Annotated in this window: 87 protein-coding genes and 2 pseudogenes; 69 read left to right on the forward strand and 20 right to left on the reverse strand. The window is 52.2% G+C overall.

Annotated elements, in window-relative coordinates; all coding sequences use genetic code 11:
- Nucleotides 1-173: 173 nt before the first annotated feature.
- Nucleotides 174-1040, reverse strand: a complete 867-nt coding sequence (locus tag EH198_RS21210) for a YitT family protein (protein ID WP_124697523.1) — start codon at nucleotides 1038-1040, stop codon at nucleotides 174-176.
- A gap of 256 nt (nucleotides 1041-1296) precedes the next feature.
- Here EH198_RS21210 and EH198_RS21215 point away from each other — a divergent pair, with 256 nt between their 5' ends.
- From EH198_RS21215 to EH198_RS21375, 34 genes and pseudogenes are all read left to right on the forward strand, one after another.
- The gene (locus EH198_RS21215) at nucleotides 1297-1560 is read left to right on the forward strand and encodes a YqhV family protein (protein ID WP_379309037.1); all 264 of its coding nucleotides are present in this window, start codon (nucleotides 1297-1299) and stop codon (nucleotides 1558-1560) included.
- An 82-nt stretch (nucleotides 1561-1642) separates the two neighbouring features.
- Nucleotides 1643-2638, forward strand: a complete 996-nt coding sequence (spoIIIAA, locus tag EH198_RS21220; RefSeq protein WP_124697524.1) for a stage III sporulation protein AA — start codon at nucleotides 1643-1645, stop codon at nucleotides 2636-2638.
- Nucleotides 2631-3149, forward strand: coding sequence for a stage III sporulation protein SpoIIIAB (gene spoIIIAB, locus EH198_RS21225; RefSeq protein WP_124697525.1), 519 nt, complete (start codon nucleotides 2631-2633; stop codon nucleotides 3147-3149). Before spoIIIAA ends, spoIIIAB begins: the two co-directional genes overlap by 8 nt.
- 13 nt (nucleotides 3150-3162) lie before the next feature.
- Nucleotides 3163-3366 (forward strand): stage III sporulation protein AC, encoded by a 204-nt coding sequence (spoIIIAC, locus tag EH198_RS21230; RefSeq protein WP_025335735.1) that lies wholly within the window; start codon nucleotides 3163-3165, stop codon nucleotides 3364-3366.
- 8 nt (nucleotides 3367-3374) lie between these two features.
- The gene (gene spoIIIAD, locus EH198_RS21235) at nucleotides 3375-3764 is read left to right on the forward strand and encodes a stage III sporulation protein AD (RefSeq protein ID WP_124697526.1); all 390 of its coding nucleotides are present in this window, start codon (nucleotides 3375-3377) and stop codon (nucleotides 3762-3764) included.
- A 46-nt stretch (nucleotides 3765-3810) separates the two neighbouring features.
- Nucleotides 3811-5163, forward strand: coding sequence for a stage III sporulation protein AE (spoIIIAE, locus tag EH198_RS21240; protein ID WP_246014496.1), 1353 nt, complete (start codon nucleotides 3811-3813; stop codon nucleotides 5161-5163).
- Between the two features lie 21 nt (nucleotides 5164-5184).
- A complete protein-coding gene (gene spoIIIAF, locus EH198_RS21245; RefSeq protein ID WP_124697527.1) occupies nucleotides 5185-5940 on the forward strand; it encodes a stage III sporulation protein AF in 756 nt (251 codons plus the stop codon).
- A gap of 41 nt (nucleotides 5941-5981) precedes the next feature.
- Nucleotides 5982-6623 (forward strand): stage III sporulation protein AG, encoded by a 642-nt coding sequence (gene spoIIIAG / locus EH198_RS21250; protein ID WP_124697528.1) that lies wholly within the window; start codon nucleotides 5982-5984, stop codon nucleotides 6621-6623.
- 63 nt (nucleotides 6624-6686) lie between these two features.
- Nucleotides 6687-7544: a SpoIIIAH-like family protein gene (locus tag EH198_RS21255; protein ID WP_124697529.1), complete on the forward strand. Its 858-nt coding sequence runs from the start codon at nucleotides 6687-6689 to the stop codon at nucleotides 7542-7544.
- Nucleotides 7545-7791: 247 nt separating this feature from the next.
- Nucleotides 7792-8310: an acetyl-CoA carboxylase biotin carboxyl carrier protein gene (gene accB, locus EH198_RS21260; protein ID WP_124697530.1), complete on the forward strand. Its 519-nt coding sequence runs from the start codon at nucleotides 7792-7794 to the stop codon at nucleotides 8308-8310.
- Between the two features lie 16 nt (nucleotides 8311-8326).
- Nucleotides 8327-9670 carry an acetyl-CoA carboxylase biotin carboxylase subunit gene (gene accC, locus EH198_RS21265; RefSeq protein WP_124697531.1) on the forward strand — a complete coding sequence of 448 codons (1344 nt, stop codon included), beginning with the start codon at nucleotides 8327-8329 and terminating at the stop codon, nucleotides 9668-9670.
- 111 nt (nucleotides 9671-9781) lie between these two features.
- Entirely contained in the window at nucleotides 9782-10198 is a 417-nt protein-coding gene (locus EH198_RS21270) for an Asp23/Gls24 family envelope stress response protein (RefSeq protein ID WP_124697532.1), read from the forward strand.
- A 74-nt stretch (nucleotides 10199-10272) separates the two neighbouring features.
- The gene (gene amaP / locus EH198_RS21275) at nucleotides 10273-10812 is read left to right on the forward strand and encodes an alkaline shock response membrane anchor protein AmaP (RefSeq protein ID WP_124697533.1); all 540 of its coding nucleotides are present in this window, start codon (nucleotides 10273-10275) and stop codon (nucleotides 10810-10812) included.
- A gap of 15 nt (nucleotides 10813-10827) precedes the next feature.
- On the forward strand, nucleotides 10828-11058 hold the full coding sequence (locus EH198_RS21280) for a DUF2273 domain-containing protein (RefSeq protein ID WP_124697534.1): 231 nt from the start codon (nucleotides 10828-10830) through the stop codon (nucleotides 11056-11058).
- Between the two features lie 418 nt (nucleotides 11059-11476).
- On the forward strand, nucleotides 11477-11929 hold the full coding sequence (gene nusB, locus EH198_RS21285; RefSeq protein WP_124697535.1) for a transcription antitermination factor NusB: 453 nt from the start codon (nucleotides 11477-11479) through the stop codon (nucleotides 11927-11929).
- 123 nt (nucleotides 11930-12052) lie between these two features.
- On the forward strand, nucleotides 12053-12910 hold the full coding sequence (folD, locus tag EH198_RS21290; protein WP_124697536.1) for a bifunctional methylenetetrahydrofolate dehydrogenase/methenyltetrahydrofolate cyclohydrolase FolD: 858 nt from the start codon (nucleotides 12053-12055) through the stop codon (nucleotides 12908-12910).
- Nucleotides 12911-12920: 10 nt separating this feature from the next.
- Nucleotides 12921-14306, forward strand: a complete 1386-nt coding sequence (xseA, locus tag EH198_RS21295) for an exodeoxyribonuclease VII large subunit (RefSeq protein ID WP_124697537.1) — start codon at nucleotides 12921-12923, stop codon at nucleotides 14304-14306.
- Complete coding sequence (gene xseB / locus EH198_RS21300) at nucleotides 14275-14535, forward strand: exodeoxyribonuclease VII small subunit (RefSeq protein ID WP_124697538.1); 261 nt, start codon at nucleotides 14275-14277, stop codon at nucleotides 14533-14535. The genes xseA and xseB overlap by 32 nt, the downstream gene beginning before the upstream one ends.
- The gene (locus EH198_RS21305) at nucleotides 14522-15487 is read left to right on the forward strand and encodes a polyprenyl synthetase family protein (protein ID WP_124697539.1); all 966 of its coding nucleotides are present in this window, start codon (nucleotides 14522-14524) and stop codon (nucleotides 15485-15487) included. The genes xseB and EH198_RS21305 overlap by 14 nt, the downstream gene beginning before the upstream one ends.
- A 91-nt stretch (nucleotides 15488-15578) precedes the next feature.
- A complete protein-coding gene (gene dxs, locus EH198_RS21310) occupies nucleotides 15579-17486 on the forward strand; it encodes a 1-deoxy-D-xylulose-5-phosphate synthase (protein WP_124697540.1) in 1908 nt (635 codons plus the stop codon).
- 37 nt (nucleotides 17487-17523) lie between these two features.
- Nucleotides 17524-18462, forward strand: coding sequence for a TlyA family RNA methyltransferase (locus EH198_RS21315; RefSeq protein ID WP_124697541.1), 939 nt, complete (start codon nucleotides 17524-17526; stop codon nucleotides 18460-18462).
- Between the two features lie 67 nt (nucleotides 18463-18529).
- Nucleotides 18530-19003, forward strand: coding sequence for a hypothetical protein (locus EH198_RS21320; RefSeq protein ID WP_124697542.1), 474 nt, complete (start codon nucleotides 18530-18532; stop codon nucleotides 19001-19003).
- Nucleotides 19004-19032: 29 nt separating this feature from the next.
- Entirely contained in the window at nucleotides 19033-19479 is a 447-nt protein-coding gene (ahrC, locus tag EH198_RS21325) for a transcriptional regulator AhrC/ArgR (RefSeq protein ID WP_124697543.1), read from the forward strand.
- A gap of 436 nt (nucleotides 19480-19915) precedes the next feature.
- Nucleotides 19916-21652 (forward strand): DNA repair protein RecN, encoded by a 1737-nt coding sequence (recN, locus tag EH198_RS21330; RefSeq protein ID WP_124697544.1) that lies wholly within the window; start codon nucleotides 19916-19918, stop codon nucleotides 21650-21652.
- A 162-nt stretch (nucleotides 21653-21814) separates the two neighbouring features.
- Nucleotides 21815-22888 (forward strand): SpoIVB peptidase, encoded by a 1074-nt coding sequence (spoIVB, locus tag EH198_RS21335; protein WP_342772048.1) that lies wholly within the window; start codon nucleotides 21815-21817, stop codon nucleotides 22886-22888.
- Nucleotides 22889-23085: 197 nt separating this feature from the next.
- Nucleotides 23086-23910 (forward strand): sporulation transcription factor Spo0A, encoded by an 825-nt coding sequence (spo0A, locus tag EH198_RS21340; RefSeq protein ID WP_124697545.1) that lies wholly within the window; start codon nucleotides 23086-23088, stop codon nucleotides 23908-23910.
- Nucleotides 23911-24093: 183 nt separating this feature from the next.
- Nucleotides 24094-25068 (forward strand): tyrosine-type recombinase/integrase, encoded by a 975-nt coding sequence (locus EH198_RS21345; RefSeq protein WP_124697546.1) that lies wholly within the window; start codon nucleotides 24094-24096, stop codon nucleotides 25066-25068.
- Nucleotides 25069-25071: 3 nt separating this feature from the next.
- Nucleotides 25072-25269, forward strand: coding sequence for a hypothetical protein (locus EH198_RS24405; RefSeq protein ID WP_148091526.1), 198 nt, complete (start codon nucleotides 25072-25074; stop codon nucleotides 25267-25269).
- Nucleotides 25270-25757: 488 nt separating this feature from the next.
- Nucleotides 25758-26111: a hypothetical protein gene (locus EH198_RS24820; protein WP_221621558.1), complete on the forward strand. Its 354-nt coding sequence runs from the start codon at nucleotides 25758-25760 to the stop codon at nucleotides 26109-26111.
- 488 nt (nucleotides 26112-26599) lie between these two features.
- Nucleotides 26600-27514, forward strand: coding sequence for a helix-turn-helix domain-containing protein (locus tag EH198_RS21355; RefSeq protein WP_124697548.1), 915 nt, complete (start codon nucleotides 26600-26602; stop codon nucleotides 27512-27514).
- Nucleotides 27515-28150: 636 nt separating this feature from the next.
- Nucleotides 28151-28870: a hypothetical protein gene (locus tag EH198_RS21360; RefSeq protein WP_124697549.1), complete on the forward strand. Its 720-nt coding sequence runs from the start codon at nucleotides 28151-28153 to the stop codon at nucleotides 28868-28870.
- A 354-nt stretch (nucleotides 28871-29224) separates the two neighbouring features.
- On the forward strand, nucleotides 29225-29938 hold the full coding sequence (locus EH198_RS21365; RefSeq protein WP_036601222.1) for a RusA family crossover junction endodeoxyribonuclease: 714 nt from the start codon (nucleotides 29225-29227) through the stop codon (nucleotides 29936-29938).
- 83 nt (nucleotides 29939-30021) lie between these two features.
- Nucleotides 30022-30753, forward strand: a complete 732-nt coding sequence (locus tag EH198_RS21370; protein ID WP_036601219.1) for a hypothetical protein — start codon at nucleotides 30022-30024, stop codon at nucleotides 30751-30753.
- Between the two features lie 433 nt (nucleotides 30754-31186).
- Nucleotides 31187-31315: pseudogene (locus tag EH198_RS21375) on the forward strand (sporulation initiation factor Spo0A C-terminal domain-containing protein); the annotation flags it as partial.
- 317 nt (nucleotides 31316-31632) lie between these two features.
- Here the strand turns inward: EH198_RS21375 and EH198_RS21380 are convergent.
- The 5 genes from EH198_RS21380 to EH198_RS21400 form a co-directional block, all read right to left on the reverse strand.
- On the reverse strand, nucleotides 31633-31806 hold the full coding sequence (locus EH198_RS21380) for a sporulation histidine kinase inhibitor Sda (protein ID WP_185703008.1): 174 nt from the start codon (nucleotides 31804-31806) through the stop codon (nucleotides 31633-31635).
- 227 nt (nucleotides 31807-32033) lie between these two features.
- Entirely contained in the window at nucleotides 32034-32363 is a 330-nt protein-coding gene (locus tag EH198_RS21385; protein WP_124697551.1) for a LytTR family DNA-binding domain-containing protein, read from the reverse strand.
- Nucleotides 32364-32384: 21 nt separating this feature from the next.
- Nucleotides 32385-32504, reverse strand: coding sequence for a cyclic lactone autoinducer peptide (locus EH198_RS21390; protein ID WP_124697552.1), 120 nt, complete (start codon nucleotides 32502-32504; stop codon nucleotides 32385-32387).
- Nucleotides 32501-33025, reverse strand: coding sequence for an accessory gene regulator ArgB-like protein (locus EH198_RS21395; protein WP_185703009.1), 525 nt, complete (start codon nucleotides 33023-33025; stop codon nucleotides 32501-32503). Before EH198_RS21395 ends, EH198_RS21390 begins: the two co-directional genes overlap by 4 nt.
- Nucleotides 33006-33671: a hypothetical protein gene (locus EH198_RS21400; RefSeq protein ID WP_124697554.1), complete on the reverse strand. Its 666-nt coding sequence runs from the start codon at nucleotides 33669-33671 to the stop codon at nucleotides 33006-33008. Before EH198_RS21400 ends, EH198_RS21395 begins: the two co-directional genes overlap by 20 nt.
- Nucleotides 33672-33809: 138 nt before the next feature.
- Between EH198_RS21400 and EH198_RS21405 the strand changes: the two genes are divergently transcribed.
- From EH198_RS21405 to EH198_RS21430, 6 genes are all read left to right on the forward strand, one after another.
- Nucleotides 33810-34328 (forward strand): DinB family protein, encoded by a 519-nt coding sequence (locus EH198_RS21405; RefSeq protein ID WP_124697555.1) that lies wholly within the window; start codon nucleotides 33810-33812, stop codon nucleotides 34326-34328.
- Between the two features lie 525 nt (nucleotides 34329-34853).
- Nucleotides 34854-35864: a LacI family DNA-binding transcriptional regulator gene (locus EH198_RS21410; protein WP_185703010.1), complete on the forward strand. Its 1011-nt coding sequence runs from the start codon at nucleotides 34854-34856 to the stop codon at nucleotides 35862-35864.
- A gap of 97 nt (nucleotides 35865-35961) precedes the next feature.
- Nucleotides 35962-37266 (forward strand): sugar ABC transporter substrate-binding protein, encoded by a 1305-nt coding sequence (locus EH198_RS21415; protein ID WP_185703011.1) that lies wholly within the window; start codon nucleotides 35962-35964, stop codon nucleotides 37264-37266.
- A 90-nt stretch (nucleotides 37267-37356) separates the two neighbouring features.
- Nucleotides 37357-38703: a carbohydrate ABC transporter permease gene (locus tag EH198_RS21420; protein ID WP_124697558.1), complete on the forward strand. Its 1347-nt coding sequence runs from the start codon at nucleotides 37357-37359 to the stop codon at nucleotides 38701-38703.
- Entirely contained in the window at nucleotides 38700-39533 is an 834-nt protein-coding gene (locus EH198_RS21425; RefSeq protein ID WP_124697559.1) for a sugar ABC transporter permease, read from the forward strand. The genes EH198_RS21420 and EH198_RS21425 overlap by 4 nt, the downstream gene beginning before the upstream one ends.
- Before the next feature lie 60 nt (nucleotides 39534-39593).
- Complete coding sequence (locus tag EH198_RS21430) at nucleotides 39594-40547, forward strand: nucleoside hydrolase (protein ID WP_124697560.1); 954 nt, start codon at nucleotides 39594-39596, stop codon at nucleotides 40545-40547.
- Nucleotides 40548-40654: 107 nt separating this feature from the next.
- Here EH198_RS21430 and EH198_RS21435 read toward each other — a convergent pair whose 3' ends face one another.
- A complete protein-coding gene (locus EH198_RS21435; RefSeq protein WP_124697561.1) occupies nucleotides 40655-41224 on the reverse strand; it encodes a thymidine kinase in 570 nt (189 codons plus the stop codon).
- Nucleotides 41225-41551: 327 nt separating this feature from the next.
- Here EH198_RS21435 and EH198_RS21440 point away from each other — a divergent pair, with 327 nt between their 5' ends.
- The 3 genes and pseudogenes from EH198_RS21440 to EH198_RS21450 all read left to right on the forward strand — a co-directional run bounded on the left by EH198_RS21440 (nucleotide 41552) and on the right by EH198_RS21450 (nucleotide 45365).
- On the forward strand, nucleotides 41552-41761 hold the full coding sequence (locus tag EH198_RS21440) for a hypothetical protein (RefSeq protein ID WP_124697562.1): 210 nt from the start codon (nucleotides 41552-41554) through the stop codon (nucleotides 41759-41761).
- A 27-nt stretch (nucleotides 41762-41788) separates the two neighbouring features.
- Nucleotides 41789-43531: pseudogene (locus EH198_RS21445) on the forward strand (ABC transporter ATP-binding protein).
- Complete coding sequence (locus EH198_RS21450; protein ID WP_124697563.1) at nucleotides 43512-45365, forward strand: ABC transporter ATP-binding protein; 1854 nt, start codon at nucleotides 43512-43514, stop codon at nucleotides 45363-45365. The pseudogene EH198_RS21445 and the gene EH198_RS21450 overlap by 20 nt, the downstream one beginning before the upstream one ends.
- Nucleotides 45366-45424: 59 nt before the next feature.
- Here the strand turns inward: EH198_RS21450 and EH198_RS21455 are convergent, their stop codons facing one another.
- From EH198_RS21455 to EH198_RS21465, 3 genes are all read right to left on the reverse strand, one after another.
- Complete coding sequence (locus EH198_RS21455; protein ID WP_124697564.1) at nucleotides 45425-45847, reverse strand: DUF1801 domain-containing protein; 423 nt, start codon at nucleotides 45845-45847, stop codon at nucleotides 45425-45427.
- 47 nt (nucleotides 45848-45894) lie between these two features.
- A complete protein-coding gene (locus EH198_RS21460; RefSeq protein ID WP_185703012.1) occupies nucleotides 45895-47058 on the reverse strand; it encodes an acyltransferase family protein in 1164 nt (387 codons plus the stop codon).
- A 261-nt stretch (nucleotides 47059-47319) separates the two neighbouring features.
- Nucleotides 47320-47622, reverse strand: a complete 303-nt coding sequence (locus EH198_RS21465; RefSeq protein WP_124697566.1) for a DUF2627 domain-containing protein — start codon at nucleotides 47620-47622, stop codon at nucleotides 47320-47322.
- A gap of 231 nt (nucleotides 47623-47853) precedes the next feature.
- Here EH198_RS21465 and lpdA point away from each other — a divergent pair, with 231 nt between their 5' ends.
- From lpdA to lipB, 6 genes are all read left to right on the forward strand, one after another.
- On the forward strand, nucleotides 47854-49275 hold the full coding sequence (gene lpdA / locus EH198_RS21470; RefSeq protein WP_124697567.1) for a dihydrolipoyl dehydrogenase: 1422 nt from the start codon (nucleotides 47854-47856) through the stop codon (nucleotides 49273-49275).
- Nucleotides 49276-49286: 11 nt separating this feature from the next.
- Nucleotides 49287-49427, forward strand: coding sequence for a hypothetical protein (locus tag EH198_RS24825; protein WP_185703013.1), 141 nt, complete (start codon nucleotides 49287-49289; stop codon nucleotides 49425-49427).
- A gap of 229 nt (nucleotides 49428-49656) precedes the next feature.
- Nucleotides 49657-50682 carry a thiamine pyrophosphate-dependent dehydrogenase E1 component subunit alpha gene (locus EH198_RS21475; protein ID WP_124697568.1) on the forward strand — a complete coding sequence of 342 codons (1026 nt, stop codon included), beginning with the start codon at nucleotides 49657-49659 and terminating at the stop codon, nucleotides 50680-50682.
- A 3-nt stretch (nucleotides 50683-50685) separates the two neighbouring features.
- The gene (locus EH198_RS21480) at nucleotides 50686-51672 is read left to right on the forward strand and encodes an alpha-ketoacid dehydrogenase subunit beta (protein ID WP_124697569.1); all 987 of its coding nucleotides are present in this window, start codon (nucleotides 50686-50688) and stop codon (nucleotides 51670-51672) included.
- 461 nt (nucleotides 51673-52133) lie between these two features.
- Nucleotides 52134-53585 (forward strand): dihydrolipoamide acetyltransferase family protein, encoded by a 1452-nt coding sequence (locus EH198_RS21485; RefSeq protein ID WP_124697570.1) that lies wholly within the window; start codon nucleotides 52134-52136, stop codon nucleotides 53583-53585.
- 113 nt (nucleotides 53586-53698) lie between these two features.
- On the forward strand, nucleotides 53699-54418 hold the full coding sequence (gene lipB / locus EH198_RS21490; RefSeq protein ID WP_124697571.1) for a lipoyl(octanoyl) transferase LipB: 720 nt from the start codon (nucleotides 53699-53701) through the stop codon (nucleotides 54416-54418).
- Between the two features lie 71 nt (nucleotides 54419-54489).
- Here lipB and prli42 read toward each other — a convergent pair whose 3' ends face one another.
- Nucleotides 54490-54591, reverse strand: coding sequence for a stressosome-associated protein Prli42 (prli42, locus tag EH198_RS21495; protein ID WP_124697572.1), 102 nt, complete (start codon nucleotides 54589-54591; stop codon nucleotides 54490-54492).
- 64 nt (nucleotides 54592-54655) lie between these two features.
- Between prli42 and EH198_RS21500 the strand changes: the two genes are divergently transcribed.
- A complete protein-coding gene (locus EH198_RS21500) occupies nucleotides 54656-55786 on the forward strand; it encodes a M20/M25/M40 family metallo-hydrolase (protein ID WP_124697573.1) in 1131 nt (376 codons plus the stop codon).
- A 201-nt stretch (nucleotides 55787-55987) separates the two neighbouring features.
- On the opposite strand, the gene EH198_RS21505 is transcribed toward EH198_RS21500, so the two are convergent.
- Nucleotides 55988-56194 (reverse strand): hypothetical protein, encoded by a 207-nt coding sequence (locus EH198_RS21505; protein ID WP_124697574.1) that lies wholly within the window; start codon nucleotides 56192-56194, stop codon nucleotides 55988-55990.
- Nucleotides 56195-56269: 75 nt separating this feature from the next.
- On the opposite strand from EH198_RS21505, the gene EH198_RS21510 reads away from it, so the two are divergent.
- The 11 genes from EH198_RS21510 to EH198_RS21560 all read left to right on the forward strand — a co-directional run bounded on the left by EH198_RS21510 (nucleotide 56270) and on the right by EH198_RS21560 (nucleotide 65875).
- Nucleotides 56270-56860, forward strand: a complete 591-nt coding sequence (locus tag EH198_RS21510; RefSeq protein ID WP_124697575.1) for an NUDIX domain-containing protein — start codon at nucleotides 56270-56272, stop codon at nucleotides 56858-56860.
- A complete protein-coding gene (locus EH198_RS21515; RefSeq protein WP_221621559.1) occupies nucleotides 56851-58143 on the forward strand; it encodes an endonuclease Q family protein in 1293 nt (430 codons plus the stop codon). The genes EH198_RS21510 and EH198_RS21515 overlap by 10 nt, the downstream gene beginning before the upstream one ends.
- 55 nt (nucleotides 58144-58198) lie before the next feature.
- On the forward strand, nucleotides 58199-58849 hold the full coding sequence (gene spoIIM / locus EH198_RS21520; protein WP_124697576.1) for a stage II sporulation protein M: 651 nt from the start codon (nucleotides 58199-58201) through the stop codon (nucleotides 58847-58849).
- Nucleotides 58850-58944: 95 nt separating this feature from the next.
- Nucleotides 58945-59412 carry a ferric iron uptake transcriptional regulator gene (fur, locus tag EH198_RS21525; protein WP_124697577.1) on the forward strand — a complete coding sequence of 156 codons (468 nt, stop codon included), beginning with the start codon at nucleotides 58945-58947 and terminating at the stop codon, nucleotides 59410-59412.
- A 265-nt stretch (nucleotides 59413-59677) separates the two neighbouring features.
- Nucleotides 59678-59911, forward strand: coding sequence for a YqzK family protein (locus EH198_RS21530; protein ID WP_124697578.1), 234 nt, complete (start codon nucleotides 59678-59680; stop codon nucleotides 59909-59911).
- 64 nt (nucleotides 59912-59975) lie between these two features.
- Nucleotides 59976-60869 carry a site-specific tyrosine recombinase XerD gene (gene xerD, locus EH198_RS21535; protein ID WP_124697579.1) on the forward strand — a complete coding sequence of 298 codons (894 nt, stop codon included), beginning with the start codon at nucleotides 59976-59978 and terminating at the stop codon, nucleotides 60867-60869.
- Between the two features lie 89 nt (nucleotides 60870-60958).
- On the forward strand, nucleotides 60959-62137 hold the full coding sequence (deoB, locus tag EH198_RS21540; RefSeq protein ID WP_124697580.1) for a phosphopentomutase: 1179 nt from the start codon (nucleotides 60959-60961) through the stop codon (nucleotides 62135-62137).
- A gap of 92 nt (nucleotides 62138-62229) precedes the next feature.
- A complete protein-coding gene (locus EH198_RS21545) occupies nucleotides 62230-63057 on the forward strand; it encodes a purine-nucleoside phosphorylase (RefSeq protein ID WP_124697581.1) in 828 nt (275 codons plus the stop codon).
- Nucleotides 63058-63103: 46 nt separating this feature from the next.
- A complete protein-coding gene (locus tag EH198_RS21550) occupies nucleotides 63104-63979 on the forward strand; it encodes a purine-nucleoside phosphorylase (protein WP_124697582.1) in 876 nt (291 codons plus the stop codon).
- 1 nt (nucleotide 63980) lies between these two features.
- The gene (locus EH198_RS21555; RefSeq protein WP_124697583.1) at nucleotides 63981-65312 is read left to right on the forward strand and encodes a pyrimidine-nucleoside phosphorylase; all 1332 of its coding nucleotides are present in this window, start codon (nucleotides 63981-63983) and stop codon (nucleotides 65310-65312) included.
- Nucleotides 65313-65362: 50 nt separating this feature from the next.
- Entirely contained in the window at nucleotides 65363-65875 is a 513-nt protein-coding gene (locus tag EH198_RS21560) for a flavin reductase family protein (protein ID WP_124697584.1), read from the forward strand.
- Nucleotides 65876-65994: 119 nt separating this feature from the next.
- Here the strand turns inward: EH198_RS21560 and EH198_RS21565 are convergent, their stop codons facing one another.
- Nucleotides 65995-67035: a serine hydrolase domain-containing protein gene (locus EH198_RS21565; protein WP_124697585.1), complete on the reverse strand. Its 1041-nt coding sequence runs from the start codon at nucleotides 67033-67035 to the stop codon at nucleotides 65995-65997.
- A 190-nt stretch (nucleotides 67036-67225) separates the two neighbouring features.
- Here EH198_RS21565 and EH198_RS21570 point away from each other — a divergent pair, with 190 nt between their 5' ends.
- The 4 genes from EH198_RS21570 (at nucleotide 67226) to sigF (ending at nucleotide 70203) form a co-directional block, all read left to right on the forward strand.
- A complete protein-coding gene (locus tag EH198_RS21570; protein WP_124697586.1) occupies nucleotides 67226-68419 on the forward strand; it encodes a D-alanyl-D-alanine carboxypeptidase family protein in 1194 nt (397 codons plus the stop codon).
- A 211-nt stretch (nucleotides 68420-68630) separates the two neighbouring features.
- On the forward strand, nucleotides 68631-68984 hold the full coding sequence (gene spoIIAA, locus EH198_RS21575; protein ID WP_124697587.1) for an anti-sigma F factor antagonist: 354 nt from the start codon (nucleotides 68631-68633) through the stop codon (nucleotides 68982-68984).
- Entirely contained in the window at nucleotides 68981-69436 is a 456-nt protein-coding gene (gene spoIIAB / locus EH198_RS21580) for an anti-sigma F factor (RefSeq protein WP_124697588.1), read from the forward strand. The genes spoIIAA and spoIIAB overlap by 4 nt, the downstream gene beginning before the upstream one ends.
- A gap of 11 nt (nucleotides 69437-69447) precedes the next feature.
- Nucleotides 69448-70203 carry an RNA polymerase sporulation sigma factor SigF gene (sigF, locus tag EH198_RS21585; protein ID WP_124697589.1) on the forward strand — a complete coding sequence of 252 codons (756 nt, stop codon included), beginning with the start codon at nucleotides 69448-69450 and terminating at the stop codon, nucleotides 70201-70203.
- A 137-nt stretch (nucleotides 70204-70340) separates the two neighbouring features.
- Here sigF and EH198_RS21590 read toward each other — a convergent pair whose 3' ends face one another.
- Nucleotides 70341-70934 carry a YdeI/OmpD-associated family protein gene (locus tag EH198_RS21590; RefSeq protein ID WP_124697590.1) on the reverse strand — a complete coding sequence of 198 codons (594 nt, stop codon included), beginning with the start codon at nucleotides 70932-70934 and terminating at the stop codon, nucleotides 70341-70343.
- Between the two features lie 225 nt (nucleotides 70935-71159).
- Between EH198_RS21590 and EH198_RS21595 the strand changes: the two genes are divergently transcribed.
- From EH198_RS21595 to EH198_RS21605, 3 genes are all read left to right on the forward strand, one after another.
- On the forward strand, nucleotides 71160-71663 hold the full coding sequence (locus EH198_RS21595) for a ferritin (protein WP_124697591.1): 504 nt from the start codon (nucleotides 71160-71162) through the stop codon (nucleotides 71661-71663).
- Between the two features lie 174 nt (nucleotides 71664-71837).
- Complete coding sequence (locus tag EH198_RS21600; RefSeq protein WP_124697592.1) at nucleotides 71838-72872, forward strand: NAD(P)/FAD-dependent oxidoreductase; 1035 nt, start codon at nucleotides 71838-71840, stop codon at nucleotides 72870-72872.
- A 351-nt stretch (nucleotides 72873-73223) separates the two neighbouring features.
- A complete protein-coding gene (locus EH198_RS21605) occupies nucleotides 73224-79817 on the forward strand; it encodes an S-layer homology domain-containing protein (RefSeq protein WP_124697593.1) in 6594 nt (2197 codons plus the stop codon).
- Nucleotides 79818-79958: 141 nt separating this feature from the next.
- On the opposite strand, the gene EH198_RS21610 is transcribed toward EH198_RS21605, so the two are convergent.
- A complete protein-coding gene (locus tag EH198_RS21610; RefSeq protein WP_124697594.1) occupies nucleotides 79959-80963 on the reverse strand; it encodes an acyltransferase family protein in 1005 nt (334 codons plus the stop codon).
- Between the two features lie 261 nt (nucleotides 80964-81224).
- Here EH198_RS21610 and EH198_RS21615 point away from each other — a divergent pair, with 261 nt between their 5' ends.
- Complete coding sequence (locus EH198_RS21615) at nucleotides 81225-82226, forward strand: phosphotransferase enzyme family protein (protein ID WP_124697595.1); 1002 nt, start codon at nucleotides 81225-81227, stop codon at nucleotides 82224-82226.
- Here the strand turns inward: EH198_RS21615 and EH198_RS25520 are convergent.
- From EH198_RS25520 to EH198_RS21640, 5 genes are all read right to left on the reverse strand, one after another.
- A complete protein-coding gene (locus EH198_RS25520; RefSeq protein WP_124697596.1) occupies nucleotides 82107-82655 on the reverse strand; it encodes a DUF3888 domain-containing protein in 549 nt (182 codons plus the stop codon). The two genes, EH198_RS21615 and EH198_RS25520, sit on opposite strands and share 120 nt — an antisense overlap.
- 1004 nt (nucleotides 82656-83659) lie before the next feature.
- On the reverse strand, nucleotides 83660-84505 hold the full coding sequence (locus EH198_RS21625; protein WP_124697597.1) for an ABC transporter permease subunit: 846 nt from the start codon (nucleotides 84503-84505) through the stop codon (nucleotides 83660-83662).
- The gene (locus tag EH198_RS21630; protein ID WP_124697598.1) at nucleotides 84502-85491 is read right to left on the reverse strand and encodes an ABC transporter ATP-binding protein; all 990 of its coding nucleotides are present in this window, start codon (nucleotides 85489-85491) and stop codon (nucleotides 84502-84504) included. Before EH198_RS21630 ends, EH198_RS21625 begins: the two co-directional genes overlap by 4 nt.
- Nucleotides 85488-86651 (reverse strand): hypothetical protein, encoded by a 1164-nt coding sequence (locus tag EH198_RS21635; RefSeq protein ID WP_124697599.1) that lies wholly within the window; start codon nucleotides 86649-86651, stop codon nucleotides 85488-85490. Before EH198_RS21635 ends, EH198_RS21630 begins: the two co-directional genes overlap by 4 nt.
- Nucleotides 86641-87177 carry a sigma-70 family RNA polymerase sigma factor gene (locus EH198_RS21640; RefSeq protein ID WP_124697600.1) on the reverse strand — a complete coding sequence of 179 codons (537 nt, stop codon included), beginning with the start codon at nucleotides 87175-87177 and terminating at the stop codon, nucleotides 86641-86643. The genes EH198_RS21635 and EH198_RS21640 overlap by 11 nt, the downstream gene beginning before the upstream one ends.
- Nucleotides 87178-88239: the final 1062 nt, after the last annotated feature.

The raw sequence follows: 88239 nt of genomic DNA on the forward strand, positions 1-88239 counted from the left end.
ACTTCCCTACTCAGTACGAGCGTCTACGTCAATTGCACTTAAACGGTTGAACCGCCGTATACCGAACGGTACGTACGGTGGTGTGAGAGGTCGGCTACTCAACTAATGGGTAGCCTCCTACTCGATTCTATCGATTGGTTCTCCTCATCCGGATCTGGACAAGAAGCGGCTTATTATGCCAACCGTCTGAACCTTCCCAAAATTTCCACCGTTTCCAGCACGTTCACGAACGCGCTTGGATCGACGGAGATAACGGCCTTGCGGAGCTCCGAAAGCTCGTACCTCGTAGTGACCGTCATCAGCATCGTGTTGCCTTCATGACTGTATCCCCCCTCTGCGTTGACGACAGTCACGCCGTGCGGAAGCCGGTTCAGCCGCTCAACCATCTCTTCCTTTCGTTTCGTCACGATGAAGCAGGTCAATTTGACATGCCGGATATGGATCATATCGACCACCCGGCTCTTCACAAACGTACACAACATGGCGTAGAGCGCGGAATCCCAGCTTTTCATAAAGCCGAGGGTTAAAATAACCAGTCCGTCCATAATGAACAGAACCGTTCCCATCGGCACATCTCTTTTACGCGTAATGATAGAGCCCAGAATATCGAATCCTCCCGACGACCCGCCCGCGCGCAAGGAAAAGCCTATCCCCCCCGCAATGATGACCCCGCCGAAAATACTGGCCAGAATCGGATCTTTGGTTACTTTCACCTGAGGAATAATCGTCAGAAACCAGGTGGTGCAGGCGACGCAGAGCATACTGAGGAAAATGTATTTTTTCCCTACGGCGACGAGGCCCCAGAGAAGAATCGGCAGATTGATGCCGAAATAAATCAGCGAAATATACTTGGGATCGGTCAAGTAACCGATGACGGACGCAGCTCCGGCCACTCCTCCGCTGAGGAGCTGGTGCGGGATCAGGAACAGCTTCAGACCGGTCGCGACCAGAAGGGCGGATATGACGACTACGGCGACCTCTCTGGCTGTTTTGGTGAGATTTTCGAATGTAATGGGAATTTCAGGATGACGGGTGTGCATGAAAGCATTCCTTTCTGTTCTGTTGACTGTTTTATTATTTTGTTAAAAATATTATATCATACTGATAATATTTTTCTATCAGTTTTTTTCATTATGTTTTCTTCTACATCTATATAGTGGATTGCCGCGTATGCTTTTATCCCGAATTCTTGTTGTCTAAAGCGGGACAATCCCGCATATCTATGAACAACAGCCGGGAACCGGGAGTTTTCGGAGGCGGTGCTGGGAATATCCGGGCGGAAGGAGTTGTGCAAAGGTGGACAAGTATGTAAGCTGGATGGCCGTGCTGCGCATGCTGTCGGGCAGTGCTGAAATTACCGCTGCGCTGATCATGCTAAGGCTGAATCAGGTGGACAAGGCGCTGGCGGTCAATTCGGCGCTGGCGCTCGTCGGTCCGACCGTGCTCGTTCTGACGACAGCCATCGGGCTTACGGGCATGGCGCAAAATCTCTCTCCCAGCAAGCTGTGCTGGGTGGGTGTCGGAGTGGCGTGTCTCTTAATCGGTATTTTGAAAAAATGATAGATTGGTAGTCATATTGCGAACGTACAAGCATAGATATGGAATAAAGCAATCCATAGAGGACGACTTGGGGGTACGGCATATGGCCATCGATTGGCTTCAATTATTTCCCGAAAAAGTGAAAGCCGCGCTTTCCCGGCTCCCGCTCCCGCTACTCGAGACAGTTGAAGAAATCCGCATCAGGGAAGGGCGGCCGCTGGAAATCAATTATGCGGGCAAGTACCACTTTGTGGACGCAGCCGGCAGGCTGACGCTGCAGCCGGAAGAGGCGTACAGACCGGACCGCGAAGACAGCCACCGGATGCTTGATCTGATCAGCAACCATTCACTGTATACGATGGAAGAAGAACTTCGCAAGGGATTCATCACCATCCCGGGCGGACACCGCATCGGACTCGCAGGGCGGACGGTTCTGTCCGGCGGCAGCGTCGGCCATCTGCGGGACATCGGAGGATTCAACGTCCGGATCGCAAGAGAGATTCCCGGGGTCGCCGACCGGCTTCTGCCGCATCTATTGGACGGGAGCCGCCAGCGGGTTATGCACACGTTGATTCTGTCCCCGCCCCAACATGGCAAGACGACGCTGCTCCGCGATCTCGCCCGGCAAATTTCCGCGGGGAGCGCGGGAGGAAGAGACGGGCGCCCCGGTCTCAAGGTAGGCATCGTGGACGAGCGTTCCGAAATCGCCGGAAGCCACAGGGGGATACCTTCTTTCGATATCGGTCCGCGGACAGATGTGCTGGACGGCTGTCCCAAAGCCGAGGGCATGATGATGATGATCCGCTCCCTCTCGCCGGATGTGCTGATCGCCGACGAAATCGGCCGGCCGGAGGATGCCGAGGCGCTGACTGAGGCGCTGCATGCCGGAATTACGGTTCTGGCCGCCGCGCACGGCCGGGAAGTGTCCGAGCTGGCTTTGCGACCCGGACTCGGCCGGATTATCGAGCTGGGCGTGTTCGAAAGGTACGTCATCCTCCACCGATCGGCGGGCGAGCTGTCCTTTCGCGTGCTGGATGGCCGCAAACGCCCGCTTCCGGTATATCCGGGAGAACGCAAAGGAGGCGAAAGCCATGCTTAAGCTCCTGGGCGCCGCAATGATCCTGCTCGCGGCGACCCTGGCCGGCTTCCGCCGGGCCAGGCAGTATGCGGACCGGCCCTGGCATATCCGCGGTCTGATCGCCGCGCTTCAGCGGCTGGAGACCGAGATCATGTACGGCTATACTCCGCTGCCGGAGGCGATGAAACGGATTGCCGTCCAGTCGAGGGAGCCGCTCCGGGGATTCTTCACCGCAGCCGCCGATGGGATGAGCCCGCCCCATAACCGGACTGCGCAGGAAGCGGTGGACAGGGCGATGGAAACGCACTGGAAGGCGACCGCGATGAAAACGCCGGAGCAGGAAGTTCTCCGTCAGCTCAGCTGCACGCTCGGCACCAGCGACCGAAGCAATCAGACGAACCATATCGCGCTGGCGCTGCAGCAGTTGAAACAGGAGGAAATTTCGGCCCGCGAAGACCAGGCCAAGTACGAAAAGGTGAGCAAAAGTCTGGGACTCCTGCTGGGGGCGTTGATCGTCATTTTGATCTTTTAGCGAGGTGCCAGGAATGAATATTGAAGTCAACGCGATCTTTCAAATTGCCGGCATCGGCATCATTATCGCCATGATTCATACCGTGCTCAAGCAGATGGGTAAAGAGGATATCGCCCATTGGGTGACCGTTATCGGCTTTGTCGTCGTGCTGTTCATGGTCATCCGGATGCTGGACGGACTGCTGCAGGAAATCAAGACGATCTTTCTTTTTCAATAGGCCGCGCCATGGAAATCATTCAAATCATAGGAATCGGACTAATGTCGACCGTTCTCATTCTTGTGCTGAAAGAACAAAAGCCGATGTTCGCCTTCTTGCTGGCGGCGGCAACGGGCATACTGATCTTCCTGTTTCTGATCGGCAAAATCGGCGGTGTAATCTCCACGCTTCAGCGGCTTGCGGAGTCTTCGGGTATGGAGACCGTGTATTTGAAGACCGTATTCAAAATCATCGGCATCGCCTATATCGCGGAATTCGGAGCCCAGATCGTACGCGACGCGGGCCAGGAATCCATCGCCTCCAAAATCGAGCTGGCCGGCAAAGTGCTGATTATGACGCTGGCTGTGCCGATCATCGGAATCATTATTGAAACGGTTATGAAGCTTCTGCCGGCATAGGGCGTCTCGGGTCCGGCTCATCCGTCAAACGAAAGGAGAAACGGCAATGGAAAAGCGCGGCATATTCCGCCCGCCCAAACTCAAAGTCGCGCTGCTGATTGTCTGTCTTGTGTTCATTGGATGGAGCCGGGCGGCTGCTTCGCCGGCAGATGAGGCCGGAACGCCTGTGGGCCAAACCGGCACTTATGTCGGCCAAGCCGGCCGTTCCGCGGATTCCCCCGAAACGGCCGCCGAACGCCGGGACGCAGCCTCCGCATCCTCATCCGCATCATCAAACGGAGCGCAAACCGGTCAGAGCGAAACGCCAGTAGATCAATGGGTGAAGAGCCAGGTCGACGATTTGCCCAAGGATGGAGTCGAGAAATACTGGAATCAGCTGATGAAGGATTACGGCGGTTTTTTTCCGGACGGGGCCACTCCCTCGCTCATGGATATGCTGCTGCCGGGGGGCGAAGGGCTAAGCCTGAAAAATGTACTGTCGGGCCTCCTTTCCTACATGTGGCATGAAGTGCTCTACAACGGCAAGCTGCTTGTCACGATTGTAATGATCAGCGTGCTGAGCATGATTCTGGAGACGCTCCAGACGGCGTTCGAGCGCAAGGCGGTCAGCAAGGTGGCCTACACCCTATGCTTTATGGTGGTGCTGGTCATCGCGGTCAACAGCTTCAATGTAGCCATCGGCTATGCCAAGGACGCCATCGACCGGATGATCGACTTCATGATGGCGATGATCCCGCTTCTGTTCGCACTGCTCGCTTCCATGGGCAATGTCGTTACCGTTTCGGTGACCCATCCCCTGATCGTGTTCATGATCCATACGGTCGGCACGCTGATTCACACGTTGGTCTTTCCGCTGTTGTTCTTTTCGGCGGTTCTGCATCTGGTCAGTTCCATCTCGGACAAATACAAGCTGACCCAACTTGCGAATCTGCTGAGGAACATCGGCACGGGGGTACTTGGCGTCCTGCTGACCGTCTTTCTGGGCGTTATCTCCGTTAGAGGCATCACCAGCTCGGTTACGGACGGAGTGACGCTCAGGGCAGCGAAGTATGTTACCGGCAATTTCGTACCCGTTATCGGCAAAATGTTCGCAGACGCCACCGATACCGTCATATCCGCCTCGCTGCTGGTGAAGAACGCAATCGGATTGTCCGGCGTCATTATCATCCTGTTCCTGTGTGCGTTTCCGGCAATCAAAATACTCGTGCTGGCCCTCATTTATAATGTGGCCGGAGCCGTGATGCAGCCGCTCGGGGACACGCCTATCGTATCCTGCCTGCAGACAATCGGAAAGAGCATGATTTATGTATTCGCCGCCTTGGCCGCTGTATCGCTCATGTTCTTCCTGGCTGTCACCATTCTGCTGACCGCCGGCAACGTTACGGTCATGATGAGATAACGCTTCACAAGGAGGTGGATCATGAGCTGGCTTGGAGGATGGCTGCGGGAAATTATTATGATCGTGCTGCTGGCGTCATTCGTTGAACTGCTGCTTCCGAGCAAGTCGATGGAGCGCTATGCGAGGCTTGTGCTCAGCCTGCTGGTCCTGCTGACGATGCTGAGCCCGATCGTCTCGTTGATGAAGGGCGATGCTGCGTCCGAGCTCAGCCTGGCTTTCCGCCGGTCAGACGGCGGGGGGCCCGGGCTGAGCAATGCGGAAGACGCGGAGCTCAGACAAATATTGGCCGACGGGAAGAAGCTGGCTGCGGGCGGGCGGGACCAAAGCCTAAAGCTCGCCGCGCAGCAAATCGCCGGACAGATGAGGGAGCAGATCGCAGGCGAGACGGGGCAGCGCGGAGCGAATGTGACCGTAACGCTCGCCCTGGCGAATGAAGCCGGAGACAACACCATGCCGGTTATAACGGCGGTGGTCGTCACGCTCCCGGCGGGAAGCGCTGAGCAAAGCGATGCACCCCAGGGCTCGGGAAGCGTAGGCAGTGTTCCGATCTCGGTTTTGCCCGTGGACGATATCAAAGTCGATCTCGGCGAAGGAGAGAACGGGCTGAAGGAGACGGGAGAGAGCTCCGGCCCGGCTGAGCCGGCGGCGGCCGTGGCTGGCGAAGATGGGGGCTCAGGCGGCGCCGACGCCAAAGCGGTAACGGCGCTCCTTGAGAAGAACTGGAGCCTTGACCCCGCCAAGATCAAAGTTCTGAACGGCGGCAGCGAAAAATTGTAGCCGCCGCTTAAACGTACCAAGCGTAAGGGAGGAGTGGAAAGATGGGCAACTGGCTGAAGAAGCTGGAGCAGTTGATCGGAGGCGGGGCCGAGAACCCGAAGCGAAACCATACGTTCCGATGGTTGATCATTCTGGGCCTGTTGGGCGTGGCGATCATGCTGTTCAATTCCTTTGTTAATGTGAAGAAGCTCGACAGCGAGAATACGGGGAGAGAGCCGCCCCAAACCCAGAGCTCGCAGGCGGCTATGCAGGAGGCGACAGATGGAGCCGCCAGCTCGTTTGACGGCATCGAGCGGGAGATGGAGAACCGCATGAAGGGGATTTTGGAGCAAATCGTCGGAGTCGGCACGGTGGACATTATGGTTACCGTGGATTCCACCGAGGAGGTTGTCGTCCAGCGCAACATGAACGATTCCCAGCAGCTAAGCGATGAGACCGATGCGAACGGCGGCAAGCGCCACACAACCACGTACACCAGAGACGGCGAAATCGTCACTTACAGTCAATCCGGAGACGAGACGCCGATTATTACCAAAAGAATCAAGCCCCAGGTTCGCGGCGTTGTTATTGTCGCGAAGGGAGCCGAGAACAAGGTGGTGAAAGGACTGATCGAGCAGGCGGTGCAAAAAGCGCTGAACGTGCCGAGCTACCGCATTTCCGTCGTGCCGCGCAAACAGGAATAGCGGCCCCGAGTATCAGTGGCGTAACAGCCGAATCCCAAGGAACAGCAAAAAGGAGGAAAAGCAATGAACGGCAAAAGACAAACAATCTGGTTGGTATCCATGCTCAGCTTGATGGTGGTGCTCTCTGCGTACTATTTGTTCACGGAGGACTCTGGCGTTTCATCGCCCAAGGAGACAGCAGGGACAATTCAGGTGGATTCCGTCAAGGACTCGCCCAGCGACGCCCTATCATCGACGGCTGACAGCGGAGCGGCAGTGAGCGAAGTGACTTCGCAGGATGACGCTGCGGCCGCCGACCCTAATGCTGCGGCGGACCCTAACGCTGCAGCAAGCTCCGCAGCAGGCGATACGAATTCCGCGCTGACGGGAACGGATGACGGCCAATCCGCAGCGGACCCTTCGGCGGATAAAGCCAACGATCAGGCATCCGATCCCGCTCCGGCCGCATCCGCCAAACCGGACAGCGCCGCGGCGGATAATGGAAAGGATACTGCATCGGCAGACGACAGCGTGACAAAAGGCGACGCAGCTGTACTGGACGAAGTCGCATCGCAAAGCGCTTCGGCTTCCAGCTTGTTCACCAACTATTTATATGAACGCGAACAGAAGAACCTTAAAGACCAACAAGATTTGATGGCTATGATCAACGATATGGACAAATCGCCTTCGGACAGCGCGGCCGCGCAGGAGCAGCTGCACCAGTTGGAAGAGAAGGAGTCCAAGATCACCGGAATTGAAGAAAAGCTTCAACAGCAGTATGGAGAAGCGATTGTCAAGGAAGAAGGGAACGACTCCTACAAAGTTGTCGTTCTGAGCGACAAGCTGGATGTGAAGCAGGCTGTCGGAATCATCGATCTGGTCATGAAAGAGCTGAGCGTGTCGCAGGATAAAGTGAGCGTTCAGCATGTATCTGAGGAGTAAATCGACACGAAAAAAAGCGGGAAATGACGAAAGAGCTCGGGTTATCCCGGGCTCTTTCCATTTCTTGCGTTTGTGATATAATACATAAAGTTATCTTGAAGTATATGAGGATAAGCATCGCGCGGATCCGGCATCCTATATTATTGGGTGAAACGGATGACGTCCCTTGGAAGGACAGCGATGTCGTTTCTTCTTTTCCGCCAAGTTAGCGGCTTTGAGAGAAAGCTGAAGGAGTGAACTGATCGAAATGTTCAAATTAAGCGAAATTAAGGAATTGATCAAACTGCTGGACCAGACCTCTTCCGTGCATGAGCTGGAGATTGAAAGCGAAGGAATGAAGCTGGCCATCCGCAAACCGGACCGTTCCGAGGCTGTGGAAGCCCATGTGGTTCCGGCTACTCCTTATCCGTACCCCTTTACGCACGCTCCGCAGCCGCCTGCTCTGCAGCAGACATCCGGGCAAGCCGCTCCCGTTCCCGCTGCTCCGCAGCAGGAGACGCTGGCTGCTCCCGCAGAAGGAACCTTACATAAAATCGTTTCTCCTATGGTGGGAACGTTCTACACCTCGGCTTCGCCCGATTTGCCTTCGTTCGTAAGCGCGGGCGACCGGGTGACCGAGAAGTCGACGGTATGCATAATCGAAGCGATGAAGCTGATGAACGAGCTGGAAGCGGAAGTCCGCGGGGAGATCGTATCCGTTCTCGCTGAGAACGGACAGCTTGTGGAGTACGGCCAGCCGCTGTTCCTGGTGAAGCCGGAATCTTAGAATCGGGAGGAAAGAAATGAATATACAAAAAGTGCTGATCGCAAACCGGGGGGAAATCGCCGTTCGGATTATTCGCGCCTGCCGCGAATTGGGAATTTCCACCGTGGCGGTCTATTCGGAGCCCGACCGCGATTCGCTGCATGTCCGGCTGGCCGATGAAGCGTACTGTATCGGACCGACGGCTTCCAAGGACAGCTATTTGAATTTCACGAATATAATGAGCGTGGCCACTTTGACCGAATGCGACGCCATCCATCCCGGTTACGGCTTTCTTGCCGAGAACGCCGATTTCGCCGAAATTTGCGGTTCCTGCAATATCATATTTATCGGCCCTTCTCCGGAAGCCATCACGCGGATGGGGGACAAGGCCGTGGCCAAAGAAACGATGAAGGATGCAGGCGTTCCGGTTATTCCCGGTTCCGACGGTCTTGTAGACGACGTTGAGGAGGCGGTCCTGCTCAGCAGGGAGATCGGCTATCCCATTATTATCAAGGCTACCGCCGGAGGCGGAGGGAAAGGCATCCGCATTGCCGAAGACGAGGAATCGCTGGTCAAGCAGATTACGGCCGCCCAGCAAGAAGCGCAAAAAGCATTCGGCAACGCCGGAGTCTATCTGGAGAAGTACCTGACGGGCATGAAGCATGTCGAGATCCAGATTATAGCCGATAATCACGGCAACGTGGTCCATCTTGGCGAACGGGATTGTTCCGTACAGCGGCGCCGTCAGAAGCTGGTGGAGGAGGCCCCTTGCTCCGTTCTGACGCCGGAAATCCGTCAGGCCATGGGCGATGCGGCTGTCCGCGCCGCGCTTGCCGTGAATTATTCCGGTGCGGGAACACTGGAGTTTTTGCTAGGCGCAGACGGGCAGTTCTACTTTATGGAAATGAATACTCGCATTCAGGTTGAGCATCCGGTTACCGAAATGGTAACGGGCGTGGATCTGATCAAGGAAATGATCTCGGTGGCCGAAGGAAATCCCCTTTCGTTCACCCAGGAGGATATCGTCATCAACGGATGGTCGATTGAGTGCCGCATCAACGCGGAAGATCCGGCCAAGAATTTCATGCCTTCTCCGGGCAAGATCGGTTTTTACCTGCCTCCGGGCGGTCTTGGCGTCCGTGTAGACAGTGCCGCGTATCCAGGCGGGACGATATCGCCTTTTTATGACTCCATGATTGCGAAGCTCATCGTCTGGGCGCCTACACGCCAGGAGGCGATTCTCAAAATGAAGCGGGCTCTCGGCGAGTTTGCCATTGAAGGAATACATACCACAATTCCATTTCATCAAAAATTGCTGGAGCATCCCGTATTTCTGGACGGTCATTTCGATATCAAATTCCTTGAAGAAAATGAAATTTAGGACGGGGCCGCTTTGTTTGTCATAAAGTTCGCCAAATGATATAGTATGTTTAATGGAGAGACGTGCTTCAAGCTTGCCATCAGAACAAATATGAAAGGTGTGGGGGACAAAATGAGTACATTGCCGACAGAATTCGAACGTACGGAAATCGGTGAAATCCAGATCGCTCCCGAAGTGATTGAGGTCATTGCGGGACTCGCAACCGTTGAAGTTAAAGGCGTAGCGGGCATGAGCGGAGGATTTGCCGGAGGCATTGTCGAGCTGCTGGGCCGCAAGAACCTTTCAAAAGGCGTTAAGGTGGAAGTCGGACAGCGCGAAGCTGCTGTGGATGTCTCCGTAATTATCGAATACGGCACCCGTCTTCCGGAAGTGGCGGCGGAAATTCAGCGAAACGTCAAACGGTCGATCGAGACCATGACAGGGCTGACGGTCGTGGAAGTGAATGTGCATATTCACGACGTTCAGTTCAAGAGTGCGGAAAAGAACAGCGTGAGTGACGATACCGATTTTGCCCTTCGTGTGAAATAAGGACTTCCGGTTCTCATTAAACCCCCGACGGTCAAGTCGAGGGTTTAGTCTACTTTAAGGAGGTTATGAGGCTCGTGGCGAAAATTTTGGACAGACTTTTGCTGTTTTTATACAGCTTGAGCATCGGAGCATTATCTGTTATTGCCATCCTCCTGTTAAGCGGCGTCCTTCCAAGGAATCTGAGGATCCAGGATTGGAATTCCGCTTATATCGCTGCGATTGTTGTGGCGGTGATTTTATTCCTGCTTAGTATCCGGTTCTTCTACATCTCCCTTCGCCGGGACCGGACATCCACTCGATCGGTGGATCAGCGCACGGAATACGGGGATATTCAGATCTCTATGGAAACGATCGAGAATCTCAGCCTGAAAGCGGCCGGACGGGTTAAAGGCATCCGCGACCTGAAATCGCGCATCCGCGTTTCCCAGGCGGGACTGGAAATTATGATCCGAGGCGTCGTGGACGGCGAGCATTCGCTGCCGCTTTTGACCTCGGAAATACAGCGGCAGGTGCATGAATATGTGCAGGAAACGACAGGCGTTCCGGTTGCCGATGTGTCCGTCTATATCGCGAATCTTGCACAGTCCCCCAGCTTCAAAAGTCGAGTGGAATAGAGGTGAGTTTCCCTTATGCCCTGGAGAGAAATTTGGGAAAGTCACGGAGGTAGAATCGCCGGAGTAGTCTTTGGCTTGATTCTAGGCATTATTTATTTAATCAGCGGTTTCTGGGATATGCTGTTCTTTGCACTGGTTGTGTTCATCGGATATACGCTTGGCGGAAGAAAAGACGCGCAGGCTCCATTGTTCCCTTGGCGGGAGCTGTTGGAGCGGCTGTCGACCCGCTGGCGTCCCTTCAAGTGAACCGCGCTAAAGCCTTTCTTTCGGAGCGAACTGGTCATCTGCGTTTTTTTGCTCGAATGAAGGGCAGTGCGGTTTTTTTGCGCTGGATGGCAATCGTCTCCTGTGAAAATCATGACGCTAAAGCAAGGACGATGAACAGAACGAAAAGTGTACATCCTATATACAAGCCAAACCGGAAGTCAGCGACAGGCAGCGAACTGTTTTCGAGAGAGCCCCAAGCTCCATGATGCGGGATTTCCCAGCTAAAGCTCTTGAAGAGGGTAACGGTCAGATTAACCGGTAAGTCTCCATCTATTCGCATGGGAGCGGGGAATTCGGCGATTACCTGCATTCATCCATTCGGGGCGGCCCGGCTAACTTAGGATTTGTTGGGGTTCAGCGTTCAAGTGGAACCTGGATCAATTTAAAGGAGGAACAAATGAAAAGACGTGTAGCAAGAGAAATAATAGTGCAAAGCCTGTATCAGATGGAGATGAACGAGGTCGAGAGTGGCGAGGCGGTGGAAATGCTGCTGGAAGAAGCGTCCGAGGAAAATGAGACGGAACGGGTCATTTCCGACGAGGTGCTGCTGAAAGATTATGTGCTTAGCCATGTGAACGGCATTTGGGAAGCCAAGCCTGCGATCGACGATATGCTGGAGCATTACTTGAAGGGGTGGCAAATGAGCCGGCTGTCCCGCGTTGATCGTCAAATTTTGCGGCTTGCTGCCTATGAAATGATCTATCAGGATGATGTTCCTGCCAAGGTTGCCGTCAATGAGGCGATTGAGCTTGCCAAGCATTTCGGCACCGAAGATTCCGGCAAATTTGTCAACGGCGTGCTGGGGAAAATGATTCAGGATTTGGAAGAACTGAAGACCAACCGTTCGTAGAACGAAGCTGATTTAAAGAACGAAAGCTGATTTAAAAAAGGCAAAACGATGCGCCTGGTGCGCCCTTTTTCGCGAAAAAACACCTTACAACTATCAAAGTTCACTAAAGGGGAGATAAGTGTCATGACAGCAGCAATCATCAGCGGTAAACTGGTTTCCGAAGAAATACGTGTGGATATTGCCCGTGAGGTCGAGACGCTTGCAAAGCGCGGAGTCAAGCCTGGTCTGGCTGTGGTGCTTGTAGGGGAGGACCCGGGTTCGCAGGTATATGTGAACAGCAAGGAAAAAACCTGTATCAGCCTCGGCTTCCATTCGGTAGTGCACCGGCTGCCCGCTTCGACTTCCCAGGAGGAACTCCTCTCGCTCGTTGACGAACTGAATAAGGCGGACGAGATTGACGGCATTCTGGTGCAGCTTCCGCTGCCGAAGCATATTAACGAAAAAGCGGTGATCGACGCCATCTCCGTAGAGAAAGATGTCGACGGGTTTCATCCGGTCAACGTCGGCAACCTTGTAATCGGCGATGACAGTCTTCTTCCTTGTACTCCCGCCGGCGTAATCGAACTGATCAAGCGCACCGGCATCGACCTTTCCGGCAAGCATGCCGTAGTAATCGGCCGCAGCAATATTGTCGGCAAGCCGGTATCCCTGCTGCTGCAGCGGGAGAACGCGACGGTTACCATGTGTCATTCCCGCACGGCGAACATGGCCGAGCTGTGCCGGATGGCCGATGTACTGGTCGTGGCGATCGGCCGCGCCAACTTTATCGATGCTTCCTTTGTGAAGCCGGGAGCGGTTGTCATCGACGTGGGCATGAACCGCTTGGACAACGGCAAGCTGGCAGGAGATGTTGACTACGACAGCGCCAAGGAAGTTGCCGGTTACATTACGCCGGTTCCCGGCGGCGTAGGGCCAATGACCATCACGATGCTGATGGTGAACACGCTGACCGCGGCGAAGCGCCGCCGCGGACTGGAATAGGACAAGCATCATGGCGGAGCGGAAGGTATATTCCATTAAAGATCTCAACCGTTATATCCGCATGAAGCTGGACTCGGATCATGTGCTTTCCGATGTGTGGATTCGGGGAGAGATTTCCAATTTTACGCATCATGGCAGCGGGCATATGTATTTTACGCTGAAGGATGAGAGCAGCCGTATCAAGGCTATTATGTTCGCTTCCCATAACCAGCGGCTGCCCTTTGTGCCGAAGGAGGGCTCCCGGGTCATCGCCAGAGGTAATGTGACGGTATATGAGAGGGACGGGCATTACCAATTCTATGCCACGCATATGCAGCCCGACGGCATCGGCAGCCTGTACCTGGCCTATGAGCAGCTGAAGAAGAAGCTGGAGCAGGAAGGGCTGTTCGCTGCCGAGCTGAAGCGGCCGCTGCCCCGCTATCCGCGCTGCATCGGCGTCGTCACGTCGCCGACGGGCGCGGCGGTCCGGGATATTCTGATCACACTGCGCAGACGGTTTCCGCAGGTGGCTATCGTGCTCTATCCCGTGCTCGTGCAGGGCAAGGGAGCGGCGCCGTCCATCGTGAAGGCGATACACGACCTGAACGCGATGGGCGAAGCCGACGTGCTCATCGTGGGCCGCGGCGGCGGCTCGCTGGAGGAGCTTTGGGCATTCAACGAAGAAGCCGTGGCGAGAGCCATTGCGGCGTCGGACATTCCGGTCATTTCGGCCGTCGGCCATGAGACCGATTTTACGATCGCCGATTTCGCGGCCGACCTTCGGGCCGCGACGCCCACGGCCGCGGCGGAGCTGGCCGTGCCGCATGCCGCGGAGCTGGCCACGCAGCTCCACCAGCAGCAGCGCCTGCTGCGCCAGGGGCTGCAGCGGCGCGCACAGCGAGGGCGCGAGCGGCTCTCGGCGCTGCAGCGCTCGCCGGTGCTGGTCAGCCCGCGCCGGTACCTGCTCCAGCACGCGCAGCGGCTGGACATGCTGCGCCAGCGGCTGAGCCGCGCCGCCGAAGCGCGGCAGGCGCGGGCCCGCGAGCGGCAGGCGGTGCTGCATCACCGCCTGGAGCGTTACAGCCCGCGCGAAGGCGTAATCGCCGCGCGGCGCCGGAGCGACGGAGCCAGGCGCGAGCTCGTCGCCGCCATGAAAGCGCGTCTGCAGGACAAGCGCTCCCGCTTTGCTGCGGAGCTCAAGGCTCTAGACGCGCTCAGCCCGCTGAAGGTCATGGCGCGGGGCTACAGCTTGGTTTACGATGAGAAGGAGCGGCATTTGGTCAAATCGCTGAGTGAGGTTCAACTCGGCGATCTGGTTGTTGTGAAGCTGGCTGACGGCCAGCTGGACTGCCAGGTATGGGGAATGAAGGAGGATGCGAAAGATCATGGCGAAGGAAGAAGCGGAACTGGGATTTGAGGAAGCAATGGACCGGCTGGAGCTGATCGTGCGTGAACTGGAGCACGGCGACGTTCCGCTGGAGAAGGCGATTGATTTGTTTCAGCAGGGCATGAAGCTCTCCCAGCTGTGCGGCACCAAGCTGGAGCAGGTGGAGCGCAAGATCGAAATGATCGTGGAAGAAGACGGAGAAATTCGCAAGAAGCCGTTTGGCTCCGCGCTGGAAGGGGACGGCGATGATTCCTTATAATAACGGACTCTCCGGACAGGAACCCGGAGAGAGTCAAAGCCATGAGTCCTCAAACCGCCAGCCTTTAAAAGAATATATCGCCGGAGTGGGCGACTTTGTTGCGGGCGAGCTGACGATGCTCTTCCCGAAGCATTGGGAGGTTCCCTCCAAGCTGGCGGAAGCGATGAGCTATTCCCTGCTCGCCGGAGGCAAGCGCCTTCGCCCCCTGCTTGTTATCGCAGCGTGCGAAGCGCTTGGCGGGCGCCGGGAAGCGGCGCTGCCTGTGGCTGCGGCAATTGAAATGGTGCATACATATTCGCTGATTCATGACGATCTGCCCGCCATGGACGACGACGATTACCGGCGGGGGCGGCTGACGAACCATAAAGTGTACGGCGAAGCGGCGGCCATCCTGGCGGGAGACGCACTGCTGACGCATGCCTTTTACAGCGTTGTGCAGTCGGCCCGCCGGCACGGGGTGTCAGCCGAGAATGTCCTGTCCATCGTGGAGGACTTGGCGGAAATGGCCGGACCGCGCGGCATGGTCGGCGGACAGGCGGCCGATATGGAAGGCGAGCAGGGTCTGACCGATCTGGAGAGCCTGCGTTATATTCACCTGCATAAGACAGGGGATCTGATCGTATTCTCACTGCTAGCCGGAGGGCGTATAGGCGGAGCGTCGGAGAAGCAGCTTGAGGCCCTGCGCCGGTTCGGTGTCAGCATCGGGCTTGCTTTCCAGGTGCAGGACGATATTCTCGACCTCGTCGGAGACGAAAGCAAGCTCGGCAAGAAGACGGGCAGCGATGTCCGGCAGCAGAAGGTGACGTATCCTTATTTTATCGGGCTGGAGGCCTCCCGCCGGGAAGTGGAACGGTTGACGGAAGAAGCCAAGTCCGCTGTGCGGGAAGGCGGATTTGAAGGCGGGGCGCGGCTCATCGAAATCGCCGATTATTTAATGTCCAGAGATCACTGAAATTTGCGGAAACGGCTGCATTTCGACAGCCGTTTCATTTATGTTATAATGTGGGTTATACTTTACAACATCAGGAAAGCGGGGAAATCACGTGCTGCTTCCACAACTAAATGATCCTAAGCAACTGAAGTCGCTATCGATCGAACAATTAAATACCCTGGCGGACGAGATACGACGGTTTTTGATTGAGAAGCTGTCTGCGACCGGCGGACATCTCGCCTCCAATCTGGGAGTAGTGGAGCTCACGCTGGCCCTGCATTACTGCTACGACAGTCCCCGGGATAAATTTATTTTCGATGTCGGACATCAGGCTTATGTCCACAAAATATTGACCGGCCGCAAGGACCGGTTTGATTCCCTGCGCAAGCAAAATGGGCTCTGCGGCTTTGTCAAACGCTCCGAGAGCGAGCATGACGTGTGGGAAGCCGGGCACAGCAGCACTTCCCTCTCCGCCGCGATGGGCATGGCGATGGCCCGTGATTTCAAGGGAGAGGACAACAAGGTTGTCGCGGTGATTGGCGACGGGGCTCTTACCGGCGGCATGGCGTTCGAGGCGCTGAACCATATCGGACATGAGCGCCGCAAGCTGATGGTCATCCTTAACGACAATGAAATGTCCATCGCTCCCAATGTTGGCGCCATGCATAATTACTTAAGCCAAATTCGCTCGGACCGCCATTATTTGCGTGCCAAGGATGAAGTGGAAGGGCTCCTGAGGAAGATTCCGGCGATCGGCGGCCGTCTGGCTAAGACCGCGGAACGGATGAAAGACAGCCTGAAATATATGATGGTTCCCGGCGTTCTGTTCGAGGAACTTGGCTTTACGTATCTCGGACCCGTGGACGGACATGATCTTGCAACCATGGTCGATACGTTCCATCAGGCAGATAATGTGGCGGGGCCCGTGCTTGTTCACGTGCTCACCACAAAAGGTAAAGGCTATAAACCGGCGGAAGCCGATTCCTATAAATGGCACGGCATTACACCGTACAAGATCGAATCCGGCCAGGTGCTGAAAGCGGTAGGCAATCCGATGTATACGGAAGTGTTCGGCGAGACACTGATCGAGCTTGGACGACAGGATGAACGGCTTGTCGCCGTCACTCCTGCCATGCCTGGAGGCTCGGGCCTGTTCCCGTTCTCGAAGGAATTTCCGGGACGGATGATCGATGTAGGCATTGCGGAGCAGCACGCGGCGACACTCTGCGCCGCGCTGGCAATGGAAGGAATGAAGCCGGTGTTTGCCGTTTATTCCACCTTTATGCAGCGCGCCTATGATCAGATTGTTCACGACATCTGCCGGCATAACGCCAACGTGATGTTCGCCATCGACCGGGCTGGATTCGTCGGTGCCGACGGGGAGACGCATCAAGGCGTGTACGATATCGCTTTTATGCGGCATATTCCGAACATCGTGCTGATGATGCCGAAGGATGAGAACGAACTGCGCCATATGATGAAGACGGCGCTGGAATACAATGACGGTCCGATCGCATACCGCTATCCCCGCATTAACGGCACCGGAACGGCGCTTGATACGGAGCTTCGCTGCCTGCCGATCGGGTCTTGGGAACGGCTGCGGCCCGGCGACGACTTCGCCATTATCGCTTGCGGCCCAATGGTGCAGCTGGCGGAAGAGGCGGCGGATCTGCTCAAGCGCGAAGGCATTCAGGCGGGCGTAGTCAACGCCCGCTTCCTGAAGCCGATGGACGGCTCCATGCTGCAGGGTCTTGCTCTGGCCGGCACGAAGATGGTTGTGCTGGAAGAGGCGAGCCAGGCGGGCAGCCTGGGCAGCGCTGTGCTGGAGCATTACGCTGAGCAAGGCCTGCATCATGTCACCGTTGAGCTGATGGGCGTGCCAGATATATTTGTCGAACACGGATCGATCAAGGAGCAGCGCCAACTGACGGGACTTACCGTCGAAGCGCTATGCGGCCGAATCAGAACGATGAAGGCGGCAAGCTCTTATCCTTTCGGCAAGACGACAACGTCTTCGTAAGTTTAAGGGGACTCGAGAATAGAAGTTGGAGATGACTATGGAACACGGTAAAGAAAAAGAACGGAGCCCGAAGGAAAGAATCGACGTGCTGCTCGTCGAGCAGGGCTTTTATGAAAGCCGCGAAAAGGCCAAGGCGGCCATTATGGCCGGCCTCGTGCTTGCGGATGAAGAACGCATCGAGAAAGCCGGGATGAAAGTGCCGCGCAGTGCAGTTCTTAAGGTGAAAGGCGCTGTGCATCCGTATGTCAGCCGGGGCGGACTCAAGCTTGAAAAGGCGCTGCGCCGGTTTGGCATCGACGTCGGCGGCCGGACGATGCTGGACATCGGCGCTTCCACCGGAGGCTTCACCGATTGCGCACTTCAGAACGGGGCAGCCTATGTATATGCCATTGATGTAGGCTATAACCAGTTGGACTGGTCGCTGCGGGAAGATAAGCGGGTATGCGTCATGGAACGGACGAACTTCCGGTATATGACACCCCCCGATCTCAAAGGCTCCGTTCCCGATTTCGCCAGCATCGACGTTTCTTTCATCTCATTGAAAATTATCCTTCCTCCGCTTAAGGCGCTGCTGGGAAAACCGGCCGACGTTGTCGCGCTGATCAAGCCCCAGTTCGAGGCCGGACGGGAGAAGGTCGGCAAATCGGGCGTTGTGCGCGATCCGGCGGTTCATCGGGAAGTGCTGGTCAATGTGCTGACAATGGCCCGGGAATTCGGTTTCATTCTGAAAGGCTTGACCTTCTCCCCCATCACGGGCGGAGAGGGCAACATCGAATTTCTGGCCCATTGGCGTCTGGAATCGGAAGAGACACAACCAAGCGGCGAAGCCAGGGACGAGGGGGAAGGCTCCGGGCCGGAGCCTTTGCACGAGCTTTACGGCAATTTTGCCGCGCTCGCGGAGACCGTTGTGGCGGAGGCCTCGGGCACTTTCGGCGGTCAGGCATCAAATCATGGAAACTCATCGTCGCGTCGATGAGTTTCTTTTTGGCTATTTAAGAGGAATTTTGCTCGGTCTAAGCGAATAAATCACCGAGGTGATTCGGATGACGGGTAGCCCGGACAAGGCGGTTATGGCGCTGATCGGTGTTGGACTGGCAGTGTGGGTCATTTACCGCATTTATGTATGGCTGCAGAGCTCGCCGCGTTCCTTTTTGCAGGATCACATTCCGCTAAACAAAGAGATCATTTCCCATCCTGCGCTGAAGCTGCTGGAGGATGCAGGCTACGAAGTCGTCGGCGGTAAGCTGAAAATTCCGCTGTCCTTCAACGTTGACGGCGCTCCGCTCTACAGCCGGCTGTTTGTCGATTACATTGCGGCGGCCGGGGACGGCACACAGTATCTCGTGATGCTGGCCCGTCCGCGCCGTCCGCTGGAATGGACCGGAAGCGGGATGCGGGACATGCTGCTGCCTTATCTCCTTATTTATCCGGAGGTGGGCGGGCTGCTTTACGTAAATGCTGCGGCCGCCACGGTTAACTTGATCACATTCGGCAGGGATGATGGAGAGAACGACTAGTACCTTTTTAAACATACGGGAGGCCATTAATGAAAGGTCAAAGACATATTAAAATTCGTGAAATTATTACCCACCGGGATATTGAGACGCAGGACGAGCTGGTCGAAGCGCTTCGGAATGCGGGTTTCCAGGTTACCCAGGCGACCGTTTCCAGAGATATCAAGGAACTGCTGCTGATCAAGGTTCCGATGGATGACGGGAGATATAAATATTCACTGCCGACCGATCAGCGTTACAATCCGACGCAGAAGCTGAGGCGGGTGCTTGTGGACAATTTCGTGCATATCGATTATTCGGGCAATCTTGTTGTCATGAAATGTCTGCCGGGAACGGCCAATTCCGTCGCCGCGCTGATCGACAGCATCGAATGGCCCGAGATTATGGGGACGATATCCGGTGACGACACCATTTTGATTATCTGCCGTGAGGCGGATGACAGCAATAAGGTGGTTTCGCAAATCATGGGTTACATTTAACCGTATTGCGAGAATAAATTATGTATGGCAAGGAAAGCTCGAACGTGGACAAGGGGAGGGCATTAGCCCTCTGAACTGTCCGATATTTTGAAACACCCTATGCACAACCTATCCAAGAACTCTTACCAGAGCCCCCTATACGACTGCCTTCATGTCAACGCTTTAATTTCCTTTCTCCTGTATTAACTTTTTTATTTGAAACCCCTTGACTACGAACCTGTGTTCGGTCATACTTTGAGGTAACAGCGGGAATTGGCCATTCTGATCGACAAGCATTTAATTTCCGCATTTACTCAAATTTTGAACAAGCCATACTCAATAATAAGACGACTTGATGAATTTAAATCAAGAATTGGCGTGTCATACCCGGCGTGCGGAGCGTAGGGATGATAGAGTTTAGAAGGCATGGTATTCATGCGTCGGAGGTGCAATATTTGTGCTGGAAACATTATCTATTCGCAACCTGGCGGTTGTCGAATCGGTAGATGTATATTTTTATCCGGGCTTTCATGTGTTGACGGGAGAGACGGGAGCGGGCAAGTCGATCATTATCGATGCGCTCGGACTGATCGCCGGCGGCCGGGGCTCGGCCGATTCCATTCGCTACGGCTGCGAGAAGGCGGAAATGGAGGCCCTGTTCAGCTTGCCAAACGGACATTCGGTTTGGGACACGCTCGAGAAGCTCGGAATCAAGGCGCAGAAAGAGGAGCATCTGATTATCCGCAGAGAGCTTAACACCCAGGGGAAAAGTACGTCCCGCGTTAACGGCCAAATGGTGAATCTGACGATGCTGCGTGAAATCGGCGAGCAGCTTGTCAATATTCACGGCCAGCATGAGCATCAGAATCTGCTGAAGCCGGACCGTCATTTGGGACTATTGGATACGTACGGTGAATCCGTGATCGGACCGCTGAAGGGGGACTACCAGGAGAAATATTCAAAGTTTGCCCAGGTGGAGAAAGAGCTGCGCGAGCTGCAGGATTCAAGTCAAAGAAGCTATCAAATGCTTGATTTGTACCGGTTCCAGCTGGAGGAGATATCTTCCGCTGCGTTAAAATGTGGAGAAGATGAATTACTTTCCGAAGAAAGGGTCAAACTATCCCACAGCGAGAAAATGATGGATTCTGTTTCCGGAGCTTATGAGGTGCTGAATGGTCGCCAGGGGCTTGAAGCAATCAGCAATGTCATCTCTACGCTTGAGGACGTCGTTCGTTATGATGAGAAAAATCTGCGGCCCGTACTGGAGCAGCTTCAGTCGTCTTTTTATCAGCTTGAGGATGCCTCATTTCAGCTGCGCGATTACCGTGAGGATATTGAGTTCAATCCGGCGAGGCTGGAGGAAGTGGAGAACCGTCTCGATCTCATCTCCGGTCTGCGGCGCAAATACGGCGACAGCGTGGAGCAAATTCTGGAGTATTACGAACAAATTTCCCGGGAAACCGATCTGCTTGAGAACAAGGACGAGCATTTGGAAAAGCTGGCTGTTAAACGGAATGCCCTGCTTGAAGAACTGATGACCTCAGCGAAGAAGCTTAGCGAAGCGCGGCGCAAGTGCGCGGCGGATTTGGCGTCACAGGTGGAAGGCGAGCTGAAGGACCTGCAAATGGAACGGACCTCCCTTGAGGTCAAGCTGGATACGCTTGACGATCCGAAAGGGGTTGAGGTCGACGGCCGGCGCATCCGCTTGACCCGCCAGGGTATCGACAGCGCAGAATTTATGATTTCTCCTAACCCCGGAGAGCCGCTGCGTCCCTTGAGCAAAATCGCTTCGGGAGGCGAGCTTTCGCGCATCATGCTGGCGATGAAGAGCATTTTTGCAAGGCATGAAGACATTCCCGTGCTTATCTTCGACGAAGTGGATACGGGGGTGAGCGGACGGGCAGCCCAATCCATCGCAGATAAGCTGTACCGGTTGTCTTCGATGTGCCAGGTTTTCTCCATTACTCACCTGCCGCAGGTGGCCTGCATGGCGGACCATCAGTACCTCATCCGCAAAAAAGTACAGGACGGACGAACGATGACAGAGGTGGAGCCGCTGTCCGAAGACGGCAGGGTGAAGGAACTGGCAAGAATGCTGGGCGGTGTGGAAATTACAGAAAAGACGCTGCATCACGCGCAGGAAATGCTCAATTTGGCGGACGCTAGCAAGGCTGCGGGAACGCCAAGCGGTTAAGTATTGACAGTAATAAAAGCCTGGGGGCAAGGTTATCTTATAGGTACGCAATTGGCGACCACTTTTTTCGTCAAGCGAAAGAAGCAAAAGGGAGCGTGACAGCCATTGAAGCCTAACCTCAGGAAGTTAATGCCAGGTCTTTTATTTGCTTTCTTTCTTAGTGTGTCAGGGTTTAGCGTACCGGTTTCAGGCTATGTATCGTCTGCTGAACGGAGCCAAGCAGGGGCTGAGACGGGAACGGTGCGGGCAATCAAAGTGTATCCGGGTGGGCAGACGATTGGCGTCAAGGTCAAGTCGGCAGGAGTATTGGTTGTGGGACATCATTTTGTTGAGGTGTCTCAGCAGACTAAATTGTCGCCGGGCGAAATCAGCGGACTGCTGCCCGGGGATCTTATGGTATCGATTGACGGGGTCAAGCTGGACGAGGTAACCAAGGTGGCGGATCTTGTGAAGCGGGCAGGGGATTCCGGCGGTGAACTCACCATCCGGTATATACGCGAGGGCAAGGAACGAATGGCCAAGCTTAAACCGGCTTACGACCGGAACGACAAAGTATGGCGGCTAGGGCTTTACATCAGGGATTCTGCCGCAGGGGTAGGAACATTGACCTTCTACGCACCGAATCAGGGCGTTTATGGAGCGCTCGGACATGTCATTACCGATATGAATACCGGAACTCCGATTGTTGTCGGCAGCGGACATATTGTGGAATCAAGCGTAACTTCCATATCCAAAAGTCAAGACGGTGATCCGGGCGAGAAGCGGGCTCACTTTCTGAAAGAGAGCCAAGTGCTCGGAAATGTTGAAAGCAACACAGACTTCGGCATTTTCGGCAAAATGGGGCGAAATCCTGATCACAGCCTGTATCGCGAGCCGATTCCGGTAGCCATGAGCAGTGAGGTAAAGGAAGGCCCAGCTCAAATTCTTACCGTACTTGAAGGTCAGAGAGTTGAACGGTTCAATGTCGAGATCATCCATGTGGCCCGCCAGCAGGAGCCGGCTACAAAAGGAATGGTGTTGCGGATTACCGATCCGAGGCTGATTGATAAGACCGGGGGCATTGTTCAGGGAATGAGCGGCAGTCCCATTGTTCAGAACGGCAAGCTGGTCGGAGCGGTAACGCATGTTTTCGTCAATGATCCCAGATCCGGTTACGGCTGTTTCATCGAATGGATGCTTAAAGATTCCGGTGTTATTCAACAGTATAGGTTTCACTCTAATCTTAAGGCGGTTTAGCCTTAAGATTTTTTTGTCGAAGGTTCAAGAACAAAATCGAATACTGTAATAAAATATTTAATTATAAATCATGCCCGAAAAAAAATAAAGAAAAATAATTTTCGACAGAAGGAAATTCGTTCCACATGTCGAAAACTTTAAAGAGAGAAGATAAACGCTGTTTTACAAAGCAGATATTTTTAAGGAGGAAACAGCCAGTGCAGAATATTGAAGTGTTGTTGGCCGATGATAATCGGGAATTTACCAATTTGCTCGCTGAATATATTTCGGAGCAGGAAGATATGACAGTGACTGGAATCGCATATAATGGTGAAGAAGTGGTTCAAATGCTGAGTCAGGCGCGCAAAATTCCCGATGTTCTTATCCTTGATATTATCATGCCGCATCTTGACGGATTGGGCGTGCTTGAACGTCTGAGGGAAATGGATTTGAATCCCCAACCTAAAATCATTATGCTTACAGCCTTCGGCCAGGAGAATATCACTCAAAGGGCAGTGCAGCTCGGAGCGTCGTATTATATCTTGAAGCCTTTCGATATGGAAGTGCTAACAAACCGGGTGAGACAGCTAGTGGGAACCCAGAACGGCAGCGTCATGACCTCTTCATCATCTTCCGGTTCTCCGATCTTCTCGTCGGTCAAATCCAATGTCGTACCGCTGTCTAAAGGTAAAAACTTGGATGCAAATATCACTTCGATCATACATGAAATCGGCGTACCTGCGCATATTAAGGGATATCAGTACTTGCGCGAGGCAATCACGATGGTGTACAACAACATTGAAATTCTAGGCGCCATTACGAAAACGCTCTATCCGGCCATTGCCGAAAAATTCAAGACAACGCCTTCACGCGTAGAACGGGCTATCCGCCACGCCATCGAGGTCGCCTGGACGCGCGGCAACATCGACTCCATCAGCCATCTGTTCGGCTACACGATCAACATCTCCAAATCCAAGCCAACAAATAGCGAATTTATCGCGATGGTGGCAGACAAGCTGCGGATTGAGCATAAGGTGTCGTGAAAGGGTAAGGATCAGTGAGGGATAAGGGATTTCGGGCTTTGGCATCTGTCAATGTCAAATGATGGGATGGCTATAAATATCCGAAACAGCCGCCCGCATACCGATAAAGTTCTGAGCATTAACTCAACTAATACCGCTTATCTATTGGGGGCCACTACACCCAATAGAAAGGCGGTATTTTTTATGACTGATTTTGATTTCCAATTAGACAATTTTATGCTGTATTGTTCGTCCAAGAATCTTTCACGAAAAACATTAGCAAGTTATGAACAGACCTTAAAGCTACTTGGCATGTATTTGCGGGAGACGTATCAGATTGAGGAAGTGAAGAAGGTACAATCAGGGCATATCCGGCAGTACATCAAGTATTTGCGGGAACGGGGTAAGTATACGGTTGTCAACAAGCCGGAATCAAAAGAGAAGAACTACCCTGAACAACGAACCGACTATAAGAAAGAAATCTCGATGACCACGATTGCCAATTATGTACGGAATATCAAGGTGTTTTTTAACTATTTGCACCAAGTGGAACGTGAGATACTGAAAAATCCTGTGGACAGCATTGAGAATCCGAAGGTCGAGAGGAAGGTAAAGAAGACGCTGACACAGGAGGAAATAAAGAAGGTATTGGGGCAGTTTGATATCGCCGCCTTCCACGGATACCGTAACTATGTGATTACGCGGCTTTTACTGGACACAGGTATGAGAATAGGGGAATGCCTAAACCTTCAGCCGGAGAACTTTGACTTCAAGCATAAGAGCATTCTTATCAAGAACCCGAAGAATGGGCAGGAGAGATATGTTTATTTCTCCTTCAAGTCGGCCAATGAGATAAAAAGCTGGATGCGGTATAAAGACCGCTACTCCGAAAGTCCGTTTCTGTTCCCTACCACCAGAGGAACACAACTTGAAATCAGGAATTTTGAACACGCATTAAGAGAGGCAGGGAGGAAGGTTGGTATTGCAATTCACCCACACCAGCTTCGGAACAATTTCGCCAAGTACTATATTCTTAACAATGGTGACTGGTTCAGTTTATGCCGGATATTGGGGCATTCCTCTGTAGATGTAACTCAAAAAGCATATCTCGACTTCACCGATGAAGAGATTGGGCGGAAATATCAGAAACACAGTCCGCTTGCTCATTTAGATGTATAAGTCATGGAGATTAAGCCTTATCATTCTGTCGGTATTATCCGCCGTCTAACTTACTATGCCGCAAAACTTAACGATTACAGCCAGCAACGTTATGACTACCTATTACGCCGTATCGACAAGCAGCCGCCCGCCAGCCGGATTATGCGACTGCAAACGTACAAATCGCTGATGCACGAACAAATTACAAGAGGGGGTAACTAAGATGGTTGTTCAGATTTACGGATTTAAAAATGAAATATTCAATGTGATTGAAAACATGCTGCTTGACAATGAGCTTACAATAGCCCAATATAGCGCAATCTGCGACAACTACTATCATTGGGAGGACAACGTCAGGTTTACCCTGATAATTCTTATGCCTAGTCCTAATCCCCGCCTAATAATATATTAATACATTTAAAGAGCCTCTATGAGGCGTATAGAGTCGCTATAGCCAATTAAACCGTCTTGTTCACCGGGACGGTTTTTTTCTTTGCCTTGGCCGCACAGAAGCTGTGTAAAGCTAGGCTCTATTGGCGGCTTATGGTTTAGCTACATATCTACGCTTATATACATATAGCATTTTTTTTGCGGGATGGCGAAGTCTCTATTATAGCCTCATCCTTCATTGAGGTCCTTCCTCTTCATGCCCGGGGCGGACGGAGAACCGCCCTAGGCTTTTTAAAATTTCAATAAAAAAGGTGACCAAATTGAACGAATATCATATTAAGGACACAGTTAGAACATCTGACGGTATTACCGTACATCTAGCCCGGGAGCGGCGGCAGATAACAGGCAGATTTGATTATTATATTGACTTTGCTTGCCTTCCCACTGTTATGGACGTAAGCGAGAAACTAATTAATCAAGCAATTAAGTGGCATATGCCGCTAAGGGCTGCTTACGGGGTGTCTATGCTGCCGGACAATACGCGCATTAGGCTGTTTAAGCTCAGCGCGATAAAGGAGCTAATTATCTCTCTGGGCGCAGAGATAAAGCAGCCGCAAGAAGCGCTAGCAATATGTAACACAGCGGAAAACTATGTTAAGGAGCGGGGTAAATGAACACTAAACAGCAACTTAGTACAACTATCAGCGATTACGATTACCAGTATCTGCGGTTCCTGTCCTACTACAACGGTCTACCTGTTAACGCGATCATAACATCGCTGCTAGAGGATGATCGCGTGGAAAATATACAGCTAGCACGAATATTCGACGGCCTATATAGACAGCAGCAAGGACAATAAAGCTATAATCCTTGACTTCCATGATATACTAGTAGTATATACCATCTCCCATACCCCCCGTATAGGGGGGCTTTTATTAGGTATAATATTGCATATTATTGTTAAAGGAGGTTTGATATGGATAATTTAGTTCCAGCAAGCAAGGTATGTCAGAAGTATAACATTAGCCGCCGCACGCTCAATTATTGGCTTAATGATGGACTGCCCTGCTATCGGTTAGGGTATCGCTTGCTTAGATTCGACATGGAAGCGGTTAACGGATGGATTAGACAGAACAACAAATAAGTTAAGGAGTAAATAGTATTGGATGGTATCGTGTATCGCCCGGACGAAACAACGGGCGAGCTAATGGCGGATAATGTTAACCTAAACAAGAAGATTATAGTTGACAAGGAAACTAGGCAGAGGCAAATAGATGGCAAGAATCAGCATGAAGAGAACCAAAAAATTAAAAAGCTCAGGGGTCCCAATTATACTAACTGCTTTGTAGAGCGGTGGCCCGAGCTTAATAGCAATGCAGGGCCAGAGTTAGGGGCCTTATTCCCTTTGTTGCTTTATATGCAGCTTGATAAGGATGAGCTACTAATCAAAGGAGGTAACCCTGCCCGTATCGCTGATATAGCTGACATGATTGGCAGAGGCGAGCGGCAGACAAAAGAGGCCATCAAGCGGCTAAGAGAGATAGATGTAATCATCAAAGAGGGCTCTGGGCCCCGCAATACGCAGTACAGAATTAACAGCAAGTATGCAATCATGGGAACATTCCCGCAAGAAAGGAAAGATCAAATGTACATTAGACTGTACCACAAAGAGGCCAGAGACAAACTAAAACAAATAACGCTAGAGGACGCTAATATCCTCACCCGGATTATCCCTCTATTCCATTATAGCGAATACGTGCTTTGTGGAAACCCGACAGAGCCTAATCGAGAGCTAGTTTCCCCCCTCACAATGGCCGAGCTTGCCGAGATCATTAGTATTAAACGGCCAACGCTAATTAGCCATATTGGTAACTTAGTTAAGGCAGGATACATTCTTAGGCTTACCGGGATAGGCAACGCCTCTATATTTAAGGTTAACCCGGACATATTTAGCCGCGAGAATACCCTAAATTCCGAGACTGCACAAGCGCTTAGGGCAGACTTTAACAGGGTGGCAAGCATCCACGAGCGCGAAAGTAAAGCGGCAGAGCTAGGGATAGACACTTTAGCAGACTAAAGAGATGTCAGGATTCCGCCCTAATACTGTCAGGATTCCGCACTAAAGAAAAGTGCCTCAAACCCTTGTGGCTCTAAGGCTCAAGGCACTTTTAGGTCATTTTAAATTAATATTTAATAGTCCAATTAAAAAGATATTCTATGCAAATTCTTTATTTGCGCAGTCAGGTAATATTACAGGGCAAATATATGAAGCTGAATCACCTGTAAGGGGATTTTTTAATAGCTTAAGGTTAATCTTAATATGTCTATCCCTCCTCCGCTGCACATAACAACGTGATTACGAGGAGGGACGACCCTAAGGGGAGTCTAAATATTTAAACGGGGTCAGGTGTAATTACCTTAATAGGAGAGGAGCAACAAGCGACGAGCAATTAAAGATTTATTATCTTGCCTTCGGGCAAGAGCCGATGGAATCGGCTATATAAATAACTTGCTCAAATATTATTTTGTTAATATTTAGACTGCTACCGCAGATGGGCATATGTTAAACTTTCAGCTTTCAACTTGATGTTGAATATATTGGGGAGCAACGCAAACCAGTTAATACAATTAATATTGCTTACGCAATACGCTGTTTACAGCGTATAATCATTTCTTTAATTCAATAAGCACTTGTACACGAAAGAGGTCAAAAATGAACCCTAATCAAATAAGTCCGTTAATGGGCTACAAAAAGATAAGTATTACCCTTGCTAACATTGATAAGAATATTACCAATACAGATACACATCAGTTTGACCCGGACCTAATGTATACTCGTTTTATTCTGTGTCATGAAGGAGACAACGCAAACGGCGACTTCTTTACAAAAGATGTCTTGTATGCGGCGCAGAAAACGCCTAAGACGAAGCCTATTAACTGGGAGCATGGTCAGCCGATTATTGGTACTATCCTTGATAGCGTATATAAGGAGGATACCAGCGGGAAAGGATATATTGAGGCTGAAGGCGCAATATGGAAATATGTATACCCGGAGCAAGCAAAAAAGATAAAGGATAAGTTTTCAACTGGAAGCTTAAAGGTGTCAATGGAGTGTTATTATAAAGATGCAAGTTACAAGGTAGGTAATACTTTATACACTCAACATCAAGCTGAAAGCTTAGGGTTGATACCTTATGTAGGGCGCGAATATATGGGCCAAAAGGTATATCGTGTGTTCAATGAGGTCATTTTCGGCGGTGTAGGAGTTGTTGCGAATCCGGCAGATAAGGCAGCTGTGTTTCTGTCTGTGGCTAAGGATAATAATGATAGACCTTTTGCACACCTTCAATTGTCGGCGGCACAGCAAGGCCCTGAGAAGCTCAGTAAAGCTAAGGCAAAAGAAGCATTTGCACACTTGAAGCTTAAAGCTTAAGTTTATTATCACTGAACGCGTTAAGCCGCCAAACGGCGGCAATACATAAGGATTATCATTCGGATAATCAATGCTTTATGAATTGATAAAATAAAGTAACACACAAAATTTTCTTTCGGATAATTGTATATTTATAAAAATGTGATTGTATATTTTAAGATGCTTCAAGCCTAAAAAATTTGTAATTAGCAGAATGATATTTTTGATATAAAAAATAAATGTTCATAATTATAATTCAGACGAGAACATTAAAGGGGATAGTCGAGAAAGACCAAGATCAAATAAGTATATAGCTTCTATTGGATTCTATAGACATCCTTATTAGTTATTACAGATAAATCAGAGGTGGTTTTTGTGTACGAAGAAGGGCAGATTTTTGAGATTGAAAATTCAGGATATAAGGCTGGAAATAACCCTCTATTTGGTAAATATCATAAAACCTTTAATTTTGCACCTGTTCCATACGGCAGTCCAGCTAGACAGGCTTTTAAGGCTAGAATTGCTTCCGAATTGGATGTGAATTATTTGTTATTTGGTGAAGTAAAGGTTGAAGTAATACTCTATTTAAGTGAACAAAAACGATTTGAAACACCAGAACTAGCTGATTTAGATAACTATGCGAAATTAATATGTGATTCTATTAAAGGATCTGAAGGATTACTAATTGACGACTCTCAAATTCAATCCCTAAATATTTCATGGATTGATACTACTGAAGATCCCTATTTTGAAATTAATATACTTGGTGCTCCTGACGAATTTGTTATGAAGCCATTAAAACTCTATGAGATGCCAAACAATCTTTTTTACCCGATATCTTCAAAAACTTGGACTACTGAAGGTATAAATGATACTAAACAGAGCTTAAAACCTATACTTGAAGCGATTGAGAAAATGACAAAGAATAGTCATAAGTTCAGACATGAATTAAGACAAAAAGGATTTGAGTTGAGTAGAGCATTTTTCCTAAGCCAAGGCATTAGTCCAATCTTGCCGGGATTTCATAAGAATCGAGTAATCGACGGGGGATTTGAACTTGTACTAAAAGAGCAATGGAAAAGATTATGAACAATTTTTCTAATGCCATTCATCCTTTGGATTGTGTATCATTTGATCGGGTATAAGTACTGTATTTGAGAGTAGGGAGTAAAATGATATTTAAAAAACATATAACAAAATATTTTAGTAGCAACGGAAGAATTGACGATTTAAAAAGAATTGAAGAGGCAATTAAGGAACATAAAAAACACTTTATTATAAAAACACAATCCAAGTTAGAAAAACCCGAGAGGTTATTAGGGGAGAATGGATTACTTTATATACAAAGAACTTTATACCGATCTCAGGTAATAATTGAAGGAGTAGTATTATCTCTGAATAATAGAAATGTGTTAATGGCGATTTTAGGAGTTCGTTCTCATATTGAAATTACTGGAACACTCACTTATTTGCACAAACGCCTTAAAAGTTTTTACGCTGGTAACATTTCTTATGAAGATCTTGATAGGTCGTTATACAGGTTATCACTTGGTGGGAAAGTTAAAGATCATTCTGATATGCCTGATCCTATTGGTGTAATGGATTTAATTGATTCAATTGATGACTACTACAAAAAGATAAGTGGAAGCAAAGAAAAGATGTTTAGAGTAGCTTATGATAACTTGTCAGAATTTTGTCATCCAAACTGTTTTGGATTATTTATGGGCAGCGATGTTTTTCCGGAAACACGGGAGGTAATTTACCATAAACCCGGTGAAATAAATGAGGAAAATTACTGGTTTGTAAGCTTATTTTTAATGTCTATAGCCACCACAATTCCTATATATAACAATATATTCGAGATGCTGGAGAAAAATGAAGTATTACCAAATATTTTTCGTTAGAGTAGTTTGAAATGATCAAATCATCACGAACTCTTAACTTAGATACTTTATTTCGGTAATCTAAGAGCGTCAGAAGGAATAAATCAACTACAAATTATAAGAAATTTCTCTTTTTGCTGTTTTTAAGGAAAATCGATATATTATATATGTGAACCTGCGTAAGTGCAAAATGGCTTGGTCTGTTGTGCTGGCGTTGAATATCCCCCTACCCCTTTACTCCCCGCTGTTTCTCGGGGCGGGGAAAAAAGAGAAAAAAATCAGACTAATACGGTTGACAATTATTCCTAGAAAGGATATCTTTCTCTTAGGCATTTATGCCTGTAAATATTTAAAGTGAAACCCGATAAATAATCGGTGTCTCGTTAAGTTTTGCTTAGATAACAATCCCTACTTATACTTATCTCACCTTGCGCAAACCCTTGATAGACAAGGGCGCGGGAACATCGATTCTATCAGCCACCTGTTCGGCTACACGATCAACATCAGTAAGTCCAAACCGACCAATAGCGAGTTTATCGCCATGGTAGCCGATAAGCTACGGATTGAGCACAAGGTGTCGTGAAAGGGTAAGGATCAAGATAAGTAATTGTTCGACCAACTTGTTTTATGGCTAATCAACAAATATCACTCCTTTATTTGGTTGTCAAAACCAGATGAAGGAGTGTTTTTTTACCAATTTCAATAAGCATTGGATGTTATGATAGGTAATGAAATCTGGAAGTATTTGATATCTTGCACAAGATTTATTTCGCTTATTTAAATGAGATAAATAAGGCAGACCGCAAGGGTCTGCCTCAAATGAGAACATTCAAAAGATATGTAGATTAAGATAGCAGACTTGTAAGGCGCTGCCCAGTTATTAAAAAAGATAGAATTGGGTTAAAAACGCTCGGAATGCTCCAGACTTCTCTTGGACAGAACGTCTTCGATAATTTCAATGAATTCGGGAGATGCCTTCGCCTGTACCGCCAATTCATAGATGTTCAACAGCTGTTCATTCGTCAACATTTCAAGTGAGGAGGGGCGCGGAGAAGGAGTAAAATGATAGTTCATTAGATTCCTCCATAAGTTAAATAGTTTCGAAAATACATCCTTTCCAAATGGTACCATTTATATGTCTGCTTGTCTCCTCTCATTCTCCCCCTCAATTTTTCTTTACATATCATGGATAATATGGCATAATAATTGCTTTTGTTTTGTGAAGCCGAAAAATAAAAATAGCACCACAAATTGACAGGCAATTTGTAGCGCTATTTTTAATGGATGAATCGATATTGAGATTACAGCTTTTTGTCGGCTGCAGCAAGGAATTTTCGGACACGCACTTCGTTCGCTTCCGAAACCGTGGCGAACTGATCTCCAGGATAGAAGAGCACAACCTTTCGGAGGGCATCATAACCGTTCAGATTGTTCATATTGACGACATTGCTGCGATCCAGACGCTCGAATCCACGACTCCCATATGCGGCATAGAGATCAGACAAAGTTGTGGGGAGAACAAACTCGCCTTCTTTTGTGTGGACGAATATTGTATTTTTGTAGTTGGAGAAATACAATATTTCTTCCTCGCGAATTTCCCGGGAGGAACCGTCTTTTAGTAGAACACGCATGTTTTCCCCTTCCTTGATCGATTACTTGCGCAATTCTTGCGGGATTTCGGGACTGTTCGCGAAAGGTTTCAATACAGTTGCAAACACACGAGCTGAAGCAGTCAGAGTAGCAGAAGCATACTGAGCCATTGCTTTTTTCATAATAGCACCCTCCTTTTCCAATATATTACTGTTAAGGACTGGACAAAGAAAGCCAATCCAATGACAGACGACCCAATGAAGAAATTGGATAAAACAAGAAGCATAGCAATGACTTTCATAAAAGGAAACCACTTTATCGGAAGTTGGGCATTTTTATCTGGCTTAGGAGCGGAGATAGCCATTATTACGAGACTAACCCCATTAATCAATAAAATATAATTATCTAGAAAAGAACTTAAGTGTGGGATAATGGTGCAGGTCAAAATTGAAGCAATGTTACATGCTTTTGCGGATTTTAAATGAACTCCTCCTGAAACAAAACGTAAAAGAGCGATGCTAAACAATGTCAATATCGTACCCTTCCACTGACCGGTCAACCAACCGATTACCAAGGATGAGATTATAATACAAGCTGTATTAAACAGGATGCTCAAAGAATACTGCATCACTTCTATAGAAGAAGTACCTTCAGGATTGGCTTGTTTGATAGCAAATGCAACTTTATAACTTAAAGTATTCATAGTTATTACGATCCCTTCTATAAGAGAAATACAAATATCCATATAGAATGAAACCATAAGCCAAAGGAATTAAAGAGAAGAATTTCCATGAAACAAAAATTGCGATTGAAATCATAATTCCAATAGTAGGAAGATTTAATGCGAAAAGTATTTTATCCCTTAGAGATAAGTTGATTGTTCCATTTGGCTTGTCTGGTACAAAATCAAAACCTTTACGCTTATGTCCTATATAAATCCCGATAAGAACAGCGGTAACAGCAGATAATGCCTGCATGATATAAGCATTTAAGTTACTTCCATAAAGATCAATCGAAGTAAAACTAACGAAAAATTTTATTAGATAAATATAAACAGTTTGAATAAAAGAGTAGGCTTGATAAGCCATGCCGGCCATAATAACCGCATAAAAAATATGTATACGGAACATTAACCATAGGAAACACAACAGCAGGATGTACTGGATAATAATATCAAGCTGTACTAATTTATAATCAATACGTACTATATAAGAGAAGAACGCTAATATTAATGAAACAAAGAAAATTTCCTTTAAGTATAAATCAATTTTAAATATTTTGAATCCTAAGAAAATAAGAGCTGACGTTTCTAATACTGAGAACACTAAGTAAAGAATAAATTCTAGCAAATTATACACTCCCAATATCCAGGGTAACTTTACCTCTCATCTTGGAAATATTATACTTTAATTGAAAAGGTTCAACAACAGAAAATTACACTTTTCCCCAAAAATTTCTTTTATTTTGAATTTGAGAGGAGATTTACTATGAGTCAACGCCCGAAAAAGGGAGAATATGCCGAATTTAACCAGAATTATATGGAATTGGTGCCGGAAGAAGGAGGCTTTGCCGAAGTGCTGCTGGAACAATCGGATGCTGCCTTCGCTTTATTCGAAGGATTGACGGAGGAGCAGGGGGGATACCGGTATGCCCCGGAAAAATGGAGCGTTAAGCAGCTGCTCGGCCATTTGACCGACAGTGACCGTATTATGGCCTATCGCGTGCTCCGGTTATCCCGAGGAGATGAGACGCCGCTTCCCGGGTATGATGAGAATGATTTCGTGAATGCAGCGGGGTTTGATTCCTATTCGCTGGAGGAGCTGATCCGGCAATATAAAGCCACGCGCCAATCGACGCTGGCTTTGTTTGCGGCTATTTCTGAGGAAGCCTGGACCCGCAAAGGCAACACGAACGGACATCCCATTACAGCAAGGGCTCAGGCATGTCTGTTGATCGGTCATGAGCTTCATCATTTGAATATCATCAAGGAACGTTATTTGAACTAACGATTATGATTCATTACTCCTTCGCTCTATTGAGGCGGGCGGCTGTTCTGCCGTCTTTTAGGTCCTCTTATGTTGAGAAAAGAGTGGAACTCCCACTCCTAAATAAAGCCTTTATTAACAGCTGCTGAAAAGCGGCTTTTTTTTGTTTTTATAAACATAACACGAAAGTGACATGACAAAATTCGTGTCAATTATGCATTTTGCATAAAGAAATAGAAGATAATCTGTCGAATTAAACAATATGATGTAAACTTAGTTGCTCTTGCGGTTGAAATCATGTACATTTCTCTTAATTAATTCGCGTTATCGTAACAAAGATTGTTATTTAAAGTGACAAATGGCATATCGGAAATCGATTTCCTGTTGATCGTTAACAGATTTAGAAAGGGTATGCAGCCTAATATCATTCATAGGGAACTTGAACAGGAACTCAGGAAATCGATTTCCCAGGTTTTCCAGGTGACCTGCTTTACCGTATCCCGGATTTGGTTGTTGTCTTCGATGCGAGGGGTGGGGAAGGAAGTCATGAGTATTACGATCAAAGATGTTGCCTTAAGAGCCAATGTATCGCCGGCAACCGTTTCACGGGTTCTCAATCAAAGCAAGCCTGTCAGCAAAGCAATACGGGAGAAAGTCATGAAAGTAGTGGAAGAACTTGATTTCAATCCCAATTCGGTTGCCCGCAGTCTCGTGATGAAGGAAAGCCGGCTCATCGGCGTCATTATTTCAAGCATTGATAATGTCTTTATTTCAAAATTTGTGAACATTATCGAAGAGGAATTCTTTAAGCACAATTACACCACGCTCCTCTGCAATACCAGATGCGACGATGAGATCGAGAAGGATTATTTAAGGCTCTTGAAAGACAAGTACGTGGATGGTGTAGTGCTGATGACTTCTCATCCGAAGCCGCATCAGATTGAGTTCTTTGAGCAAGTTGAGGTACCTGCCGTGTTCGCCGGGCATACGGACCCGACCAAGCAGTTCTCGTCCGTAAACATCGATAATTATCAGGCCATGTATGACGCCACCCGGTATTTGCTTGAGATTGGGCATCGCAGAATCGCATTCTTTGGCGGACCTCATATTTACCGTCAAGCGATGGAGCGGTTATCCGGTTACAAGCAAGCGCTGGCCGAATATGGCATCCGGTGCGAAGAATCGCTGATTTTTGCCAATGACTACGACATCGATCACGGCTATGAGAACGGTATGGCGTTATTTCAAAGAACGGACAGGCCGACAGCCGTATGCTGTGTAAGCGATATGGTCGCGATCGGTGCGATAAAGGCGGCGGAAGACAAAGGGCTCAGCGTTCCCGAGGATATTTCCATCATGGGGTTCGATGATATTCTTTTGGCCAAAGCCTACCGTCCCGGGATTACGACCGTCCGGCAGCCGATTCAGGAGCTAAGCGTTCAGGCGGCGGAAATGCTGCTTCAGCAAATTAGGAAAAAAGAGGATTATGTGAAGGAAACAAGGATTCTTCCTCATGAAATTATTGTTAGGGGGAGTTGCATGGCAGTGACTGGCTAAGGCTGGATTTGAATAGTGATGTCTGGAATGGTGTGCTCACTTCAATCGGATAAAAGGTTTGTAAACAACTGATTACATGCAGAGGGGTAGATATTTCATGAAAAAGAAGCTGGGTCTGGTAATGCTGTCAACATTAATGATGTTCACACTGGCTGCTTGCGGCGGCAATGCGGCGACGAATTCCGGCAATCAGTCAAGCAATGTAACAGGCTCGCAGACCAATACAGATGAGACTGCCGCTATGGATGAGCTGAAGCCCGAAGAAGGGGCGGAATTGAGATTATGGACGTTTATCACCGACCTGAAGCCTTTTACTGACTATGCGCTGAAAGAATTCGAACAGAAGTACAACATTAAAGTCACAGTTGAAGATGTCGGTTACTGGGACAGCATCAAACGGTTGTCGACGGACGGACCGGCCGGCGTAGGCGCGGACGTGTTCGGCCTGCAAACGCCCGATGTGGCGAATGCCGTTCAATCCGGCCTCGTGCTGCCAAATGACTATTTTGAAGAAGACACGAAAAGCATGAACAAGCCGGACACGATCGCCGCTGCTACCCATGACGGCATTCTGTACGGTTATCCCTGGAACGTCTATACGTTCAGTCTTTACTACAATAAAGATCTTGTCAAAGACGCGAAGCTGGAGACATGGGATGATATTATCGCTTTCTCCAAGAAATTCAATGATGTGAAGAACAACAAATTCGGCTTCTTGTATGAGCCCAAGACCTCTGCCTTTGACGTCGCCTTCATGACGGGATATGGCGGATACATCTTCGGCAATAACGAAACGGATGTCAATGATATTGGAATCAATAATGAAGGTTCTGTAAAAGGGATGCAGTTCATTCAATCTCTTCGCGAGATTATTCCGCTTGAACTGGCCGATGTCACTAACAATCTGAAAGAAGGTCTGTGGTCACAAGGCAAACTTGCCATTAATATGGACGGTAGCTGGGCGATCGGGGAGCATAACAAGCAGCCGTTCCCTGTAGGCGTACTGCCGATGCCGAAGCTGGCGGGCGGTGAAAATGCGATGCCGCTTGCGGGAAGCACGGGATACTATGTAAGCTCGTACTCCAAATATCCGAATGCGGCCAAGCTTCTCGCCCATTTCATCACGACCAAAGAAATGCAAATCAAGAACAATGAGCTGACCGGTGCGCTTCCTGCCGCCGATGTCACCGGAACCGAACAGGGAATGCGCAATGACGAATTGACCCAGGGCTTCCTGAAGCAAATTGCCAGCAGCCACAGATTCCCCGGTCTTTATGAAACGAAGTATGTATGGCCGGCGCTGGATGCCGCTATAGCCGATGTTTGGAAAGGCGGAGATCCTAAAGCCGCTTTGGACAAGGCTGCCGGGAAGCTGAAAACGGACATAGCCAATCAGAAATAACGAATAGAAGCTGAAGTTGTGGGAAGTAGCGGGCGGTCACCTGGGTTGTCGACGGGTGATCGCATTTCATTAAAAGGAGGTTAAAGGGGGATGCAGGAGTTCATCATGGAGCGAAACCGTTCCAAATTAACCAGAACGTACAGCAGGACTGCGGCGGTATTGTCGGCGCTGGCCATGGGATTGGGGCAATTGTACAATCGCCAGTACATGAAAGGCGTTATTTTGCTGGCGGTACACGCGCTGGCCTTGTATACCTTTATTTTTCGGCTGCCTCATGCGGTATGGGGGCTGGTCACACTGGGCGAAACCGAGACCCAGCTTAAAAAGGTGGGCAGGCTCTACAAGCAGGTCATGGGAGACCACTCCGTCTTCCTGATGATCGAGGGATTGGTTACCGTTTTTGTCGCGCTGATTTTCCTCTGGATCTATGTGATGAATATTAAAGACTCCTATCGTACCGGTAAAATGAGGGAACAGGGCGAGGTGCCAAATACGTTCAAAGAAACGGTCAGTTTTGTGATGTCCTACCGTTTCCCGTATCTGATCCTGGCGGTTCCGCTGGCGGGTGTCTTTTTCTTCACCATCATGCCGATTGTCTTCATGATCCTGATCGCCTTTACGAACTATACGGCCGCGCATACGCCGCCAAAGAACCTGCTGGATTGGACCGGCTTCGAAGCCTTTAAGGATCTATTCCGGATCAAAGAATGGAGCCGCACCTTTTACAGTGTCACGTTATGGACCATAATATGGGCGATTGTTGCGACGCTTACCGGTTATTTCGGCGGGTTCGCGGTTGCGCTGCTCGTACAGCAAAAACGTATTCGCTTTAAATCGTTTTGGCGCACTCTGTTTATTTTACCTTACGCCATACCGATGTTTGTCTCGATGCTGATTCTGCAAAATATGTTTAACGGCCAGTTCGGTCCGGTTAACCAATATCTCGGGCTTCTGGGCATCGACCGAATTCCGTGGCTGTCCGATCCGACATGGGCGAAGGTCACGCTCGTTATTGCGAATTTCTGGGTAGCCTTTCCGGTATCGATGCTCATGATTATCGGAATTATGTCAACGATCCCGAAAGATATGTACGAAGCGGCCGATATCGACGGCGCGAGCTCTTTTCAGAAGACCCGGCTGATTACCTTCCCGAGCGTGATGTACTCGATGGCGCCGCTTGTCATTATGTCCTTTGTCGGGAATATGAACAATTTCAATGTGATATTCCTGCTGACCAACGGCAATCCGATCAACGGCGATTTCCAGTATGCCGGGAACACCGACATTCTGATCACTTGGCTGTACAAGCTTTCCATGGAAAATGGGCAGTACAACTTCGCGTCTGTTATCGGGATCATTATTTTCATTCTTCTGTCTGTGTTCGCGATTTGGAATGTTCGCCGGACCAAGGCGTTTAAGGAGGACACATCGTCATGAGCCGTAAAACAAGAGGATCGATCTGGCTAACGATCAGTTATGTGCTGCTTGCTGTTGTGGGTGTCTTCTCCGTATATCCCGCCCTTTGGGTGATTATGTCATCGCTAAGGACAGGCAATTCGCTGTACAGCGAAACCTTGCTTCCGACGTCCTTGACGTTCGGCCACTATGCCAATTTGTTCGATAAATACGATTTTGCCCACTGGTATGTCAACACATTGAAGATTGCCGTAACTACCACCGTGATCGGCACGATCTTGACACTGCTCCCCGGATATGCATTCTCGATCTTCCGTTTTTCCGGACGGAAAACGATGATGAGCACCTTGATGGTGCTGGGCTTGTTTCCCGGATTTATGAGTATGATTGCCGTATTCATTCTGCTGAATCTGATGAACCTGCTCAACACGCATTTTGCGGTCATTCTCGTCTATGCGGCGGGAGCGCCTTTGTTCTTTCTCTTCGCCAAAAGCTACTTCGATACCATTCCCAAAAGCTTGGTAGAAGCGGCGCGAATCGACGGGGCGGGTCATCTGAACATTTTTTTCCGCATCGTTACGCCGCTATCCACGCCGCTCATTGTGTATACGGCGCTGAGTATCTTTGCCGGCTCGTTCACTGACTTTATCTTTGCCAAGCTCGTTCTGCGGACACCGGAGAAGAAGACGCTGGCCGTCGGATTATTCGATATGATCAGTACGCGGCAAGCCACGGATTTCACTACATTTGCTGCGGGATGCGTCCTGATCGCGGTTCCGATTACATTCTTGTTCATCCTTCTTCAGCGCCTCCTGACGGAAGGCTTGACAGCAGGTGCCGAGAAAGGTTAATTCCAGTCTGTGGACCGTTCATGCTATTCATCAATTTATCTATCCATGGGGAGGCACACGATGCCAAACAAACATCAACTTATTCTGGATGTCGATACAGGAATTGACGACGCGTTTGCCATTCTCTATGCGTTGAAATCACAACATATTCATGTCGAGGGCATCTGCACCGGATTCGGCAACACGGACGTTGCACAAGCAACCGACAATACGTTGCGGCTCATTAAGCTTGCGAATCCCGGTTACGACGTTCCGGTTGCCCCGGGCGCTTCGGGACCGCTGGAGCGAAAGTGGGGAGGACCGGTCGTTCATGTTCATGGAGACAATGGCATCGGGAACGCGGAGCTTCCGCCTTCTAGCCAGTCTCCTCTCGATGAATCCGCGGCCGATTTTATCATACGCAAGGCAAATGAGCAGCCGGGAGAAATGATTCTGGTTACGCTTGGAAGTTTGACCAATCTGGCGCTGGCGCTTGAGAAAGATCCGTCGATCGGCGGTAAATTTAAGAACGTGGTCATGATGGGAGGGACCGTATTTTCCCACGGAAATGTCACGCCGGTAGCCGAAGCGAATTTCCATGTGGACCCCGAGGCGGCAGCGCTTGTGTTTAAGTCAGGGCTTCCGCTGACGATGGTCGGGCTGGATGTGACATTGCAAGCGAAGCTGAGGATGCAGCAACTCGACTGGCTGGACCGGAACGCGCGTCAGGACTGCCGGGAGGTTGTGGAGTTTTTGCGGGCTTCACTGGCCTACTATTTTAATTTCTACACACAGGTCAATGATTTCATTGACGCATGTCCGCTGCATGATCCGCTGGCGCTGCTGGTTGCGGTAGATCCAAGCCTGGTCAAGATACAGACCCTGAAAGCCGAAATTGAATGCAGCGGAAGTCTGACATCCGGCATGGTTGTGACCGACCGGAGACCTCACCCTTTAAGGGGAAGCGATGTAAACGTCTGTCTTGAAGTGAATGCGGAACGGGCGATTGGCAAGCTCGTAACCGGATTTATATAATATGTGAGGGAATAGCGAAACAGGGCCGGCAAGGGGATCATCCCTGCCAAGGCCCTGTTCGCGTATTTGGCTATGGATTTTAAGATCTTGCGGAGCGTCTGTATGAGCTACAGTGGCGGATTTTTGTGGCATTTGCGGCACACGGGATAATAGGCTTCATTCCCGCCTATCTGGATTTGCTTGCCGCTGTACACGGGCTTTCCGTTCTCGACCCGCAGCGTCATGGTCGCTTTGCGCTCGCAGAACCAGCAGATCGTCTTCATTTCCTCAATTTTGTCGGCGTAGATAAGCATATATTTGCTGCCTTCGAACAGATTGTTCTGGAAATCGTTCTTGAGGCCAAAGGCCATGACCGGAATGCTCAGTTCATCGACGATGCGAACCAGCTGAAGGATGCTGCCTTTGTTCAGAAACTGGCATTCATCGATCAGCACGCAGTAGGGTTTGGGCTGGCTGGCGTTCACGATACCAAAAATATCCGTGTTCTCTTCAATGGCGAGGGCCTGTTTGCGGAGACCGATCCGGGAGGAGACATAGCCGACCTCATCCCGATTGTCGATGGCGGAGGTGAATATAAGCACCGGTTTGCCCTGTTCTTCATAATTATGGGCAACCTTGAGAATCTCGATCGATTTGCCGCTGTTCATTGAACCGTATTTAAAAAACAATTGTGCCACTGTCCATCTGTCCCTTCCTGAAAAATGCGACCTTATTAGAGTATCATACTCCCAGCGGGAGAGGCCAGAGAAAAAGGGAACACTGGTTATTTGCTGATCTCATCTGTTAAAATAACCAGTAAGGGAATTGTGGATAATGCTGCAAGAAGAAACGGCTTCGCTGTCCTTTTAGGGACGGCACTGTTTCTCGTAGAAATATAAGACATAATGATAAGCGCACAGCTTAAAATTCTTATATTTGTACAAAAAACCTGCCGGTCTGTGACAGTGCGGGTTTTTTCGCGCGAACATAATAAGCGATGTGGATTAAGGGAGGAGCAGGATAAGATGACGGAGAAATCGGATGAAATCAAGGAACGGATCGCGAAGCTGAAAGAGGACGGCAAGCTGTCGGCTGAGGCCGAAGCGCTGCTGGACGAACTGAGCCTGCAGTTTGCGGAGATGGAGCGGAGCAACAGGGCGCTGCGGAAGGCCGTGCTTAAGGCAGCGGGGGGACAGGCAATGTCCAGCCGTCTGCGCGACGCGCTGTACGAATAGGAAGAAGCAGATTACGGAGGAAGGCGCATGTCCAATGTTCTTACGTTTCTAAAAAAATACCGGGCCGCGACCGTTCTCGCGCTGCTTATGATGCTCATTGAGCTGTCGGTGGAACTGTCGCAGCCGCTGCTGATTTCCAAAATCATCGACAACGGCATCCGGCAGCAGAATCTTGCCGTCGTCTGGCTGTGGGGCGGTATACTGGTTGGAAGCGCGGTTTTAGCTTTTACCGCCGGCATTCTCAGTTCGTTTTTCGCCTCGCACGCCAGCCAGGGCTTTGGCTTCGATCTGAGGGACAAGCTGTACGCGAAGGTGCAGTCTTTTTCGTATGAGGCGTTTAACCGGTTTGCGGCTTCAACGCTGATTACACGCTTGACGGGAGACGTGACGCAGCTGCAGGATATGGTCTTCACGGGCCTGCGGTTTATGTCGCGCATTCCGCTTGTGGTCTTGGGGAGCGTGATTATGGGGCTTGTCGTCCAGTGGAGGCTGGGCTTGATCCTTGCGCTGACCGTGCCGGTTATGATTGCCGTCCTGATCATCCTGATGAAAGAATCGTCGCGGATGTTCCGTGCGGTCCAGAGCAAGCTGGACGGGGTAAACGGCGTCGTGCAGGAGAATTTGACGGGTATCCGGCTGGTACGCGTCTTTGTTCGTATGAGTCATGAGATCGGCCGGTTTGCAGGCTACAGCAAAGATCTTATGAGAAGCACGGTATCCGCGCTGCGGCTTACGGAGACGACGATGCCATTCATTCTGCTGATGATGAACGGAGGCATTCTTGTGCTGCTGTGGTACGGCAGAATTGAAATCGCCGCTGGCGAGGCCACGCAGGGACAGACCGTCGCTGTGATCAATTACTCGCTGCGGACGATCGGAGGCTTGTCGGCTCTGTCCGGGATTGTAGCGGCTTATTCCAGAGCGCGCGCCTCCGCGATGCGTGTTTCGGAAGTGCTTGCGGTATCCGATACGGAAGAGACGGAGAATCGGCGGGAGCCCGTGAAGGCCGAGCACATCCGGGGCGAGGTGCGCTTCGAGGAAGTGGGATTCCGCTATCCGGGCAGCGAGATCGAAGTCTTGTCGGAGCTTTCGTTTGCCGCCCGGCCGGGGGAACGGATTGCCATTATGGGAGCGACCGGTTCCGGCAAATCGTCATTGATCGGCTTGATTCCCCGGTTGTACGAACCGACAGCGGGAACGATTACGGTTGACGGGAAGGATGCGCGGCAGATGGATTTGGCCGTGCTTCGCGGCGCCATAGGCTACGTGCCCCAGGAAGTGCTGCTCTTCTCCGGAACAGTGCGGGAGAATATCGCCTGGGGCAATGAACGCGCTAGCCTCGAAGAGATTGAAGCCGCCGCCCGGGCGGCGCAAATCCACGCGACAGTGCTTAATCTTCCGGACGGCTACGAGACGACGCTCGGATAGCGGGGAGTCAATCTTTCGGGCGGACAGAAGCAGAGGCTCAGCATTGCCAGGGCCCTTGTCCGGAAGCCCCCCATCCTGATTCTTGACGACAGCACAAGCGCGCTTGACGCGGTCACCGAAGGAGAGCTGCTGGAAGCCTTGAGAGGCATGTCTTGCACGACATTTATCATTACGCAGAAGATCAGCTCGACCCGGAATGCGGACCTGATTCTTCTGCTGGACGAAGGCATGCTGATTGCGAAGGGTAGTCACGGCGAGCTGCTTGCGCGATCCGCATTGTACCGGAGCATATGCGAGTCGCAGAACGGAAAGGAGACGACAAATGTTCAAAACCTTACTTGAGCCGTTCCGCCATCCGCGTCCCGTCTTCGAGCTTGGCGAAAGCAAGGGATTGTCGTCGGGGCGGAAGCCTAAAGGGGCGGGTGCAAAAGACTGGTCCAGCACGCTGCGGCGGCTGTGGAACTATCTGGCCGAGAGAAGAATCAAGCTGATCCTGGTGCTGGTCATGGTGGTGTTCAGCTCAGGCCTCTCGCTCCTTGGGCCTTTTATGATCGGCAGGGCGGTGGATATCTACCTGGAGGGCGGAGGGAATCATTGGGGGCTCTATTTGACAGGACTGGGTGCGGTTTATGCGCTTTATTCCCTGACGAGCTGGCTGCAAAATATATGGATGATCGAGATTTCGCAGGAAACGGTGTACCGGATGCGGACCGAATTGTTCTCCCATCTGCACCGGCTGCCAATATCTTTCTTCAACCGGCGGCAGCAGGGCGAAATCATGAGCCGTCTGACCAACGATATTGAAAATGTCAGCTCCAACCTGAACAGCTCGGCCATCGAGATTTTCTCCGGCGTGTTGACCTTGGGCGGAACGGTGGTCGTCATGCTGTGGCTCAGTCCCCTCCTGACGCTGCTCACTTTCGTCGTAGTGCCGATTATGGCCTTCGGCATGCGCTGGATCACGCGGCGGACAGGCCCTCTGTTCAAGCAGCGGCAGCAGAACATGGGAGAGCTGAACGGATACATTGAGGAGACGCTGTCGGGTCAGCGCGTGATCAAGGCGTTCGGGCAGGAGCAGCGGGTGATCTCGGACTTTCGGGAACGGAATAACCGGATCATGCTTTCCGGATTTTGGGCGCAGTCGATCTCCGGCTTCATCCCGAAACTCATGAACGGGCTGAACAACCTGAGCTTTGCCATCGTCGCGGGATTCGGCGGGATTTTGGCGATAAGGGGCTCGATTACCATCGGGGTCATCCTTGTTTTTGTGGAATACACGCGTCAGTTTACCCGGCCGCTGAACGATCTGGCCAATCAATGGAACAGCGTGCTGTCCGCCATCGCCGGAGCCGAGCGGGTATTTGAAGTTCTGGACGAGGACACGGAGGCCAAGGATGAGAACGCCGCGGCTTCGGTCGGGCAAATCCGGGGTGAGGTGAAATTCCGCAACGTTTCCTTCTCCTATAACGGAGATGCGGATACTCTCCGCGACATCAGCTTTGAGGCCAAACCCGGCGAGATGATCGCGCTGGTCGGCCCAACCGGAGCGGGCAAGACGACGCTGATCGGACTGCTGTCCCGATTCTACAATCCTTCCAAGGGAACCATTACGATTGACGGGAAGGATCTGGCAACCATCCGCAGGGAAAGCCTGCGCAGCCAAATGGCGTTCGTTCTGCAGGATACGTTCCTGTTCAAGGGAAGCATCCGCGATAATATCCGCTACGGACGGCTGGAAGCCACCGACGAAGAGGTGGAAAAAGCGGCCAGATTGGCTAATGCCCACTCCTTCATCATTCGGATGCCGGGCGGATACGACCGGATGCTATCGGCGGACGGAGGCGGAATCAGCCAGGGGCAGAAGCAGCTGCTGGCCATCGCCAGGGCGATTCTCGCTGATCCGGCCATGCTTGTGCTGGATGAAGCGACCAGCAGCATCGACACGGTGACCGAACTGAAGATTCAAGAAGGCCTGCAATCCCTGATGAAGGGGCGCACCAGCTTCGTCATTGCCCACCGGCTGAATACGATCCGCCAGGCGGACCGCATTCTTGTGCTGCGGGACGGGGAGCTTGTCCAGCAGGGCACCCACGAGGAGCTGCTGGACAAGGGAGGGTTGTACAACGAGCTGGTTTTGGGCGCGGCAAGGGCAGAGGCGAAGCGTCCGACGTTATAATTCGACCTCACCGCGGCGGGGATGACCCGGCCAACGTGCAGAACTCGTCCGTTTGCGTGTCACTTGCCGGGATAAGCTTTATTCAGAAACGTTACCGATTGGGCAATCAGCGCCTTCAACACCTCAACCTTGATGTCAGCGACTTTATTGATATACACGCAGCCTTTTCCTGCCATATATTTACCAAAGTCCGCGAGCAAAGCTTCGCGTTCCGTATCATAAGGCGCAAGATAAAGGCTGATCTTGGCTTTTCTGGGCGAAAAACCGACCAGCGGCGCATCGCCCTCGTGGCCCGTCGCATACTTATAGTGATAGGAGCCGAACCCGATTATGCTGGGTCCCCACATTTTTGCGGGAAAGCCGGTTGTTTCCGTAAAGATGTCGAGCAGCATATACGCGTCCTCGCGCTTCTTGGGGTGATCCACATTTTCAATAAACTCGATAACACTGTTGTCGTTTTCTTTCGTTTTTAATTCATACATTTTAGAAGCTCCTTTCCTCATTCGGCGCTAAGCGGCGGCAGCGAATATTAAACGACTTCTTGCGCTTCCTCCAGCCTGCGAGGGGGTCTGCTCGTCCATTTTTTTCCGAGCTCGATTGAAGGCTTTTCGATAAAATAGTATGACAGGCTCGAAGCGAGAAGCGACAGACACATAGCGATGGAGAGCGTCGCCCACATAGGCAGCAGATTGTGGAAAGCATAGATGCAGGAGAACAGCGCCACCGAATGGTAAAGATATAGGCTGTAAGAGATGTCTCCCAGAAATTGAACCGGTTTTTTCCCGAGCAGATTTGAAATCTTGGGCGAAGACAATGTCGCCGTAATCAGGATGCAAACGCCAAACGCGATTCCCCAATCGGCAGCCAGCGACAGCCAAACCCCGCCCGCGGAGAACAGCCGTTTGAATACAGCATCGCCGATACCGGCGTAGGCATATACTATCAATCCGAACAGCAATAAGGCAAACTTCATTTTAACACTTAACCGGAGCACTGCTGAAATGAGATTTATCCGATATTTGGCAACCAGCGCTCCCAGGATAAAGAACGAAAGATAGTGGAGAGTGAAATAGAGATTGGAGGAAATCGGACTCGGATTTGCCGGATGCGCAAGGTTGTTGAGCAAAATTGACGAACCCGATAAGAGCAGAGCCAAAGCGGCACTTGGCCTCCAACCGAAGTTCTTGATTAAAGGCATGATGAAGGGAAAGACGAGCGAGATTCTTAATTCGACGGACAATGACCACAGAACGGGGTCCAGCGCGTAATCTTTGAAGCTGCCGAGCAGAATAACATGATCCATAATCAGCCGGAAGGATAAGGGCGTGCTCCATACGTCATGAAAAAAAGAGCTGAATCCAGAGTCCGGTCCCGGACGGTAAAAAGCCAGGTAAGCCAAAATCGAGCACAAGACGGCGACAATATAAGGAATATAGATTCTGCACAGCCTCTTGATTAAAAAATGCGGGACATTCACTTTTTTATAAGCGGAGTAGAAGGGCAGCGACAGGACAAAACCGCTTAAGACAAAGAAAAAGATAACCGCCTCGTGGCCGGCTTTCAAGATTCGCAAAGGTGTATAGTTTAACGCTTCCAGCCACAGCCATCCTGTAAAAATAAATACAAAATGGTGGATTACGACGGTCAGCGCCGCAAGCCCTCTTAAGGAGTCCAGCTGATGGTATCTTTTCAAAACAAACACCTCCGCGATATTGTGTTTTGAATTTATTATACATATATTTGAAAATCGAGGAAATTATCCGTTAGTGTAAGATTCGGCTGGCGGCCGCCGTTTCGGATACGAATATTCACTAATAGATGGCGCAAGTTCGGTTTGGAGCTTCGGACGCGAAAAAGCAGCCATCCCGGGAATACTCTTGGAATCGGCTGCCGTTGATTGATGATCGCTGCTTTCAGGTAGATGCTATGAGGTTGCAATGAAACGGAAGTACAATCAGGATGCGGGTTCGGAAGGAGGCTGCCCGGCTTTGCGCTTCTCCTTGAAGCGGGGACCGACGTAATTACGCTTGCGGTCGCGGGTTAGAATCCAGCCGCCGAGAAAGCTCATGCCCGCAGCGAACAGGACAAGTCCTCCGGCAAAATGCAGCCAGGCGAACGAAGGCGTAGCCGTACGGTCTCCGTGCATGGCCAAATAGTTGAACAAATCGTCTTTCATCATTACGAAGCCCTTCATGGCGAGCAAGCCGGGAAACACCAGGATCAAGATGGCGATAAACCGGGAGAACAGCAGCTTCATGCGCATTCCCTTCCTCTCCGTAGCCTTCGACAAGGGGACCTTAACGGTTCTTCTTGTCTTTAATGATAACGCTTAGATTTTTAAAAGTCCATTGTCAAAGAGGCTGTTTGGAGGGGGATTCGGCAGCTTTTCCGATGAATTCCGGCCGGGGTTTTTCATATATGGGCAAAAGAGAGTACAATAGAATGGATTATGCGAAACATTGCGCAAAAGACTGGGGGATACATATTCATGACCATTTCATGTGACGTGGCGGTACTCGGCGGAGGAACCGGAGGCTACGTGGCGGCGATCCGCGCCGCACAGCTCGGCAAGTCGGTTGTCGTCATTGAACAGGACAAGCTCGGCGGGACCTGCCTGCACCGGGGCTGCATTCCAAGCAAATCGCTGCTGCGCAGCGCAGAGGTGTATGCGGAAATCGCGGGGAGCGAGGAATTCGGAATTGAAATTTCGGGCGTCAAGCTGGCATTCGGAAAAGTGCAGCGCCGCAAGGAAGCCATTGTGGAGCAGCTGCACCAGGGTGTTCAGTATTTGATGCGCAAAAATAAAATACAGGTTCTTAAAGGCAAGGGACGGGTTATCGGCCCTTCGATATTTTCTCCGCGCAGCGGGGCGGTCGCGGTGGAGCTGGAAGACGGCGATATGGAGACGGTGGTGCCAAGCCACCTTATCATCGCCACAGGGTCCCGTCCCCGCGCAATTCCGGGATTTGAGCCGGATGGACAGTTCATTCTGAGCAGCGAGGAAGCGCTCCGGATGGAGGAGCTGCCGGCTTCGATGCTGATCGTCGGCGGCGGCGTCATCGGTGTGGAATGGGCGTCGATGCTCGCCGATTTCGGCGTGCAGGTCACTATAGTGGAAGCGTCTGACCAATTGCTGCCGCGCGAAGACAAGGAAGTGGCGCGGGAACTTCAGCGTCTGCTGAAAAAACGCGGCGTGACTGTAATGACCGGCGTGACGGTCAACGGGGGAACAAGCCGGGTGACGGAAGAAGGCGTCAGCGTGGAAGTGACCAGGGGCGGAAAGGCCGAGACGCTGTCCGCGTCCAAGCTGCTCGTATCGGTGGGGAGAGCGGCCAATGTTCAAAATATCGGCCTGGAGAATACCGATATCCGCTTCGATAAAGGCGTCATCGAAGTAAACGCCAATATGCAGACGAACGAGCCGCATATTTACGCGATCGGGGACTGCATCGGGGGGCTGCAGTTGGCCCACGCGGCCAGCCATGAAGGAATTATGGCGGTCAACCACCTGGCGGGAGAGCGGCTTCATCCGTATCATCCGCATCTGGTCCCGCGCTGCGTATATACGCGGCCGGAGGTGGCAAGCGTAGGATATACGGAGCAGGAGGCCAAAGACCTCGGACACGATGTCGCAATCGGCAAGTTTCCATTCTCGGCGATCGGCAAAGCGCTCGTGTACGGTTCGAAGGACGGATTTGTGAAGGTCGTCGCCGATAAGGCGAGCGGAGATATTCTTGGCGTGCAGATGATCGGCCCCCATGTGACCGATCTTATCGGCGAAGCCGCATTGGCCCAGCTGCTGGACGCGACGCCTTGGGAAATCGGCGAAGCGATTCATGCGCATCCGACGCTCTCCGAAATTGTCGGCGAAGCGATGCTCGCGGTGGATGGCAAGGCCATAGGCATTTGACAGCAGCAAGGTTGAAGGAAAGGGGGACGGTTATGCTCTGCGGCACCCTGTCGCTGAACTCGGCGGGGTACCCCGCAGGTGATCTCGGCGGACAGGCTGCCGGGGCTTTGGAGGGCTTCGCGGTTGCGGCGCGCCCGGCAGAACGACGGTAAATCGTTCAAATATTCCGCAGCGCCCGGGGTGCAGGGCCGAAGCGGGGAATTCTGAAGCCGGCCCGCCGACATTCGGTGTAAACGGGCGCTAATCGGCTTTTCTTTTTGAAGTCAAACGCTATATAATAGACTCAAGCCCGATTAGTACCAGGTTTTAAGATCAGATCAATACATGATCTTCCAGCCTGCGTCGGAGTCGGGTCCTTACGAACAAGGAGGTACCTCTATAATGGATACGCAAGGTACTGTAAAAAAAGTGAACAGGCATGAACCGCTTGGACTCACCGACGGCCAAGTGATCGACATGTACCGATATATGCTGCTGGCCCGCAAATACGACGAGCGCAGCCTGCTGCTCCAGCGGGCCGGGAAGATCAACTTCCACGTCTCCGGCATCGGCCAGGAAGCGGCGCAAGTGGCTGCCGCCTTTGCGCTGGACCGGGAGAACGATTATTTTCTGCCGTATTACCGCGACTATGCTTTTGTCCTCACCGTCGGCATGACGACCCGTGAACTGATGCTGTCGGTGTTCGCCAAGGCGGAGGACCCAAACAGCGGCGGACGGCAGATGCCGGGCCATTTCGGCAGCAAGCGGCTGCGCATCGTTACCGGTTCAAGCCCCGTAACAACGCAAGTTCCGCATGCGGTCGGCTTTGCGCTGGCAGCCAAAATGCGGAAGCAGAAGTTTGTCTCTTTCGTCACGTTCGGTGAAGGTTCCAGCAATCAGGGAGACTTTCATGAAGCGTGCAACTTTGCGGGAGTTAATAAGCTCCCGGTTATTATTATGTGCGAGAACAACCAGTACGCGATCTCGATTCCGGCTCACCGCCAGCTTGGCGGCAAGGTCAGCGACCGCGCGCTCGGCTACGGCTTTCCGGGCGTCCGCGTGGACGGCAACGACCCGCTGGAAGTTTACCGCGTCGTCAAGGAAGCCCGCGAGCGGGCGATTGCCGGCGAAGGCCCGACATTGATAGAAGCGATGATGTACCGCCTGTCCCCGCATTCCACGTCCGACAACGATCTCGCGTACCGCACCAAGGAAGAGGTCGAGGAGAACTGGAAAAAGGACGGCTTGGCCCATTTCCGCAATTATTTAACGGAGCTCGGGCTGTGGGACGATGAACAAGAACGCGATTTCGCCGCCCAGTGCAATCTGGAACTTAAAGAAGCGATCGAATACGCCGACAATGCGCCGTTCCCGAAACCGGAAGATACGCTGCTGCATGTGTACAGCGAATCCGAGGAAGGGGTATAACTCATGGCGATGATGGAATATATCGATGCCATCCGGCTGGCGATGAAAGAAGAAATGGAGCGCGACGACTCTGTCTTCGTTCTCGGCGAGGATGTCGGCGTCAAAGGCGGCGTGTTCACCACGACGAAGGGACTGCAGGACCAGTTCGGACAGGAGCGCGTGCTGGATACGCCGCTTGCCGAATCGGCGATTGCCGGCGTGGCGATCGGGGCCGCGATGTACGGCATGAAGCCGATCGCAGAAATGCAGTACTCCGATTTCATGCTTCCGGCGACCAATCAGATCATTAGCGAAGCGGCCAAAATCCGCTACCGCTCCAACAACGACTGGAGCTGTCCGGTCGTGATCCGCGCGCCGATCGGCGGCGGTATTTTCGGCGGGCTGTACCATTCCCAGTGTCCGGAATCAATCTTCTTCGGAACGCCCGGCCTGAAGATCGTGGCCCCATACTCGGCCTACGACGCGAAGGGGCTGCTGAAGGCCGCCGTCCGCGATCCCGATCCGGTTCTGTTCTTCGAGAACAAGAAATGCTACAAGCTGATCAAGGAAGACGTTCCCGAGAGCGACTACACCGTTCCCATCGGCGAAGCGAATCTGCTGCGCGAGGGCGATGACATCACGGTGATCGGGTACAGTCTGCCGCTGCATTTTGCGATGCAGGCGGCGGAGGAACTGGAACGCGAGCAGGGCATTACGGCGCATATTCTCGATCTGCGAACCCTTCAGCCGCTGGACCGCGAGGCAATCACGGCGGCGGTGCGGCGGACCGGCAAAGTGCTGATCGTACACGAGGACAACAAGACGGGCGGCGTCGGCGCCGAGGTTGCGGCGATTATCGCCGAGGAGTGCCTGTTCGAGCTGGACGCGCCGATCTTCCGCTTGTGCGGGCCGGATGTTCCGGCGATGCCAATCAGCCCGCCGATGGAGAAATTTTTCATGCTTAGCAAGGATAAGCTGAAAGCGGAAATGCTGCGCCTGGCGCAGTACTAGGGGCTTAGGGGCAATTAATTAGCCGAAAGAGGGATGTGTCCGCTTCATGTGAAGCGTAAACGCAGCCGACGGCTGCCCGGCCGGATGGCCGGTTGAAGGCCAAGGCGCATTGCTGGCTGGCGGCGCATCAGTGGAAGATCTAGTCGTAAGAGCTGCTCCGATGGGCGCCTCCTTTAGGCGCCCCCTTTAAAGGGAATAACTCCAGCTAATTCGACCCTTCGTGAACAAATTAGCCGATTAACTGGAATTGTTCCCGCTTATTTTGCCTAACCGGCCAAAAGTGATGTTTTATTAGTGAATGAACTGGAGTTTTTCCATCTAATGTGATGAGAAGCGCTCAACTCCATAGAATTAACGGGAGAAATTCCCGCTGACGTTTGGGAATAAGGTTCAAGATGTTTACAAAGTGCAAGTAATGAAGACACGGTCTTGCGTGAGCAGGACGTTTAAGGAGTGAAAGTATGACCGACAACAAGCAGTTGACGGACGTGACGATGCCGCAACTCGCGGAGTCGCTTGTATCGGCAACGATCGGCAAATGGCTGAAGAAGCCGGGCGACCCGGTGGAACAGTATGAGCCGCTCTGCGAAGTGATTACAGATAAGGTTAACGCCGAGCTGCCGTCCACCGTGGACGGAGTTATGGGCGACATTCTGGCGGAAGAAGGGCAGACGGTCGCGGTCGGCGAAGTAATCTGCCGGATCGCCGTGCCCGCTCCGGCGGCTCCGGCCCCGGCTCCGGCTTCGGCGGCCCCCGAAGCCGCCGCTCCCGCGCGCGCCGCAGCGCCGCAGCGCGCGGCTTCCGCCGCCGCAGTACCGGCGGCGGCCCAGCATGCGGCATCGGGCGCAGCCCATGCCGCGTACGACCCGGACGCGCCGATGCGGGCGCGTTATTCCCCCGCTGTGCAGAGCCTCGCGGCGCAGCACAGCATTGATCTGTCCGCCGTGCCGGGCACCGGCCTCGGTGGACGCGTCACGCGCAAGGACGTGCTGGCGTTCCTTGCGAACGGCCCTGCGGCTGCGCCTGCGCCGCAGAGCAGCCCCGCGCCGCATCCGGCGGCCGGCGCAGCGGCGCAGCCGCAAGGCGCGGCGTCCATCGCGCCGCAAGCGGGAGCGCCCGCGCCTGCGCCGCAGGAGACACTTCCGCCCGTCCGGCATTCCGGGCTTCATCTGTCCCAGTCGCCGCGCATCCCCGAAATTGAAGTGGAGAGCGGCCGATCCGAATATCTGATCGACGTAACGCCGATCCGCAATACGATCGCTTCGCGGATGCGCCAGAGCGTTTCGGAAATTCCGCATGCCTGGACAATGATCGAGGTGGACGTGACGAATCTCGTGCTGCTTCGCAACAAGCTGAAGGACGAATTCAAGCGCCGGGAAGGAATTAATCTGACCTATCTCGCTTTCTTGATGAAGGCCGTCGTCAGCGCGATTAAAGATTACCCGATCATGAATTCCGTTTGGGCGGTAGACAAAATCATCGTCAAGCGGGACATCAATATTTCACTGGCGGTCGGCACCGAGGATTCGGTCTGGACCCCGGTTATCAAGAAGGCGGACCAGAAGAATGTGGCGGGTCTTGCCCGCGAAATCGAAGAACTGGCGATGAAGACACGCGAAGGCAAGCTGCGCGTAGAGGACATGCAGGGCGGAACCTTCACTGTCAACAATACCGGCTCATTCGGTTCGATTCTGTCTTATCCGATCATCAATTATCCGCAGGCAGCCATTTTGACCTTTGAATCGATTGTGAAAAAGCCTGTTGTCATCAACGATATGATCGCCGTCCGTTCCATGGCCAATATATGCCTGTCGCTGGACCACCGGATTCTTGACGGCGTCATCTGCGGCCGATTCCTGCAGCGGGTGAAGGACAACATCGAAGGCTACAGCCTGGATACGAACGTCTATTAAACGCAGTTGACACCTGCAAGTCCGGGTGGGGGTTCAAACAGACCGCCCGGACATCCGGAAAAGATCCATTTGTTACTGGCTCCGTGAAATCGCGGGAAGGGAGATGTTTAAGCATGAACAGCACAGAACCTCGAAAGCTGGAAATATCCTATTTTCCCATGATCGAATACGGACGCGCCTGGGATCTGCAAAAAGAGTCCGTCCGCTCCATCGACGCCGGCGAGCGTCCGGAACGGCTGATCTTTTTGCAGCACCCGCCAACCTATACGATCGGATCGCAAAATCACCCCGAGCACCTTCTGCTTAACGCCGAGCAGCTTCGGGAGGAAGGGATTTCGGTGTTTGAAATCGACCGCGGAGGGGACATTACATATCATGGACCAGGCCAGCTTGTCGGTTATCCGCTGCTGCGGATCGGCGAGCAGGGCAAAGTAGATCTTCACGGTTATCTGCGGTCGCTGGAACAAGTAATCATCGATTACCTTGCCACCTTCGGGATTGAGGGCGGGAGAAAGCCGGAGTATACGGGAGTTTGGGTAGGCGATGTGAAAATATGCGCCATCGGAGTCAAATTCAACAGAAGCCGTGCAGGCAAAGGTTTTGTGACCAGCCACGGCTTTGCTTTTAATATCCGGGAGGGCATCGGGGAGGAAGGCTTCCGGGGAATCATTCCCTGCGGCATTTCCCAGTACGGGGTCACCTCGCTGGAAGAATGCACAGGCCGCCGGTTTGAAGTCGAAGAGGTCGCCGCGGCGCTCATTCCCCATTTTCTGAACATTTTCCCTTATGGCAAAATCGAATCGGACTGGGCGGAGGCTCAGGCTGACAAATAAACGAAGAGCAGCGCAAAAACAGCGGCCCGGATATCCGGACCGCTGGAATAAGCGGGAGTAGCCGCATAGAGTCATCCGGCGAGGAAAGGCTCGATGACTACCATAAGCGTGGAGGCGACCATTGCCAGCAGCATGACATAAATAAAGATGCGGAACCATTTTTGACGTTGCATGAGTGACTCCTTTGAAATTAGTTTAATCCCATTGTAACGTATACTTGAAAGCGAGGGAAGTCCGGTGGTAGTACAAGACCGATTGATTCAGGAGTTTATGGAGCTTGTCCAGATCGACAGCGAGACGAAAAATGAACGGAACATCGCCGATCACCTGATCGCCAAATTCAAGGAGCTTGGACTGGAAGCCGTAGAAGACGATTCACAGGAAAGAACCGGGCACGGCGCGGGCAATCTGATTGTCACATGGCCTGCGGAGAATGCGGCGGAGGACGATCCCAAGCTGCTGTTCACCTGCCATATGGATACGGTCGTTCCAGGCCAGGGAATTAAACCGACGCTCGGCGAAGACGGCTGGATTACGAGCGACGGCACGACCATCCTCGGGGCGGACGACAAAGCGGGTCTGGCCGCGCTCTTTGAAGGCATTCGGGTAATCAAGGAACAAAATATTCCGCATGGACAAATTCAGTTCGTGATCACTGCGGGCGAGGAGTCCGGGCTGGTCGGATCTCGTTCGCTGGACCCGAAATATTTAGACGCGGATTTCGGCTTTGCGCTTGATTCCAACGGCGAAATCGGCGCCATCGCGGTAGCCGCTCCGACGCAGGCGAAGATTCAGATGCAGATTTTCGGCAAATCGGCCCACGCCGGCGTCAATCCCGAAGACGGCATCAGCGCCATCCAGGTGGCCGGCAAGGCGATTGCCGCCATGAAGCTTGGGCGCATCGACAGCGAGACGACTGCCAATATCGGCAGGTTTGCGGGCGGCGGCCCGACGAATGTCGTCTGCGATCATGTGCAGCTGGACGCCGAAGCGCGGAGCATTGTCCAGGAAAAGGTCGATCTGCAGCTGGCCCAGATGCGCGAAGCGCTGGAAACGACGGTGCGCGAGTACGGCGCGGAATGCGAATTCAGAAGCGAGATCATTTACCCGGCGTTCAGCTTCAACGAGCATGATCCCATTGTTCAGCTGGCTGAGCGGGCCATATCGTCGATCGGCTTGACCCCGAGACGTTTTCCGTCGGGCGGCGGAAGCGACGCCAATGTATTTAACGGGCTGAAGGTGCCGACGCTGAATCTGGCGGTTGGATACGAGAATATCCATACGATCAAAGAACGGATCAAGGCCGAGGATATCGTCAAGGCGTCCGAACTGGTCGTGGCGATTGTTAAAGAAAGCGTCAAAAAATAGAGGCAAAGCAGCGGCCTAGCCAACTCTTGTAAAGAATGGAGCCGTTAGCAAGCCGCAATGCAGCGCGAAGCTGCTCTATGGACCGGAATCCCGGCCTATAGAGCAGCTTTTTTACATATTATGAGCAAGAAGGGAAGAACACAAGGGTAAACCGACTGCCGGATACCTGAGATTGGGATCGTCGTCGGAGGGCGGCTTGGGTTATATGGGCTGCGGCTCCATACCGGGCTGCGGGCGGTTCTCCGAGCCGAGTTTGAGATATTCCCGGCTGTGCAGCGTCAACACATACGCCAGCGGCATATCCGGCCCAAACCGCTGCTGGAGGACGAGCAGCTCCTTTCGGATGTGATCCGGCTTTCCCGAGATAAACAAGCCGGTACGGCGAGTACGGCCTACCCTGTTGTTCATGACTATTTCCTTCTTTCTCTTGAAGTTTGCTATAATACACCGTATGCAGACCAGAGACAAAGGAGACCTGAAAATATGGAAAATCAAGGAACCGAAGTGAAAAAAGAATGGCCCGCCAATCCGGCGCTGGACGAGACTACGGTATCCACCCAGCCTATTTTTGAAGGCAGAGTAATAACGCTGCAGGTGGACACAGTGACCCTGCCGGACGGCAATACCGCAACCCGTGAAGTAGTGAGGCATCCGGGTGCGGTGGCGGTCCTGGCCCTGAACAAGGGGAAAATGCTCGTTGTCGAACAATTCCGCCAGCCGATGGGTCGAACCGAAGTGGAGATTCCGGCAGGCAAGCTGGACCCCGGCGAAGACCCGCAGGAAGCCGCCGGACGAGAACTGCATGAAGAGACGGGATTTCACAGCGGCGATCTGTTCCTGCTGAAATCGTTCTACACTTCCCCGGGCTTCGCCGACGAGATTATTCATCTGTATGTGACGGAGAATGCGCAGAGCGGAGAAATGTCGCTTGACGAGGATGAATTCCTGGTCGTGTCGGAGCTGACGCTGGAGGAAGCGTACGAATATATTGCCGATGGGCGGATCGCCGATGCAAAGACGATCATGGCGGTTTATGCCTGGCATTTGCACACGCTGACCGGGAAATGGAGCTAGAGCGGAAGAATCTGCTTCGGGCGGGCCGGAATGCCGCCGGAGGAGAGCTGTCGGCTGCGGCGGGTAGTCCAAAGTTGGCCGCGGAACCGGCGCTTTCCCGCTATTACTGCGATCTGCACGTCCATATCGGCAGAACGTCGGAGGGCCGGGCAGTCAAGATCAGCGGCAGCCGCGATCTGACCTTTGCAGGGATTGCCCGGGAAGCGGCCGAACGCAAGGGCATCGGATTAATCGGCATTATCGACAGCCATTCGCCTTCCGTACAGCGGGATATTATGCGCTGTCTTGATGAAGGCGAGATGACGGAGGCCGAAGGCGGCGGCATTGCGTACCGGGGGACGGCCATCGTACTCGGGTCGGAGATCGAAATCCGCGAGCCCGGGCGCAAAGAATGCCATGTGCTGGCCTTTATGCCCGATCTTAACGCGATGAGCGAATTCAGCGCCTGGATGGGGCGCCATATGAAGAACGTCAACCTAAGCTCCCAGCGTATCTATGTCCCGTCCATGGAGCTTCAGGAGGAGATAAACGGCCGCGGGGGGATATTGATACCCGCCCATATTTTTACGCCGCATAAGGGCCTCTACGGCTGCGCCGCTGAGCGGATGGCCGAACTGTTCGATCTCCGGCGGATTGCCGGAGTGGAGCTCGGCCTAAGCGCGGATTCGGAAATGGCCGGCTATATTTCCGAGCTCGATCCGTTTACATTCCTGACGAATTCCGACGCGCATTCGCTGGGCAAGATCGGACGCGAATATAACGAAATGAAGCTTGCCGCTCCTTCGTTTACGGAGCTGCGGCTCGCGCTGGAGCGCCGCGAAGGCCGAGGGGTTACGGCCAATTACGGGCTGAATCCCCGGCTGGGCAAGTACCACCGCACCTACTGCGCCGGGTGCGGCAGCATTATCGACGAAGCTTATGCGACCTCGCAGCGATGTCCGTACTGCGGCAGCACCAAGCTCGTTCAGGGCGTGCTGGACCGGATTTTGAGTATCGCGGACAGGGAGGAGCCGGTTGTTCCCGGTTACCGTCCGCCGTACCGCTACCAGATTCCGCTGGAATTCATCCCGGGCTTGGGCAAGGCGAAGATGAATCTGCTGCTTGAAGCCTTCGGGACCGAGATGAATATTCTCCACGAAGCCAGTGAGGAGGAGCTGGCCGCGGTGGCCGGCGCCGAACTGGCTTCAAAGATCGCCGCCGCCCGCTCCGGAACGCTGGAGCTGACCGCCGGCGGGGGAGGCACGTACGGCCGAGTCGCCGTACCGTCGAAGGACAAGTCATAGAGCGGGACGTTTCTTCATATGGTGTATCATGTGACCAGGAGAGGAGAACGTCCCGATGCGGAACTTCCGTCATATGATTAAAGAGCAGACACCGCTTTATATTTTTGTCGCCGTATTATTTTTGGTAGGGGTCGTCTTCGGAGCCCTGATCGTCAGCGCGCTGACGATGGACCAGCAGCAGGAGCTCACTGATTATCTGGGCAATTTCTTCGTGACGGTAGATCAGCACGGGCTGCCCGCGGCGCCGGAATCGTTCTGGAGCATCGCCGGACTTCATCTGAAGTGGATCGGCCTGATCTGGATTCTTGGCCTGTCGGTCATCGGGCTTCCCGGCATTCTTATTCTGGATTTCCTTAAGGGTGTGCTGATCGGCTTCACGGTCGGCTGCCTGGTAAGCCAATATTCGTGGCACGGCCTGCTGTTCGCGCTTGTATCGGTCGCGCCTCATAATATGGTAGTAATTCCGGTGCTCCTCGTTTGCAGCGCGGCGGCAATCGCGTTCTCCCTGCTAATGATCCGCAGCAGAGTGGTCGCGCGCCGTCCGCTCAGCGTAGGACGTCCTTTTGCCATGTATACGCTGCTGTCGTTTATCATGGCTCTTCTTATTCTCGGCGTATCCTCCTTCGAGACCTGGGTCACTCCGACTATGATGAGATGGGTAACTCCCGCTTTGGTGCAGTCGGCGCCGGATGTTAACGGGCGTTAAAAGCGTTTGACTTCTCAAAGTTACTCCCCCTATAATGAAAGAAGCGGCTTTTATAGAGAAGATATCGTTAATTTTCCTGGGGGGAGGGACTGGCTATGGAAGACCGGATCGACAAAATTAAGCAGCAATTGCAATCGCAAGCATACAAGCTTACACCCCAACGGGAAGCAACCGTCCGCGTTCTGCTGGAGAACGAGGAAGACCATCTAAGCGCCGAAGACGTGTTCATGCTCGTAAAGGAGAAGGCCCCCGAGATCGGTCTTGCCACCGTATACCGTACCCTTGAGCTCCTAAGCGAGCTTCATATCGTGGAGAAGATCAACTTCGGCGACGGTGTCGCCAGGTACGATCTGCGAACGGATACCTCAAAGCATCATCATCATCATTTGATTTGTGTACAGTGCGGCAGCATGGATGAAATTCGTGAAGACTGGCTCGGTTCGCTGGAGGAGAAGCTGGATAAGGAATTCAATTTCTCTGTAATCGACCACAGGCTTGATTTTCACGGGATTTGCTACCGCTGCAGGGAGAAGAATAATTCGGACGGCAACCGAGCCAACTGAATTCATAGAACCAAGCAAGCAAGTGGATAGAAGACGCACCGAAAGCTTTTTCCGGCTTATTGCCGGAGAGGGCTTTTTTAATGTTAAAGGAAGGCAGGAGGCGCCAAACGGCGCCTTTCTTAATGGCCGTACATAGCGGAAAGATATACATAAGGGAGCCGGGAAACACATAAAGTGAAGGACGGGGATTGTCCGTAAAGTGGAAAAAACTTGCGGAAATCAGCCGGCAGCGGAATTAAAGTCCTTTTGCGGGAGGAATGCGAACATGATCATTTCTGTACCCAAAGCGCTTCGGCGGCTCTTTTTTATTGTGATATTTGTCGCGCTGAGCTGCCTGTTCTATAATATAATGGACCTGCTTCACAGCTGGATGGGTCCTGTACCCGATCCGGATATTCCGGAAGGTTCGGCGGTGCGGGCGTTTAGCGGAATTCAGCCCGGGGGCGGGGCGATGAATCCGGCGGAACGGCTGCGCCTGTATTACTGGTACGGAGAATGAAAGCGTTCCGGGCAGGGAATCTTTAACCGCACCTAAGCGGCGCGCAAGGCGGGAGTGTTCAATAATGAAGTCAACATTACAGGATTTTTTACAGTATCTTTCCAGTGAAAAAAACGTATCGCCCAGCACTCTGGAATCCTACGGCCGCGACGTCTCCCAGTTCCTTGACTTTGCCGCAGGGCGGGGCGTCGAAACGCCGGACGAATTCCGAAAGCCGCTGATAACGCTCTATCTCGGCGGACTTAAGGCGGCAGGCCGGGCAGCTGCGACGATTAACCGGAACACGGTCTCGATCCGTGCCTTTTTTCATTATCTGCTTAAAGAACGGCTGATCGGCGCGGACCCCACACTGGAGATGGAAGCGGTAAAGCCGGAGAAGAAACCGCCCGTGATTCTCAGCCTGGACGAGGTGGAGCGGCTGCTGGCAGCGCCCGACGTCTCCACTGCACACGGTCTGCGGGACAAGGCGATGCTTGAGCTGTTGTACGCGACAGGAATCCGTGTATCGGAGCTGGTTATGCTTGATGCGGGCGATGTGCAGACCGCGCTGAGATTTGCTCGGTGCTCCGGCTCCGGCGGCAAGGAGAGGGTGGTTCCGATTGGAGTCATTGCTTCCGAATCCGTAGAGGCCTATCTTAAGAGCAGCCGGGACAAGCTTCTTCGCGAAGATAAGGATGAACCGGCACTGTTTCTAAACAGTCTCGGCGGCAGACTGACCCGGCAAGGGTTCTGGAAAATGATCAAAAAATACGCGAAGGAAGCGAATATCCGCCAGGATATTACCCCGCATACGCTGCGGCATTCGTTCGCCGCCCATCTGCTTGAGGGAGGAGCCGATCTGCGCTCCGTACAGCAGATGCTCGGACATGCCGATATATCGACGACGCAAATGTACAGCGGCATCGCGCGCGGGAACATGAAGGAAGTATATGAAAGACACCATCCCCGGGCGCGGTAACGCAAGGTAAGCGCTCCTTTTTTCCGGGGCATTATATGGATGACGAACAAGAACGAAAAGATTTCTTACGATGAAGGAGCGTGGATGAAGTGTCCTCTTTTAAGCGGATTTGCTTTATCGTACTTGACAGTGTGGGCATAGGAGAAGCGCCGGACGCCGCCGGATTCGGCGATGTGGGCGCGCACACGCTGGGACATATTTTGGAGCGGAACCCTGAGCTTAAGCTGCCGAATATGCAGCGTTTGGGCCTGGCGAACATCGCCCCCCTGCCGCCGCTTGAGCCGGTTCAGGCACCGGAAGGCTATTATGGAAAGATGCAGGAGGTTTCCGTCGGCAAAGATACGATGACTGGCCACTGGGAACTGATGGGTCTAAAGATTGAAACGCCGTTCAATACATATCCGGACGGCTTTCCGGCTGAGCTGATTACCAAGTTCGAAGCGGCAACGGGCCGTAAAGTTCTCGGGAACAAGCCCGCTTCCGGCACGGAAATTCTCGTGGAATACGGAGAAGAGCAGATGAAGACGGGGGCTTGGATCGTCTATACCTCGGCGGACAGCGTATTTCAGCTGGCTGCGCATGAGGAGATCATCCCGCTGGACGAGCTGTACAGCGCCTGCCATATCGCCAGGGAGCTGACGATGGCGCCGGAATTCTCGGTAGGCCGGGTCATAGCCCGCCCGTACGTTGGGGAGCCGGGGAATTTCATCCGTACGCCGAACCGGCATGATTATGCGGTGAAGCCGCCTGAGCCGACGGTCATGAACGCGCTGGCCGACATCGGCAGGGATGTGATCGCCGTAGGCAAGATCGATGATATTTTTTCGGGCGAGGGTGTAACGGCGGCCTACCCGACCAAGAGCAATGAGCACGGCATTGAAGTAACGATTGAACAGCTCCGTAAGCCCTTCGAGGGGCTGCTGTTCACAAACCTCGTCGATTTCGATTCCCTGTACGGACACCGGCGCGATCCGGAAGGCTACGGCCGTGCTCTCGAAGTATTCGACACAGCGCTGCCGGACATTATATCCGCCTTGGGCGAGGACGATCTGCTGATTGTGTCCGCCGATCACGGCAACGATCCCGTGCACAGCGGAACCGACCATACCCGCGAATATGTCCCTCTGCTGGTGTATGGTCCGAAGCTACAGGCACCGGACAGCCTTGGCGTTCGCACGACCTTCTCCGATGTGGCGGCGACAATCGCCGATAATTTCGGAGCGGCGGCACCGAAGTACGGGACAAGCTTCCTTGGGGAGCTGAAGTAACCCCGGACGGGCGGCATAAAAGGGCATTTTTAGGAATCCGTATCTTTTCATATACAACCCTACTTACAACCCTACTTTAAGGAGGAGCATACATGACAAACGCAATAAGCCTCGAAGCGATTCAGGAAGCGGCAGGATACATCAGGAGTAAAGGGGCGGAAGCGCCGGAAATCGGGCTGATCCTCGGCTCCGGCCTCGGCATACTGGCCGATTTGATTCAGGACGGAATCAGCATTCCTTATCAGGACATCCCCCATTTTCCGGTGTCCACTGTGGAAGGACATGAAGGCGAGCTGCTGATCGGCACGATTGAAGGACGCAAGGTCGTGATGATGAAAGGCCGCTTTCACATGTATGAGGGCTACGGACCGGAGACGACTGCGTTTCCCGTCCGCGTCATGAAAGAGCTGGGCGTAACCAGCCTGCTCGTAACCAACGCAGCCGGGGGAGTCAATACGGATTTCTCGGCGGGGGATTTGATGCTCCTTACCGACCATCTCAACCTGACGGGCCGCAATCCGCTGATGGGACCGAATGATTCCGCTCTTGGCGTGCGTTTCCCCGATATGTCCGAGCCGTACAGCCGCCGGCTGATCGCCGCGGCGCGCGAAACCGCGAAGGCGCAGAACTTCACTTTCAAGGAAGGCGTCTACGCGGGCCTGCTCGGACCGTGCTATGAGACGCCCGCCGAGATCGTCATGCTGCGCCGCCTCGGCGCCAATGCAGTCGGCATGTCCACCGTATCCGAGACGATCGTGGCCCGTCATGCCGGCATCGAGGTGCTCGGCATCTCCTGTATTACCAATATGGCCGCGGGCATTTTGGATCAGCCCTTGTCCCATGACGAGGTCATGGAGACGGCGGAGCGGGTGCGCGAGCGCTTTTTGAGCCTTGTGCTTGCCCTTATTCCGAAAATGTAAAACTGCCCAGCACTAATAACTTTAACAATCGGGGAGGAATTCACAAATGACACAATCAGCAAACAGCGCATCGGAGGCCGCTTACGGCGTACAGGTGAAGGAAGCCGCCGCCTATATAGAGTCCAAGCTGGGCCCTTATAAGCCGGTTATAGGGCTGATTCTCGGCTCCGGCCTCGGTGATCTCGGCGACCAAATTGAGGATGCCGTATATTTGCCTTACGAAGAGATTCCCCATTTTCCCCGCTCGACGGTGGAAGGCCATGCCGGACGGTTCGTCATCGGCAAGCTGGAGGGCAAGGACGTTATTATTATGCAGGGGCGTTTTCACTACTATGAAGGTTACGCTATGCGCAAAGTTGTGCTGCCCGTATACGTTCTGGCCAAGCTCGGCATCGGCACACTCGTTATCACGAATGCTGGCGGCGGCATGAACCGGGCGTTCAAAGCCGGCGACCTGATGCTGATTACCGATCATCTGAATATGACGGGAGACAACCCGCTGATCGGCCCGAACGATCCGGAGCTTGGCGTGCGTTTCCCTGACATGTCACGCGCTTACGACCCGGAATATATCGCGCTTGCCAAGAAGCTGGCGCCGGAAATCAAGGGAACGGCCGGAGAGAGTCTTGCGCTGCAGGAAGGTGTATATGCGGGCATCAGCGGTCCGACTTACGAAACGCCGTCCGAGCTGAAAATGCTCGCGTATCTCGGAGGCGACGCCGTCGGCATGTCCACCGTTCCTGAAGTCATTGCCGCAAGCCACAGCAGGCTGAGAGTTCTTGGCATTACGTGTATTACCGACATGGCGATCGGCGACGAGCTGGAGCCATTGACGCATGAGCAGGTGGTAAAGGTGGCGAATCTGACCAAGCCGAAGTTTATCGGGCTCGTCCGGGCTTTCGTGCGCGAGGCGCAGTTGTAAGATGAGAGCGGTCGACATCATCCAGAAAAAAAGGGACGGCGGCGAGCTGAGCCGCGAGGAAATCTCTTTCCTCATCCAGGGCTACAGCCGGGGAGAGATCCCCGATTACCAAATGTCCGCCTGGGCGATGGCCGTTTATTTCCGGGGAATGAACGCCCGCGAGACCGGCGATTTGACCCTGGAAATGGCCATGTCCGGCGATCAGGTCGACCTCAGCCCGATCGCCGGCATTAAGGTGGACAAGCACTCCACCGGCGGAGTGGGCGATAAGACGACCGTCGTTCTGGCTCCGCTCGTGGCGTCTGCGGGCGTGCCGGTCGCCAAAATGTCCGGGCGCGGCCTCGGCCACACCGGCGGCACGCTGGACAAGCTGGAGTCCATCTCCGGCTTCTCCGTCGAGATGGAACGCGAGCGCTTCTTCGCCCAGGTCGGCGAAATCGGCGCCGCGGTGATCGGCCAGTCCGGCAACATTACGCCGGCCGACAAGAAGCTGTACGCCCTGCGCGACGTGACGGCAACCGTGAATTCCATCCCGCTCATCGCAAGCTCCGTCATGAGCAAGAAAATTGCCGCCGGCGCGGACGCCATCGTGCTGGATGTCAAGACCGGCAGCGGCGCGTTCATGAAGACGCTGGATGACTCCATCGCGCTGGCACAGGCGATGGTCGATATCGGCACCCAGCTTGGCCGCCACACGGTCGCGGTTATCAGCGACATGGACCAGCCGCTCGGGTACGGCATCGGCAATGCGCTGGAAGTCAAAGAAGGCATCGAAACGCTCCGCGGCCACGGACCGGCGGACCTTACGGAAGTATGCCTGATTCTCGGCAGCCAGATGCTTGTTCTCGGCGGCAAGGCGAAGGATACGGATGAGGCCCGCGGCATCTTGAAGGAGCATATCGCGGACGGTAGCGCGTTTGAGAAGCTGAAGGTGATCGCCGCTGCCCAGGGCGGGGATGTTGCCCAGATCGAATCGCCTTCGAAGCTGCCAACCGCCCGGAGACAGCTAGAGGTTAAAGCGCCGGCGGACGGCCATATCGAAGCGATTCAGGCGGAAGAAATCGGCATCGCCGCCATGCTGCTCGGCGCAGGCCGGGAGACGAAGGAATCCGTTATCGACCTGGCCGTCGGCATCGTGCTGTCGAAGAAGGTCGGCGACGCCGTCTCCACCGGAGACACTCTGGCTGTCCTGCACGTCAACGACGCTTCCGAGAGCAAAGTGAAGGAAGCCGAGGCCAAAGTGCTGGAGGCCTACCGCATTACGGATCAGCCGGTAACTCCGCCACCGCTCGTCTATGCCATCGTCACGAAGGATGGCGTAACCCGGTATTAATGGGTTATACTGGGTGATGGATGTTATTTTTTCGTGGTGGAGGAGAAGGAATGAGCCAAGCGTTTAAATTGTTGGAGCCTCAAGAACTGACGGATAATGTGTTCAAGCTGGTCGGGGAAGACTGGATGCTGATTACGGCGGGAGGCGCGGAGCGCTATAACACGATGACAGCGAGCTGGGGCGGACTGGGCGTTCTCTGGCACAAACAAATCGCTTTTTGCGTGGTAAGGCCAACCCGCTACACTTATGAATTTATGGAGTCCTCGGATACGTTCTCGCTGTCGTTCTTTACGGAGGATTACCGGAGCGCGCTGGAGATTTGCGGAAGCGCGTCGGGAAGAGACACGGATAAAGCAGCGGCTGCGGACATCACGCCGGTGGAAGACACGCCGGGAATCGTGTATTTCGAGGAAGCCAGACTCGTGCTGGAATGCCGCAAGCTTTATTATCAGGATCTCGACCCGGAGAAGTTTCTGGACGAAAGCATTCACAAGATGTATCCCAAAAAAGATTATCACCGCTTGTATGTCGGTGAAATTACGCAGGTCCGGATCAAGGAATAAGTTAGGTTAACGAATAGAATTCTGACCCAGCGAGAACGGGGGTGTCCCAGCAGCCATTTTCATGGCCTATGAGACACCCCCGTTTTTCATTAATCCGTCTGTGGAGCTCAAAATGCCCTCTAAGCAAACCCTTCTGTGAGCCGTCCCTCTTCAATCACCCGCATCATACGGTACGCTCCCATGCTTTTGTTGCAGGTTACGGCCAGCGCCAGCCCGGATTCGGGATAGAAGGCGGAACGAAAGCAGACGCCGGGGTCGGAGCCCATAAGATGGTATTTCGCGGATTGTTCGTGCTGTCTCGTAATCCGGAGGCCGTAGCCGTAATAGTCACTTTCTCCAACGGCGATCTGCGGGGACAGCAGGCGTGCGAGCGAGTCTGCTCCCAGCAGGCCGCCGTTCATCAATGCATCCCATAATTTAAGCATATCCGGCGCTGCCAGGAATACGCCGCCATCCGCGCCTCCTTTGACGGGAATCGAGTAGATATTGCCTCTCCAGGTGCCGTCCTCTTCATCAATATAGCCTGTTGCCGTATCCGCAGGCAGGTTGTCCAAGGGAAAGTAGCCTGATTTTGTCATCCCGCAAGGCTGGAGAATCCGGCTTTCCACGTAATCGGCGAATGGCATGCCCGCCGCCTGCTCAAGGATAAGTCCAAGCACGATGTATCCCGCATTATTATAGTGAAACCGGCCGCCGGGAGTGAATTTCATTGGCAATTCCCGGATTAGCGGGACAAAATCCCTCGGCGTCCGAAGCCGATACATCGGGTGTTCCTCCCACAGCTGCTCGAAATCGTCCATCACTTCTTCATCAAAATAATCGCTGATCCCGGATGAGTGGGTGAGCAGATGGTGAATCGTTATCTCGGTGCTGAAATGCGGGAATTCTTCCTTTAGATTCAGGTAGTCCCCGATCCGGCCATCAAGCTTCAATTTGCCTTGTTCCGCAAGCTGACAAATAGAGATCGCTGTAAACAACTTGCCGCCGGAAGCAGTTCCGAACGAAGTGCACGCTTTATTGGGAATCCGGTTCTCTCTTTGTGCAAAACCATATGGCAGTACCAGCAGCTCGTTCCCGGGCATTTTTAGCGCAACAGTCCCCGAAAAACCGATTTCCTCCGCCGTCCGGTTCATTGTATCTGTTAATTTGTGTGACTCCATAAAATCTTCCTCCATTAAACTTTTCAAGCTGCTTATAAAATGGTTCAAGCTTTTCTTAAATAAAAAATTCCCGCTGTCCCGTAAATAATCCTGCTTTCCAGCAAAATTATGGAATATTTCCACCCTTTTCTGACGAAACTGAAACACAGTACCTGCGATAAGAAGGTAAACGTTCAGGAGGGGAACTTTGATGACAAAATTTCGCTTTTGTTTGCTGGCGCTGTGTATCGTATTCGGCGCATTAAGCCCGCTCACCGCGTTCGCGGAGGAAAAAGGGCAGAAGACCGATAGTTCCGCGGGGAAGGCCGATCTGGCGCCGCAGGCGCGTTCAGCCATTCTGATGGACGCCGGGACCGGCACCGTTATATACGAGAAGAACAGCCACGACAAGCTGCCTCCGGCAAGCATCACGAAGATCATGACGATGCTGCTCACCGTCGAAGCGCTGGATGACGGACGGCTGAAGCTGACCGATAAAGTCCGGACTAGCGAATACGCTGCCTCAATGGGAGGCTCGCAGATTTTTCTGGAGCCGGGCGAAGAAATGTCGGTCGACGAAATGCTGAAGGGCATCGCAATGGCTTCGGGCAACGATGCGTCCGTAGCGATGGCCGAGAAGCTCGCCGGCTCGGAGAGCGCTTTTGTAGACATGATGAACAAACGGGCGGAGGAGCTCGGCCTGAAGGATACGCATTTTGCCAATTGCAACGGGCTTCCTGCCGAGAACCACTATTCTTCTGCGCATGACATTGCGGTCATGAGCCGCGAGCTGCTGAAGCATAACCAAATTATCAAATACACCGGCTCCTACCAGGATTATCTTCGCAAGGACTCGGAGAAGCCGTTCTGGCTCGTTAATACGAACAAGCTGGTGCGCTTCTATACCGGGGCGGACGGACTGAAGACCGGCTATACATCGGAGGCCAAATTCTGCCTGTCTGCAACCGCGTCAAGAGACGGGCTGCGGGCAGTCGCCGTCGTTCTCGGAGAGCCCAATACGAAGACGCGCAACAGCGAGGTCTCGGGGATGTTCGATTTTCTGTTCTCGCAGTTTAAAGTCCATACGATCCACAAGTCCGGCGACACGCTGGGCACCCTGAAGATCGAGAAGGGCGTTAAGGCCACACTGCCGGTCAAGGCGGAAGAGGACTATACCATTTTGCTGAAAAAGGGAATCACCCAGGAAGGCGTCCGGCATGAAGCGGTCATACTGGACAAAGTCAAAGCCCCGGTGTCCAAAGGGCAGACGATCGGCAAGCTGGTGGTCTATCAGGGCAATGCCGTGGTGAAGCAGTATGAGCTGAAGGCGTCCGAAGATATCGCTAAGGCGGGCTGGTGGAAGCTGTTCAAGCGGACGACGGGTTCCATGTTCTCGAGGAACTGACGGAAGCGCCGCAGGATTCGAGAACTTCGGACAGGACCGGAAGCGAGGCGGTTTTTGCCGGGTTGTCCCGATCCTTTTGTAGAATGATGAGAGTTTTCTTCTAGTTTTGTCGCGAAGCAGGATTCGCTCTCCGCCGCGTAGAAATCGTTGTCCTTGAAGACGTTTTAAGCAGCCAAGCCGTTTCAAAGCAACGAAGAGGAGAGTGGCGAATATGAATTCTCATGTGCAAATGGAGCATCACAGGGGCGTACTCATCGTGCGTCTGACCGGGGAGCTGGATCATCACGCGGCCGATTATGTAAGAATGGATTTGGATGAAGCGATTCTGCGGAGACAGGTGGAGCACCTCGTCCTGAGCCTGAAGGATCTCCAGTTTATGGACAGCTCGGGGCTGGGCGTTATTCTGGGACGGTATAAGCTGATTCACGCCAAGGGTGGAAAAATGGTCATCTGCGCCGCCAACCCGCCGGTCAAGCGGCTCCTGGAAATGTCGGGTCTGCTGAAAATCATGCCGCTGTACGAGAATGAGAGCGCAGCGCTTTCGAATCTGGAGGTTGCGTTATGACACAAGAACAAGCGAAAAATTTCATGAGCGTCCAGTTTGCGGCGCTGTCGGAAAATGAATCGTTCGCGCGCGTCGTCGTGGCCTCTTTCGTTTCGAGGCTCGACCCGACCCTCGATGAGCTGAACGATCTGAAGACGGTTGTGTCGGAAGCGGTCACCAACTGTATTATTCACGGCTATGACAGCGATCCGTCCGGTATTGTCTATATCTCCGCAACGATCGACGGCGAGACGGTTCATCTTATGATCGAGGACAAAGGCAAGGGCATCGACGACCTGGAGCTGGCCCAGCAGCCCCTGTATACCTCCAAACCGGAGCTGGAGCGCTCGGGCATGGGATTTACCATTATGGAGAATTTCATGGACGAATTAGAAGTTACCTCCGAACCCGGGCGCGGAACCTCGATCCGGATGAAGAAGACGATCGTCTCAAAAAAAGCTTTATATAATTAGGGGATGGAGCCATGGATGCAGAATCAAAAAAAGCTCCGCCGACCTATTTGGACGATGCGGAGGTCAAACGGCTGATCGCGCTCAGCCAGGCCGGAGACACAACCGCCCGCGACACGCTCGTAGGCTGCAATATCCGGCTTGTCTGGTCGGTGGTGCAGCGGTTTATGAACCGGGGGTATGAGCCTGACGACCTGTTCCAGATCGGCTGTATCGGTCTGCTGAAGTCCGTGGACAAGTTCGATCTAAGCTATGATGTCAAGTTCTCCACCTATGCCGTGCCGATGATTATCGGCGAAATCCAGCGTTTCCTGCGGGACGACGGCACCCTGAAGGTCAGCCGTTCGCTCAAAGAAATGGCCAACAAGGTGCGCAAAATGAAGGACGAGATGTCCAAAACGCTCGACCGTCTGCCGACCATCGGCGAGGTGGCGGACGCGCTGGGCGTCACGCCCGAAGAAATCGTCTTCGCCCAGGAGGCGAACAAGCCGCCGACCTCGATCCACGAGACCGTGTTCGAGAACGACGGCGATCCGATCACCCTGATCGACCAGATTGCGGACGAGTCCCAGGAGCGCTGGTTCGATAAGCTCGCGCTCAACGAGGCGATCGGCTCCCTGACCGAACGTGAACGGCTGATCGTCTACTTGCGTTATTACCGTGACCAGACCCAGTCCGAGGTCGCGAGCCGTCTCGGCATTTCCCAGGTTCAGGTGTCGCGGCTGGAGAAGAAGATTTTGCAGAACATCAAGGAGCAGATTGCGCAGTGAAACCGACGCTCCCAAGGTCGAGACGTATGATCTATCGGACCGCATAGTAATTAAACAACCCGTAAAAAGGAGCCAAATGGCTGCCTTTTACGGGTTTAATGTTTTTCATTGCATGCTGCTTAGGTTTGCAACACGCCCTAATCATTCAATCCCTTTCCACCCAGAATTTGCTGCATATATTTTTCAACCCTTGACTCTCGAGTTTTGGATTGTTTGGGTTCAGAAAAATAAAGAATGTATGCTCTTTGCCGTCCGGGCGTCAATGCTTCAAAAGCAGTTTTCAAGGCAGGGATTTCATCGAATTTATTTTGAAATTCTTCAGGAATTTTGAATTCTGTATTCTTTTTAAAATTCACCTCTAAACCGGATTTTTCAACTTCAATGGCTTCATAAATATAGGCTTTCAAGATGGTTTCCATTTCAACTATTTCTTGAACATTGGTAAACCGAATTTGGCGCGCCGCCTGTACATTCTCCGTTTGTTGGATTAGAATACCATGGGTATCCTTTAACAAGGCACCTTTGTGAAACAGAAGCGCACAATATTCTTTAAATCCATGTATTAAAACTATATTTTTTTTCTCAAACGTGTAACAAGGATGCATCCACTTAAATTCTTCGGTCAGCTGACAGTCAAGAATGATCATTCTCAATTTCTCAAATTCTTCCTGCCACTTTTTGGCTTTACTCAAAAATTCATCAACCTTAGGATTCATTCTACTATTTGTCATCAAGGAACACCCCTCTTCAACATCATAATATTGTGTTTTTAAATGCTTAACTTGCCCCTTTTGCGCCGTCTCATAGGTTCAATTGTACTGCTTTTTTATGGATTGTACAGTTTGCTGAATCCAAACTTTTCTGCTATTCGCCGTGTTTTTCATCTCATGTCATGCCTTGAGGACAAACTTCATGGTATGATGGAAGAAAAATGACTAAGGATGGAGAGTGGTTATATGAAAGAGGAATTGGCAAAGGCGTTAAACGATCAAATGAATTTCGAGTTTTATTCGGCGCATGTGTATTTGGCGATAGCGGCGTATTGTTCGGGCGAGAGTCTGGACGGGTTCGCGAACTTTTTTCTGATTCAGGCGGAAGAGGAACGTTTCCATGCCATGAAGATCTACAAATTCCTGAACGACCGGGATCTCCGGGCTACGCTGGCGGCACTGCCGGAGCCGAAGAATGAGTATGCTTCAGTTCTGGAAGCTTTTGAGGCGAGTTACGCTCATGAGCAGAAGAACACCAGCAAATTCTATCATTTGGCCGATCTGGCGCTCGATGGACGTGAGCATGCTACAATTTATTTCCTGAAATGGTTCATTGACGAGCAGGTCGAGGAAGAGGCGCTGTTCAGCAGCATTATCCAAAAGCTGAAACGGATCGAGAACGACAGCAACGCTTTCTTTATGATGGACGCGGAGTTTGCAGCCCGCACTTTTACGCCTCCGGCTGAGTAATTCGGCGGAACTAGCTTCGAGAGATACATACCGTAACCAGTCAAGTCCGGGCCTGAGCGCCCGGGCTTTTTATGTTGTCAAAGGAAGCAAAATCCGATACAATTCAAATGATAATGATTATCAATTTCATAAATAAAGAGGCATCTATATTAACGTCCGATCTGGAGGAGAAGAATGAGCGATCAACCGGAATTATTTGATGTGACGATAATCGGCGGAGGCCCCGCCGGAATGTATACAGCTTTTTACAGCGGCATGCGGGATTTAAAGACCAAACTGATCGACGCCAATCAAGAGCTGGGCGGAAAAATGCTGATTTATCCGGAAAAAGTCATTTGGGACGTGGGCGGGGTAACGCCTATATTGTGCCGGCAGTTAATCGACCAGCTTAAGCGGCAGGCGCTTACTTTTGACCCGACGATTGTACTGGAGGAGCAGGTTGTCTCAATGGACCGTCAAGAAGACGGAACCTATATGCTGACCACCGCCTCGGGCAATAAACACTGGACACGTACCGTCATTCTGGCAATCGGCTACGGTATTCTTAAAATGGCCAAGCTGGAGATCGAAGGCGCAGACCGGTATGAAATAACGAACCTTCATTATACCGTACAGGAGTTGGAGCCATTCCGGGGCAAGCATGTGCTGATATCTGGCGGCGGCGACTCTGCGGTGGACTGGGCGAACGCGCTGGAGCCCGTCGCGGAACGGGTTACCGTGGTGCACCGGCGCGAGGAGTTCGGCGGACATGAGAAAAATATTGCGCTGATGAAGGCGTCCTCGGTCCATGTGCGCACGCCCTTTACGGTATACCAGCTGCACAGCAGCGGCGGAGCACGTATTGAGGAAGTTACAATCCGTCATGCGGATACTGGAGAAACGGAGTGTTTTGCGGTGGATGCCGTTATCGTCAATCATGGAATGAGATCCGATTTCGGACCTGTGAGAGACTGGGGGCTCGATATGGGAGAGTGGAACGTGAATGTCAGCGAGAAGCTGGAGACGAATTTGCCGGGCGTGTTCGCGGCCGGAGACTTCGTGAGTTACGGCAGCAAGGTAAGGCTGATTGCCGGCGCCTTTACGGACGCGGTATTGGCCCTGAACAGCGCCAAGCTGTACATTGATCCGGAAGCTCCGAAGGCCGCCTATGTCTCGTCGCATAACGAACGCTTCAAGGAGAAGAACAAGGCGCTGGGTTCCTTGGAATAATTGAAGCAGGCGCAGGACAGGGCTTGTCTATGAAAAAGGCTGCGCTGTCCTTACAAGGTTGACACAGTCTTTTAAAGCTTATTCCCCAGGGAATAATGCGATTGGAGTTACCCTAGATCAGCTGATATCCAATTAAAGCGTTTACATAAATTTGCCATTATGATATGATCGAGTAGGCATTGATCTGCAAACGTTCGCAAAAGCGATCTGCTGTTATATTTGGAAAACGACTCAAAGGGATGGAATGAACTTGAGTTTGATGATCTAAAGAGGGCAGCGGTTTTTTTATGGGCTTTGTGCAAACGTTAGCACAATGTTTGAATTATAATTTGCGGAGGTGGTATGAGCTTTATGTCAACGTGGTATGGAAAAAAACGCTGGCGCTGGCTGTCTATTGTAACCGCTATCATTATGGTTCTGCAGTTAGTTTCGGGCTTGCTTCCGGCGGCTGCGAACGCCGATCCGGAGGTGCTGGTCGCGGACCCTCTGATCGATCAGCCGGGCGGGTCGACCAAATGGATCGTTGTCGGCATCAAGGATTGGAACAACAGCAACCAAGAAATGCAGATGAAGCATCTGGTAGGGGGCTTTTATACGTATTCCATCGTGCTTCCGGCCGGGCATTACGAGTTCAAGCTCGTCCGATCGGGCACTTGGACCGGTTTTGACAACGCGGGAAATAACTTTGCCTTTGATTTGAGCGCTTCCGCCAAGGTGGATTTCTACATAAATGAAGACTTGAACCAGGCGCGGATCAGTCTGCCGAACGTACAGGGCATTCAGCAGTACAATCCGGTTCTGCCGGCCGCCAAATGGCCCAGACTGGTCGGAGATCTGCAGCCTCTCTTCGGGGAAGCGGAATGGTCGCCGGGAGGAAGCCAGCAGTTTTTCGTCGATTACAACTTCGATAATACGGTCTATAAGATCCAGCGTACCCTTCCGGCGGGGAGCTATCAGGCGAAGGTCATTTTTGGCACGGACTGGAACAGTGACGAAAATTACGGAGACAACGGTCAGAATCTGGGTGTACATGTGCTCGATCCGGCCAATGTTACTTTCTCCATCGACTACAGCTCCGGCAGCAAGAATCTGACTCATGATTACGTTCCGAAGAGTTCCAGCTTTGACGGCAAAATCGATAAAGGCTCCATTCTGTTCGACAGCCGTTCGATTACCTACAAGAAGCCTTTTGGAGCGATCAAGGCGGGACGGGAGGATGTGACTCTGCGCATTGCCGCCCTGCAGGGCGACGTACAGCTCGCGAAGGTCGAACTGACGAACCCGGATTCGCTATCCAAAGATTTCACGATGAACCGGGTGACTTCGGTGAATAACAAGGATTATTTTGAAGTGACCATCCAGGGAAGCCAGTTCTCCAAAATCGGCATCTGGGGCTATAAATTCATTCTGGTGGACGGAGCGGCCAAAGTCGAATACGGCGATGACACCTCCAGAGGCGGAAGCGGCAGCGTAAGTGACGAAGGCGCGGTGCCTTATGACCTGACGGTATACGATCCGGACTTCAAGACCCCGGACTGGATGAAGAATGCGGTCGTTTATCAGATTTTTCCGGACCGTTTCTTTGACGGGGACAAGAGCAACAACCGCGCCAAGACGGAGGATGGATATCGTGGCGCGAGTTCGGATGAATTTGCAACGGATAAAGGCGGACAGAAGCTGCAGTATTTTGACGGCGGGGTAACGGATGATCCGACTCCGGATCAGGTGTGGGGAACATGGGGCGATGCGCCCGAGAACCCTGACCGCAGCACCCCCGAGAACAAACCCTATTATCCGGATGCCAAGACAGACGGAGCATGGACCAATGAATTTTACGGCGGCGATATCAAGGGCATACAGGATAAGCTCGGCTATCTGAAATCGCTGGGCATTACCACCTTATATCTCAATCCCGTAACCTGGGCGGCTTCCAACCATAAATATGACGCTACCGATTACGAGCACCTTGATCCGATGTTTGGCGAGCCGGTATATAATACCCCTGGCGATCCGTCATCCGGACTCGATTACACCGCCACGCGGGCGGAATCCGACCGGGTTTACCAGGCTTTTGCCAAAGTGGCCCGCGAACAGGGAATGCATATCATTAACGACGGCGTGTTCAACCATGTCGGAGACGATTCGATTTATTTTGACCGGTATGGTAAATATCCCGAAATCGGGGCCTACGAATACTGGTCCAAAGTTTATGACAAAATGAACGCGGACAAAATCACCCAAACGGACGCGGAAGCGGCGGTGCGCTCAGAGTTTACGGTCAAGATCAATCCGCTGACAGGCGCGAATTATAAGTATCCCGAAGATTTTACGTACACGTCCTGGTTCACCGTTTTGAACGAAAAGGTCAAGAACCGCGACGATGACAACAAGCATTATAAGTACGACGCCTGGTGGGGGTATGACTCCCTGCCGGCGATGGATGCGAAAGATCCGCAGACGGCGGCAACGGACTTCTTCCCTGCGGATTCGGAGGCGATTGAGGGGCAGAACGAATGGAACAACATCGGATACCGGGAGGCAGTCATCGGGCATGATCTTGCCGGACTTAGCGAAGCCGACGCGCAGAAGGCGATGGAATCCACCAACTCGCAGAGATGGATGTGGATGGGCGCAAGCGGCTGGCGGCTTGACGTGGCTCCCGACGTATCGAGTGGAACCTGGCGGAAATTCCGCGAAGCGGTAAAATCCGTGGAAGGAAAAACCGACGCAAACGGAAATCCAATCGAGGACCCGGTTATTTTGGGCGAAGAATGGGGCGTGGCTACACGTTACCTGCTGGGCGACCAGTTCGACTCGGTGATGAACTACCGCTTCCGTGGCGCGGTTCAGAGCTATATGATTTCCGGAAATGCGGATACATTGAACCAGTCGCTGGAATCCATCCGGGAGGATTATCCGAAGGAAGCCTGGCAGGCGATGCTGAACCTGGTGGATTCGCATGACACAACCCGTTCGATTACCAAATATGATTATCCCGATTTCGAAGAGGAGCATTTGAAAATCGCGGATGAAGCTAAGGATCATTCACTCAAGCTGCAGGCGCTGACGGCGATTCTGCAAATGGGGTATCCCGGCGCTCCGACCATTTACTACGGGGATGAGGTCGGTTTGACGGGTACGAAAGACCCCGACTCCAGACGCGCTTTTCCTTGGGAGAGAATTATTGCAGGCAGCAGCGGCGGCTACAGCGCCTCGGGCAAATATGCGGAGCTGTTTGACACGTATCAAACGGCGGCAAAGGTTCGGAATAACAATGAAGTCTTCCGTACCGGTGATCTGAAGGTGGCCTATGCAAGCGGGGATGTTATTGTCTATGCCCGCAAAAACGATACCAAAGGCGGGCTGGTCGCCATCAACCGCGGCAGCGGCAGTCAAACGGTGAATGCCGATGTGGCCGGATTTCTGCCTGACGGATTGACGCTTGCGGACCAGCTCGGAAGCGGCGCGGAAGGAACGGTAACTGGCGGCAAAATCAGCCTGACCATCCCGGCGCTCTCCGGCATGATGCTGCTGTCAACGAGCGAGTTGTCCGTTGTGCCCCGGGTTACGGGACTTCAGGCTGTCGGCGGAGACGGCAATGTCACCCTGTCCTGGAACGCCGTGGCGGGCGCCGACGGCTATGTTATCTACCGGGCTGCGATTGAAGGCGGCGATCTGCAGAAGGCGGGCGAGAGCAGTACACTTAGCTTTATCGACAGCAGCGTAACGAACGGCAAGAAATACTATTACACGGTGACGGCAAAAACGGGTGCAAATGAGAGTGAACCGTGCGACATGGCTTCGGCAACACCGGCTTTTGTCATTGATTCGGTAACGATCGTGAAGAAAGCGACGGATATGACGGTCGGTGTCGGCAAGGCCACCTATGAAATCCAGGCGGAGATCAAAATTCCCGGATTGACGGATGTGCCTTCCAATGTCTATACAGAACCGTCAGGTGTCATCGCCAAGCTGATCTATTATCCTAGCTCGGGATCGCCGGATCAGGCTTTGGAGACGAAGCTCCGGTATAAAACGGATAACGTTCCGAACGGGTCCAAAATTTACTGGGCGGCATTCGAGCCGACCATGGCCGACGGGTATACGTATCTGGCTCAGGTGTCCACCGATAACGGGGAAAGCTTTGTATCCTCAGCACTTGAAACGGTGACCGTATCCTCCGACCCTGTCGATACGGATCCGCCTTCGCCGCCGGTCCTGGAGGATATCCCGGTTGAATCCAATTTGACGCATTTAACCTGGACCCTTGAAGCGGCGGATGCCGAAGGCATCGAAATATACCGCAAGGGAGACGGACCGGATTACAAGCTTATCGCCTCTTTAGATAAGAGCGTTCGCGATTATAAAGATTACACAGTCAGCAATGATACGGCTTATACGTACAAAATTGCGGCCTATGACACCGCGTATAACCGGTCTTACTCAGAGGAGCAGACAGTCACGCCGAAGGTAGTCATGGTCGATGTAACGCTTCGCCTTCATCTGCCGGATTATACACCAAGTACGGACAGCGTTAATATCGCGGGCGATTTTAACGGATGGAATGCCGGCTCGACCCCAATGAAGGTGCCGAGCGGCGCGACTGACAGAAGTGTGGTCGAATACAATTTCAAGATGATGGCGGGCAAATCAATCCAGTACAAATATACCCGCGGCACATGGGAGACCGAAGCGTTCACGAGCCACACGCGTGATGCCAATGACACGACGGATATGGGCAACTGGGCGTACAGCTCCACTGTGACCAATATGAAGCTGCAGATTACAAATCAGGGCGGCAGCAAGCAGGTCATCGACGATTATGTGCTGCGCTGGGTCGATATGCCAATGATCGTCACGCTGCCCCGGACTTCGTATGGTACGGACATTGAGTATACAACGAATGACAGCGTTATGAATCTGAAGGCTTTCGTGCCGTACGGCGTAGCCTTTACGATCAACGGGCAGCCGATCCCGGACGGCGCGATGGACGCTTACGGCAATGTCCTTTTAAGTTATATTCCGCTCGCGCCGGGCGTGAACAAGTTCGTGCTTCATATTGAGCCTACTGCCGAGACGCTGGCACTTCCTTGGTACGAAGATCAGGGACGGGCCGGACAGGCGACGAAGACGTTGACGATTACCGTCACACGGTCCGGCGGCGATAACGGCGGCGGCGGGACGACGCAGCCGACGCTGACCGGACTGGCTGCCAACGCTCCAGCTACAAGCCTGACCGTGGGTGATACTTGGAACACGTCCGTTCAGGCGCTGTACAGTGACAACAGCACGGCCGACATAACGTCGCAAGCGGCGTTTGAGTCGGCGCAGCCGGAGATCGCCCGTGTTAACGGCCAAGGCGTCGTTACGGCGGTATCGGAAGGTAGTGCGGTCATTACCGTCCGTTACGGCGGACTGTCGAAGTCGTTTACGGTGCAGGTGGTTAAGAAACCGGATAGCACGGACACGAACAAGCCGAAGTTCTTAATCGTCGGCAAGCCGGCTTCTAGCCTGACGGTTGGCGATACGTGGAATACCGTAGTTGTCGCCGTATACAGTGATGACAGTAAGGTTGATGTAGCTTCGCGTTCAACGTTCGAGTCAAGCCAGCCGCAGATTGCAAGCGTAGAAGCAGGCGGATTGGTTAGAGCTCTTTCGCCGGGTACAACTGCTATTACCGTCATTTATGACGGACTGGTTAAGAGCTTCGATGTCCAGGTGGCCCAGCAGAGCAGCCCGGACGGAACCGGCGGCAACGGCAACACGGGCAATGGAAGCAATGGAAGCAATGGAAACAATGGCACAGGCAGCGCTGGAACCGGTCAAACCCCAACGTCCGGTACGCAGACGGTGACGGCGGATCAGTTGAAACCGGACAGCAGCGGCGCCGTGTCGATTACGCTGGATCGTAACGTTCAGCAGCTCGTGCTGCCCCTTCAATCCGGATCGGCCGGAGGCGTGGACCGCATTGAAATCAAGGGAGAACAAGTGTCGCTTACGATTCCGGCGGAGGTGCTGAAATCCCTGACCGCTCTCCTTCCGGCGGAGCAACTGAACGGGGCGCATATTGCGCTGAACATGAGCAAGCTGGACCCAGCCTCCAAAGGGGCGGCGATCAAGCAGCTTTCTCTCCCTTCCGGCACCGTTCTGGGCTTGGCAAGCGAAGTGTACGATTTCGCCCTTCAGGTGGTAACGAAAGACGGAAAAGCGGTGAGCCTGTCAGCCTTTCCAAAACCAGTGGAACTTGTCTTCCACACGGACGCAAAAGCCGATCCGCAGCTTACCGGCGTTTACTATCTGAATAATGCCGGGATCGCAGAGTATATTGGAGGAGAGTGGGACAGCGGCCTTCTCAAAGCGAAGGTGACCCACTTCAGCCGTTATGCCGCGATGGAGTACGTGAAGACTTATGCCGATATTCCCGCAGGACATTGGGCGAATCGGGCTGTTTCCGTACTGAGCGCCAAGCATATTGTGAACGGTATAAGCGGCGGCGCCTTTGCCCCGAACCAGCCGGTCACTCGCGGGGAGTTCGCGGCAATGCTCGTCCGTTCGTTGGGTCTGACCGCGAAGGGGAAAGCGCCATTCGCCGATGTAACCGGCAAGGAATGGTACGCCGATTCCATAGCGGCCGCTTACGAGAGCGGAATAGTGAAGGGCGGGAACGCCGGAGCCTTCAACCCGCAGCAGCGCATTACGCGCGAAGAGATGGCGTCCATGCTCATCCGGGCCTATCGTGTGAAGACGGGTAACCAGGCGGGCAGTTCGGAAAAAGCCTCGTTCTCCGACGTTTCCGGCATCAGCAGTTGGGCGCAGAACGATGTGGCCGCAGCCGTTTCGCTCGGTCTGCTCCAAGGCAAGGACGGCGGCCGATTCATGCCGAAAGCCAATACGACCCGCGCGGAGTCCGCGCAGGCGTTATATAACTTGATCTCAAAATACTAAGGCACAGCCGCTTAGCCCCAAGCATTCGCTTGGGGCTCTTCATACATCGTTGATCAAACAAATCAGGTGGTAAGAAAAAAATGGGGCTGTTCCTCTGCCATCTGCGATGACATTTGGGGCAGCCCCTTCCTTAGAAAAAAATCATTGCACCCGCGATAATGGCGAGCTTTTCTTTTTATATAGACAAGATAAGTTAGGGCTGAAAAGCACCCGGCAGAGTTTTTCGACCCATTTCATGGAAAAAATAAAGGTTATGACGATGGCTAGCAGAATCAACAGCGTTTGATCCGCCCATGTGTCGATATACCGGTAAATGCCTAGATGATCCATTATTTTAAATACGAAACCGTGCAGCAAAAAGGGATACATCGTCCGAATGCCAGGGTCGCTGATCCGTGTCCGCCCCGTTGGGATTAAGGAGAGTACACAAAGTGACAAAATGACCGATACGGCTGCAATAGCCACCCTGTATATCCCCGCATACCATTCCGGGCTACCCAGTTTGGAGTAGCTGTAGCTGCCCCACAGCCATTCGCAATTGAGGTTCTGGCCATAGCGGAATAGAAGCCCCAGTGTGAGGATCATAATAAACGCAGATGCCAATTTGACCGGCCATTTAAATAAATAACAGAAGTATTTCCGCTTCATATAGTAACCTGCCAGGAAGAATGGAAAGAAGTTGATCGCTCGGAGCGATGACAAATTATACCCCAGTTCCGTAGAAGCGTAGCCGGCCAATACCGCAAGGCAGCTTGCAAACAGGATCGGATACCTTAATTTTGTAAAATACGGCAGGGCGATTTTCCATAAAATAACCGCAAGCAGGTACCAGGTTATCCAATAGGGCAGAAAGAAGGTGAATTTCAGGTTTGCCCGGCCGTTCAGATAATAATCCAGCAGCGTATACAGCGTTTCAAAAATGACGTACAGAACGAGATAGGGGCTAAGCTTCCCCGATTTCTTGGAAAAGTAACCCGTTATGAAAACAAAAAGCGGGATATGAAAAAAGTAAATGAAGTTGTACAAAGCCTTTGCAGACTCGCTTGTTGAATAAAGGGGTTCGAGCACATGGCCGATGACCACGAACGTAATCAAGACAAACTTCACATTATCGAAATAATAGTCGCGTTGATTAACCTCTGGCATCGTTTTAACTCCTCCAATCCGTTTTATTCACTCATATCCCAATATGCTAACAAACCAAGCTCGCAACCTCACCCTTCATAATCCGCGAGATTTCTGCCTTATCCAGTCTCTCATTGTCTTAGGGAACCTGACCGGTCGTATTTTTAGTCTTTCTCCGCTATGATACAGTATCCTTTGTTATGTTATATTATGGATATATGGATTATCTTACTGGAATTTTCATATATTGTTTGTTTATACCTGGCCGGGAGATTCTAAAAGATGGGGGCATTCTTAATGGCAAGCTCGAGGATATTGCTTAAAGCTGCAAAGTCTTTTGAATTTAATGTAGAAACGTTAGTCTTCCTGAGCAACTCAACAAATGAAGTCTACCGGTTTACCAAGGGTGATCTGTCCTATATCTTACGGTTATCTCAGAAACCACAGGAATACGTAGAGAAGATAAGGGCTGAGGTGGATTGGGTCTATTATTTGGTGGAGAACGGTTTACGTGCTTCATTACCAATCAAAACAAGAGAAAATCAATTAACAGCAGTTTACCATGATGAAGATAAGTGGTATATTGCAACAGCTTTTCACGCGGCTACAGGTCGCTTTTTTGATAAAAACGATGATCAATATTGGGGACCAAAGGTATTCCGGAACTGGGGAGAAACCATGGGGAGAATGCATCGGCTATCGAAATCTTACGGAGTTTCAGACGTTCTTGTGAAAAGAGGTTGCTGGAGCATAACGACCATCACTAACCCTCATCTGCAGCGCGGCAGTTTCTATGTACTCCTTGAAAAATTGATCTCCATGGAGAGTAAAATTCATTTACTCCCAAGGGATAGAGACTCGTTTGGACTGATTCATAATGATTTCCACCCTTATAATTTTTTTATCGACGACAGTGAAATAACCGTCTTTGATTTTGACGACAGTATCTATGGTTGGTTTTCATTAGACATTGCGATTGCTGCCACTCATGCCGTCTGGTGGGGAGTGCAAAAAGATGAACGTGCAGCTAAAAACGAGTTTGCTCAACTGTTTTTACGTGAATTTCTAATGGGGTACGGTAAAGAAAACCATCTCTCAGAATACTGGATACAAACAATCCCCATGTTTATGGAGTATCGGAATATTTGTTCTTTCTTCTGGTGGTTAGGTGAATGGGATGGTGATGAGAGTTGTCTTACAGAGGACCAACGGAATGCAATCAACAATGCGGTTAAACTTATTGAGAGAAGTTTGCCTTTTGATGGTTGCGAAATTCAAATCTAAAGAATAATTTCCATTTGCTGGAAGCTCAAAGTCTTTTATGTGGTTATATTTTATCAACTTAACGGTAGGTCCCGCAGATATTTCAAACGTAATACGATCCATACCTACTGAAATATGTGGTCCTACAACAGGCATCACTTCCACCGTTAATAAAAACATGAAACCCCGAAATCCATTTTTTCTTTCTATCTGAATCACATCTGTTTGATACGGATAAACCATAGGCGGCTCCTTTAAATATTTCAAGTAATAATTGTTCACTGCGTCTTGAATCGCTGGACTGAGTAAGAGCATAAGCATGTCTTGTAATTGGAGTTCTGTAGAATCTTGCTTAGGATTGTGCATTCCCGGATATGCTTTTGAGTCCAGGGGATTTATGATTAGTACCAGTGACAATAGAAAAAGGACAATTCTTAGTTTTTTTTTCATGTCTGATACCCCATTATTTTTTCTTGTTACGTTTCCCTGAATTATGATAAAAAATGCACACTGAATACCATGGGGATTAGGTTAACGGGGGGATAGTTCGGCGTCAATCTTAGCAATTCTGTAATATGAGAATACAAGTATGACAAATGATACAAAGATTAATATTACAAAGGAGTAACTAAGATTATGAAAAAGAGAATCCTTATAACTCTTTTAAGTCTAATTATTCAAAGTGTGGTAATCATTATGCTAATCATCATAGATACTACACCATTTGTTGATGGTTTGATTATTACAACTGGGATATTATATGCTCCTTTAGCTTCAATAGCTTTTGCGGGTATCATAATAACTCTTGTCAGGAAAAAAAATCTCAACTGCATCTTTTATTCATATTACCATTGTGTTCCATTTTTTTAATCGCACAGCTACAACCCTATTATAAATATTTAGATCAACGGAGAACTGACTATCAATACTTGCTATCGATCAAATATTCTGTTCGTAAAGGTTACAATGTCTTTTATCCCGTTTGGAGATCAACTCAAAACTTTAGTCCTGAGAGCGAGAACAAATTAACTTCATTATTAAATAAGCATATTTCTAAGGAGCAAGTGATAAGTCGAATTCGCTTTTTATAATATTCAAGATGAGAAACTATCAAATTTTATTAGTGAAAGTGATATTTTAAATGCACTTTTAAAGCATGGTTATAACAGAGTATATTTTTCAAAAAAGGATGATGTAATATATAGCATCTTTATTAATGACATTAAAAATGAAAAAAACAAAGTCAACATTATTAAATCAAACGAAAAATTGATTATCGAATAATTAATAACGACATATAACGATACATCCCTACGGAATACATTAGTGAAATAGCGAAGCGGCAGTCTAGGACTTTATTTTCTCGTCCCGAGCTGCCGCTGTCTTTTTCCAATGTTAGACTAAAACTTTTCACCTGCTGATTCCAGGGCGTCGCCCAGCGGCAGGGTCAAGCTCTACAGATCCTTCCGGCTGAACGCCCGGCACCCAAGCAAGAGCAGAACCGCCGCATATCCCACCGTATACAGGAGGAAGGTATTCGAAGGAACACTCGTTATGGAAAAAGGTCCCATGTCAGATATCGCCATTCCGGCCCAATCAGCTCCCCCCATAAGCTCGAAGAGGCTTCTTCGGTAGACCGAGTCCGTGGGCAGGAGCAGCCCGGTCAGAAGGAAGAATTTTTCCAACGCGGGATGGGGCCCTCCATAGCTCGATACCCCTTCAACCAGCCCGCTGAAGAGGGCAAATCCATACAGCAGGGCGGAGCAGATCCCGTTCCCCAGCATCGGCAGATAGACCGAACCCAGCATGGTAATCGTGAGGAGAAGGAGCGGCATCCAGAGGAACAGCCCTAAGCCTCTCAGCATCTCATCCGCCAGAATGGGAAACCCGGCCTGGATGTGGATGGTCCAGACTACGGAAACGAACAGGGCTGTGCTGTATACGGTGATCCAGACGGCGTGGCCCAGCCATTTGGCCAGATACAGCTTCCAGCGGGGGATGGGGCGGGCGGCGACGGCCAGCAGCAGGCCGTTCTCCTGCTCACCCGTGACGATTCCCATTGCCGAGAAGAGCACGAAGAAGGCCGCCAGGAATTGCGAGAAAAAAAGCCCCAGCACCATCAGCACCAGGCTGTTCATCAATCGTTCGGCGGGGGAGACCTGGTTCTGCCCGGCCATGCCAGTCAGCTCCCGGACCCCGAAGGCGAACAGGACCAGAAAGACGAAGGTCAGAATTAGCGAGACCAGGAACACCCGCTTGCGGGTCAGCTCCTTGAAGGTGGCAGAGATGTACATGGTCATTGCGGGACACCTCCCTGGCGTGACCCGGCCATCCGGAGGAACCAGGCCTCCAGACTGTTTGGCTCGGGGCCGGATTCGTAGAGCGTCAAGCCGCTCCGGATGAACAGGGAGCACAGGTAGCCGGCCTGTTCCCGGTCCGATACACGGGCGGTCAGGAGAGCGTTGCCGTCGTCATCGGCCTCGACCAGCCGCAGCAGGGAGGAGAGGGCGCCGCCGAGGGCGTCGTTCAGCTCCGCCCTCGTCTCCGGGAGCCAGCCGCCGAGCCGGAAGCGCCAGTTGGCACCGTTGCCCTCACTATCACCGGTGCCGCTGAGCAGCTTGTGCAGCGGACCCGACGCCAGCAGTTCGCCTCCGTACAGGAAGGCGGCTTCATCACACAGCTCCTCCACATCCTCGAGCAGATGGGTATTGAGGAAAATCGTCACGCCCCTGCCCCGGAGCCGTTTCAGCAGGCTGCGGATCTCGTAGCGGCCGACGGGGTCCAGGGCCGAAGCGGGTTCGTCCAGGATCACCAGCTCGGGATCCAGGAGCAGTGCGGCAGCCAGGCCGAGGCGCTGCTGCATTCCCTTGGAGAAGCCGCCGACCCGGCGGTCTGCGGCATCGGACAGGCCGACCAGCTCCAGGGTGTCCCGGACCCGGCTGCGGAAGGCGGGCGCCCGTGTTTCCTGCGGGCGCAGGCCCCCCAGCTGACCATGGAAGCGGAGCACCTCCGCCGGGGTCAGCCAATCCTGAAAGCGGAACAGCTCGGGCAAATACCCGAGCTTGCGCCGTGCCTCCGGCCGGCCCAGGGGCTGCCCCAGTACGGTGGCCCGCCCGGAGTCGGGGCGGTGGAGGCCGGCCAGCATTTTGACGAAGGTGCTTTTGCCGGCACCGTTGGGTCCCAGCAGGCCGAAGATGCAGCCCTCCGGCACCTGCAGGGTGATGCCGCGGCAGCCGCCGCGGCCGTTGTAGGTCTTGGTCAATTCCGCTGTGTCAATCATCATCATGGCTGGACAAGCTCCTCCGCGGCCCGCTGGAAAGTGGATTCCGCGGGGAAATCCTTCGTATCGCCGCTCAGCAAGCCAATCCGGTCCCCGTCGAGCCAGAGCAGATAGCGATTCCTGCCGTCCACGGTCATGACCGCATCATGTCCGCCCAGCCGGAGGCTGGTGGTCACGCCGTCATGGGCCGGAACCGGCAGGGTGCTCCGCCAATCCCCGATGGCGGCCAGCTTGGTCCGCAGGCTGTCCGGCAGCACGGGCAGCCCCAGTACCGCCTCTCGGACGGTTGCCGCATCAATGCCGTCCTCCACTGTGAGCTCCGGCTTGCCGAATTGGAGCAGCCGCACTGGCTTGCCCGACAAGTTGCCCTCTGTGGCGACGCCGTCCGGGATGTACAGTCGGATGGCTTTGCCGTCCGCTTCGACAGGTAGTGTAGTGGTGCTGCCCAAACGGGTGAGCAGCCGGTTGACCGCCTTCACATTCAGGGTGAAGGTAAGCGTGGTAGCCGGCTGGTAGGAGGGAGCGGTGGAGTTCCCCAGCTGGAGCAGGGGGGCGCCCATCCGTTTTTCCGCTTCGCCCCAGGTAATGGTACCGGCTTCCCCGCCACCCGACTGGGTCAAGGTGCCGTATTGGGCCAGGCTGAAGCTCCGGTCTCCCTCGGGCGAGCCGCTGTCCAGCAGGCCGGAGATGGTCGCCATGTCATCCGCTGTGATCCCGACTCCGACCATGTGCTGGATGCGGAAGGTTTGCATCATGGCGGCCAGCGCACGATCCCCCAAGGGGGTGGCAAACAGGCCAATAGCCATGACAGCCGCGGCAACCCCAGCGGTCAGTCTCCGAATTCTGCGCTTGGCCGGTCTCTCTGTCCGCCAGGCGCCGTCTGCCCCGTTAGCCCTTTTATCGTTTACAGCCACTGTCGCCGAGGCAAACGAGGGCCCTTGTGACACCCGTGTCTTCTTCATCTCAACCGCACCATCCTTATCGTTATTATCTTGATTCCCATCCAATCGTGCCTCGCTCCTTGTTTCGTCTGAACGCAGACCTTCCTCTGCCTGTCTCCAAAACGCCGGAACCGGCTCCCGGCCCGCGAGCCTCTCAAACCGGTTCCAAGCCCGGTCCGTATCAAAAACCGGTTCCCCGCCGGTCCGCTTCGCTTCATCCGCCATCGTGCTGCTCCTCCTCCTGCCCGTATTTCTTCTTCAGCCGTGCCTCCGCCCGGGCCAGCAGCGTGCCGACAATCTTCGGGTTGACCTCCAGCCGGACGGCAATCTCCTCATAGCTGTACCCTTCCTCCCGAAGGAGAAGGGCGGTCCGGTCCCGGTCCGAGAGCTTCTGCAGCACCCGTCGGACCACGTCCTTTTCCCACTCGCGGATGACCTCCGTCTCTCCCGAAGGGGCGGTGCTTTCCGACCAAGCCGCCACGCGGGCGGTTTCTTTTTCCAATAACGTCTTGCCCGACGACCGTTGTCTCAAATAATCGTAGCCCACCCGGGTCAGTACTTGGTGCAGCCAAGCGCCAACGGCCTCCAGCCTGTCCGGAGGGCTCCGGTAGAGCCGCAGGAATACCTCTTGGGCCAAATCCTCCGCCGCCGCATAATCGCCGGTCAACGCATAGAGCTTCCGCGCCACCCCGGGGTAATGCTCCCGGAACAAGCGCTGGAACAGCTCGGGTACCTGTGCGCCTTCCTCCATATTGCCGCCGTCCCCCCTTTCGCTTATAAGACGGATGCCGGATCGGTTTTGTAGCAGTGAAAAAGGGAAATTCACATTTTGATGCCCCTTATTTGCACTCTCTATACCATGCCGATCATCCGGATCTTCCGGAATTGGTACTGGTACATTTCATTTTCCATCCCGATCCTTCAAATCCTTTTTTCTGTCATTCCCTTGTTTGCCGAAAGCGCATGGTTACCCACGAGAGCAAATCAAGCGGACACCCTAAAACTGGACAATCGCGTTTCTGGGAGGGCTGCACCGACGGATTAAACCGGATTGTTTCGGTGATGCCGACTGTCAGATGAAGTTAAAGTTTTAGATGCCCATGCCGCTAATGCTGCACCATCAGATGATGAAATAAAGTTATTTCAGGATAGACTGGCCTAGAAGCCACTAGGCGCATGACGAGGAGGTAACATCATGGAAACCAATAATACAACTACTGCATTTTGGCTATCATCAGGCGATGAACTGCATATTTCCTGTTGCGAGCTTTCATTTTATGGGTTTGTTGCTGGAAATATATAAGGTAAGGATGGGTCATGGTCATACCCTGAGCCGGGGCTTACTTCTGCGGGATTACTAGGAGGAGCCATCTATCTGAACTTTTTCAATCAAACCATACAACGGACCTGCTCCGAAAGGAGGACCTTTTCAGGTCACTTTATTGTTACAATCAAATGAGAAATTTGTTCTCACGTTAAATGGCGATTATATCCTTTACCAAGGTAATCAGATTTTCCAGCCTGAGTTTTGTGAGTTTAAAATTCAGAGTTCAACGTTCAACCTAACGGACACGATAGAATAAGCTACAGCATGAGGCTTGTTCTAAAATCACTAAGATAGCGGAAAAACAATAATTCAATAAAAATGCGAAGGCAGCCGATCAGAATGATTGGCTGCCTTTGTTCGTGCGCCCAGCATGGGCGCTATCTTTAGGGTTGAAGTCCCGAATGGCGAAGGCAGTAGTAGCCATTAGCTTAAGACAAGGGTGTCTACCGCGAGGTGGAATCTGAAGGAAGTCGGCGGCAAATCTCC

The sequence above is a fragment of the Paenibacillus rhizophilus genome (assembly GCF_003854965.1).
GTDB classification, from domain to species: Bacteria; Bacillota; Bacilli; order Paenibacillales; family Paenibacillaceae; genus Paenibacillus_AQ; species Paenibacillus_AQ rhizophilus.

Bases quoted from the DNA above. Each gene is read 5' to 3' on its own strand.
- EH198_RS21210 (WP_124697523.1), bottom strand. From the start codon at position 1,040: ATGCACACCCGTCATCCTGAAATTCCCATTACATTCGAAAATCTCACC.
- spoIIIAA (WP_124697524.1), top strand. From the start codon at position 1,643: ATGGCCATCGATTGGCTTCAATTATTTCCCGAAAAAGTGAAAGCCGCG.
- spoIIIAB (WP_124697525.1), top strand. From the start codon at position 2,631: ATGCTTAAGCTCCTGGGCGCCGCAATGATCCTGCTCGCGGCGACCCTG.
- spoIIIAC (WP_025335735.1), top strand. From the start codon at position 3,163: ATGAATATTGAAGTCAACGCGATCTTTCAAATTGCCGGCATCGGCATC.
- spoIIIAD (WP_124697526.1), top strand. From the start codon at position 3,375: ATGGAAATCATTCAAATCATAGGAATCGGACTAATGTCGACCGTTCTC.
- spoIIIAE (WP_246014496.1), top strand. From the start codon at position 3,811: ATGGAAAAGCGCGGCATATTCCGCCCGCCCAAACTCAAAGTCGCGCTG.
- spoIIIAF (WP_124697527.1), top strand. From the start codon at position 5,185: ATGAGCTGGCTTGGAGGATGGCTGCGGGAAATTATTATGATCGTGCTG.
- spoIIIAG (WP_124697528.1), top strand. From the start codon at position 5,982: ATGGGCAACTGGCTGAAGAAGCTGGAGCAGTTGATCGGAGGCGGGGCC.
- EH198_RS21255 (WP_124697529.1), top strand. From the start codon at position 6,687: ATGAACGGCAAAAGACAAACAATCTGGTTGGTATCCATGCTCAGCTTG.
- accB (WP_124697530.1), top strand. From the start codon at position 7,792: ATGTTCAAATTAAGCGAAATTAAGGAATTGATCAAACTGCTGGACCAG.
- accC (WP_124697531.1), top strand. From the start codon at position 8,327: ATGAATATACAAAAAGTGCTGATCGCAAACCGGGGGGAAATCGCCGTT.
- EH198_RS21270 (WP_124697532.1), top strand. From the start codon at position 9,782: ATGAGTACATTGCCGACAGAATTCGAACGTACGGAAATCGGTGAAATC.
- EH198_RS21280 (WP_124697534.1), top strand. From the start codon at position 10,828: ATGCCCTGGAGAGAAATTTGGGAAAGTCACGGAGGTAGAATCGCCGGA.
- nusB (WP_124697535.1), top strand. From the start codon at position 11,477: ATGAAAAGACGTGTAGCAAGAGAAATAATAGTGCAAAGCCTGTATCAG.
- folD (WP_124697536.1), top strand. From the start codon at position 12,053: ATGACAGCAGCAATCATCAGCGGTAAACTGGTTTCCGAAGAAATACGT.
- xseA (WP_124697537.1), top strand. From the start codon at position 12,921: ATGGCGGAGCGGAAGGTATATTCCATTAAAGATCTCAACCGTTATATC.
- xseB (WP_124697538.1), top strand. From the start codon at position 14,275: ATGGCGAAGGAAGAAGCGGAACTGGGATTTGAGGAAGCAATGGACCGG.
- EH198_RS21305 (WP_124697539.1), top strand. From the start codon at position 14,522: ATGATTCCTTATAATAACGGACTCTCCGGACAGGAACCCGGAGAGAGT.
- EH198_RS21315 (WP_124697541.1), top strand. From the start codon at position 17,524: ATGGAACACGGTAAAGAAAAAGAACGGAGCCCGAAGGAAAGAATCGAC.
- EH198_RS21320 (WP_124697542.1), top strand. From the start codon at position 18,530: ATGACGGGTAGCCCGGACAAGGCGGTTATGGCGCTGATCGGTGTTGGA.
- ahrC (WP_124697543.1), top strand. From the start codon at position 19,033: ATGAAAGGTCAAAGACATATTAAAATTCGTGAAATTATTACCCACCGG.
- EH198_RS21345 (WP_124697546.1), top strand. From the start codon at position 24,094: ATGACTGATTTTGATTTCCAATTAGACAATTTTATGCTGTATTGTTCG.
- EH198_RS24405 (WP_148091526.1), top strand. From the start codon at position 25,072: ATGGAGATTAAGCCTTATCATTCTGTCGGTATTATCCGCCGTCTAACT.
- EH198_RS21360 (WP_124697549.1), top strand. From the start codon at position 28,151: ATGAACCCTAATCAAATAAGTCCGTTAATGGGCTACAAAAAGATAAGT.
- EH198_RS21370 (WP_036601219.1), top strand. From the start codon at position 30,022: ATGATATTTAAAAAACATATAACAAAATATTTTAGTAGCAACGGAAGA.
- EH198_RS21380 (WP_185703008.1), bottom strand. From the start codon at position 31,806: ATGAACTATCATTTTACTCCTTCTCCGCGCCCCTCCTCACTTGAAATG.
- EH198_RS21385 (WP_124697551.1), bottom strand. From the start codon at position 32,363: ATGCGTGTTCTACTAAAAGACGGTTCCTCCCGGGAAATTCGCGAGGAA.
- EH198_RS21390 (WP_124697552.1), bottom strand. From the start codon at position 32,504: ATGAAAAAAGCAATGGCTCAGTATGCTTCTGCTACTCTGACTGCTTCA.
- EH198_RS21395 (WP_185703009.1), bottom strand. From the start codon at position 33,025: ATGAATACTTTAAGTTATAAAGTTGCATTTGCTATCAAACAAGCCAAT.
- EH198_RS21405 (WP_124697555.1), top strand. From the start codon at position 33,810: ATGAGTCAACGCCCGAAAAAGGGAGAATATGCCGAATTTAACCAGAAT.
- EH198_RS21410 (WP_185703010.1), top strand. From the start codon at position 34,854: ATGAGTATTACGATCAAAGATGTTGCCTTAAGAGCCAATGTATCGCCG.
- EH198_RS21415 (WP_185703011.1), top strand. From the start codon at position 35,962: ATGAAAAAGAAGCTGGGTCTGGTAATGCTGTCAACATTAATGATGTTC.
- EH198_RS21420 (WP_124697558.1), top strand. From the start codon at position 37,357: ATGCAGGAGTTCATCATGGAGCGAAACCGTTCCAAATTAACCAGAACG.
- EH198_RS21425 (WP_124697559.1), top strand. From the start codon at position 38,700: ATGAGCCGTAAAACAAGAGGATCGATCTGGCTAACGATCAGTTATGTG.
- EH198_RS21430 (WP_124697560.1), top strand. From the start codon at position 39,594: ATGCCAAACAAACATCAACTTATTCTGGATGTCGATACAGGAATTGAC.
- EH198_RS21440 (WP_124697562.1), top strand. From the start codon at position 41,552: ATGACGGAGAAATCGGATGAAATCAAGGAACGGATCGCGAAGCTGAAA.
- EH198_RS21450 (WP_124697563.1), top strand. From the start codon at position 43,512: ATGTTCAAAACCTTACTTGAGCCGTTCCGCCATCCGCGTCCCGTCTTC.
- EH198_RS21455 (WP_124697564.1), bottom strand. From the start codon at position 45,847: ATGTATGAATTAAAAACGAAAGAAAACGACAACAGTGTTATCGAGTTT.
- EH198_RS21465 (WP_124697566.1), bottom strand. From the start codon at position 47,622: ATGAAGCTGCTGTTCTCCCGGTTTATCGCCATCTTGATCCTGGTGTTT.
- lpdA (WP_124697567.1), top strand. From the start codon at position 47,854: ATGACCATTTCATGTGACGTGGCGGTACTCGGCGGAGGAACCGGAGGC.
- EH198_RS21475 (WP_124697568.1), top strand. From the start codon at position 49,657: ATGGATACGCAAGGTACTGTAAAAAAAGTGAACAGGCATGAACCGCTT.
- EH198_RS21480 (WP_124697569.1), top strand. From the start codon at position 50,686: ATGGCGATGATGGAATATATCGATGCCATCCGGCTGGCGATGAAAGAA.
- EH198_RS21485 (WP_124697570.1), top strand. From the start codon at position 52,134: ATGACCGACAACAAGCAGTTGACGGACGTGACGATGCCGCAACTCGCG.
- lipB (WP_124697571.1), top strand. From the start codon at position 53,699: ATGAACAGCACAGAACCTCGAAAGCTGGAAATATCCTATTTTCCCATG.
- prli42 (WP_124697572.1), bottom strand. From the start codon at position 54,591: ATGCAACGTCAAAAATGGTTCCGCATCTTTATTTATGTCATGCTGCTG.
- EH198_RS21505 (WP_124697574.1), bottom strand. From the start codon at position 56,194: ATGAACAACAGGGTAGGCCGTACTCGCCGTACCGGCTTGTTTATCTCG.
- EH198_RS21510 (WP_124697575.1), top strand. From the start codon at position 56,270: ATGGAAAATCAAGGAACCGAAGTGAAAAAAGAATGGCCCGCCAATCCG.
- EH198_RS21515 (WP_221621559.1), top strand. From the start codon at position 56,851: ATGGAGCTAGAGCGGAAGAATCTGCTTCGGGCGGGCCGGAATGCCGCC.
- spoIIM (WP_124697576.1), top strand. From the start codon at position 58,199: ATGCGGAACTTCCGTCATATGATTAAAGAGCAGACACCGCTTTATATT.
- fur (WP_124697577.1), top strand. From the start codon at position 58,945: ATGGAAGACCGGATCGACAAAATTAAGCAGCAATTGCAATCGCAAGCA.
- EH198_RS21530 (WP_124697578.1), top strand. From the start codon at position 59,678: ATGATCATTTCTGTACCCAAAGCGCTTCGGCGGCTCTTTTTTATTGTG.
- xerD (WP_124697579.1), top strand. From the start codon at position 59,976: ATGAAGTCAACATTACAGGATTTTTTACAGTATCTTTCCAGTGAAAAA.
- EH198_RS21545 (WP_124697581.1), top strand. From the start codon at position 62,230: ATGACAAACGCAATAAGCCTCGAAGCGATTCAGGAAGCGGCAGGATAC.
- EH198_RS21550 (WP_124697582.1), top strand. From the start codon at position 63,104: ATGACACAATCAGCAAACAGCGCATCGGAGGCCGCTTACGGCGTACAG.
- EH198_RS21555 (WP_124697583.1), top strand. From the start codon at position 63,981: ATGAGAGCGGTCGACATCATCCAGAAAAAAAGGGACGGCGGCGAGCTG.
- EH198_RS21560 (WP_124697584.1), top strand. From the start codon at position 65,363: ATGAGCCAAGCGTTTAAATTGTTGGAGCCTCAAGAACTGACGGATAAT.
- EH198_RS21565 (WP_124697585.1), bottom strand. From the start codon at position 67,035: ATGGAGTCACACAAATTAACAGATACAATGAACCGGACGGCGGAGGAA.
- EH198_RS21570 (WP_124697586.1), top strand. From the start codon at position 67,226: ATGACAAAATTTCGCTTTTGTTTGCTGGCGCTGTGTATCGTATTCGGC.
- spoIIAA (WP_124697587.1), top strand. From the start codon at position 68,631: ATGAATTCTCATGTGCAAATGGAGCATCACAGGGGCGTACTCATCGTG.
- spoIIAB (WP_124697588.1), top strand. From the start codon at position 68,981: ATGACACAAGAACAAGCGAAAAATTTCATGAGCGTCCAGTTTGCGGCG.
- sigF (WP_124697589.1), top strand. From the start codon at position 69,448: ATGGATGCAGAATCAAAAAAAGCTCCGCCGACCTATTTGGACGATGCG.
- EH198_RS21590 (WP_124697590.1), bottom strand. From the start codon at position 70,934: ATGACAAATAGTAGAATGAATCCTAAGGTTGATGAATTTTTGAGTAAA.
- EH198_RS21595 (WP_124697591.1), top strand. From the start codon at position 71,160: ATGAAAGAGGAATTGGCAAAGGCGTTAAACGATCAAATGAATTTCGAG.
- EH198_RS21600 (WP_124697592.1), top strand. From the start codon at position 71,838: ATGAGCGATCAACCGGAATTATTTGATGTGACGATAATCGGCGGAGGC.
- EH198_RS21605 (WP_124697593.1), top strand. From the start codon at position 73,224: ATGTCAACGTGGTATGGAAAAAAACGCTGGCGCTGGCTGTCTATTGTA.
- EH198_RS21610 (WP_124697594.1), bottom strand. From the start codon at position 80,963: ATGCCAGAGGTTAATCAACGCGACTATTATTTCGATAATGTGAAGTTT.
- EH198_RS21615 (WP_124697595.1), top strand. From the start codon at position 81,225: ATGGGGGCATTCTTAATGGCAAGCTCGAGGATATTGCTTAAAGCTGCA.
- EH198_RS25520 (WP_124697596.1), bottom strand. From the start codon at position 82,655: ATGAAAAAAAAACTAAGAATTGTCCTTTTTCTATTGTCACTGGTACTA.
- EH198_RS21625 (WP_124697597.1), bottom strand. From the start codon at position 84,505: ATGACCATGTACATCTCTGCCACCTTCAAGGAGCTGACCCGCAAGCGG.
- EH198_RS21630 (WP_124697598.1), bottom strand. From the start codon at position 85,491: ATGATGATGATTGACACAGCGGAATTGACCAAGACCTACAACGGCCGC.
- EH198_RS21635 (WP_124697599.1), bottom strand. From the start codon at position 86,651: ATGGCGGATGAAGCGAAGCGGACCGGCGGGGAACCGGTTTTTGATACG.
- EH198_RS21640 (WP_124697600.1), bottom strand. From the start codon at position 87,177: ATGGAGGAAGGCGCACAGGTACCCGAGCTGTTCCAGCGCTTGTTCCGG.